Below are 115,343 nucleotides of genomic sequence, written 5' to 3'. Positions count from 1 at the left end.
CGTACCTAAGGCACTTGGTAAAGACGAGGATTCCCGTAAGTCTAACCTGGTACACATGATGGATGGATACTTCCATAACAACGCTCAGCATTTGAATGTTAACGTATTTAACCGTGAACAGCTGATGGACGCTATGGAGCACCCAGAGAACTATCCACAATTGACTATCCGTGTATCCGGTTATGCAGTTAACTTCATCAAGCTGACTCGTGAACAACAAATGGATGTAATCAACCGTACATTCCACGGTTCGATGTAATTTGTTCCTGTCATGAAGATCTTTGAATTAGTACTACTATTGAAATAATTGCAAGGAAGATACCGCCCTTGTCTCAAGGGCGGTAATATCTTGTTTGAGAATTGTTAAAATTTTAAATTTTATTGCCGCGATATAGGGATATGACAGTCTCAAGGACAGGGATCTTCATCGTTGAAAAAGGGACTGTTAGTCTGGCGTGGCGAAAGGATGACATCCTATGATTAAAGGTCGCATACATTCTTTGGAAACCTTTGGAACCGTTGATGGACCTGGTATTCGATTTGTCTTATTTATGCAAGGCTGCTTGCTGAAATGTCAGTATTGCCATAACCCTGATACCTGGGCTTTAGATGAAGGTAAAGAAATGACTCTAGAAGAAGTGCTTTCGGAAATCGAGCCATATATAAACTACTATCGTTCATCCGGTGGCGGGTTAACTGTATCCGGTGGAGAACCAACCTTGCAGGCGCAATTTGTAAAGCAGTTATTTACGGAAGTGAAGAAGCGTTGGAATTTGCACACCACATTAGACAGTAATGGTTACAACGAAGGTGACAAGATTAATGACTTATTGGATGTAACAGATTTGGTTATGCTTGATCTGAAGCATATTGATGAAGAAGCGCATATCAAATTAACCGGTAAATCCAATGATCGAACTTTGAAGCTTGCACGCTGGCTCTCAGACCATAATCGTAAGATGTGGATCCGACATGTATATGTTCCTGGTATTCATGATCGTGAAGAGGATCTCATTAACTTAGGTCGTTATATTGGAACCTTAAATGGCGTCGAGAAATTCGAAATCTTACCTTATCATCAGATGGGTATCTATAAATGGGAAATGCTCGGCAAAGCTTATGAACTGGATGGAGTACCTTCTCCAACAGAAGAAGAAGTGCAACGGGCATACCGCTTGGTCGAAGAAGGTCGTAAGCAAACGGCATTGGTATAATAGAAATCTATTTTTAAGAGAGACCGTACCCTCAGTGGTTGATCATCACTGAAGGTGCGGTTTTTTGTTATGAGGAAGTAAAAAGGGAGGGGTTAAAGCTCCTCTGAGGGGGAATTTTATATTATTTCTAATAAAGACATGCTATAGTTACACGTGGTTTATGGGGTAGATAATAAATGAATATGTCAGGTAATATGACTAATTTGATATTTTAATTAAATGTTTTTAAAGAAAAACAAACTTTTGTGATGAGAAAAACAAATGAATAAAGCGATTTAACATTTTAATGTTATAAAATATAACTTATCATGTAGTTGATTCCGCTTACATTAGAGATTTTTATCCCTATAGTGGATGAATCTTAACCTTACGATAATGAAGTCTGTTTTCTATAATAAGAAGTGTAAAGCACATCAATATATAGGGAGGGTCACAAGAAATGAAAAAAAGTATGACTTTGCTATTGTCCCTGATTTTCGTATCATCAGCTTTACTGACTGGTTGCGGAGGCAACAACAATGCGTCTTCTAACAAAGGAGATGGAAACGCTACCGCGACTAACTCAGCCGCTACAAATGCTCCAGCAACAGAAGAACCGGTAAATAACGAGCCATTTGAAATGACGATTCGTCACACTCAAATCGGTGCAGACAAGCAGAAACGTCTGGCTATTCTCGAAGAAGTAGTTAACAAAGTACAAGAGGATGTACCGGGTCTGACCTTTAAACTCGATGGGGTAGATTCAGATGTAAACCGTAAAGAAAAATTGCGTGGTGAAATGGCTGCGGGTAATCCACCGGAAATCTTCGATCTGTTCGGCAGCCCTGACTCCAAGATCTATGCTAAAGAAGGTAAATTACTTGACCTGACTCCAATCCTTGAGGAACTTGGAATTAAGGATAAATTCTCAAATCTTGATCCTTTCACTTATGAAGGAAAAATCTATGGATTGCCAATCGGTGGTTCTGGTGAAGGTTTCTTCTATAACAAAGAATACTATACAAGCAAGGGCTGGAAGGCTCCAACAACATTTGCTGAATTGGAACAACAATTGGCTGATATCAAGGCTGATGGAAAAGTACCTTTGGCTGGTGCATCCAAAGCTGGTTGGGTACCACTTATGTTAGCTAACCACCTGTGGTCACGTTATGCAGGTCCGGATGTAACTGCTAAATTTGCAACAGGCGAAGCTAAATGGTCTGATCCAAATGTAGTAAAAGGATTTGCGAAATACAAAGAATGGGTTGATAAAGGCTACTTCAAAAAAGGCGAACTTGGCTTTGAATATGCTGAATACACAACACAATTCACTAGTGGTGAAGCGATCCTGCTGTATGATGGTACTTGGAAATCTTCCGTATTTAAAACGGGCCAATCTGGCGAAGGTTTGATCGGTAAAGTTGGATTCTTCAACATCCCAGCAGTTGAAGGCGGAGCGGGTGACCAAACTGCATTGATGCGCGATGTGAACAATGGTTATGGTTTCTCTGCATCTGCTGAGAAAGATCCACGTCAATTGGCTGCTGTGAAATCTTTTATTAAAAACTTATTTAATGAAGAAATGCAATTGCGCGGACTTGTTGAAGATGGTGTATTGCCAGCAATGAAGATTGACCAAAACGTATTGAATGAGAATATTACTGATGATCTGATGAGCGAAATCGTAGGTGTACTTAACAACTCACAATCTTCGTTCCCAGCATTTGACTCTCTTGTTCAAGCTGATGTAACTACAGAAATCAGTAACATTCAAATTCAAAAACTGATTGGCGATCAGACGACTCCTGAGAAAATGGGCGAAGCTTTGCAAAAGGTACAAGAAGAAGCAAACGCAGCAGTTGAATAAATAGCTGCAAACTGAATGTACCCTGGTGCTAAATCCAGGGTACATTTTTAAAATCAAAGAAAATATGTGTTTGCACTTGATCTGAAGCATTCACTATTCGCCAGATGTCAAAGCAACCGGAGGTAGTCATGAATAAAGCATTAAGAAATCCAGTGGTATTTTTCCTTTTCGTTCTTCCAGCATTGATATTGTTCACGATGTTTTTCATTTACCCCATTTTTAGTTCTATTTATTACAGCTTTACTAGTTGGAACGGTGTATCGGAGACGGTTAAATCAGCCGGATTAAGTAATTATGAGAAAGCACTAGGAGATGAACGATTCTGGATATCCGTTAAAAACAACGGTTGGTTTATTCTTTTCTCCGTATGTATACAGGTACCGTTGATCGTATTCTTCTCGTTATTGATTTCTAATGTGAAGAAGTTAAAGGGCTTATATAAGACAGCAGTCTTTATGCCTTCCATTATGTCTACAGCGGTTATCGGTATTCTCTGGGGGTTTATCTATGAGCCCAACATTGGACTTTTTAATAAGCTCCTTAGTCTAGTAGGAATTAATCCTATTTACTGGCTGTCAGATGAAAGATTTGCAATGCTTTCTATTTTGTTGACGAATGCTTGGCAGTGGACTGGATTTTATATCGTTATGGTACTAGCGGCGATTCTAGCTATTCCTGGTGAATTGGATGAAGCTGCAGCCATTGACGGCGCAACTGGATTTCAACGCGCTACTCGTATCACGCTCCCACTAATCGTACCGATCATCTCGGTTGTAATTATGCTATCCATTGCTGGAGCAATGAAAGCTGCGGATATCGTCATCGTTATGACTAAGGGGGGACCTGCAGGTTCAACCGATGTAATGGCAACTTACATGATTAAATATGCGATCACGAACTTTAAGTATGGATACGGAAATGCCATCGCTGTCCTGATCTTTGCATTTACACTGGTGGTTACAGTCCTTTATCAGCTGCTGATTGCACGTCGTACAGAAAGGATTGAATACTGATGCCACGCGCCCTGAAAAAGAGTCTGCCACATATTGCCCTTTTATTCTATTTGTTAGTGATCCTGTTTCCTTTCCTATTCGTATTATTCTCATCTGTGAAAAAGGATAATAATGAGATTGCGCTTAATCCTTTTGGCATCCCCAAGGAATTCGTCTTCAATAACTACGTGGAGGCTTGGGTAAATGCCAAGATTAGTACTTACTTTTTCAACAGTTTGTACATTTCGATCCTTGCCTCTGTAGTGTCCATTCTGCTTGCGTCTATGTTTGCTTTTGCGGTTACGCGGATGCGTCAGGGGAAATGGAATACTATTTTGTTCTCACTGGTTTTAGTAGGAATGCTCATCCCGAATAATGCTTTAATGCTGCCGATTTATACGATTGTACGTAAGTTAGGAATACTGAACACCCACTGGGCGTTGATCATTCCTTATATCGCCAATGCGATTCCATTTACCATCATTATTTTAGCAGCATTTATGCGAAATTTACCTAGAGAAATAGAAGAAGCTGCGGTCATGGATGGCTTGAAGGCACCGGGTATCTTTGCTAGAATTATTGTACCTCTAACGGTTCCGGCTATGGTTACTGTATTCATTGTTAATTTCCTGGGAAATTGGAACGAGTTCTTGCTAGCTAACTACTTCCTGTCGAATGACGAGCTGCGAACGCTTCCAGTAGGTATGGTCCAATTCCGGGATCAATACCAGATGAACTATGCACAAATGTCAGCCGGTATCGTCTTCAGCGTACTGCCGGTAATTATCATTTATGCAATTCTTCAGGAGAAGATTATTGAAGGTGTAACAGCGGGCGGCGTAAAAGGATAACTTTATTCTCAGTCAGGAGCACTAGCCGATGAATTTGCGCTATAAATTATTTACGGCATTTTTGGGCCTGATTATCATTCCTTTATTTATTCTAGGCATGCTTATGTTTTTTGTGACTTATAATTCTATTGAGAAAAAGTACAGCCAGCAGTCGGAATACTCACTTAAAGCGATTAGTTACAGTATTTCTAATGTATTAAAAGATATGGATAACGTTACAGACAACGGAATTGCTACCTCGGTGTTTCATATGGCCCTTAGTGCAGATGATCCTAACAACCAGGATTTGACTGATGCTGAGCAACTGAATCTGAATGCGAGCCAGCGCAATTTCCGTAGTCTGTTGTTTAATCATCCATCGATCAGCTATGCATTTTTGTACAATTTTAACGGTAGAGGTAACTCTGAAATCGTGTCGCTTTTTAACAAGGAAAATTTCCGAACGCTACCCTATGATACATTCAAAAAAAGTGATCTGTACCAGGAAGTTATGGACTTAAATGGTGTGCCGAAATGGCTGGCTCCTCACGAGTATCCCGAGCTTACGGGTACTGAACCTGTGTTTACACAAATTCGGCTAGTGAAGGAATTGAGCTTCTTTCAGAACATAGGTATCCTAGTTGTGCAGATCAAGAATTGGGAGTTCGAATCCATATTTCGCAATCTGAAAATTGGGGATAGCAATCAGGATGTTTCCTTTATGCTTGTAAATGATGATGGAATGATTCTTTTTGACCCGGATCAAAAGCTGGATGGACAGGACTTCCAGTCTTTCGCGGATAAAGAGATTACCTTTAAAAAAGGATTTCAGAGTTTCAAAACAGAGTACAACGGGGAGAAAAGCATTCTTTCCATGTATCATTTGAAGGACTATCCATGGAGTCTGGTATCTGTGACTTCTTGGGATACGTTGTCTCATGAAGTTACAGTATTTGCTCGCTGGTTCGTGGCTGTGATTTTCCTTTGCTTACTGGCAGCTGTGATCTTCAATTTATTTTTTATGAACCGGATTACCGGCGGCATCGCCGTCATTGTTCGTTTTATGCGCCGGGTTGAAGACGGAGATCTGACCACTAGGGTAGAAGTTAAAGGGAATGATGAGCTAACGCTGCTTGCTAAGGGTTTTAATGATCTTATGGATAAAATCAATGGGTTGTTTAACAGAATTCATGTGGAGCAGCGTCGCAAGAATCAAGCTGAGATGCGTGTTCTGCAGGCACAGATTAAACCACATTTTTTATTCAATACATTAGAATCAATCAATGTTCTCGCTATACAGAATGAAGGCAAAAAAGTTAGTGAGATGGTCTACAGGCTGGCCAGTATTTTGCGAATCAGCATTCAGGATCGGGAAGAGATTACACTGGATGAAGAAGTTAAACATTTACGCAATTATTTGGATATACAAAAATTCCGCTTTGAAGATTTGTTCGAATACGAGATCGATATTCCGAATGAATTGATGAGTTGCGGTATCCTTAAACTCACGTTACAACCGCTTGTAGAGAACAGCATTCAACATGGATTTGAGGGCATTGATTACAAAGGTCATGTTTCTGTGAAAGTTTGGGAGAAGCAGGGGGATTTGATTTTACGTATTGAAGATAATGGTATTGGTATTACACCTTCTCAGTTGGCTATTTTTCAATATATTGTGAATGATCCTGTGGAGCAAGAAGTTAAGGCTGAACGGGATAACCGGATGAATCTTGAACGCAGAGGTCTTGGTATTCGCAGTGTAGCAGATCGCATCCGCATTGAATACGGTGACAGGTACGGAATATTTATCTGTTCTAGTCCAGGTCATGGTACTATTATCCAATGTGTCATACCTAAATACGAGCAGGGGGAAGATCATTATGCTAAAAGTATTATTGGTTGATGACGAAGCCCCAATTCTGAATAATCTGAACAGGGTGTTGCCTTGGCAGGAGATGGGGATGGAGGTTGTCGGTATGGCGCGAAGCGGAATGGATGCTTTGCGTATTGCCGAGGAGAAACAGCCTGATCTTGTGTTATGTGACATCCGTATGCCAGTGATGGACGGGTTAACTTTTATCGGTAAGTTGCGGGAGATGGGATTGGATAGCGAGGTGCTGCTTCTTACCGGATATCAGGAGTTTGATTATGCACGGGAAGCGATTCGGCTAGGTGTTAAAGAGTATATTTGTAAGCCGATACATTATGAAGAGCTTGGCAATAAGGTACGGGAGATTGGGGCTAAGATCCGTAGTAAGCAGTTTAAGAATAAACTGTATAATAGCATTCCAATTTTTCAGGAAATCCCTGAAGGTGAAGATGATTCTGGCAAAAAAACACCGGATCAGCTGATGAACCAAGCAGCTAAGTACATCACAGAACATCTCCATTCTGATATTGGGATTGAGGAAGTGGCGAATAAGATCGGGATTAGTGGCAGTTATTTCTGTCTCTTATTTAAGAATCGTTTTGCTATGACCTTCGTGGAATACGTGACCCTACAACGAATTGAAGCTGCTAAGTTTATGCTAACTAACAGCGATAAGAGTATTACGATGATTGGCTCGGGAGTTGGCTATCAGGAGCGGCGTTATTTTACCAAGGTATTTCAGAAGCAGACAGGAATGTCGCCTAAGGAGTATCGCGACCGATGCCGGACCGAAGTGCAGTGAGGTTAGCTGCTGAGTGGTGAGGTTAGCGTCGCTCCAAGGAATGTTTGTTGCTGAGTGGTGAGGTTAGCGTCGCTCCAAGGAATGTTTGGACTTCCGGTCGCTGTTATCCTCAGATTTCTTGATTAGAAACCGCTATTAGCGGTTGAAATCCGAGGATAAAGGCGAACGCTACGCTCCTACAGTTCCAAACTTCCTCTCCGTTCCTTCTCCCTCACCCCTCTTCGTAGTATAGGGGCCGTCCCACACCTACGGATGTGGGCCTCTCTGGGAACACAAGGACCGATCGCCTAGTTAATTTAAGGCAGGAATTATCGACCAGCCCTTGGCTGTGATAAAGTACGAAGATTATCAACCAGCCTTAGCTGTGATAAAGTACGAAGATTATCAACCAGCCTTAGCTGTGATGAAGAGAAAAAGATTATCGACCAGCCCTTGGCTGTGATGAAGAGAAAAAGATTATCGCCCAGCCCTTGGCTGTGATGAAGAGAAAAGATTATCGCCCAGCCTTTGGCTGTGATAAAGAGCAAAGATTATCAACCAGCCTTTGGCTGTGATAAATGCGATTAAGGTACATAAGCTATGATTAATTAAATTTTTTGCCTCTATTATAGGCTGAAGAGATGGTTTTCCTCGATTTTCGAGGATAATCGTCTCTTTTTTTATAGAAATATAATATGTTCCCTATACTCCCATAAATTATCATATGTTTTAATTAGAGTGTAAGGAGGATACACAAAACGTTAGGCAAGCAAGAGTAATTGGGGCTTAAGAATGGGATGATGGAGAATGGGGGAACCAAAAATGAGTGTGACGAATCCTTCCGTCAGCTTGTCAGAAGTAAAGAAACCAGGCAGGGGAAGAACGCCGAATTTTCTTAGAGTAATGAAGAAATATTGGGTGTTCTATTTGATGATGTTACCTGCGATAGTGATTCTAATCATCAATAACTACATACCGATGTTAGGAACGGTAATTGCATTTAAGGATATCAATTACCAAAAAGGGATTCTAGGTAGTGATTGGGTCGGGTTAGCGAACTTCAAATATTTAATCTCGACGGAGACGGCCTGGATCATTACGAGGAATACGTTATTGTATAATACAGCGTTTATTATACTAACGCTATTTTTTTCGCTGGCTTTCGCAATTATGTTTAACGAAATGCGCAGCAGATGGCTATCGAAATTCCATCAAAGCGCTATGTTTCTCCCTTATTTTCTCTCTTGGGTCGTCGTAAGTTACTTAGTATACGGCTTTCTGAGTGCAGAGCATGGGTTCATGAACAAGACATTACTCCCGTTCTTTGGGGTAGATCCTATCGAATGGTATTCACAGTCCAAATATTGGCCTGGGATTCTAGTAATCGTGAAGATATGGAAAGAGATTGGGTATACAACGGTTATTTATATGGCCGCTATTATTGGAATAGATAATGAATATTATGAGGCTGCACTTATTGATGGAGCTTCTAAATGGAAGCAGATTCGAAAAATCACACTGCCGCTAATCAGCCCAGTTATTATAGTAATGACGCTGCTGCAGATAGGCAGGATTTTTAACGCAGACTTCGGATTATTCTTTCAGGTTACGAGAAATGCAGGAGCGTTATACTCGACGACGCAGGTTATCGACACATATGTATATCAAACCTTCCTCGCAATCGGTGATATAGGAATGTCTTCAGCCGCGGGTCTCGTTCAATCTGTTGTAGGATTTCTATTGATTTTCTTAGCGAATCTAGCAGTGCGGCGAATCAGTAAAGATGATGCTTTATTCTAAAGGGAGGTGGGAGTGTTGAGCCAGACAGAAACAGCAATAGGGTCGTCACGGCGTACAGGGAAGCGCACAAAACGGCAAAGACAACCCAATGAAATATCTAATATATCTAATTTGCTAATTAATATATTCTTTTGGATATACACAGCGATTTGTGTGGTGCCGCTGATCCTCGTAGTTATTGTATCGTTTTCGGACGAGAATTCCGTTATCCAGAACGGCTACAGCTTTTTTCCTAACAAGTGGGATATTTCTTCTTATGAATTTCTGTTAAAAGATTATTGGCAAATTATCGATGCAGCTTCCGTTTCGTTATTTGTGACTGTGGTGGGCACGATTCTGAGTCTTATCATTATGGCTATGTACGCTTACCCTATCTCACGTGGAGATTTTCCACATCGTAATTTCTTCTCATTTTTTATGTTTTTTACAATGTTGTTTAATGGTGGCCTTGTGCCTTGGTATCTGGTCTACACGCGAATGATGCATATGAAGGATACGTTATGGATTCTAATTATGCCGCTGCTGGTTTCTGCTTTCTTTGTTATCATCTTACGGACCTTTTTTGCCAATACCATACCGCCAGCTTTAATCGAATCTGCTAAGATCGATGGGGCACCAGAATTCCGGATCTTCGTTCAAATTATTTTGCCTTTGTCTATGCCAGTGTTAGCTACAGTAGGTTTGTTTCAGACCCTGGCCTATTGGAATGATTGGTACCTTAGTTTGATCTTTATCTCACCCGAAGGTCATGTCAATTTACAATACCTAATGTATAAGACGATGCTGAATGTTCAATTCCTGACAGCAAGTCCTCAGGCGATGGCTGCCTTGGCTGCACAGGGTGTAGAAATCAATATTCCAACAGAAACGGTAAGAATGGCGATGGCTGTTATTGGTATTGGACCTATCGTGTTTGTATATTCCTTCTTCCAGAAGTATTTTATTAAAGGGCTTACCGTGGGTGCTGTCAAAGGTTAAGGACGATTGTAATGGCTTAATTCGGCCGCTTTATGCTAAGGTGTGAACGGCCGATTCAGCATATATAAATATTTTGAGGGAGGTTATGGTGTATATGAAAGCTGTTAGAAAAAGCGCACTAATGACACTATTGCTAACGATGGTACTGAGTCTTAGTTTAGCAGGCTGCGGTGGGAATAACGGGAATAATGAAGCAGCTTCACCTGCTCCAAGCGAAAATGCAACCGCTACCAATGCTGCTGCTACGGATGAGCCAGCCGCGGATCCTACTGCCGAACCGGCAAAAGAATTGGAGCCTTATACCGTCAAGTTAATTTATGTCGGTGCCGTGCAAAAGGATGAAAAAGCTGTAGAAGATGAAATCAATAAGTTATTGGAACCTAAAATCAACGCCAAATTGGATATCGCACCGATCGATTGGGGTCCATGGGACAATGATGTCAATCTGAAAATTGCGAGTCAGGAAAAATTCGATATCATCTTTACAGCTCAATGGAAGAACTACGTAACGAATGCAGCTAAAGGCGCTTATCTCCCGATTAATGACGATAGCGGCAAATATGGTAATCTCCTAAATGAATACGGCCAAGGAATTCTAAAAAATCTGGATCCACAATTCTTAAAAGGTTCAGCGATCAATGGTGTGAATTATGCTGTTCCTACAAACAAGGAGCTGGCTGCACAAGGTGGGGTTGTCTATCGCTCCGATATTGCGGATGAACTGGGCATCGATATGTCAAATGTGAAATCCATCCAAGATCTGGATGCAGTTCTCAAAGTAGTGAAGGAGAAAAGACCTGACCTGACTCCATTGTATTTCAAACAAGGTGAGACCTTTAACTCACAGTACATGGCACAATACGATACCCTTGGTGATGCTGCCATTCCTGGTGTTCTGCTTAAAGATTCCTCAGATACTAAGATTCAATCGATGATTGAGATGGATCGTTATAAAGAAATCATTAAACTTACTCGTGAGTATATGAAAAAAGGTTACATTAACAAAGACGCAGCTGTTGCTACAAATTCGACTCAGGATGCAATGAAGGCTGGCAATGTCTTTATGACAGTGCAATCGCTTAAACCAGGTAAAGATAGTGAGCTGGCGAATGCTACCGGCTTGATTGGCAAGCTGAAACAAATTGCATTCAATGATCCAACGATTTCTACAAGTGATGCTGCTGGATCTATGCTTGCGATCTCCGCTTCCTCTGGTGATCCGGCCCGGGCCATGATGGTGCTAGATATTCTGCACACAGATAAAGATATCAACAATCTGCTTGTTTTCGGTATAAAAGGTGTGCACTATGAAGTCGTAAGTGGTGATACGATCAAAGCTACAGATAAAACAGCTGATTATAATACGGCTGCAGCTTGGATGCTTGGAAGTCAATTCCTGAACCCCGTGTGGGAAAGTGAAGCTCCAGACAAATGGGAACAATTCAAAGCCTTTAACTCTAAAGGTAAAGCCTCTGTAGCGCTTGGTTTCAACTTCGATGCCTCCTCAATGAAGACTGAAATGGCTGCTTGTAAAGCTGTAATGGATGAATACGACATCAGTTTGGATACGGGTTCTGTTGATCCTGATACCGTACTGACTAAGTATGCTGATAAGCTGAAAAAGGCAGGGCTCGATAAGATTATTGCAGAGAAACAAAAACAGCTGGATGCTTTCCTGGCTGCGCAAAAATAAAGCGAAAATGAATTCAAAAAAGGCTCTCCCCGGCAGGCTGATTTAGCCGGGGAGAGCCTTTTTATGATATTACTTAGCGGAAGGAGCTGTCTATTCGCTTTGCGGCTTGAACAGCAAGGGTCCAAGCCAGTTCAGGAGTTAGCTCGCCTTTTTCAGCTTTGGTCAAGTATTCGAGCATGCTTGTCTCCACGTCAGCATGATGAGGGCCGTAATAGGTGGGAATTACTGCTTTTGCTGCTGACGAAAGGGTCAGACCAAGCTCTGAATTAGGAAAATAAGGATCATGCAGATCGTGGATTTCTGGGTCATCATAGATTTCGGGGGTGGAAGGGAAAGCCCCTTGTACCTTGAAAGAAACCAATTGCTGCGTTGGTTCGGTTAGCCATTTAATAAGAGCAAAGGATTCATCAGGATGATTACCTGTCTTTGGTAAGGTCAGAACGGAGCCTCCGCGATTAGCGCTGTTTTCTGGGATTTGTGTTACATTCCATAAACCGCTGGCAGTTGGAGCACTGCTCTTGATATGACCAATCATCCAAGCCGGACAGAGCATGACTGCAAAATCTCCGTTGAGCAGGCCTGCACCCCAGCGTTGGGTATCCACTGCAATACTGGCGGACAGATTTAGCTTAAGGGCTTGAATTGAGAAGTCCCAGGCTCGTTTGACCGCTGGATTATTGTCGAGGATCAATTCTTGCGTTGTGGGACTGTAATATTGAAGCTTGGACTGACGTAGAAGGGTGAGATAGAGGTTCTCCAAGTCATTTACAAAAGCTTTTCCTGTTCTCTCCTGTACTTTGGTGCCCGCTTCAAGGAATTGATCCCAAGTTTGGATTTCTTTAGCCACTTCCTCTGGTTTAGTAGGGAGGCCTGATAATGCGAATATATCCGTTCGATATAACATGGCATAGGGTCCAATTTCCGTTGGTAATCCGAAAATAAAATCATTACCCAGCACCTCCTGCCACTTCCAATTCAGAAATTGGTCCTTCAGATTGTCAGCTTCAAAGGTTTTTAGATTATAAAAATAATCAGGAAATTGTTTGAAGCGATCCAAATAGCTAATATCAATGGCAGCCACATCCGGCGAACTATATCCAGCTGCGAATGAGGTCTGTAGCTTGGCTGGAAGCTGCGTGGAGGTGGAGGTCTGAATATGAATCTCTAGCTCGGGATGCTGGGATTGATACTGGTCAATGAGCGACTCAAGACCTGATCCAGCAGTGAGCCAGATGTTCAGCTGTATTGGGTCTTGTAAAGCGGTATCTTCCTTGGAAGGGGAGAGCTGACAACCACTTGTATTAAGTAATAAGCCAAATGTTAATAGGATAGTAACCAACTTACCATTTACATTCAAGAGAAACACACCTCTGCTTTATTTGTTGTGCTTCTGAAATTCCTGAGGAGTCATCCCCATGTATTTCTTGAAAATGAGGCTGAAATACGCAGGATCCTTAAAGCCTACTAATTCGCTAACCTCATATACCTTGAGAGTAACATTCTCTAATAATTCAGTAGCTTTTTGAATACGAAGTTTGGTAAGAAAGCTAGAGAATGGTTCCCCTACATCATCTTTAAACAATCGGCCGAGATAGGTAGGATTCATATACAGTTCGTCTGCGATCATTTTGAGGGAGAGATTTTCTTGGAGCCGGGAATTCATAACCTCAATCATCATAGAGATTACCCTGCGCGTTGCCTTTACTTGTAGTTGTTCAGTGAGCTGTGGAGAAGCCGAATGCATGGAGAGGTCTCTGAAAAAGATAACGGATGGCGTACTCTCTTTTTTGACCTGCTGACAAGCTTCCAGACTCTCATGATAGGCGGTTGCGAGTGCCCCCAATTGATAGTGAGGGTTAGAGACCCCTGCACAGAATGGCGATTTCAGAATGCCCGATAGCTTATGCAGCAGCTCTTGTGTCAATACCTCATCAACGCGGTTAGGCTGCTCAAGAGGATAGAATAATAGCATGATGGCTTCCTGCTCCTCTTGAATGCCAACAACGTTGGCATACAGCGCAAAACATTCTTCTAATATATTTATAACCGCTGCATACATGGCTTGTTCCGACCAGTTCTGTGGCATGCCCACTCCAAGATGGTTTACGGTTACGACTACAAAGGAATGAAAAGGAGGAATAAGTTGTTCTTCAAAATAGGGCAACGGGATGCCGTAAAGAAGATCAGATAAGCGTTTCTCCCGAAGGTTTTTTTCTCTTAGCTGCGTTAATTGCCTCTGCTGTTTCTTCAATTGAAGACGTTCATATACGCCTGTTGCGACTTCAAGAATATGTTCTACTGAATTTGGTTTAACCAAATATTCCTTTACACCATAACGGATGGCTTGACTGGCATAGGTGAAGTCCTGATAACCTGTGAGCAGCACGGTTTCAGTGTCTGGATAACATTCATGGATATGCTTAGCGAGTTCCAGCCCATCCATGCCGGGCATTCGGATATCGGATATCACCAGATCAACCATATGCTCTTTTAACAATTGCACAGCCTCTAAACCGTTCTCTGCCGAGCCAATAATGCTAAAGTTGTGATTCGCACTTCCCAGCATTTCTGACAGAGAACGGCGAACAAAACTTTCATCGTCCACGATTAACACATTCATCGTTGTGCCCCCTTAACTTTGATCATACTGTAATGGAACAGTGACCTTCACAAATAAGCCACCAAGCTCGCTTGTTGATAGCTGTAGACCAAATTCCTGTCCGTAGATTAGCTCTATGCGATGATTTAGATTGGATAGTCCAATTCCGGTATGAAGCAGCTTCTCCGGATTAACCTCACCGCCGACTAATGCGTCTGCCATACTTTCCTCACTCATGCCGTCCCCGTTGTCTTCTACAGTTAACACCAGAGATGTTCCTTCACTATAGGCGCGTATGCGAATTAGCCATACTTCCCGAAGTGTGGGTTCAAGTCCATGAGTAATGGCATTTTCGACAAGTGGCTGAAGGGTTAATTTCATTAGCTGGCCATTCATAACCTCAGGATTTACAAAAAGATCAATCTGCAATTTGTCCTCGTAGCGTAGCTTCTGGAGAAAAATGAACCGTTCTAATTGCTTTAAATCCTCCTCAACAGTAACGAATTCGGATCCGCGGTCAATACTATAGCGGAGCAGGTCACTTAGAGCGAGTACCATTTGGGACTCTTCCTGCATGCGTTTGTTGGCGAGCGACCAATAGATTGTATTCAAAGTGTTATAAAGAAAATGCGGGCGGAATTGCGCTTTGAGTGCTACGATCTGAGCTTGCTTTTCACTGATTTGTTTGCTGGATAGGTCAGCGATAGTATGATCCAGGTTTTGGAGCATCGAATTATAGCTTGAATAAAGGATAGCCATTTCTTTGTTCATGGTTGTTTTTACAAAAGGTAAAGTAGTTCCCCGTTCGACATTGCTCAGCTTGGTTGCCAGATTACGAAGGGGCTTGGATAGGGTCCAAGAGAAAAAGAAAGTGAATAGTAGGGCAGCACCCATCCCCAGCAGGCCAATTAAAATTATATTCCGGCGGATCGTATTTAAATCTTTAACAGCGTCTTTAGAATCAATGTAAGCAAAAACGCTCCACTCGCTATAGTCGGAATAGGCATAGGATACGAACAGATTGCGTGAGTTTATTTTTTGTGGAATGATTCTGGCTTTATGATTGCTGAATTGTTTTAGAAGCCCGTCGTTCATATAGAGTCCAATTTCTTTTGGATCTGTGGAATAGACAATGGTATTAAATGAATCAACGACTTGGATTTTCTCATTTTTGCCGAGGTGAAATTGGCTGACAGCGTTATGGATAACCTCGACAGGGAGGACAAGAAACAGGGTTCCTAACCGGTTTAGATCATTCCAATCATTAATTTGTCTGGCTCCCATCACCACAGGGATATTACCGTTCTGCCATACATCTACACCGAACCAGACCATTCGGCCTTTATTCTGTGCTATAGCCGGAAACCAATAAGCATCGCGGATTTCCTTTTCGCTGTCCCATATGACCTTTAAGGAACTGCTGTTGGTATACACCTGATCATCGGACAGCCCGAGCAGCTTGAACTGGATGTCAGAGTTTATGGAACGTGTCTGTTGATCTATGTAACGAGTAATTTCCATGGCGTCTGTACGAGGTGAACGTGACAACGCTAAGTCTCCCAAGGTTTCTTGAATCAAGGGACTGAACATGATCGTAGAAGAAAGCTTGTCGTTATCCTGAAGAATTGCGTCCATTTTACCTTGAAGTTGCTTGACGGATTCCAGGATATATTGGTTGGAGCGGTTTAGAACAGCTTGAGAGGAAGAGCGGTAGGACAAAAAAATGGTAAATCCTACGATGGTGAAGATGATTAGAGAGAAGCCCATGATTAATTGAACGAGGATGGAGATTTTTTTGGACATGTTATCCCTCGCATGTAAAAGATATTCTTCCATACATTGTAACAAAAGCAAATGAAAGCGAATATAGTCAGACGAAAAATAAACATATTTATAGAAAAAATCTCATTTTTTTCAGGGGAAACAGCGTGGTTGTCCAACATTATTTAATACAGCGTTAATCTTTCTTTACTTAATAATGAAACTTTTTATGGTGGTATGCGTCTAATACTATGTTTGTTATGACGATCGTGGCAAAAGCTTTTTGCCGCCCTACCGTGGGTGGCAGCATTTTGCGGGGAATATAAGAGGAGTATGAAAAAGACAGAGACCTACTTATATTTACAAATAGGAGCAGAGGAGTTATATCATGGATTTGAAAAAGTTAACGTTAGTTGCTGTTTTGGCCGTATCTCAGGCCGCCGCGGCAGTGCCGGCTTTTGCTGAAGCTGTCAATAATACCCCAAGTAATACTACTGTAGTTGGGACAGTCGTTTCAGCTGCGCCGGAGGTAATGCCAGAATCTACCGATCCATTGCCGCCATTGCCGACGGAGACGCCAGGAGGAGTAGTGTCACCAACACCAACACCAACTCCAATTCCTGCAGAGACAGTTGATCCTACGGCTACTGTTGAACCTACAGCAACAATTGCACCTACTGCAACACCGCTTCCAACTGCAACACCTGGAGTTACTACAGATCCTACTACAACAACAGATGGTGCTCGTGCTGCGGCTAGCAATCAACTTATCCTTATGATGAACAGCAACAAAATGTATCAGAACGGCCAGGAATATTTAGCTAATCAGCCTATGGCAGTGAAAAACGGCGTGTCCTACGTTTCGATCCGGGCTATGGTAGAACGTGTAGGCGTGAAATACGTTTATGATTATAAAACGAAAGAAACCATTGTTACCAAGGGAAGCGACGTTATGCGCTTTAAGACCGACAGCAAGGTCTATACAGTTAATGGTGAAAAGAAGACAATGAAAGGTCCAGCTTACCAGTACAAGGGGACTTTCATGGTTCCATTGACATCCATAACTGGGGCACTGGGCATTCCTTATACCGTTGATAATGTGCAAAAAAGAGTAATCCTTACATTAAACAACAAACCTAAAGCTTCCTTCACAGTGCCAACTGAAATTTACGCCGGTGAACCAGTGACCTTCGTAACCTCCAGCTCGTCACCAAATGGTGTAGCTATTGTGGATGAAAGCTGGGGAGGTAACAAGCAGGATATCTATGATCAACCAGGATATTATGTAGTAACCTATTCTGTAATGGATGCGAATCAACAGTGGAGTGATCCTTACACCATGACCATCACAGTGCTTAAACCTAATACACCTCCAGTTGCTAATTTCACTACAGACAAGGATTCATACAAGATGGGTGAAATGATTACTTATACCGATCTAAGTAGCGATCCTGATGGTGATGAAATTACCGTAACTTGGACGAACAAAGCCGAGGCTTTCTTTACTCCGGGTCCAGCGACAATTGCGGTCCAAGTAAAAGATTCACACGGCGCGATCAGCACCTTTGAGAAAACCGTTAATATTTCGGATGAAATCTTGTACAGTAAAGAAGATTTCAACAGATTATTTGCATCTCCGGGCAGTGTGTTTAGCATCGATGGATCAATGGTTCCGACTTGGCAGCAAGTAGCTTATAATCTTTCTTCCGAGCCTTATAAACTAATTCGCAGCAACAGCCCAGAAACGGTGTATACAGAAGGTGTTACTTACCGTGAGACTTCATTGGGTAAAACCCGCTTCTTGATCCACCACAAGAATAACCTGAATATTAAAGCTAAAGTGTATGTGATTGCTACGAATAACAATTTGTACCCAACGACGCTTACAACCGAATATGTGGGCTTTGCAGGCCCAAGCACATATCCTGAAGGTACTGGTAAAATGTCTGTAGAACGTTATTGGAAATCTATGCTTACAAATGAGCATTATAAAACGATTGTTCTGCAACCAGGGGAAAGTGTCTCAATTCTGACCGATCTAAACCAAATTGCTATGAAACCAAGTGAAATTGTTTCACTTCAAGCGGACTTATTTAGTGATTATCCAATCGATTATAATGTCATGTTGATTGATGCGAATAAAGATCCACTGACTACACTTCCAACACTTCCAGTTCTGGATCGAGACGGAGTGCATAATCGGGGAACTTACGAAGATTCTACTCGTATTATCACGGTTACCGATGAGGTAGGAAAAACTCCTGCAAAACTTCTGCTAGGCGATAATTCCAGTGATAAGAACCTGGCTGGCGTAGACCCAATGGCAGGTACGGAAGCTTCCAATGCCGGTAATTTCGGGGTATTATACAAGATCAGATTCGAAAATGTTGCACCAAACTCATTGATTACGTTTAATCCACGTGGCGGTAACTATATGGGACCGGTTATGGTTAATAACCAAATCGTGCATATGCCAAGCGTGGGAAGTCTCTCGAACGCTGACATGAACAGTGTGGTTTATCGTAGTGGTGAGTATGGCGGTTCTGTGGAGATTTTGTTCACAGCAGCCTCAGGCAGTAACTTGCCGGTCAATTTCCTCATCACTCCACTTCCAGCAAAGAAATAACAAATAGGAATATCCCTATAAGCTCTATTGGGGAATTATCTACAATAAAAGCCCGGCTGAATATTCCGTAAAGGAATACGCAGCCGGGCTTTTGTTTAAATATAATAATTCAGAGGTTGCGTAGGGGTGCTTCATGGTGCTTCATTGACGGGGCATTTATTTTGGGGCATTATTAAGAGAGTGAAATATAAATGAACTGATCTTATGGGAGATGAGCGTATGCTGTCGACAGAACAAATATTAGAAGTCATGTCGGGGCAAGGACTGCGAATCACCGACCAACGCAAAACGCTTGCCCAGTTATTCGGCGAGAATAAGGGATATTTGTCAGCGAAGGATGTATATGAGCATATGGGCCGCAAGTATAGTGGTCTTAGCTTTGATACGGTGTACCGCAATCTTCGTGTAATGGAAGAGCTTGGTGTGCTTGAACAGATTGTCTTTGAAGACGGAGTGAAGTTCAAGGGAAGCTGCAATCATCAGGATCATCACCATCATATGATCTGCCTTCAATGCCAAAAGACCTACCCGATTAATTTCTGCCCGATGAATTTAACGGATACACCCGATCAATTCCGGGTAGTCAAGCATAAATTTGAGGTGTTCGGTTATTGCAAAGAATGTGAAGAGAACCGGGAAGAAGAATTAGTTGCAGCATCAGATAAACAAAAGGGACTTTAGAAATGGTGACCTTACGCAGAACGATTCAGGCGCCTATTCGGGTGTACCGCAGGTACATTTCCCCTATTAAACCTGCAACCTGCCGCTTCTATCCAACCTGCTCCGCCTATGCCCTGGAAGCCATTGAAGTCCATGGTCCACTGAAAGGCTCATGGCTTGCAGCTAAGCGGATTGCCAGATGTCATCCCTTTCATCCTGGAGGACTTGATCCTGTGCCGCCTCTTCTAGATGAATCTGCTGAGAAGGATTCTGCCCCTGCAACTTGACATGGGGCCTTACCATTGGGTATATTCACAAGTAATAGTATGAATTCCGAAGAACGGATAAGTAAATCGTTACGTCCATTACAGAGAGCCGGAAAGTGCTGAAATCCGGTATGGAGCGTTAGATTGAATATGGTCCGGGAGGAACTGTGTTCGAGCGGGAACTGCAATTGTGGTTCACGTAAGATAACAGCGTGATCCAGCGTTAATGGACAGTTCCCAGGAGGGAACTGGCGAAGCCTGTGCTCTGTGAAGAGACAGGAAATTTGGGTGGTATCGCGTGAGTTATACTCTCGCCCCATTATGGGGGCGGGAGTTTTTTGTTTTTTAATAAGAAAGGATGATTACTGAATGAGTGAGAAAAAAACGTTTTACCTAACGACACCAATTTATTATCCGAGTGACAAGCTACATATCGGACATGCTTATTCAACCGTGGCAGGAGACGCAATGGCCCGTTACAAACGTCTGCGCGGCTACGAAGTGCGTTATCTAACCGGTACAGACGAACATGGACAAAAGATTGAGCGGAAGGCAGAGGAAGCAGGAAAGACCCCTCAGCAGTTCGTAGACGACATTGTTGTTGGTATTAAGGAGCTATGGCGCAAGCTGGACATTTCGAACGATGACTTCATTCGTACTACGGAAGAGCGTCATAAAAAAGTGGTACAGGATATTTTTGATCGGTTGCTGCAGCAAGGAGATATCTATAAAGGTGAATATGAGGGCTGGTATAGTATCCCAGATGAAACCTTTTACACAGAAACGCAATTAGTTGATATTGTGCGTGATGATAACGGCGTGATTACTGGTGCAAAAAGCCCAGATAGCGGTCACCCGGTTGAGCTGGTGAAGGAAGCAAGTTATTTCTTCCGGATGAGTAAATATGCGGATCGTTTGCTGCAATTTTACGAGGAGAATCCAGAGTTTATTTTGCCGGAATCCCGTAAGAACGAAATGATTAACAATTTCATCAAACCCGGACTGGAAGACCTTGCAGTTTCCCGCACAACCTTTGATTGGGGCGTAAAAGTTAAGGGCGACGAGAAGCATGTCGTGTACGTGTGGATTGATGCGTTGACTAACTATATTACAGCTCTGGGGTACGGTTCCGAGGATCGCAGCTTGTATGACAAGTTCTGGCCTGCGGATGTACACATCGTTGGTAAAGAAATCGTTCGTTTCCATACGATTTACTGGCCGATCATTCTGATGGCGCTTGGGGAACCCCTTCCGAAAAAGGTATTTGCCCATGGCTGGTTGCTCATGAAAGATGGAAAAATGTCGAAATCTAAAGGTAACGTAGTTGATCCTGTGACACTGATTGATCGTTATGGCTTGGATGCATTACGTTATTACCTGCTGCGCGAAGTACCGTTTGGTTCGGATGGCACATTCACACCGGAAAGCTTTGTAGACCGGGTTAACTATGACCTTGCCAACGACCTTGGTAACCTGTTGAACCGTACAGGGGCTATGGTTGAAAAGTATTTTGCAGGCGAGATTCCGGCATATGACGGAAATGTAACAGCATTTGATGGTGAGCTTCAAGCTGCGGCTGAGAATACTTATGCCAAAGTAGAAGAAGCTATGGAAAAAATGGAGTTCTCCGTGGCGCTGACAGCTATCGGAATATTCATTAGCCGCACCAACAAATATATCGATGAGACACAACCTTGGGTACTTGCCAAAGATGAGAATAGAACTGCCGAGTTGGCTTCTGTGATGAGACATCTGGTGGAAGGTCTGCGTACCGCTTCAATCCTGCTGCAGCCGTTCTTGACACAAACACCAGCGAAGATCTGGGAACAGCTGGGTATTGAGCCTGGTGAGTTAACGACTTGGGATAGCGGTAAGACCTTTGGCCTGATTCCGGCAGGAACAAAGCTGGTGAAAGGCAATCCAATCTTCCCACGTCTAGATGTGGAGCAAGAGGTAGCTTATATTGCCGAGGCTATGGGCGCTGGCAAAGCTGCGGCTGAAGTGGCGGAAGCGGCTGCTCCTGCTGCTGCGGACTCCGAGCCAGTGGAAGAGCATAAAGGGGAAATCGGCATTGACGATTTCGCTAAAGCAGAGCTGCGGGTAGCTCAGGTTATTGCTGCAGAGCCAGTGAAAAAAGCTGACAAGCTGCTGAAGCTGCAACTGGATCTGGGTTATGAACAACGTCAAGTGGTTTCTGGTATCGCGAAATTCTATACACCGGAAGAGCTGGTGGGACGTAAAGTGATTTGTATCGTAAACCTTAAACCGGTGAAGCTGCGTGGGGAGTTGTCCCAAGGGATGATTTTGGCGGCTTCTAAAGATGACCAGCTAACGATCGCTACCGTGCCGGACAGTATGCCAAACGGAGCAGTAGTGAAATAAGACAATACTGTTGTAGAAATTTTTTAATGAGGTTGCTTGAACAAGGGAATGCTCCTTCAGCCGGGTTGGTTGTGGGAGCATTCCTTTTTTATAAAGGACGATACCGTCTTTCTTCTGAGTGAGGTTTCTTTGTTGACTTATCGTAACGATTACTATTATACTACTAATAGTAAAATTTACGATTTGAGGGGTAGATCAATATAATGGCGGCAATGAAATCACGTATAAGTTTGCTCGTCCTTGCACTGGTACTTGTATTTACACTAAGTGCATGCGGACCTAAGAGCAGTGGAAGTATAGTTGAAGGGAAAGTAAATGTAGTTACAACCTTTTATCCTATTTACGAGTTTGCTAAGGAGATTGGCGGGGAAGATATCAATGCTATTAACCTGCTTCCAGTGGGTGTGGAGCCACATGATTGGACACCGCGCAGTCAAGACATTATCAACACTTCTAAGGCACAGCTATTTCTATATAACGGTGCAGGCTTAGAAGGCTGGGTTCCTAACTTTTTAAAAGGCCTTGATAGCAGCAGTAAAGTTAAGGCGGTTGAAGTAAGTCAAGGTATTGATTATATCATGACCGATGAAGATGACGGGCATGATCATGGGGCAAGTGAGGAAGAGTCTCATCAAAATGAGGACACGGATCATAACAGTAATGCCTCAGGAGACAGCCTGCATACAGACCCGCATACTTGGGTAAGTCCAAAATCAGCCATTGTCATGGCTCAGAATATTAAAGAAAGCCTTCAGTCCGTGGATCCTGAGCATAAAGAAGGTTATGAAGAGCGTTACAATAAGCTTGCGGAACGTTTGCAGGCGTTAGACAGTAAATTCAAAGAGGAGCTTGCTAAGCTGCCCAGCCATAAGATCGTAGTATCACATCAGGCTTTTTCTTACCTTGCCCGTGATTATGGATTGGATCAACATGCGATTATGGGACTTTCGCCAGACGCCGAGCCGCGCGGACAGGATTTAGTGAAGCTTGCGAAAATGGTAAAAGATGAAGGGATTAAGTATATCTTTTTTGAAGAGCTTGTCTCCGATAAACTGGCTAAGACTCTGGCCGCCGAAGCGGGCGTTTCCACTATGGTGCTTAATCCGGTAGAGGGACTTACTGCGGAGCAAGAGAAGAACGGCGATAATTACTTCACTCTGATGGAGAAAAATTTGCAAAATCTGATTATGGCCTTACAATAATAAGGAAAGTATAAGGGAAAGGCGGTACTTAAGCATGCAATCGGTATCCTTGGACTGCCATCAGCATATCATCGATATACAGGATCTTTCTTTTTCATATGGGGAACAGAAGGTGATATCGAATCTTAACTATAGTGTAAGAGAACGAGATTTCCTTGGTATCATTGGTTCTAATGGTGCTGGTAAAACAACATTGATGAAAATGATCGTAGGCTTGCTTCCAGCGAGCTCTGGTGAAATTAAATTATTCGGAACGCCTGTCCGCAAGTTTAAAGACTGGGAACGGATCGGGTATGTTCCGCAAAAGAATGCCTTCAACCCATTGTTTCCAGCAACGGTGCGTGAAGTAGTTCTGTCAGGTCTATATAATAACAAGAATCTGATCCGCAGAGTATCTAAGGCTCAGCATCGTCAATGTGAGGATGCACTTGAAGTCATGCGGATACAAGATATCGCGGAGAAAAGAGTAGGCCAGTTGTCAGGCGGTCAGCAGCAGCGTGTTTTTCTGGCTCGGGCGCTGATTAACCATCCTGACCTGCTGATTTTGGACGAACCTACGGTGGGTATTGATGCCGAATCACAAGCGGGATTCTTTGAATTAATTACCCATATGCATGCTCATCATCATATGACCTTCCTGATGGTGTCGCATGATATCGACATGATCAAAAATTATTTAGGTCATGAGCCCGTGCAGACGAATGGTAAAATCAACTTTTACTCCCGCCACTCACATGATCTCCAGAATTGCACAGAAGAGAATCTGCAGCACACGCTCTCTTAAGTCATAATCAAACTCTGAGCAGAGGTGCTCTGTTCTCAGTGCATACATAACTTGCGTGTGGAAGTTAGTCAGTAGACAGGGTTTTTACTAGGAGTATTTCGACCTTGTTCCTATTTCTTGTTTTCTCGTATCTAAGCACCGCCAGTCTGCAAGCGTGTCCCTTTAGGGACGAAAGCGATCTTTCCCCGACCTAACTATGTTCAGTAACACTAACTCCTACGCTAGTTGCACTTAACGGGTGTCCAGAGGGCAGAGCCCTTGGGGCCCTCCCTTGGAAGGGAGGGTTTGGGAGGGATCGAAAAAGGTTTGAAAAAGGTTTTTAATGTTCGAATGGTTCGAAAAGGTTCCGAAAGAAGGAGAGTTTAAGTTGGAAATACTATTTAGCGATTTTTTTCAGCGGGCGCTTGCGGGCGGACTGCTGATTGGTATAACAGCGCCGCTTATAGGCGTTTTTCTTGTGCTTAGACGATTATCCATGATCGGAGATACGCTGGCTCATGTTACTATAGCGGGGGTGGCACTCGGTTTTCTAACAGGATTTTATCCGCTGGGCGCAGGCCTTATCTTTGCAGTGGTAGCGTCCTTCGCGATTGAAAAGCTTCGCAAGGCTTATAAGAGTTATGCGGAGCTGTCGATTGCCATTATAATGTCAGGCGGAGTGGCGTTGGCTTCACTCTTTTTCACCTTAGGAAAAGGGTATAATGCGGACGTAATGAGTTATTTGTTCGGCAGCATTTATACGCTCGATAATACCGATTTGATCGTTGTAGGCATAGTGACTATAGCTGTTGTAGTGGTAGTTTCGATGTTCTTTAAAGAGTTCTTTTTGCTTAGCTTTGAAGAGGATGCAGCAAGTGTAAGTGGGCTTCCGGTGAAACTGCTTAACATGCTGATCACCATTCTGACAGCACTTGTGATTAGCACAGCCATCAAGATCGTAGGCTCGCTGTTGGTATCTGCTTTGTTGACTATTCCGGTCGCAATCAGCTTATTGCTATCCCGTAGCTTTAAATCCTCGGTCATCCTGGCGGTTATTATTTCGGAGATTGCCGTTGTAGGCGGACTAGTGGTAGCTGGAGTCTGGAATTTGGCTCCCGGTGCAACTATTGTGCTTTTGCTCATATCATTATTGGTATTAACCTTGATCGGTAAAAAGGGATTGCCAGCATAAACAGCGAATTAAGTAATCGGTATCACATTAGGCAAGCATAAACGCCTTCGGTGTCCTTGTAAGGACGATAAGCGAAAAAAAGGAGCCATAAACAGCTCCATGAAGTGACTCGAATGCCGGAAGGAGAGCCGCTATTTTGTCTAATATCAATGCAGGAATTGCTTTAGCCGCAGGGGTGGCATCGTTTATATCGCCATGCTGTTTACCGCTGTACCCCTCTTATTTATCGTACATTACCGGGTTATCCGTTCAACAATTAAAATCAGGCAGCAACTCTAAAGAGGTTCGTGTACGCACCCTAACTCATACATTGGCATTTATATTAGGTTTTTCTGCAGTTTTTTACACACTTGGTTTTGGGGCTGGGTTATTCGGGCAATTCTTTAATGGCCAGCGTGATCTGATCCGGCAATTGTCGGCGATTCTAATTATTGTAATGGGTTTGTTTTTGCTTGGGATTTTTCAGCCGCAGTTTTTACTTCGTGAACGTAAGCTTGATTTAAAATGGAAACCGGCGGGTTATGTGGGCTCCTTTATTTTCGGAATTGGTTTTTCTGCGGGTTGGTCACCCTGTATCGGGCCGATTTTGACGGCAATTATTGCTCTTTCGGCAAGCGACCCAGGCACTTGGTTTACATTGATTACCGCGTATAGCATCGGATTTGCTTTGCCATTTTTTCTTTTAGCCTTTTTCCTAGGCGGAGTGAAGCGTATCCTCAAGTATTCGAATCTGCTGATGAAGATTGGCGGCGTCCTTATGGTATTTATGGGTATTTTGCTGTTCACGGATCAAATGTTCCGGATCACAGTGTGGCTACAAGGAATAACGCCGGATTGGCTGATTTTTTAGGTGAAGTAATCAATACCTGCTTCCGGAAAATGCTCGAAAATCCGCTCTGTGATAAATTCTCGCAGGGCGGTTTGCTGTTCATCCGGATAGACATATTTGTTCTGTCCCCAGCGGCCCCATTTCTTTTTGCGTTTCTCCATGTCCATTTCTAGTTTAGATTTCGGGTAACGTTTCTCAATTACAGTCTTGGCTGTTTTGGTGAATCGGTGCTGAATCATTTCAAAGGTTAGACCTTTTCCGATTTCCGGCGGAAGGGTCTTGGCTAATTTGGCCAGCAGCTCCGCATAGCCTTCCTGCCAGCCGTCATACCAAATAATTGGGGCAATGATGAAGCCCAGTGGATAGCCGGCGCGGGCAACCTTTCCAGCCGCTTCAATTCGCTCTTCAAACCGCGAGGTAGCAGGCTCGAAATTTTTGATCACATAGTCAGCATTCACGCTAAAACGAATTCTGGTATGTCCGTTATGCTGCAAATCGAGTAGGGGTTCAACATGTTGGTATTTGGTCACAAAGCGCAGGCGGCCAAGGGGCTCCGCTGCCATGAATGTGATGAGTTCTGACAGAGACCCGGTAATATGCTCCAGTCCTAACGGATCTGAGGTGCAGGCTGCTTCAAAAGTCGTGATTTCAGGGCTGCGCTCCTCGATATATTTTTTGGCGGCGTCAATGATGTCATCGGTGTTTACATATACACGAATGTAAGGCTTTGCCCCTAAAGTAGTCTGCAAATAACAATAATGGCAGTGGCCCATGCAGCCAGTTGCGATCGGAATTGCATAATCTGCGGAGGGTTTGGATTGGTCAAACTTTAAGGTTTTGCGCAGGCCGACTACAAGTGTTCTTTTGGCAATTTTATATTGCTCGACCTCTGTGTCACCCGGGAAATTCATTATACGGTTATGCGATGTAGTCATGCGATAGGGAATATTGTTAGCCTTCACCCATTCCATGATTCGTTCACCTTTCGGGTAATTTAAAGCATCCGGCTCGAAGAAAACAAGCTCGGGAACAAAAAGGGCTGTAGCTTTTCTGGTTCTCTTTACGGGAGGGGTCTCAGGTGTCACTATAGTCATGAATTCACGCTCCTTCTGAAAGATGAGTAAGTTTATTATGCCTAACTGAGTCTCATTAGAAGCATGGCAATCATGGGTAACTCCTCCCCATGTTCTCTTGAAGGACTTGCCAAGGGGCGTTAGAAACATGTATCATTGTTAGAGCAAGGTTTGGCTCGGCGCCAGGTTCATTATAGAAAAGAGGTAAATTTTAATGCCAACACCCAGCATGGAGGATTATTTGGAGCGCATATATAAGCTCATTGATGAGAAAGGTTATGCGCGGGTCTCGGATATTGCCGAGGGACTGGAAGTACACCCCTCCTCTGTGACCAAGATGATCCAAAAACTGGATAAGGACGAATATCTCATCTATGAGAAATATCGTGGGCTTGTCCTAACCAACAAAGGGAAAAAAGTAGGGAAACGTCTTGTTGATCGTCATCAACTATTGGAAGAATTCCTCGGTTTGATCGGAGTACAGCAGGAATTTATCTATAATGATGTTGAAGGGATCGAGCACCACCTTAGTTGGGATTCGATTACACGTATCGAAACGTTGGTGGAATATTTCCGCCGCGATGAAGAACGTCTGCAGACTTTATATGCTATTCACAATGAACTGGCAAGCGATTCTTGAAATGTTTTTTCCCGAAACGGATACCGTCCTTAAAGTTATGCCCAGCAAGGCTTTGGTGAGCATAAACTACTTGATGGTATAGCCGTTTCTATTTTGTTTAGTGCAACCTTTCCCAGTTTTTAGCGTCAAAACGGATAAGTCCTTTTTCTGGCTGAGACTGATACCGCTCTTTTGAAGGGTGGAATCGGTACATCAACTTGGAGGATTGATCCGTTTTTTCTTTTTTTATAGGATACATATTATTTAGATTTGGGGAGGAATTATGAATTATCGTAAATGGATGTTGGGATTGCTAGTATTAGTATTGTTTCTGCCTTTATGGTCTCCTGGGGCACGTGCGGCAGCTGTGCAGATTACCATTGAACTGGATGGCGAGGCGCTGGCAAGCGATGTGCCGCCGTATATCACAGCTTCGAATGTAACGATGGTGCCAATTAGCGTCATTAGTAAAGGGTTGAATGCTGGAGTAGTTTGGAATCAAAGCAGTAAGACAGTAACAATCACGCAAGGAGATACAGAGATCAAGCTGACCAGTGGCCAGAAAAGTGCATTAGTTAATAATGCTTCTGTAGCCCTCGACACCTCAGTACAGATTAAGCAGGGACGGGTTATGGTGCCGCTTCGTTTTGTAAGTGAGCAATTGGGGTTACAGGTTATGTGGGATCAGGCTACCAAACATATTTCTTTGTACTCTAATACAGAGCCGCCGCAGGCTGCTGATCCGGGAACACCAGCAGTACCTACAGCGACTCCAGTCGTTACGCCGACCCCAACCCCTACAGCGACTCCAAAACCGACCTCGCCAACAGTTCCAAGTATTCCTGGTGCGTCGGCTAACAAGGAGATGAAGGGAGCCTGGATCTCTACAGTATTTAATCTGGACTGGCCTTCAGTAGCTTCTGCAGGTAACGAAGCGAAACAAAAACAAGAATTTGATAATCTGCTGGACAAGCTAAAAGCTGTTGGTTTTAATGCTGTTTTTGTACAGGTTAGAACCTCAGCAGACAGCCTGTACCCTTCTGTTCTAGTTCCTTGGTCTAAGGTGCTGACCGGCACACAAGGAAAAAATCCGGGTTATGACCCGTTGAGCTATATGGTCAGCGCTGCACATTCACGCGGTATGCAGTTCCATGCATGGTTCAACCCATTCCGCGCGACAACGGATGCTTCTACATCCGCATTAGCAAGTAATCATGTGGCTAAGTCAAATCCGGAATGGATTGTAGACGCAGGAGGTAAAAAATACATCAATCCAGGGATCCCAGCAGCCCGCCAGCACATTATCGATACAGTGTTGGAGGTCGTCAAAGGCTATGATGTAGATGGTGTCCATTTGGATGATTATTTCTATCCTTCAGGTGTATCTTTTGCCGATGATACTGCTTATAAGACTTATAACACGAAGAACCTGTCTTCTAAGGCGGATTGGCGCCGCGATAATATTAATGAATTCGTCCGTCAATTGGGAGAACAGATTCATAAGGTGAAACCGAAGGTTTCTTATGGAATTAGTCCGTTTGGTGTATGGCGTAATATCAAAAAAGACAGCACAGGTTCGGATACCACAGCTGGAGTTACCGCTTATGACGATATGTACGCCGATGTTCGGACATGGATCAAGCAAGGCTGGATTGACTATGTCGCACCGCAAATTTATTGGAGTCTGTCCTTTAGTACTGCCCGTTACGATAAGCTAGTAGATTGGTGGGTTAAAGAGGTAGAGAATACGAATGTTAAGCTCTATATTGGACAAGCTGCTTATAAGGTTGGAGCAAGTGACCAGAAAGCAGAATGGCAAAGTGGCGACCAAATCATCAACCAGCTTAAGTATAATGAGAAATATAAAGAGGTTGCAGGCAGTATTATGTTCAGAGCAAATGACATTGTTGTCCGCAATCCGTTTGGATTATCAAATTTGCTGACCTTTTATTTTCAGTCCAAATAAGATAACTGTTCTAGATAAGGAGTCATGAATGCTCCCCCGTGCTCATAGATAAGCAATAGAATCTATGGGAAACGGGGGGTTTTTGTGTATGGAGATTAACGCTGTGTTTGAAGGAGGGGGAGTAAAAGGGATTTCTCTCGCTGGAGCAGTTGAAGCCACGGAAAGGGCGGGGCGAACCTTTAAAAAGGTCGCTGGAACCTCCTCAGGCGCAATTGTAGCGACTTTACTGGCTGCGGGTTATGAAGGTGAGGAAATGAGTCGGATGATCCAAGGAACTTCTTTTTCATCGTTTATGAAGCGAGCTCCCATCTATAATACGGCTTGGGTAGGTCCTGCACTGCGAGTGTTATTGAAGAAGGGATTGTATTCGGGTGAAGCCTTGGAATCGTGGATGAGATCGCTTTTGCTAAAAAAGGGAATTATCACTTTTCGTGATCTGCCTCCAGGCAAACTATCTATAATTGCTTCCGACATTACCAATGGCCGGATATTGGTCTTACCAGATGGGTTGGAACAGTATGGAATCTCTCCTGAACATTTTGAGGTGGCTAAGGCTGTGCGCATGAGCTGCAGTATTCCTTATTTTTTTGATCCAGTGATGCTCAGGTTAAATGGACAATCTGCTAGAGGGAAGTCTTTTATTGAGCAATTTGTATACGTTGTGGATGGAGGGTTATTAAGCAATTTTCCTTTATGGCTATTTGACGGGATGAATGAGAATAGTAAAGTGCCGGGGAGAAGAATCCCTACGGTAGGGTATCAAACAGTAGGTAAAACCGACCCGCAGCCCCACAGGATTAGGGGACCGTTCAGTATGCTGCAAGCTATGGTAAGCACCATGTTGTCTGCTCATGATGAGAAATATATTGAAGATGATAAATATGTCCGCACGGTAACCATCCCAACGCTTGGTATAGGCACGACGCAATTTAATATTACGAAGATGCAAAGCGACGAATTGTATGCCGCCGGACTGAAGGCAGGGGAAGACTTCTTTAAGGAGTGGCGCCCCAGATAACAAGCAAGCTTTATAATATCAGAAAAAAAGCATCCCACACGTTATTTTGAAACGTGGAGATGCTTTTTGGTGTTTGTTTTTATTTAGTTAATGGTACTTCGGAAGCTGATCATCGTTTTTCCCTTTATTTCCTTCGATGACTTGGAAGGGATAACTTTTACGTTTGCCTGGTGCTGCTTGTGTCTTGCGAATCCCAGCAACCTTGGTCATGGTTTTCTGCGAAGGTTTGACTTTGATTCTAGATCCATTACTGCTGCGAGCGTATTTCCCTGGTCCCATTTTGTAAGCATAATAGATAATCGCTAACAGTACTAAGGGGAGAATCAGCTTCGACAGCGTATAGAAAGGCTCAGTCAAGACTCCAATCACAAAACCGAATATTGCAAGAATTACTGAAATCCAAAAAATTAAAGCATGCCTGATCATAGGACACTCATCCTTTCGCAGGATCCAATATGCCGCCTGACACACTTGCCTCCGTATATCCTCTGGCTTCAATCTCTGCATCAAGCTCACGCATACGATTGAAAGAGGCGATGGATACTTCTACCTGATCATCCTTTGGTTCTTTGGTAGTGAGCAGCTGCAGCCATAGTCCAGGGTATCCCAAGTATTTGAGACCTGGAATTTCTCTTACTGCGTTGGTACCCTTCAGAACCTCAAACGAAACACCGATTACGACAGGCAGCAGAATAATCCGTTGGATCACACGTTCCCAAAGATTATCCCAGGGGACTACGGAGTAAATAATAACGCCGAGGATAATCGTCAGCATCATAAAACTGCTTCCGCAGCGGTAATGCAGACGGCTGTATTTCTGAACGTTCTGGACAGTCAGCTCTTCGCCTGCTTCAAAGGCGCTGATGACTTTGTGTTCCGCACCGTGATACTGGAATAGCCGCTTGATCACAGGTGTTTGCGAAATCGCCCATAAATAGACCAGCAAGAGAACCATTTTAATGCCGCCTTCTATGAGGTTGTGCAGTACATAGTTATCAAATGCATTCTTGAATAAAAAATCTTCGACAAATACTGGTACAAGCGTAAAAATGAGCTTTCCGAATAAGAAGGAGAGAATACCCATTACAGCAACGCCAAAAATCATTCCGAGGCTCCAGCCTTCGTCCTTTTTCTTCGGCTTAGCTTTCTCTTTCGCCAGTTCTTCGGGTTCCAATTCATCTTCGGCATAGGATTCAGCCGAATAGTTCAAGTGCTTAGAGCCTTTGGCGCTGGCATCTATAATACTGACAAGGCCGCGAAGCAGCGGAATCTTGCGCAGTTTAGTGACCCAGCTCTTATCGCTTCTTGGCACCTCCAAAAATGTAATCTCCTGATTCTTTCGTCGCACGGCTGTTACATTAATATGCTTGCCGCCGAACATGACGCCTTCAATGACAGCTTGGCCGCCATAGCTGGGAGTTTCCTGGGACAACCAATTCACCTTCCCGTAATTAATATGATTTATATAATACATTGTAACTAATTTTTGAAGACATTACTAGTTGGATCGCCTTTTGCTGCACATACTACCTTATATGGACAAGGAGAGACAAATCGGTATTAAAAATACGGAAAGAGAGGCAATTCTATGAGCAAATCACATCAACAACAATCAGATCATACTAATATTTGGTTTTTTGCGCTCGAATTAGGTTTTTTCGCAGGTTTGATTTGGGGAGGGCTGCACTGGTTAATCTACTGGTTCAGCTTTACCAAGGTTAGTCCTGGTTATTTAGCAGAGCCGTTTTTTAAACATACTTTTCTGACAACAATGTATGGACATCTCGTGGGTTATTTGTTTTTCATCTTATTTTCAGTGATAGCCTCACTGCTATACGTGCTTATTCTGCGCAAGCTGAAGGGACCTTGGCCAGGATTGGTTTATGGTGTTTTGTGGTGGGTAGTTATATTTATTCCCGGCTCGCAAATGTTTCTTATGCAGCCGCCTTTTAAGCTGCCGTGGAACACTGTGATTAGTGAGTTCTGCCTTTTTTTACTTTGGGGGATGTTCATTGGATACACAGCGGCGATTGAGTATACCGACGAACGAAAGCGTGAGCAAGCGACTGCACTTGCCTAACGGCTCGAAAAAACTTCTCAAGGGGATATCCCTATGTTAAAATACAATGTGGCTATTTCGAGAGGAGAATGAAAATGGGTAACGAGCGCGTCTCCAAGCTGCGTAAGGTTTTGCAGGATAAAGGATTGGAAGCAATGTTGATAACCAGCGGTTATAACCGCCGCTATTTAAGTGGATTTACCGGATCGTCCGGTTATGTATTGGTGACAAGCGATGATTGTTATCTGCTAACTGACTTCAGGTACATGACACAGGCTGCGGATCAAGCGGTAGGAGTTAAGGTTGTAGAGCATGGTCCTAAATTTATTGATACAGTACGCGAGTTGCTGCCAACAGGCAGTGAGGTACGTGTTGGTTTCGAACAGGATGATGTCTCATTCAGCGCTTATACCTCATATGCGGAAGCCCTTAAGCCGGCAGTGTTAGTTCCAGTTTCCAAAGCCGTGGAAGACCTCCGTATGTTCAAGGATGCTGAAGAGCTTGCTGTTATGCAACGTGCAGCTGATCTGGCTGATGCTACATTCAATCATATTCTGAATGTGATCAAACCAGGCATGACTGAAAGAGACGTCGATTTGGAAATGGAATTCTATATGCGTACCCACGGGGCAACTGCGTCATCGTTTGATACGATTGTTGCTTCAGGTGAACGTTCGTCCATGCCGCATGGCGTAGCAAGCAGCCGTGTAATTCAAGGTAATGAATTTATTACGCTTGATTTCGGCGCATTACTCGATGGATACTGCTCAGATGTGACTCGTACCATTGCACTCGGAGCTCCAGATCCGAAGCTGAAAGAAATCTATGATATTGTGCTGGAAGCTCAGCTACATACGTTGGCACATATCAAACCGGGTATGACTGGACGGGAATGTGATGCACTGGCACGTGATATCATCGCTAGCTACGGATATGGTGATCAATTTGGACATAGCACGGGTCATGGACTTGGAATGGAAGTTCATGAATGGCCGCGTTTGTCCAAGCTGAGTGACGATATCATGCAGCCGGGAATGGTCGTTACTGTAGAACCAGGTATCTATTTGCCGGGGATTGGCGGAGTACGTATTGAAGACGATATTGTGATCACCGAGAGCGGAATATCGCTGCTGACCCATTCGTCCAAAGAATATACAGTACTGTAAGTAAGAAAAGTAGTAGTTTAATTATCGAATTCAGGAGGGATTTTTAGTGATTTCAGTAAACGATTTTAAGACAGGCTTGACCGTAGAGGTGGACGGTGATATTTTTACCGTTCTTGATTTCCAGCACGTTAAACCAGGTAAAGGTGCAGCGTTCGTTCGCTCTAAGCTGAAAAACCTGCGCAATGGTAACACTGTTGAGCGTACTTTCCGTGCTGGTGAAACTATTGGCCGTGCTATTATTGAGAACCGTGGCGTGCAATATTTGTATGCAAGCGGATCGGAGCATGCTTTCATGGACAACGAAACTTATGACCAATTCGAATTGTCCAGCAAGCAGCTTGAATGGGAATTGAACTTCCTTAAAGAGAACATGACTGTAAACATCATCAGTTACCAAGGTGAAATCCTTGGGATTAACCTGCCTACCAGCGTAGAGCTGAAGGTTGTTGAAACTGAGCCAGGTGTGAAGGGTAATACTGCTCAAGGCGCTACTAAATCGGCCAAGCTTGAAACAGGTCATTCTGTACAAGTTCCTCTGTTCATCAATGAAGGAGATGTGCTGCTTATTGATACTCGCGAAGGTAAATATATCTCCCGCGCGTAGGAAGCATCATACTTGCCAAACTTATAACCAATCAGCCTCCCCCGTTATTACGGTGGGGGGTTTTTGGTATATAAACGAGGATGCATGAGGAACAGTATGGGTGTGGAATGTTATACTTACGAATTAAAGGATTAGAAGGAGACGCATATGAGAAAATTAATTATATCTGAGTTCATATCCCTTGATGGTGTTATGGAAAATCCACAATGGACCTTCTCATTCGGAAGTGAAGAACAGGAGCATTTCAAGTTTGCTGAACTGAAAGCTGCTGACGCTCTAATGTTAGGACGGACAACCTACGAAGGTTTTGCAGAGGCTTGGCCAAATATGGTTGAGCAGACAGGTGAGTACGGTGAAATGATGAATGGATACGCCAAGTACGTAGTCTCCACAACTCTCGAACAAACAACATGGAGCAATTCAAGCTTGATCAAGGGCGATCTTGCTCAGGAGGTGTCCAAGCTGAAGGAGCAGCCGGGGAGAGATATTCTCGTTTTTGGCAGTCGTACGCTTGCGCAGAGCCTGATGCAGCTTGGCCTTGTCGATGAATATCAGCTTCTGGTCTTCCCGATTCTGCTGGGTAGCGGTCAGCGCCTGTTCGAAAACGTTGGTGAAGAGAAGACGTTGGAGCTAGTGGACTCCAAAAGATTCAGTTCTGGAGTGATGGCCTTGACTTATCGACCAGCTTCTCAATAAAAAACTGGAAGACGAGTGAAATGAGGTCAGCTAGTGTCTTGAAGCTGACCTTATCTTTTTGTTAGCTTCTGGAAAATCAATAATTTTTTAATGAAATCATTAACGCATTACGCTATTTTCGTATTATACTGGTTTAAAGCGGGAAACCGATTAGAAGCAACTACATAGACCGATATGGGGAGTGAGTGGGACTTTGTCACTTTATGTTATGAAATTCGGAGGCAGCTCCGTCGGCGACACAGAACGCATGCAACGTGTTGCCAAGCGCATCGCAGACAAGCAGGATGAGGGACATCGCTGCGTTGTAGTTGTATCTGCTATGGGGGATACAACAGATGATTTGATCGATACGGCGAAGCAATTAAACGGGCAGCCGCCTGCACGTGAAATGGATATGCTGATGACAACAGGAGAGCAGATTTCCGTTGCTCTTTTGTCCATAGCTCTTCATGGGATCGGGCGGAATGCAGTATCTTATACAGGATGGCAGGCCGGGTTCCGTACAGACGAAACCCACGGTAGAGCTCGTATCAATGATATTGATCCACACCGTGTAGTAGCGTCTTTGGAACGCGAACAGATCGTTATCGTTGCCGGTTTCCAAGGGATGACTTTGGATGGTGAGATCACTACCCTGGGCCGCGGAGGATCGGACACGACAGCTGTAGCCCTTGCGGCTGCTATTCAAGCAGATGTATGTGAGATTTATACCGACGTTGATGGTATCTATTCTACAGATCCACGCATTGTGAAAACAGCCCGCAAGCTGAACGAAATCTCATACGATGAGATGCTAGAGCTTGCCAATCTGGGAGCGGCGGTACTACATCCGCGTGCAGTGGAGTATGCTAAGCGTCATCAAGTTAAGCTGGTCGTTAGATCGAGCTTTAATCATAATGAAGGTACTGTTGTGAAGGAGGAAGCAAGCATGGAGCAAGGAGTCGTAGTTAGTGGGATTGCTTATGATAAGAATGTAGCACGTGTCAGTATTCTAGGAGTACCTGATGTACCGGGTGTACTTGCTCAAGTCTTCGGCAAGCTGGCTGAAGAAGGCGTAAACGTTGATATCATAGTACAAAGTGGTGTGCAGAATGAGCAGGCTGACTTCTCATTTACAGTTTCACTTGATGAACTGGATCGTGCGAAGGAAGTCATTAAAGAAATCCATAAAACTTTACCTTACCGTGAAGTAACGTCCGAGGATAACCTTGTGAAGGTTTCTATTGTTGGTGCGGGTATGGTTAGCCATCCTGGTGTTGCCGCTCAAATGTTTGATGTACTCTCCCAAGAGGGCGTAAGCATTAAGATGGTCAGCACGTCAGAAATTAAGGTTTCTTGTGTAATCGAATCCGGTAATTTGCCATCGATCATTCAGGCGCTTCACACCGCTTATAATCTGGATACAACTGAGCAGGCCTTTGTTGGTGGTCCTAAGGATCGTCGTTAAGAGCCGTTCAATCAATAAAAAGGGAGATCCTACAGCTATTTAGCTACGGGGTCTCCTTTTTGGGCATCCCGCTATAAATGAAAAGGAACGCTGCAGGTTTGAATGCAGCGTTCCTTTTTACATCTATATGGGTATTTATCCTAAACGTCTAAATCGGCCTAGAATTTCAACAGTCTCGAGTACATTGACGAAAGAGCTTGGATCCGTCTCAAGGATAGTCTTACGCAGCTCTGAAAGCTCATAGCGGGTCGTTACGGTCATCAGCATTGTATTGCCCTCGTGACTGTAGCCGCCCTCTGCGTTGACTACTGTGATGCCATGAGGCAGCTCTCTAAGACGATTCAGCATTTTATCCCGTTCCTTGGTAACAATGAAGCAGGTTAGCTTAACATGACGAATATGAATCATATCAACCACTCTGCTTTTCACAAAAATACAGAGCATAGCGTATAAGGCTGAGTCCCAGCTTTTAAAGAAGCCTAAACTCAGAATAACGATCCCATCCATTACGAAGAGTACATTCCCAATAGGAATATCCCGCTTACGTGTAATAATCGAGCCTAATATATCAAATCCTCCAGATGAACCCCCGGCACGGAGAGAAAATCCAACCCCGCCAGCAATAATTACGCCGCCAAAAATACTAGCCAAAATCGGGTCTTTGGTCACTTTCACCGCAGGAATAATTGTCATGAACCAGGTGGTAGCTAAAACGGAAAGCATGCTTAGTAAGATGTACTTTTTCCCCACTGCAATAAATCCCCAGATCAGAACAGGAAGGTTTATCGCAAAATAAATGATTGAGATGTACTTCGGATTAGTTACATACCCGATGACTGAAGCCACCCCTGCTACCCCGCCGCTTAGCAGTTGATGAGGAATTAGAAATAATCTCATCCCTGCGGCGACTAAAAAAGCTGAAAAAATAATGATTGCCGCTTCTCTTACTGGTCTGACTACGGACCGCATGCTGAGCGGTAGCCCGTAATTTCGTACGTGCATGACACAAATCCCCTCTTTTTCTTATGTCTTTTTAGTTTGCCTTTTTTTGAAAATATAAACTCACTATATTTCCAATTAAAAAGGATACCACAGATGAAGGCGTTCGTAAAAATTATTTTATCGTACTGATTATATTTATTTATGAACCCACTCACTATGAATTCTTTCACAGTCTGATCTGCAAATCTGTCATTTCTCATTGTCTAAAGTGAAAAAGCCACGCATATCCATGAATAATAGAAAGCTAAACAAGCCTCAGATCTCTTTTGGTATGAATGAATTAGTAAAAGGAGTGGAGTAGATTGGACAAGTATGTAAGCTGGATGGCGACTCTGCGGTTGTTCTCGGGCAGTGCAGAGATTATAGCTGCGCTGATAATGCTCAGATTAAATCAGGTCGATAAGGCGCTGGCTGTCAATTCTGGACTGGCTTTGGTAGGCCCGACCATATTGATATTGACGACAGCTATTGGACTGACTGGGATGGCACAGCAGCTGTCGTGGAGCAAATTAGGCTGGGTGGGCTGCGGTGTAGCCTTTCTCTTAATCGGGATTTTGAAAAAATGATAGATGATAGGCATATTAGGCGCGTACAAGCATAAATATGGAATAAAGCAATTAAGTAGAGGACAGCTTGGGGGTACTTTGTATGGCAGATGATTGGCTGCAATTGTTTCCTGAAAAAGTAAGAGCGCTGTTAAAGTGCCTTCCCCTTCCGCTGCTAGGAATGGTGGAGGAGATTCGTGTCCGTGAAGGTCGTCCGCTGGAAATTAACTACTCTGGTAAATATCACTTTCTAAGAGTGAATGGCAGTTTGACGCAGAGGCCTGAAGAAGCTTACAAGCCGGATCGGGAAGACACTCATCGACTGCTAGACCTGATCAGCAACCATTCGCTATATACGATGGAAGAAGAGCTGAGAAAAGGATTTATTACGATTCCCGGCGGTCATCGGATAGGACTTGCTGGTCGGACAGTACTGAGTGGCGGAGGTGTAGAGCATCTTCGTGATATCACTGGCTTTAATGTCCGTATTGCTCGTGAGGTACCTGGAATCGCAGATGGAGTGCTGCCTTATTTACTGGACAAGGGGCGGCAGCGAATGATGCACACCTTGATTCTCTCCCCTCCACAACATGGCAAGACTACCCTACTCCGCGATCTTGCAAGACAAATCTCCTTAGGGGAATTGGGCAAGCGCGAAGGGATTAGACCGGGGCTGAAGGTGGGGATTGTTGACGAACGGTCTGAAATTGCTGGCAGCCGGCGTGGTGTTCCCGCCTTTGACGTGGGTCCTCGGACAGACGTTCTTGATGGGTGTCCCAAGGCAGAAGGCATGATGATGATGATCCGGTCGCTATCGCCAGAGGTATTAATCGCGGATGAGATTGGGCGTCCTGAAGATGCCGAAGCAGTTACCGAGGCACTGCATGCCGGAATATCTGTCATTGCTTCCGCTCACGGAAAAGATGTAACAGAGTTGGCTCGTAGGCCGGGTCTTGGAGGACTGCTGGAACAAAAGATGTTCGAGAGATATGTCATACTCCATCGTTCAGAAGCAGGCCTCACGTTTCGTATTCTGGATGGCCAGAAAAGAGGAATGCTGCTTATCTCTCCCGGGGATCGACTAGGTGGTGATTTGCATGCTTAAGCTGTTCGGTGCTGTGCTCATTGTGGTGGCTGGTACGCTTGCAGGTCTCCAGTTTGCTCGTCAATATGCAGACAGGCCCAGACATATCAGAGGTTTAATAGCAGCACTACAGCGGTTGGAAACAGAGATCATGTACGGCTTCACCCCACTGCCGGAAGCTATGCGGCGGATTGGGAATCAGTCGAAGGACCCGCTGAAATCGTTGTTTGTCAAAACAGCGGAGGAGATGAGTCCTCCCTATGACAGAAGCGCCCAGGATGCCATCCAGCGGGCGATGGAAGCATATTGGAAGTCTACCGCTATGAAGGGGACAGAAAGAGAGATTCTTCGCCAGCTCAGCTGTACTCTCGGCACAAGCGATAGGTCGAATCAGAGCACTCATATCGCGTTAGCATTGCAGCAATTGAAGCAGGAGGAGTCGGTGGCCAGAGAGGATCAAGGCAAATATGAAAAGTTAAGTAAAAGCCTGGGTCTGCTGCTTGGAGTACTGATCGTCATTTTGATCTTTTAGCGAGGTGCCAGGAATGAATATTGAAGTCAATGCGATTTTTCAAATTGCCGGCATTGGCATAATTATCGCCATGATCCACACGGTGCTCAAACAGATGGGAAAAGAGGATTTCGCACATTGGGTCACCGTGATTGGGTTCGTAGTCGTGCTGTTCATGGTGATTCGGATGCTGGACGGGTTGCTGCAGGAAATAAAAACGATCTTTCTTTTTCAATAGGCGTGCTATGGAGATTATTCAAGTTGTTGGGATTGGGCTGATATCGACCATATTGATTCTCGTACTGAAGGAACAAAAACCGATGTTCGCCTTCCTTCTTGCTACTACAACAGGAATTCTAATTTTTATGTTTCTCATCGGCAAGATCGGAATGATCCTCTCTACACTAGAGCGGGTGGCTGAGTCATCGGGGATGGAAATGATTTATTTGAAGACTGTTTTCAAAATCATCGGCATTTCCTATATCGCGGAGTTCGGTGCACAAATTGTACGAGATGCCGGTCAGGAATCGATTGCTTCCAAAATAGAACTCGCCGGCAAAGTGCTAATTATGGTACTAGCCGTACCCATCATCAGCATCATTATCGAAACCGTCATGAAACTACTGCCTGCTTAAAGCAATCGTAAAGAGAGCTGAGCAACGAATCGGGAGGAGAAATTATGCAAGAGCGCAGTGTTTTCCGTCCTCCAAAACTAAAAATAATACTGCTGCTGCTTCCATTCTTTTTCATTCTATGGTTTGCAGGTACAGCTCAGAGTGTGCAAGCTTCCTCAACACCAGAATCCGGCAGTTCCTCCCCGGTAGACCAGTGGGTCAAGAGCCAGGTGAATAATTTGCCAAAAGATAAAGTCGAGTCGTACTGGGATCAGCTGATGAAGGATTATGGTGGTTTTTTCCCGGACGGGGCCACACCCACGCTAATGGACATGCTGCTTCCAGGAGATAAGGGGCTCAGCTTGAAGGGTGTGTTATCTGGGCTTCTAGGCTTTATGTGGCATGAGGTGCTGTACAACGGAAAGCTGCTCGTGACGATTGTGATGATCAGTGTGCTCAGCATGATTCTGGAGACGCTGCAAACCGCTTTTGAGCGAAAAACGGTCAGTAAGGTCGCTTATACGCTCTGTTATATGGTGGTGCTGGTAATTGCCGTGAACAGCTTCAATATCGCTATTGGTTATGCAAAGGATGCTATCGATCGGATGATCGATTTCATGATGGCGATGATTCCACTGCTGTTCGCGCTGCTGGCTTCGATGGGGAATATCGTTACGGTCTCCGTCACCCATCCGTTAATTGTTTTTATGATTCATACGGTTGGCACCATGATCCACACCCTTGTTTTTCCGCTTCTTTTCTTCTCGGCAGTGCTGCATCTGGTCAGCGCATTGTCAGAGAAATATAAACTAACCCAGCTGGCTAACCTGCTACGAAACATCGGTGCTGGACTGTTAGGTGTACTGCTAACTGTGTTTCTAGGTGTAATTTCCGTTCGAGGGATAACAAGCTCAGTAACGGATGGGGTCACCATTAGGGCCGCTAAATATATTACAGGGAATTTTGTTCCGGTCATCGGCAAAATGTTCGCGGATGCCACAGACACAGTAATCTCAGCTTCACTGCTGGTGAAGAATGCGATCGGGTTATCGGGTGTCATTATCATATTGTTCCTGTGTGCTTTTCCGGCAATCAAAATCCTGGTGCTTGCCCTTATCTACAACATAGCCGCCGCTGTGATGCAGCCGCTGGGAGAGACACCGATTGTAGTCTGTCTCCAGACGATTGGAAAAAGCATGGTGTACGTATTCGCTGCTTTGGCTGCTGTTTCCTTAATGTTTTTTATGGCGGTTACGATCATGCTGACTGCGGGCAATTTGACCGTAATGATGAGGTGAAGCAACAAAACCTTTAGGAGGGAAACCATGAGCTGGTTAGGCGGTTGGCTGCGGGAGATCATCCTGGTTGTGCTGTTGGCGTCATTTGTTGAATTGCTGCTCCCAAGCAAATCCATGGAGCGTTATGCAAGATTGGTGCTAAGTCTCCTAATCCTGCTCACGATGCTCAGCCCTATCGTCTCTCTCCTGAAAGGTGATGCAATCTCCGAACTGAGTGTCGCTATGGGACAGCAAGAGAAAGAGGGCGGTTTGTTCACTGGCGGAGGGAAGGGAGACCCATCCTTGGAACAGATTCTGGCAGATGGGCAAAAGCTTGCACAAGGCCGTCAGGAACAGAGTCTGCAGCTCGCTGCCGAAGAGGTGGCGGGTCAGATGAAAGAGCAGATTATCAGTGAGACCGGCAAACGCGGGGTTAATGTCACCGTAACGCTGGGCATGGGGAAGTCTGGCGGCACTGGTAACGAAGACGTTCCTGTCATTTCCAATGTAAGGGTCTCTATGCCTCAGACAACGGCTAACTCCCCGGGTACTTCCGGAGCTTCCAGCACAGCGACTACAGCACCCATTACAATCTCTCCTGTAGCACCTGTAGAAGTTAAAATTGGCGCTAATCCGGCAGATAACGTAGGGAGTGAAGCAACATCATCAGCTGAACCTAATAAAGCAGTGAACGGAACTGTAGCTGAAGACAGCGCGTCCTCGAGTGAAATGGAGTCCATTGTAAAGCTGCTGGAACTGAAGTGGGATTTGGATCCCAAAGTCATTCAGGTGGATGGCAGCGTGGCTAGTAACGTCAAATCATGAGCTTGATGTTTCTAAGAAACTATAATTTTTAGGAGGGATGGGAGTGAGCAATTGGCTGAAAAAGCTTGAGCAGTGGGCTGGGGGTGGGGCCGGCAGTCCGAAGAGAAGCCATACCTTTCGCTGGCTGATCATTCTGGGTCTGCTGGGCGCAGCGATCATGCTATTCAATTCCTTCGTCAATGTGAAGAGGATTGATAACGAGAATACAGGGCGTGAGCCGCCGGTGAATCAGTCCTCTCAAACGGCGCTGGTGCAGAGTGATCCAACCACAACGACCAATTCGTTCGACAGCATCGAACTAGCGATGGAGAACCGGATGAAGGAAATTTTGGAGAAAATCGTTGGCGTCGGTACAGTCGATATCATGGTTACAGTGGAGTCTACAGAAGAAATTGTCGTGGTGCGTAATATGAATGACTCCCAACAGCTTAGTGAAGAGACGGATGCCAGTGGGGGGAAACGTCATACGACACAATATACGAGGGATGGCGAAATCGTAACCTACTCGCAATCAGGGGACGAGACACCCATTGTGACGAAGCGGATCAAACCTCAGGTACGCGGCGTACTGGTAGTTGCCAAAGGGGCAGAGAACAAGGTGGTTCGTGGACTCGTCGAGCAGGCTATAGAAAAAGGCTTGAATGTCCCGATCCAGCGCATTTCAGTAGTACCACGCAAACAAGAGTAGCAGGAGAAAGTCAATAAGTGAGTGCTTCCGAAGCAGCCACTAGATTAAATTTTAGGAGGAATTAGGAATGAACGGCAAAAGACAAACGATATGGTTGGTTTCTATGCTCAGCTTGATGGTGGTCCTCTCTGCATATTATTTATTCACTGAAGACTCAGGTGCTTCGATTCCAAAAGACACGGCTGGCACAATGCAGGTTGATTCCCTGAAAGACACAGCAGGTGCAGCGTTGCCAACGGTTGGTGACAAAGGTGTTGTTGTGAACGAAGTTGTTAGTCAAGGCGATGTTGTTGCCGATGAAGGCGTTGTAGATAGCACTACTGGCGCCGCTACTACGGACGACAGCGCTACTGCCGCCAAAACGGATGACAGTGCTGCTACCGCTAAAACGGATGATAGCACTACTACTGCTAAAACGGACGACAGTACAACTACAGCTGCTAAGGACGATAGCAGTAAAGCTGCCGCAAATAGCAGTGACTCAGAGAAGGCAACAACCGACACTGCTGCTAAAGATGCCGCCAAAACAGATACATCTGCTAAAGATACAGCCGCAAATACAACAACCAAGACTCCAGCCAAAAATGACAAAGAAATTCTCGATGAAGTAGCTTCTCAAAGTGTATCGGCGAGCAGTATGTTCACTAACTACCTTTATGAACGTGAGCAAAAGAATCTTAAGAACCAACAAGACTTGCTTGCTTTGATTAATGACATGGACAAAACACCTGCTGATAACGCAGTCGCTCAAGAACAACTTCTTAATCTTGAAGAAAAAGAATCCAAAATTACCGGTATCGAAGAACAGCTTCAACAAAAATATGGCGAAGCGATTGTAAAGGAAGAAGCTGGAGACAGCTATAAAGTAGTCGTTCTCAGCGACAAACTGGATGTAAAGCAAGCGGTCAGCATCGTGGATCTCGTAATGAAGGAACTGAGTGTATCTCAAGATAAAATTAGTGTACAATACGTTTCTGAGCAATAATAAGCTGTATAATTAAAAGAAAAATGACGAAAGAGCTCGGGTTGCCCCGGGCTCTTTCCATTTTTACCGATTGTGATATAATACATAAAGTTATCTTGTCCGCTTAAGAAGTGGCTTCGAGAGAAAGCTGAAGGAGTGAACTGATATATGTTCAAGTTGAGCGAAATTAAGGAATTGATTAAATTGCTGGACCAGACCTCCTCTGTACATGAGTTGGAGATCGAAAGCGAAGGAATGAAGCTTGCAATTCGCAAACCGGATCGCCCTGAAGCTGATGGAACAGCAGTACAGGCGACTCCTTATGCTGCCTATCCCTTTACGCCTGCCCCGCAGCCGCAGAGCGTACCGCAAGTATCCTATCCGGTAGTAGGTGAAGTTCCTCCAGCGCAGCAGCCACAAGCAGCTGCAGAAGGCAAACTACATAAAATTGTGTCTCCAATGGTGGGGACCTTTTATAGTGCCGCTTCTCCGGAAACGCCTTCGTTTGTTAATGTTGGAGACCGTGTAAGTGAAAAATCAACGGTTTGCATTATTGAGGCGATGAAACTGATGAATGAGCTGGAAGCGGAGATCAAAGGTGAAATCGTGTCTGTGCTTGCTGAGAACGGTCAGCTTGTAGAATACGGTCAACCACTATTCTTGGTTAAACCGGAATAAATACCGCAGACTACTTAAGGAGCGGAAGCTTCGCAAAACTTTGGGAGGAAACGCATGAACATTCAAAAAGTGTTGATTGCCAACCGCGGCGAAATCGCGGTCCGCATTATTAGGGCCTGCCGTGAGCTGGGCATTTCCACCGTCGCGGTCTATTCGGAACCCGACCGGGATTCACTGCATGTCCGGTTGGCTGATGAAGCTTACTGCATCGGTCCGATGCCGGCCAAGGACAGCTATCTGAACTTTACAAATATTATGAGTGTAGCCACCTTAACGGAATGTGATGCCATCCATCCTGGCTATGGATTTTTAGCTGAAAATGCGGATTTTGCAGAGATTTGTGAATCTTGCAATATTATCTTCATAGGACCTTCTCCAGATGCCATAAACCGTATGGGTGATAAGGCTGTGGCGAAGGAAACCATGAAACTGGCTGGAGTTCCGATTATCCCGGGCTCAGATGGTCTTGTAGGCGATGTAGAGGAAGCTGTCATGCTGGGCCGCGATATTGGGTACCCAATCATCGTTAAGGCGACTGCAGGTGGCGGAGGTAAGGGAATACGGATTGCTGAGGACGAGGAATCTTTAGTGAAGCAGATTACTGCTGCACAACAGGAAGCACAAAAGGCGTTTGGTAACGCTGGTGTATATCTGGAGAAATTCCTAACAGGCATGAAGCATGTGGAGATTCAGATTATTGCAGATAAACATGGCAATGTAGTGCATTTAGGTGAACGGGACTGCTCCGTGCAGCGTCGTCGCCAAAAGCTGATTGAAGAGGCACCTTGTTCAGTGCTCACACCGGAAATTCGGGAAGCGATGGGTAATGCAGCAGTTCGAGCAGCACTTGCCGTGAATTATTCGGGAGCCGGAACACTTGAATTCCTGCTTGGACCGGATGGACAGTTCTACTTCATGGAGATGAATACCCGTATTCAGGTTGAACATCCAGTAACAGAAATGGTTACAGGTGTGGATTTGATTAAGGAAATGATCTCTGTAGCAGAAGGCAATCCGTTGTCATTCACTCAGGAAGATATCGTGATTAATGGCTGGTCCATTGAATGCCGTATAAATGCTGAAGATCCTGAGCGTAATTTCATGCCTTCACCAGGAAAAATCGGCTTTTATTTGCCACCAGGAGGCCTTGGCGTTCGTGTAGATAGTGCGGCGTACCCAGGATATACGATTTCCCCTTTCTATGATTCTATGATTGCAAAACTGATTGTCTGGGCTCCTACACGTCAGGAAGCGGTTGCGAAGATGAAGCGCGCCTTGGCTGAATTCGCCGTGGAAGGCATTCATACCACCATCCCTTTCCATCAGAAACTGTTGGAGCATCCTGTATTTTTGGATGGTAACTTTGACATTAAGTTTCTTGAAGAGTATGAAATTTAGGACGACTTCGGTTTGTTTGTCATAAAGTTCGTCAAATGATATAGTATGTTTAATAAGAGACGTGCTTTACGCTTGAAATCATGAACAATCTTTCTTGAAAGGTGTGAAGTCTAAAATGAGTACATTGCCGACAGAATACGAACGGACGGAAATCGGTGAAATCCAGATTGCTCCTGAAGTAATCGAGGTTATTGCAGGTCTGGCGACCGTTGAGGTTAAAGGTGTAGCAGGTATGAGCGGCGGATTCGCCGGTGGTATTGTTGAACTTCTTGGACGTAAGAATCTGTCCAAAGGAGTTAAAGTAGAGGTTGGACAACGTGAAGCTGCGGTGGATGTTTCTGTAATTATTGAATATGGCAATCGCCTTCCTGAAGTGGCTGCTGAAATTCAACGTAATGTTAAGCGCTCCATCGAGACTATGACTGGTCTGACTGTTGTGGAAGTGAATGTGCATATTCATGATGTGCAATTCAAGAACAACAACACTGTAGACAAGAACGAAGAAACTGAAACGATTCTTCGTGTGAAATAGCAGTCATCGTTCTTCCATAAACCCCCGACAGCAAAGTCGAGGGTTTACTCTAATTTAAGGAGGTTATGAGACTCGTGGCAAAAATTTTGGACAGACTTTTGCTGTTTGTCTACAGCTTAAGTATCGGAATACTATCTGTTATTGCCATCCTCCTCTTAAGCGGTGCGATTCCTAGAACTTTGGAGATTGAGAATGGACCAGCAGCTTATATTACAGCAATAATAGTAGCAGTTGTCTTGTTCCTTCTGAGCATCCGATTTTTCTACATCTCTCTGCGCCGTGATCGCGCTTCATTGCCTTCGGTCGATCAGCGTACAGAGTATGGGGATATCCAGATTTCAATGGAAACTATTGAGAATCTGAGTCTTAAGGCTGCCGGTAAAGTGAAGGGAATCAGAGATCTCAAGTCACGTATTCGTGTCTCGCAGGCTGGCCTTGAAATTACAATTCGTGCAGTAGTGGACGGTGAGCATTCATTACCGTTGCTTACGACAGAAGTACAACGTCAGGTGCATGATTTTGTGCAGGAGACAACCGGCATTCCGGTTGCTGATGTGTCTGTATATATTGCTAACCTCACGCAGTCTCCAAGCTTCAAAAGTCGAGTGGAATAGAGGTGAGTTTCCCTTATGTCTTGGAAAGAAGTATGGGAAAGTCACGGGGGTAGAATCGCCGGAGTGACTTTCGGCATTGGTCTGGGTTTGATTTATTTAATTTGCGGTTTTTGGGATATGCTGTTCTTTGCACTGGTAGTGTTCATCGGATATACGCTCGGCAAAAGAAAGGATACCGCGCAAGCGCCCCTGTTTCAATGGCAGGAGTTGGTTTCGCGATTATCCGGACGCTGGCGTCCCTTTAAGTGAACCGCGATAGTCTTTTTCCCGGAGCAGGAAACCGTAAGTTTGTGTTGTCCGTTGCCCCCGGAAGAAAGGCTTTGCGGTTTTTTTGCGACAAGGGATCGGTATATTTGCGAGCTTCCTCTGAAGGTATCTTCGCTTTGTGCAATAATCCTCACAGGAATAGGGAAAGAATGAATAAGTGTGAAAGCGATATTTGGGTCGTAGACGTTGATGCAGTACAAGTGAATATTTTAATGCGATATAAGATTTTAGGAGGAACACATGAAAAGACGTATAGCTAGAGAGATTATTGTCCAAAGCCTGTATCAGATGGAAATGAACGATGTGGAAAGCGCGGAAGCTGTAGAAATGCTGCTCGAGGAAGCTTCAGAAGAGAATGAAACCGAACGTGTAATCACGGACGAGATTCAGCTTAAACACTATGTGGTAGAGCATGTGAATGGGGTATGGGAGCACAAGGTAGCGATCGACGATATACTTGAACATTACCTGAAGGGCTGGCAAATGAGCCGTCTGTCACGTGTGGATCGTCAGATTCTACGTTTAGCAGCGTATGAAATGGTGTTCGCCAATGATGTGCCTGCGAAGGTTGCGGTGAATGAAGCGATCGATTTGGCCAAGCATTTTGGAACGGATGATTCCGGGAAGTTTGTTAACGGAGTACTCGGCAAGATGATCCAAGAGATAGATAGTATTAAAGCTGACCATTCTTAATTTATAAACCATAGTAAAGTATATAAAAGGGGAGAGACTAACATGACAGCAGCAATCATCAGTGGTAAACAAGTATCCGAGGAAATTCGTATTAGCATTGCCCAAGAGGTTGCTGAACTGGCGAAACGCGGCGTAAAGCCCGGTTTGGCTGTTATTCTAGTAGGTGAAGACCCGGGATCTCAGGTTTATGTTCGCAATAAGGAGAAATCTTGTATCAGCTTAGGATTCCATTCGGAAGTGCATAAATTGGATGAATCCACTTCTCAAGAAGAACTTCTGGCACTGGTAGCAGAGCTAAACGGACGCGATGATATCGACGGAATTCTGGTTCAACTCCCATTGCCTAAGCATATCGAGGAGAAGGCTGTTATTGATGCAATCTCTGTGGAAAAGGATGTAGACGGCTTTCACCCTGTCAATGTAGGCAACCTGGTCATCGGTGCCGACAGTCTTCTTCCATGTACTCCTGCAGGAGTAATCGAACTGATCAAACGTACAGGAACAGGTATGGCAGGTAAACATGCCGTTGTAATTGGTCGTAGCAATATTGTAGGAAAGCCAGTTTCCCTCTTGTTGCAACGCGAAAATGCTACCGTAACTATGTGCCATTCCCGTACAGCTAATATGCAAGAGATTAGCCGTCAAGCGGATATTTTGGTTGTAGCGATCGGACGAGCTAATTTCATTGATGCTTCCTATGTGAAGCCGGGTGCTGTTGTCATCGATGTGGGCATGAACCGTCTGGATAACGGTAAACTCGCAGGTGATGTTGATTATGAAAGTGCAAAAGAAGTTGCCGGATACATCACGCCTGTTCCAGGCGGGGTTGGTCCGATGACTATTACAATGCTGATGAGCAACACGCTGATTGCGGCTAAACGCCGTCACGGCCTGGAATAGGGGTAAGATTCATGGCGGCAGAGCGGCAGGTTTATTCGATCAAAGAACTCAACCGTTATATCCGCATGAAGCTAGACTCGGATAATTTACTTTCGGATGTGTGGATTCGCGGAGAGATTTCCAACTTTACACATCATGGCAGCGGGCATATGTATTTCACACTTAAGGACGAGAGCAGCCGCATTAAAGCGATTATGTTCGCTTCTCATAACCAGCGGCTGCCCTTTATTCCGAAAGAAGGCGCTCGGGTAATTGCCAGAGGTAATGTGACCGTTTATGAACGGGATGGGCAATATCAATTCTACGCCACACATATGCAGCCTGATGGGATTGGCAGTTTATATCTAGCCTATGAGCAGCTGAAGAGCAAGCTTGAAAAAGAAGGCCTTTTTGCAGAAGCTCGCAAGCGTTCGTTGCCGCGGTTTCCGAAGTGTATTGGTGTGATTACTTCCCCAACAGGAGCAGCTGTACGAGATATTGTGATTACGCTTCAGCGGCGGTTTCCGCAGGTAGCTATTGTAATCTATCCCGTACTGGTGCAAGGCAAAGGCGCTGCGCCTTCGATAGTGAAGGCGATTGGTGCGCTGAACGCCATGGGTGAAGCCGACGTGCTTATCGTCGGCCGCGGCGGCGGTTCGCTGGAGGAGCTGTGGGCGTTCAACGAGGAGGAAGTCGCGAGAGCGATATCGGCATCAAGGATTCCGGTCATCTCGGCCGTCGGCCACGAGACCGATTTCACGATTGCCGATTTCGCCGCCGACCTCCGCGCGGCTACGCCCACAGCGGCCGCTGAGCTGGCCGTGCCTCATGCCGGCGAGCTAGCTGCGCAGCTTCGCCAACTGCAGCAGCGGCTGCGTCAGGCGCTGCAACAACGCGCCCAGCGTGGACGCGAGCGCCACTCGGTGCTGCAGCGCTCGCTGGCGCTGGCAGGCCCGCGCCGCACGCTGATTCAGCACACGCAGCGGCTGGACATGCTGCGTGTGCGGCTCCAGCGCTCGGCGGATGCACGGCTCAGCCGTTCCCGCGAGCGCAAGGCGGTGCTGCATCACAGTCTGCAGCGGTTCCATCCGCGCGACAGTGTTGCCGCAGCACGTCAGCTCACAGACAGTCTGCGCCGTGAGTTAATGGGCGCTATGCAGGCTCGTTTGCAGGAGAAGCGATCTCGCTATGTGGCAGAGATTCGTCACCTGGATGCGCTGAGCCCGCTTAAAGTAATGTCACGAGGCTACAGCTTAGTGTATGACGAGGCGGAAGAACATTTAATCAAATCGCTGACTGAAGTACAGCTTGGCGATCTTGTGGTGATAAAGATGAATGACGGACAGCTGAACTGCCAAGTATGGGGGATGAAGGAGGATGGCAAAGACGATGACGAAGGAAGCGGAACTTGATTTTGAAGGCGCTATGGACCGACTGGAGGAAATCGTTCGTGAGCTTGAACACGGCGACGTTCCTCTGGAGAAGGCCATCGATTTATTTCAGCAGGGCATGAAGCTGTCGCAGCTTTGCGGCAGCAAGCTGGAACAAGTAGAGCGTAAGATCGAAATGATTACCCAAGAGGACGGAGAACTGCGCAAAAAGCCGTTTGGTGCACGTCTGGAAGGGGACGCTGATGAATCGCTTTGAGAATGATCTGGAGGGAAGCTCTGCAAGTGAAAGCATGCGGCAGCCGCTGGAGGATTACATCGCATCGATAAGTGATTTGCTCTCACATGAGCTTGAGACTATTCTTCCCGCAGCGTGGACGGTACCAGAAAATTTACAGCAAGCGATGAAGTATTCGCTAATGGCAGGAGGCAAACGCCTCCGGCCGCTGCTTGTGATCGCTGCTTGTGAATCACTGGGAGGCAGCCGTGAAGCAGCCTTGCCTGTTGCTGCTGCGATTGAGATGGTACATACCTACTCGTTGATTCATGATGATCTGCCTGCCATGGATAATGATGATTATCGGCGCGGCAAGCTGACGAATCATAAAGTCTTTGGTGAAGCATCGGCTATTCTTGCGGGTGATGCGCTTTTGACCCATGCTTTTTACAGTGTGGTACAAGCCTCGCGTAAATTTGGCATTCCTGCTGAAAATGTTTTATCCATAGTAGAGGATCTGGCGGAAATGGCAGGTCCACGCGGCATGGTCGGCGGTCAGATTGCAGATATGGAAGGCGAGCAAGGACTAACAGATCTAGCGCAGCTGAAATATATTCATCTGCATAAAACCGGAGATTTAATTATTTTTTCGCTGTTAGCCGGCGGACGTATTGCAGGGGCAACAGAGAAGCAGCTTGAAGCTCTGCGTGATTTTGGCACTAGCATCGGACTCGCTTTTCAAATTCAGGATGATATTCTTGATTTGGTTGGTGATGAAGGCAAGCTTGGTAAAAAAACAGGCAGCGATATCAAGCAGCAGAAGGTAACCTACCCTTATTTTATTGGGTTGGAGGAATCACGTGCTGAGGTGAAGCGGCTTACAGAAGCAGCGCAAAATGCTGTGCTGAATGGCGGTTTTTACGACAACCAGCGCCTGCTGGAAATTGCAGATTATTTAATGGCACGTGATCACTAAGTATGAACTTTCGAAGCGGCTGTATTTCGACAGCCGTTTCGTTTGTGTTATAATGGTTTTTATATATTTTACAACATCTAGGAAAGCGGGGAACTATTCGTGCTGCTTCCACAAATAAATGATCCACAACAACTGAAATCACTGTCAGTCGAAGAATTAACTACTCTTGCAGAGGAAATTCGACGATTTCTGATTGAGAAGCTTACAGCAACCGGCGGGCACCTCGGTTCTAATCTGGGGGTGGTGGAGCTCACGCTGGCCTTACATTATTGCTACAACAGTCCTCGTGACAAAATGATCTACGACGTTGGCCACCAAGCCTATGTCCACAAAATACTGACCGGCCGTCAAGATCGCTTTGATACCCTACGCAAATATCAGGGATTGTGCGGCTTTGTTAAGCGCTCTGAAAGCGAACATGATGTGTGGGAGGCTGGACATAGCAGCACCTCTTTGTCGGCAGCTATGGGGATGGCTATGGCTCGTGATCTAAAAGGCGAAGACAACAAGGTGATTGCCGTGATTGGTGACGGTGCGCTTACCGGCGGGATGGCTTTTGAAGCGCTTAACCACATTGGTCATGAGAAGCGCAAGCTGATGGTCATTTTGAACGATAATGAAATGTCGATTGCTCCGAATGTAGGGGCGATGCACAATTATTTAAGCAAAATTCGTTCGGACCGTCATTATTTGCGTGCCAAAGACGAGGTTGAAGGGCTGCTTAAGAAGATTCCGGCCATCGGTGGACGATTAGCGAAAACCGCTGAACAATTAAAAAACAGTCTTAAATATATGATGGTTCCTGGAGTATTGTTTGAAGAGCTTGGCTTTACGTATCTTGGGCCAGTGGATGGACATGATCTGGAGAAAATGATCGACACCTTCCATCAAGCAGATAACGTGGCGGGTCCTGTGCTTGTGCATGTGCTGACGACCAAAGGCAAGGGCTATAAACCGGCTGAGACTGATTTTTATAAATCGCATGCTATTTCCCCTTACAAAATTGAGTCAGGTCAGGCACTTAAAGCTGTAGGTCCTCCAATGTACACCGAAGTATTTGGTAGTACACTGATTGAGCTAGGACGTGAAGATTCGCGTCTGATTGCAGTTACCCCTGCGATGCCAGGCGGTTCAGGTTTGTTTCCTTTTGCGAAGGAATTCCCGGATCGTATGATTGACGTGGGGATTGCAGAGCAGCATGCAGCAACCTTGTGTGCAGCTTTGGCTATGGAAGGGATGAAGCCGGTATACGCCGTGTATTCTACCTTCATGCAGCGTGCCTATGATCAGATCGTCCATGATATTTGCCGCCATAACGCCAATGTTATGTTCGCCATTGACCGTGCTGGATTTGTGGGTGCGGATGGTGAGACTCATCAGGGTGTGTACGATGTTGCTTTTATGCGCCATATCCCTAATATGGTTATGATGATGCCAAAAGACGAAAATGAGCTGCGTCATATGATGAAGACGGCACTTGAATATAATGACGGGCCAATTGCTTACCGCTATCCTCGTATTAACGGAACAGGTGTGGCAATGGACGCTGAACTGCATACCCTTCCTATAGGATCATGGGAACGACTGCGTACAGGAGAAGGATATGCTGTAGTGGCATGTGGTCCTATGGTTCAAGTGGCAGAAGAAGCCGCTGATTTGCTGAAGCGGGAAGGGATTCAGGTAGGTGTTGTGAATGCGCGTTTCCTGAAGCCGCTTGATAACTCCATGCTTCTTGATTTGGCTCATGCTGGAACCAATATGGTTGTTATTGAAGAGGCTTGCCAAGCGGGAAGTCTCGGCAGTGCGGTATTGGAATTCTACGCGGAGCATGAAATTTATGACGCTCGTGTACATCTGATGGGTGTGCCCGACATCTTCGTGGAGCATGGCTCCATTAAAGAACAACGTCAGCAAACAGGTCTTACCGTAGAAGCGTTATGTGCACGTATCAAGTCCATGATGGCTCTAAGTGCTTATAATTACAAAACGACTTCGTCTTCCTAAGTGGAAGCCGAAGATTAGTAACCCTTGAACGATCGGGAGATGACCATGGAACACCGTAAAGAACGGATTGATGTACTGCTTGTGGAGCAAGGTTTTTATGAAAGCCGGGAGAAAGCTAAAGCTGCTATTATGGCAGGGTTGGTGCTCGCGGATGAGGAACGTATTGAAAAAGCTGGCATGAAGGTCTCTCGGGAGTCTACCCTTAAGGTTAAAGGCTCTGTGCATCCGTATGTCAGTCGTGGAGGCCTAAAGCTGGAGAAGGCTCTTCGCCAATTTAATATTGATCTTACCGGACGGAACATGCTGGACATTGGTGCTTCCACTGGCGGCTTCACAGATTGTGCGCTTCAGAATGGCGTAAGCCATGTATACGCCATTGATGTTGGCTATAATCAGCTGGATTGGTCACTGCGGAATGATGAGCGAGTGAGCGTTATGGAGCGTACGAACTTCCGGTATATGACACCTACAGATTTGCAGGGTCCTGTTCCGGACTTTGCCAGTATTGATGTATCTTTTATATCCTTAAAAATAATTCTCCCACCCCTCAAAGCCTTGCTGCAACGTCCAGCAGATATCGCTGCACTCATCAAGCCGCAATTTGAGGCTGGACGTGAGAAGGTTGGAAAATCAGGTGTGATTCGTGATTCTGCTGTCCATAAAGAGGTTTTGATTAATGTACTGACTATGGCTGCTGAGTTAGGATTCGGTCTCCATGGATTGACTTTTTCGCCAATTACAGGCGGGGAAGGCAATATTGAGTTTCTTGCTCATTGGAGACTGACGCCAGAAGTGGCGGAAGGCGAAGAATCATCCGTACAGCCGGCAGCTGCTGTTGCAGCAGTCATTCCAGTGGAGGACTTTCCATCCCTTGCTGATGAAGTGATTAAGCAGGCTACGGGTACTTTTAATGTGAGTTCTACTCATGGAAACTCCGCGCGCCGTTAGAGCTTTATGAACACCCCGTCAACCTCAAATGGTCAGCGGGGCGTTTTTTTTGAGCGGGAAGTCTGAAGAGTTCAACCTTGAAAATTCCTCTTCATCTGTTAAGATTGAGGGAGCAGATTTGCTCAAATGGATTGAATTTATTAAAATAAAGACCCGGTATAAAATCCGGGTCTTTATATTTTGAATCTTTTTTTGGATTTACTGTGCTCGTTGTAATTGTAAATTGCTGAATTAGCGAATAATATCAATTATGCGGAAAGCTTATAAAAAGACAGCTTAGAAGCAGGATTTACCAGGGCTTCACGCGAATAAATCACCGAGGTGATTGATAGTGGCGGGTAGCTCTGACAAGGTCGTTATGGCGTTTATTGGGGTAGCATTATCGATTTTTATAATATATCGGATATATGTATGGCTGCAGAGTTCTCCGCGTTCTTTTATGAAGGATCAAATTCCGTTCAATAAAGTGATTATTCCACATCCCTCTATTGATATACTTGAGGATGAAGGATATGAGGTCGTTGGAGGGAAATTAAAAATCCCCTTGTCTTTCAACGTAAATGGGGCGCAGATGTATAGCCGGTTATTTATAGATTATGTGGCGACAAAAGAGGAAGGATCTTTATATTTAGTTATCCTTTCCAGACCACGCAAGCCTTTGGATTTCACTGGCAGTGGCTTACGTGATACCTTGCTTCCCTACCTGCTGATCTATCCGGAATGCAGCGGCGTTCTATATGTTAATGTAGCAACAGCATCGATCCATGTCATTAAGCTTGGCAAAGACGACGGAGAATCAAACTGAGTCCATATTTTTTATATACCAGGAGGCAACAATGAAGGGACAACGACATATTAAGATTCGTGAAATTATTACACAAAAGGATATCGAGACACAGGACGAGCTTGTGGAAGCCTTGCGGGAATCAGGTTTTCAAGTTACTCAAGCCACAGTATCTCGAGATATAAAAGAGCTGTTGCTCATCAAGGTACCCATGGATGATGGAAGATATAAATATTCACTTCCAACGGATCAACGGTACAATCCCATTCAGAAGCTTAAGCGCGTTCTTGTGGATAATTTTGTGCAGATCGATTCCTCGGCTAATCTTGTGGTGATGAAATGTTTACCAGGTACGGCTAACTCTGTCGCTGCTTTAATTGATAATATTGACTGGCCGCAAATTATGGGAACCCTTTCTGGTGATGATACAATCCTTATCATTTGCCGTTTACCTGAGGACAGCAAGACCGTAATTTCACAAATCATGGGTTATATTTCTTAATTATAATTAATCAGATGCCTGTCATCTTCTCGGAGGTGCTCTATTAGTGTTAGAAACCTTGTCTATACGCAATCTTGCCGTCGTTGAGGCGGTAGATGTGCATTTTTATCCTGGCTTCCACGTGCTTACGGGGGAGACCGGGGCAGGTAAATCCATTATTATTGATGCGCTTGGATTGATTGTTGGAGGCCGCGGTTCTGCGGATTCCATTCGTTATGGTTGTGAAAAAGCGGAGATGGAGGCGCTCTTCAGTCTTCCCAGCGGTCATCCCGTTTGGGAGACTTTGGAGCGTCTTGGCATTGAGGCCCAGCGCGAGGAGCATCTTATTATACGACGCGAGCTTACCTCTCAAGGTAAAAGTACATCACGTGTAAATGGGCAGATGGTCAATCTTACCATGCTTCGCGAGATCGGCGAGCAGCTGGTTAATATACACGGCCAGCATGAGCACCAGAACTTGCTGAAGGCGGAACGGCATCTGGGACTGCTGGATACATACGGAGAACCGATTATTGGTCCGCTAAAGGCAGTTTTTCAGGAAAGGTATTCTGCCTTCGCGAAGGTGGAGAAAGAGCTGCGAGAGCTGCAGGAATCCAGCCAGAAGGCATACCAAATGCTTGACTTATATCGTTTTCAGCTTGAAGAAATTTCATCCGCCGGATTAAAACCGGGAGAAGATGAATTACTTACCGAAGAACGGGTCAAACTATCCCACAGTGAGAAAATGATGGATTCCGTATCGGGTGCATATGAGCTACTTTACGACAGACAAGGCTTGGAATCGATCGGTAATGTTATTTCCAGACTTGAGGATGCAGTTCGTTACGATGAGAAGGGTCTGCGAACAGTGCTCGAACAGCTGCAGTCCTCATATTACCAGCTAGAGGATGCTGCTTTTCAGCTTCGTGATTACCGGGAAAATATCGAGTTCAATCCGATGCGACTTGAAGAAATAGAGAATCGTTTGGATTTGATCACTGGACTCCGACGTAAATATGGAGAAAGTGTAGAACAGATTTTGGCTTATTATGAACAAATTCACCGGGAAACTGATTTGCTTGAGAATAAAGATGAATATCTGGAGAAACTGACGGCGAAGCGCGATTCGTTGCTGTCTGTATTAATGGAAGCAGCTACGGAATTAAGTGAAGCACGAAAGCTTTGTGCTGCTGATCTGGCCACCCAAGTGGAGGGTGAGCTCAAAGACCTTCAAATGGAAAGAACCTCGTTGCAGGTCAAATTGGACAGGCTGGAGGACCCGCGTGGAGTCGAATACAATGGTCGGCGTATTCGCCTCACAAGACAAGGGATAGACAGCGCAGAATTTATGATATCCCCTAACCCGGGCGAACCCCTGAGACCTCTTGGCAAAATTGCCTCTGGTGGTGAGCTGTCGCGTATTATGCTGGCAATGAAAAGTATTTTTGCGCGCCATGATGCAATTCCAGTTCTAATTTTTGACGAAGTGGATACTGGTGTCAGCGGCAGAGCTGCTCAGTCCATCGCAGATAAGCTGTTTAAGCTGTCCTCTACCTGTCAGGTGTTCTCCATTACTCACTTGCCGCAGGTGGCTTGTATGGCTGACCATCAGTACTTAATCCGCAAAAAGGTTGAGGATGGAAGAACCATGACTGAAGTGGAATCCCTAACGAACGATGGACGTGTAATGGAGCTGGCCAGGATGCTGGGTGGCGTAGAAATTACCGAAAAAACATTGCACCACTCGCAGGAAATGCTTAATCTGGCCGAGGCAAGTAAGGCTGCAACAAGCTAAGCGGAGCAATGATTGACAGTAATAAAAGCCTGGGGGCAAGGTTATCTTATAGGTACGCAATTGGCGACCACCTTTTTCGTCAAGCGAAAGAAGCAAAAGGGAGCGTGACAGCCATTGAAGCCTAACCTCAGGAAGTTAATGCCAGGCCTTTTATTTGCCTTCTTTCTTAGTTTATCGGGCATAACGGGAACAAACCTAAGTTCTGCTGCACCACTGCAAGGTGAACCAGCCAAGGTGACTGCACAAGGAATTCATTCCGAGCTTAAGGTGATCCCGGGAGGTCAAACGATCGGTGTGAAAGTGAAATCAGCAGGTGTTTTGGTTGTTGGTCATCATCTGATTGAAGTATCCGAGAAAACTAAGCTTTCCCCAGGAGAGGTCAGCGGTTTAGTGCCGGGTGATCTGATGATCTCCATGAATGGTGAGAAATTGGACGAGTTGTCCAAGGTGGCCAAGCTGGTGGATCGTGCTGGTAAAGCGAATAACCCCTTGACCATTGTCTTCAAACGCGGAGGTAAAGAGCATACAGCTAAGTTAAAGCCCGCGTATGACATTCATGACAAAGTGTGGCGGTTAGGCCTGTACATTCGTGATTCAGCAGCGGGTGTTGGCACATTAACTTTTTATGCTCCAGAGCAAGGTGTATATGGAGCTTTGGGACATGTGATTACAGACATGAATACCGGTACTCCAATTGTTGTAGGCAGTGGTCATATCGTTCAGTCCAGTGTCACCTCCATATCCAAAAGCCAGGATGGCGATCCGGGCGAGAAACGAGCGCATTTTTTGAAAGAAAGCCAAGTGCTTGGAAATGTGGAGAGCAATACTGACTTCGGCATCTTCGGTAAAATGAGCTCCAATCCCGAGCACAGTCTTTACAAAGAACCTATCCCCGTGGCGATGAGCGATCAAGTCAAGGAAGGTCCAGCTGAGATCCTAACTGTAGTTGACGGACAGCAGGTGGAACGGTTTAAGGTTGAGATCATTCATGTAGCACATCAGCAAACGCCAGCCACTAAAGGAATGGTGCTGCGGATCACCGATCCACGTCTTATCGATAAGACAGGCGGTATCGTTCAAGGCATGAGCGGAAGTCCTATCGTACAGGATGGCCGTCTCATCGGAGCCGTAACTCATGTATTTGTAAATGATCCTAAGTCCGGTTATGGATGCTTCATCGAATGGATGCTTCAAGATTCAGGTGTGACCAAACAGGAGAATAGGTATTCATTAAATCTTAAGGCGGTTTAGCCTTAAGATTTTTTGTCGAACGATTACGAAGAACCTCGAACATTGAGATAAAATATTTAATTATAATCCAACGCAGAAAAAAAATAAAGAAAAATAATTTTCGACAGAAGGGAATTCGATCTCCATGTCGAAAACGTAAGAGACAAGAAAAAAATGTTATTTTCGAATAGCAGATATAATTAAGGAGGAAGCAGCCAGTGCAGAATATTGAAGTGTTGTTGGCCGATGATAACAGGGAATTTACGAATTTGCTTTCCGAGTACATTTCTGAGCAAGAAGATATGACCGTAACGGGTATCGCCTACAATGGTGAAGAAGTGCTTCAAATGCTTAGCGAAGCGCGTAAAATTCCCGATGTTCTTATTCTTGATATCATCATGCCGCATTTAGACGGCCTAGGTGTATTGGAACGTCTACGTGATATGGATCTGAATCCTCAACCGAAGATCATCATGCTGACTGCTTTTGGTCAGGAGAACATCACTCAAAGAGCTGTACAGCTTGGTGCATCCTATTATATTTTGAAACCGTTCGATATGGAGGTCCTGGCAAATCGTGTACGTCAGCTTGTCGGCTCTCAAGGCAGCATGAGCTCCTCCTCCAACATGTACAATTATTCGTCGACGTCCAGATCGAATGTAGTGCCGCTCTCTAAGGGCAAGAACCTCGACGCTAACATTACCTCGATCATCCATGAAATCGGTGTCCCAGCGCATATCAAGGGCTATCAGTACCTGCGTGAAGCGATTACCATGGTATATAACAATATCGAGATCCTTGGTGCGATTACGAAGACACTCTACCCAGCAATCGCTGAGAAGTTCAAAACCACGCCTTCACGCGTAGAACGCGCGATCCGCCATGCGATTGAAGTCGCTTGGACCCGTGGCAACATTGACTCCATTAGCCATTTATTCGGCTACACCATTAATATCTCCAAATCTAAGCCTACTAACTCGGAATTTATTGCCATGGTAGCCGACAAGCTGCGGATTGAGCATAAGGTTAGTTGAAAGGGTTAGGGGCAGTGCGTGGTAAGGGATTGTGGGTTGCTGGAAGTTTTTTACAGTCAGTATATAAAAACCAATAAACTTGTTTTGAAACCGATAAACTTTTTCCATCTCACCCGATAAACCTATATGGTTTATTGGTTTTTTTTTTTGTAGGTAAAGAGAGGGAGGATTTGTATGAAGTTATCGGATTTGGAGTTTTTCTTAGAAGACTTTTTAGCATATTGTCAGAACAAGAATTTATCACGCAAGACTATTAACTCTTATGAACAATCTTTGAAGTTATTTCTTGCTTATTTAATGAATCAGCATGATGTGGATAAGGCAAAAGAAGTGCGTGTTGGACATATTAGGCAGTATATTGCTTATCTACAGGAGCGAGGGAAATACACGGTAGTAAATCGTGAGTCTTCTAAATTGGTCAATTTTCCAGAAAAGAGAATGGATTTTAAAAAAGAGGTTTCATCAATCACAATTAATAACTACATTCGTAACATAAAGGTTTTCTTTAATTGGTTGAAACAAGAAGGAGAGTTGCTTAAAAATCCTGTTGAGAATATCTCACAAATAAAAACTGTAAGAAGACAGAAAAGGGGGATAAGTCAAGAAGAGTTTAATGGATTGATTGAAAAGTTTGATTATACTAAGTTTCATGGATATCGAAATAAAATCATCGTGTTATTGTTGCAAGATACTGGCATGAGAATTGGTGAATGCTTAGAAGTAACAGTAGATGCAATCGACTTTAAGAGTAAAATGATTCTATTGACTAAAACTAAAGGTAAAATAGAACGGTATGTTTATTTTTCCAATGTGATGCAAAGGGAATTAAAGCAATATCTAAAATTTAAAGACAGATACACAGAATCGGAATTACTTTTTCCAACAACAAAAGGAACTCCTTTAAGTATCCAATCATTCGAGAAGCAATTAAAAGATATTAGCAAGATGGCTGGGATAGATGTTCACCCTCACATGATTCGCAATAATTTCGCCAGACATTATTTACTAAATGGTGGAGACTTTTATACATTGTCTCGTATTTTAGGTCATAGTTCAGTCACTGTTACGGAAGCGGCATATATGGATTTAACCCGTGAAGAAATAGCGAGGAAGTATCAAAATCATTCACCACTTAGCAAGTGGAAAATGCAAAATTAATATACTATGAGGAGTGAGGATTATGGAATACATCTTTAAAGCAGATCTTTTTGATCTTGAACTTGCTGATCAGATACATCTTGCTATGCCAATAATAACAGAATTAAAACACGAAGATAATTATGCATTAACAATTAGCTTTCATGTTGATTTGCTAAATGATTCTCGTATGGATCATGTAGATGTTCCCTTGAAAAAGTGGCAGACAAGTGAAACTAGGGAAGATAAGATATATCAATTACTCGGATTTCAGTTGGGGAAAATTGATGAGTTACTATGTATTAATGGAATTAATATAATTAGTGCAACTATTCAAGGAGAGAAATTAGAATTTAACGATAATATCAAAGTTCAGTTATCACTAAAGAAGGAAAATCATAATGTTTCTAAGAAAGTAAAAAATAACAAACCACTAAAGGTGAGAAGTGTAGTACCTAGTTTACCATTTACTCAAGATACTATTTCCGGTTTTGCAAACGAGAGACTTTCAGAGATGTATTTTGATTTAAAGGATGTAATACGTAGCCAAAAATTGATGTCTGAAATCCTAGAAATTGAAGTTACGGAAGATGATGAAAAGCTATATAAAGCTTTTTGTGAGCAATATAGGGAGCTATGGCTGCCTACAGATGATACAAAAAAATTGCTTTTCGATAAGTTGAGGAAACGAGTAGAAGAAGTACTTAATAAGCACTTTGGTAAAGTACATTCGGAAAAGTAAGTCTAAATATAGGATTAAGCAGCTATTGCTTAGTCCTTTTTTGTTCTTGTAGAAATCAAATTATTGATACTCATGTACTATTTTACATGGTAAAATAATCCTAAAGTATCTTTATGTTTATAAGAGTAGATTTCCCGAATAATATGATGTAGTAATTTTTGAGCACTGGTGAAAATTATGATTCCTTTCAATAATGAATATAGCAAGGCTATTTAATTTAAAGAGTGAGTATTTTCATAAAGGTCATTTTAATAACGCCTTTAGCACTTACAAGTTTAAAACGAATGTAATTTTTACGAACTTACGCGATAGTTTGATCAAATAACTATTTTATAAGGAAGTAGAGGTGTTTGACGCATGGATATAAGAAAAGAATTGAAAACCACCAAAGGTGATGTAGTACATGCTGCGGTTAAAAGCACTGTCTCATTGATCCCAGGAGTTGGAGGTTATTTATCAGAAGCATTTTCATTATTAATAACTCAGCCTGCTGAAAAAAGAAAAGAGAATATTCTTGTGATGATCGATGAGCGTTTACGAGAACTAGAAGAAAGGTCGTTCGATATAGAGTCATTAGCAACAAATGAACTTTTTCTCAGCAGCGTCTTACAGGCAACACAAATAGCGATGAGGACACATCAAAAAGATAAAATCATGGCTTTGTTAAATGCAATTACTTCGGTAGCGACTGAGCAAAGTTTAGACGATAGTCAAGTGCATATGTTTCTGTCTTTTATCGAGAGCTTCAATGAATGGCATCTTAGAATACTTTTGTTTTTTGATAACCCAAAAGAGAACTTAATTTTTAAAGGACTTTCACATGACTTCTACATGGGTGGCGCAAGTGAGGCACTGTATCTCTATTATCCTGAGTTAGAAAACCGTAAAGAGTTTACTAAGCAAATCATGAATGAACTGTATCAAAGGGGACTTCTTAGCTCGGATGCAGGAGTTTTAAATACGATGATGACCGGAAGTGGTATTGTTGCTTCTAGAACCTCATCAACAGGGAAAGAATTTTTACGTTTCATTAGCAAACCAATTACGTAAAATGACTGTTTTATCAAAAGTAGGGGTGAATTTAAAAATGATCGTCTATCATGGAACATCGGAAAAAAATGCAGTTTCAATATTGAAAAATGGGTTTTCTTTAGATGCCTTTTATTGTGGATCTTTAGGAAGAGGAATTTATTTAGCAAGAGATAAAGAAAGATGTAGAGAATTCGGGGAAAAAATATTAGAAGTAGAAATTAAAGACTGCTCTGTTTTAAATGTTGATTTTAAATCGATTTCTTCTCATTTTCAACCCTTATTAGACAAAGATATCGAATTTATGAATAAATTTAAAGACTATACTGAATCTAAAGGCTATAAAGCTTTAGAGTTAGATAATTTAAGAGATGTTGTAGTTTATGATTTAAGTTGCATTCAATCGATAAAATGCGATACTTAAAATGCAAGTTCAAAGGAGAGATCCTATGGATAGCCGATTTATATTCTCTTTTTCTTTAGGTATTGGTTCTCTAGTTATGCTTGTTCTTAATCTAGTTTTCTTTGGTAATAGCTTTGCCTCATTGCTGTTAGGAGCTTCTACAGCCCTAAACTTTGCTGTAATGGGAAGTTTATATCCAGAAAATACAAAGGAAGCCTTAAAAAAGATCTTCTGGAGAGATTAATGATGTTTAGCTAGATTAAATGAAATGTAGATTTCGAGATGAAATTGGCATTTCATGTTCCGATAGAAGCTAGACACCACTTATTTACAAGATTCCTTTTACAAAAAAATCCTCTACGGCTTGCAATCCTTTCTTATGTTCTTCAGGATCACCCGAAACTAGAATATCAATTTCAAATCCTCTTTTGTTTTTCTTTTTGTGAATTCTTTTTGAACCATCTTGAAATTCTTCATAGTCATAAAGTTCACCATTGAAAAGGATTTTAGCTTTTTCCAAATTCATCTCTCCTCAAATAATATTAAATATCCGTTTTGAATTCTACATTTCTACCACGAGATAAAACGAAACTTTCAACAATTATATTGTATTAGGAATAAGCTGCATAGGTTGTCATTTTAGGGCTTGTGAAAATGATTATTTTTTAAAAAAATAATAGCGTATTGCGGAATTATGTGAAAAAAGCATGAAAAAGATAGCTAGAAGCCCTGAGATAACCTCTCAAGGCTTTTTTGCTATGTCACCAGGTTATACTATTGATTGTATGTTGAAGTCAATCTATGTACCATGTAGGCTGTAAAGCGTTATAAACTGTGTGTTATTCGTTGTCTGATTCTACAAACTGTAGAAGAACTGATATGTCTGTTATATCAAGAGCCGCTGCAATCTTTTCTAAGATTGGTAAGCTTACTTCTTTTCTTCCTTCTTTGCAAAGCTGTGAAATTCTGGCTTGATTAACCCCTGAAATAGCTTCCAGCTCTTTTTGGGTTATTCCTCTTTCTTTCAACACCTCTTTAAGTTTTATATTTAATTTCAACATAAAATCTTTCCCCCTAAAAATTAATTGACTTTATTCGCATTAGCGAATATTATAGTTCTTGTAGATGTATATTCGCATTAGCGAATAATAATTCACTGGAGAAGTATATCACCAATACAGAGGAATGTCATTATATATCCAAATTTATCCATGCACATTTTATCTGTCAATTCACATAACGAAAGGAATGTTCTTATGATCAAACTAATTATTCAACGACATAATTTCTAAGACTGTAACTCAATTTTTGTAGTCAATAAAGAAAATTTATAAGCCATAAAGAGAAGTAGGCAATTTTTAATCTTTTTAGTGGTCTGTAATTTTACAAAATAATTCAAATGAAAGAGCAATCATATAACAAAAGGGGATCTAAATAATGACAATGAACAATCAAACAGTTTATGGCGAAGTTGACTTCAACCTTGATTATGCTATTGAACTCGCAGAACAGTCCAAACAATCATTCATTAACTTCATTAAACTACTAGAGTTAAACACTATTAAACCATGGATAATCAATTGGCTGGAACAATTTTGGTCTGATTCAATGTCCAAGATATTCTTTCATGAATTTTGGCATGGCTCATTAGACGTTGTAACGATCTATACGCCACAGGAAGAGTTGCCGAGTATTGTTGATGACATTGAGAAATGTATCGCTACTATGACCCCCTGATAATGGCTGGAGGGAATGGAGTAGGAACAGTGCATCTGTGATAGCGTCGGCTTTGGCTTCAGTGAACACTTTGCAAAACACCGCCCTATGTTTGGGTTTGATAATTTTAATTAACGGAGGATTATTATGATCAATTCTTTTTTTGAAGTAGATAATATACTTGCTGTGATTAATGAGAGATATTATAAGTTGGTGTCAGAGGCGAAGGAAAGAACAACTGGTATAAATCGAAGAATAGAAATAAGAGCGGAATTATCTGCGCTTAGACGCAATAAAAAAACACTTAAATACATAGAATATGCGGAGCATTCAGCTCCTTCTTTTTTATCGCGGTAAAAACAACGAGTTACTGAAAAAGGTGCTTATCCTTATCCACCACGAAAGGACAAACACCAACGGCAAAACGTATTAGGCTATAGGAGCGCTGTGATAGGCTCTTATAGCTACCTTGTAGTCTCAGAGTCAATAGCGCTAGGTAGTTAGGATTATCTATAATGATTTTTTAATATACGTTGTGATATAAATACTTAATAAATATTTTATAAAATAAATTTGACAATTAGGGGGTGGAAAATTATATGATGAAAGAAGAGTAGGAATACTACAATGAATTCCAAAATTGATTACAGTTTAGAATTAATACAGAACTATAGTATCTTATGGTAATATGTTGTAATAAACACAATGTATAAGTTTACACGATTTCATAGAAATACCAAAAAACCTGACTTTTAATAGTCAAGATACTAGTATTGGTAGAAATATTAGGTGATTATTAAAAACAATAATCTTTACTTTAGTAAAGATAACATAATAAAACTGAATATGCAAGAAACTATGTTGAAAGTTGTGTACTAATATTAATCTGAAATAATTAAGGAGTTTAGGTAATTTGATTTTTTAGTTTAAAGCACCATGTATAAATTGCATGTTTATATAAATAGCAGAGCATAGATGAGATGAGAGAAATACATATAATAAAGATTTACCGATCACATATCTCCAAATATCTATTAAGCAAAAATCTGAGTTTAACTAGATATAAAATAAAACTAGAATAAAGGAGAAAATGAAATATAAATGAGTATTTTTGTGGCAACTATTTTTAATGGAGGCAAACGAATTGCACTTGCGTCTGAAAGTCGTGCTTGCACTCTAGTTGATAATCTAGCTTATATCGTTAATGATGATGCAATTAAGTTACATAAATATGAAAATATGTGGTTTTATTGCTCTGGTGTTTTAAGCATGGCTGAAGAGGTAGTCCGAAAAATTAAATCACAGCCAGTGAAAGATCTTTATCCTGAGTTAATCACTGAGTTTTTGAAAGATACATATGAAAAAAATATTACAAACAAAATAAATCGGCTTGGAAACAATGCGAAACATGCCTTACAACTTGTAATACCATTTTGTAATGATGGCATTTGGGAAATACATTACTACGATATAGATTTTGGTGACAAAGACTTTATGCCATATATATTTAAATCTTCTGAAGAAAAACCTTATGTTTTTGCAATTGGAAAAGGCGGGAACATCGTACAAAACTATATCGAGCATGTATATAGCACTCAGAATGAATATAACTTGATTGATATCTATACAGAAGCATTTGAAATAGCTGCCGATGAAATGCGTGGTGGAAATATGACATTTCATTTTGATTCAGCAGAACTAACGATAGATAGGACTATACCCATCAAGGACAATCGGAAAATGCGCATGTGGAAAGATATTGATAAATATCTTATCCACGGTATAGGTGATGGTGTAGTAGTAAGCCCAAGTGGTGAAAACTTATCAGGCACTGGGCGAATATCAAAGCCAAATGGGGCACTCGATATAGTTTATCTTAATAATAACTATGCAGATGAGCGACGATTGTTACTTAAGGATGATGGGATTGAACTTTCGATTCAATCTGGAGATCTAATCATTGGACATGATGTAGGCAGTTTTATCAAAATAAAAGCTAATGGGGACATTGATATTAAATCTGTGGGTAAAATCACATTGAATGGGACTGAGTTTGATTTTGATTGATGCTGAATACTATAATAAGGGTTATTGCTTGGTCATAAACGAGGATCTAAAAAATCTGCTTTCACAAAATGGAATAAGTCCAATAGGGTCTGGTATCAGTCATTACATCAACTCAAAATATTGGAAATACCTAACTCAGTTAACAAGTGAGCAGCTTGACGGAATGTTTAATAAACACTCAAAGGATGAATTAGTTCGAGACTTCAATAAGTTAAATGAAATTATTTCACAATGGAATGATGCGAAATATAACGAAAAATACAACTTGAAACGATGGGGAATGTAGTAACTGTGGACCAGAGATTTTATTTCTCAGGCTCCTTTTCTAACAGAGGGGATCTAAAAATAATTGAATCTAAGTAATATAGCCAAGGGGCAAGAAGTTAGAAATTACAATAGCATGTGTGAGCTAATTGAAGAGCCAATTAAAAATAAAGGGAAATCAAGACTACTACAATTAGAGAATTGGAAACAATATTTTGAATATAAAAAAAATGGTCATAAATTCATTATTGGTGATATACTTTCACGTTCACAAATCGAAAAAAATAGTAGGAAATTGACGTTTATAACGTATATTGAAATGCTTATACTTGAGAATTTGATTAGTAAAAAGAACAAAGGTAAGATTTTTTTATCAAAGGGAAGATTGCTAAAACTCCTATATATGATTAACGCTAATTATGGAGAATGTAAGCGAAGACCTGAGAAACTAAGTGAACTGATTGAGGTTGACAAAGATAATACCTATGAGTTTTACGAGTTCGCAGATAAAACATTAAAGAGAAATCTAGAAAAAGCATTGAATAATCTGAGAAATAAAGGATTGATATATTGGAGTTCTGTCATGACAGTCTGTTTTCATGAGGCAATTCCAGATTTAAATACGTTTAATAAAGTTAAGGTTAATAAAATATTCAGTGGAAAAGATGAGTTTAACGAGGACATTTACAACTATGAAACAAGAATGATGAGTAATCAATCTTATAGACTAGCTACCGATAAAGAGATTGATCTGGTTTTAGATGTCGAGCATCAAGTCATTAAATATTTAGATTGTATTAATAAACAAGAGGTCATTCGAAAAGGTTTGTGGAACAAATATAAACAGCAAATAGGACTGTTGATAATGGAAAAAGGCAATATCGAGTTCTATTATGATTCTTACTTAATTAACTGTAACTACGATCACATTGTTGAGGAATTTAATCGTTTAACTGATCAGATAAAGATAAATGATCCACTACAATCAGTTAATGAGGCAATAGTAAATCAATTAAATAATAATGCTGAAAAGAGATTTATTAAAGCAAAGAGTAGCTTAACTCCAAATAATAAAGAAGCAAGAAGATCTCAAGAAAAATATCTAATTGATATGCAAAAGTTATCTTCTTCACTAATCAATAAAAATAGTTCATACATAGCTAAAGAAGTAAAAAGAGTAATACCAAGTAGATGAAAAAAAGTGTCACCTTGTGTCCGTATATATTATATATATTAACGGACATTCTAGGTGACACTTTTTACTAGAGTAGTAAGTTATCAAATCTCATGTAAACCTGTGAAGGGGGGGCTGGGGGATGGTGCAGGAGGTCTACAACTTATGACAGGAGTGCGATAGCACACATGACAAAGTTGTGGAGTTGGTTCCAGCATCCCCCAGAATAATAGTTTATATATTAGATATGTGATTAGAATTATTAGGGGGAAACCGCAGAACACTTTCATTCCGCTATGCTTCATTAAAAGTGTTTTTTCGCGGCAGTTTCCCCCTAAGACCCCCTTCGTCGCGGGTGATATTAGATCAGTAAATTATTTCATTAATTTTATATGAAGAACTAATGCTATTATCAACATAAAAATGAACTTTCTTATATAATTTATTTCCTAGACCGTTTGTAACTTCAACATCAAATACTAACTCTACATTATTATATTTGTCACCAGTTGTATATTCAAAAACTTCAGAAGTGTCAATAGTAATTGTACTTTTACTTCCTTCATAAACAATTATATTTTTAGCTTTCTTCTCCTCTTCTATGTATTCCGCAAAAGTCATTTTATTTTTATAATAAGAATCATTTTCATAGCTATTCAGATCATATCTATATGTCTTGTCCAATTTTTTAATAGGATATGTTTTTACATGTTTATAGCTTAAAACGTTAATAAAATCATCTACATTTGCTTTTTTATAATCATATGTACTTTCAGATTTCTTTATAGCATTGAGATAATCAATTACAGTATTTTTTGCTTTTGCTTCTGTAGTGAAATAGGAATTATATACAAAATATCCGATAAGAAAAATCACTAAAATGCAGAGAAAAGGTATTATCATTCTAAATTTGGGTGTTGAATTTTGATTTTTTTTATAATTAGAATTTTGATGCTCAATAGTTTCTTTATAGTCTGATTTATCTTCGTTTTCTTGGAGTGCTTTAACTATTAGTCCAGCTCCACATTTATTACAGAAAGAACTTTCATTTGGGTTCTCCTGCCCACACTTATTACAAAATATCAATAATACCACTCCTCAACCTATATATGTCAATATATTATCATTATCGACAATATAATACTACATAATTATAGAAACTATAGGATCTAGTGGAATTTTTAGAGGGGATGATATAGTGAGCTGGTAAAATGTTTAATCTACGATTAATTAAGATTTTTGATATTTGACTTAAAAATTCGAGAGTAGAAAAACCCATTAAACATAAAGGATTATTTCAATTTCATTTTTTAAAGAATTTGAATGAATTTTATAAAAATGCTTAAAAATAGGCGAATTCATGATAATGAATTTGATATAAATCTGAAATTATTAAACTGGCTGTTTAAAGCGTTTTTTAGCGATTCTTTATAGATTACGATATAGATAATTATCACTAAGATAAAACATAAAGTAATGTATATAAAAAATTGAGGAAGATAAATAGTGTTCGACTACTATAGCTAATCAGATTAATGCAAGATGAAAAAAACGTCCACTAGGGACGGTTAATTTGATTGCAACTCATATTCCTTGACTCGACGATAGAATGTATTAGGCTTCATATTAACCCTTCTCATAGCTTCAACAGCTGTAATCGCTCCTTGTTTCCATTCAGTGTATGAATGCTTAAAATCATCCGTAATTACTTGTTTGGGGCGTCCGAATACCACTCCGTTACTCAACGCTGTAGCAATACCTTCTGCTTGTCTTCCATTTAATTTTTCTCTCTCACGTTCAGCCATGTATGATAATAGTTCAAGAACAATACTTGATATAAGCTTCTCTAACCCATTCTGATACTGTCTGGTGTCAAGGATGGGCATATCAAGGATTACGATGTGAGCGCCTATTTCCTGCGTTATCTCTTGCCACTCACGTTTGATATCCTGTGCATTACGTCCTAGTCGGTCAAGTTCTTTAATGAATAGAATATCACCCTTTCTAAGGCTATTCTTCATGGACTGGTATCCAGTTCTATTAGTATCCTTGCCACTCTGTTTATCTATGTACATGTCACGTTGTAGTATTCCTAGGTCTTTCATTGCTTCTAATTGTCTTGCTTCATTCTGGTCTTTGCTAGATACTCGCACATAGCCAAAATGTCTAATGTCACTCATCGCCATCACCCTTTCCATGTTTTGTTATATGAATATTATACCATTTATGTGTCAAAATATATATCATTTTTATGACATGTTTCTAAATGTTTATTTGGTTTATTGACACATTCCTAAACGTACTTATTTGCACATGTGACACATGTGGCTTAAATTATACTTTTTGACAGTATGCAATTATATGGTACGAACTTTGTGGACTTATGTACTAAAGCATTTGAAAGAATACACCAACATATAAAATCCAACATATGGTATAATTGTCTCGCGTATTCAGAAGAAGGGGAGTTCATATATGTTACGACTTAAAGAACGTTCATACAATTGGGCATTAAAACATATCGAAAAATACGGAGACACAGATATATTTCCTCTACCATTTGAGTTTAAAGCTATTAGATCTTAATGGGATTCGGATATTAAGCCAGAGTTAACTCAATTTAACATCTTAGATTGGGACTTACGTGCGTATCGTAGATTACTAACACCTAAACATCGATATGGTTTCCGTATTTCCACCCAGTTAGATCCGTTAGATTCAATTATCTTTACTGCACTTGTTTATGAGATTGGAGAGGAACTTGAAAAATATAGGATTCCTAAAGATCAAAATATTGTATTTTCACATAGATTTGACCCAGATAGGGATGGTCGAATGTATGCCGCTGATTATAACTGGGGATTATTTCAAAATTATTGCATAGAGCAAGTAGACTCTACGGAATACGAATATGTTGTTGTTGCAGACATAGCGGACTTCTTTCCGAGAATATACTCCCATCCATTAGAGCAAGCATTAGGTGAGGCTACCACCAAAGGTAACCACGTAAAAGCATTGAAGAAATGTTTAAGTCAACTTAACGGCAGTGTTTCTTATGGAATACCTGTGGGGCAGGCAGCTTCTAGATTGCTTGCTGAATTAGTATTAGATGATGTTGACCGTGGGTTGATGGGTGAAGGCTATAGACACTGCCGGTTTGTAGATGACTACAGAATCTTTTGCAAGACTGAAAAGGAAGCGTTCGAGGGACTCGCTACATTAGCTAACCTTTTATTCGAGAATCATGGATTGACATTACAACAACATAAAACTCAAGTAATGACACTGGAAAGATTTGAGGCTGTAGTATTAAGAAATGAAGATGACCGAGAAATAAGCACACTGTACGAGCAGTTTCATGAAATAATTGAGAGAAAAGGAATAATATATGTCAACTATGATTTTGATTTTGATGAGCTTGATGAAGAAACCCAAGAAGAGATTAGGCGTTTAAACCTTGAGGAAATATTAGAGAGCCATCTTAACGAAGTAGATGATATAGACATCTCTTTAGTCAGGTTCCTACTTAAACGGTTGACCCAAATAGGTAATCCAGATAGCGTCGATTGTCTCATAGAGAACATTGAAAAATTGTATCCTGTATTTAAAGAAGTTATGATGTATTTTCAAACAATCGATATTGAGACTGAGACAAAGCATAGAATAGGTTCCACAATGATAGACCTTTGCCAAGATTCTGTAGTTGGTCATCTGGAATATAATAGAATTTTAATGCTAAATATCTTCACTGATGATAATGAGTGGAATAATGAAGACAAGTTTTCTCGGCTTTATACAGAGTTGTCTGATCAGTACTCCCAACGGGAGTTAATCTTGGCAATGGGGAGAGCGGGGTATGACTACTGGTTCCGCTCACGCAGACGTAATGTTTCTGATTTTACACCTTGGGTAAAGCGTGCATTTTTAGCCGCTTCAAGTTCTTTGCCGGGGGATCAAGCAGTACACTGGTATAGATCATTACCACGGCTGGATTCCCTAGAGAAGGTAATAACGAAATGGGCGTTAGCAAATCCTTTTTCTGACTAAAAATAACCATATTATGATAGGGATTTAAGGGGAAGCCTAGGCATAATTAGACTTCTTGTTGACGCTTAGCTTTGAATTCTCCAGCATTAAATTGTTTTGTCACTTGATCGAGAAGAAAGGACACAACGTCCATCAGACTCGCCACAGCTTCATTACAGGACTTGTACGTACAGGAGAAGATATAAGCGTTATTCAAAGCTTGTGTGGACACAGTTCAGCAGATATGATTTTAAGGTATTCGATGCCAAGTGAAGAAGATAAGCGGAATGCTGTTGATCGTATATTAAAAGATTAGCCACCTCATAAAGGTGGCTTTTGTTTTATTGGACGGTGGGGGTAGGTTAAAATCCATAGTATGATTCTAGTTTCAAGGATCACTAGTAGTACATCTAGTTCGTGACTATATTTAGAAATTAGATATGATTATATAAGAATACTTTTCCAATTATGGTATGATTATTTCGTGTGTTATAAATTGGATTAATACGATTTAGCGAGTTAGGTTTGATGCTAATTGAATCTAAGAACCCCATGAAAACTACATTTCATGGGGAAAGAGGTGGGTGAAGTGAGAAGGGAAATTCATAAAACGAAGAAGAGTTTAATGACAATTGCCCATGTGCAGGAAGCATTTGGTTATTTGTAAATGATATCAAAGATACCGATGTAAAATGGTTTTTTGATGTTGGATACTCACACTATCCCGAAGATGTTCACTGGGCGATTTATAAGTCATATGTTACGGATGAATATAAGGATTATGTTTTATCAGTTATCGCTGAAAAAATGAAAATGGAGAATATGAAGCGAAAGTGCATAAGAAAATTGATAATTTGATCAAATAATACTTTCATTAGGGGTGGGAGCAGATAATATGGACGCAGCATGGATTGGTGTAATTGGTGCTTTGGGTGGAGCTGCAATATCTTTGCTAGGAAACATAGTGAACAATCGTTACTTACTATGGAAGGAGAGTGAAGCCAGAGTTTGGGAAGAAAATAAAAACAAAAACGACAAAGAGATAAAACTACAGACTGACAAATTTAAGGTGTATAACGCTGTTCTAAAAGAGGATGGTGAGCATGAGTACATAAGAGAAACTGAAGAAAGTTACCTCCAGTTGAAGGTCTTTGATAAAAAGCGATATGTAGATAAAATGAGACCAATATTAATGTCTGATCTCCATCTACTTTCAAATACAGTATTTTTGCTGGTACGCAAACTGGACAGTTATACCTATGACGATTTGAATTATATTGAATCTGATGAATGGTCTGATGATATGAGTAAAGACTATGCTGAACTTATTAATGAGATTGAAAATGAGTACAAGAGACAAATATAGGATATTAAAAACGAGGTGAGTATTATGGGCAGACATAAGATAAATGAAGAAGATCGGGTTCAAGGAATGATGATTAATTTAAAAGGATTCATACTGGACAATATCAATAATGATCTAAACGCAATGAATGAAATTTACGCTTTTATTGAAAGTAAATGGGGCGAAAAAGATGTTGAGAAATACGATAAGCAAAGAAAAGAGAAGCGAATAGAGTGGTTACAGAGAAATTTAGAAGATAGTAAGAACAGATTGACTGAGCTGGAGACTAAGTATGTCATTAATTCTGATCTTTATAAAATGATGAGTCCAGCAGTTATTAAGAAGATTGCTGAATTTGAAAATGAATTATCATTAATTAATGAGGCTTTATGATACTGAGTAAGACAATTCTTGTATAAGGGATGATCTCATGAGAAAGTGGCTATCAAATCTTATTTACCCCAGAGTATTTGAAATGAATGAGTACCTTGAAAAATCGAATTCTAACTTGCAAAGACTTAGATCTGAAGCAGTATTGGAAGCTAACAAGAATGAAAAAATAATTGATGCTGTAAAATGGATAGTCAAGGGAGATTATAGAATTCTTGCTATAGATTCAACAAAATCAACTTATCACTATCCCGAAGAAGTAATTCTCTATGGTTATAACGACGATGATATTCAAATCATGGTTACTAGTCCAAATAGAAACTATAAGTATTTGACAATCAACACAAATTTAAATTTATTAAACAAGACTATATTTATTGAAGACATTGAGTGTTCTGAAAATAATGTTAATAAAGGTTATGGGTCTTTGGCTATGGATTGTCTAATTAATATTGCCAAATCAAGAAAAATTGAAAGAATTCGCGGTAGACTTTCAAGCGTTGATAAAGATCATTTTGATCGTTTGCAACATTTTTATTCTAAGTTTGGTTTTAGTGTGAATATGGATACAGGGTTGATTGAATTGGTTTTAAAATGAATCTTTTACTGAATCTTGAGGAGAGATGTTATGTGGGATAAGAAGCACGATGCAAATCTTATTGCTCGAAATGATATTCCTCTAGATATTGGTATTTATACATGGTACACCAAATCAAACGAAGAACTAGTTTACATAGGAAAGGCAACGGGCAAAGGTGGATTAAGAAAAAGAATTTGGTCACAGCATTTGAATCCAAAATATTTAGAATGTAGGACATCAAAGTTTACCAGTAAAGATTCTTTTCAAGTAAACAATCCAGTCCGTCATAATAATAAGATAGGTATTGATAAATCAGCCTTTAGAAAAAGTGTGGCTAGAGAATATTTTTTATTGGCTGGAAATGATTCAGTTCAGTATTTGAAAAACAATTATTTGATAGCATTCGAAAGCTATAAGAACTTAAGTCCAGCAGAAATTGCTACTTTAGAATTAAAATGAAGCCTAAATTTAACATTACACACAAATGAAAATCGATGATGAAATTAGCCTTTCATGAGGAGATGAACAAGGTATGTATAATGAAATAGCTCAATTTATTGCTGACCATTTTCAGGTGAAACGTATTAATGTAGCTGCGACCATGGGTGTGTTCGGGGATGAAGAAGGGCTTTCAGAAATTATTGAAGAAATCGAAACTAGTTATTCCATTAAACTAAATGATCTGAAGAGTGTTGCGGAAATGAATATCCACGATTTTATCGTTGCTGTCACAAACAGACTATAAAGTGGGAGTGCTGATTAGATGGATACAATTATTACTGCCTTTATTGCACCTGTAGTTGTTGCTGCAATAATTTCTGCCATTGTATCAAGGTCAAACAATAATAAAACAATGTCTCTTAAGTACATAACAGAGGAACGAGCAAATTGGAGAAAAACTATCAAAGAAAACGTATCTGAGTTATATGCGTTGGCACTAAATCCAAACGAAAAAAGCGAAGTGCGTATCAGTGAGTTAGTAACTTTTTTGATTATAAGTTTAAATCCCTCAAAGAAAGCAACTAATAAATTAGATAATAGAATTGCTTCACTGCTGGTGGATATTGAAAAAGGCCAAAGAGATAAGGATACCCTTTATGAATTGCGTTATTGTATTAGTGTTCTAATGAAACATGACTGGGAACGGTCAAAGAATGAAACAAGAGGAATTTTAAATAAGTATTCTGATGAGCATATTAAATCAAAAACACTAGATGAGTATTATGAGCCAGTGCTAAACAACAAAACTCAATAAAACCAATCTTTCATGAGGAGATGGTAAGGGATATATGACCACACATTTTGGAGTAAAGGTACTCAATAGAGATGGTGAATTAAAACTAACCACCGATAATTATGTGAAGAAAAGTGATAAAGATAATGCCGCTTCGTTTGAAGAATCAAAGCTTAAGTTAGAGAAGGTTATGACTCGTTTTGATCTCAATATGAGGTATTTCAAGTCGTTGTCTTGGATCAACTTTAATGAAGAACTGAGTAAGTTCGTAATCTCGAATAATTTCTATGAAATTAACGATCTTAATTATGTAGAAGATATTTATGGGTTTTATGTCATGGTTTTAGATGAGTATTGTCAAATTTATATTGGCACTAGTAGTCGTGGTCATGGTATAAAAAGTAGAATCCCCCAACATTGGAGAGAGCAGATATCATTTGATCGACTTAGGTGTGAGGATAGTGGCTCTTTTGTCATAGATAGTTTTAGAGCTTTAGATACTACTAGGATTTTTGTGTGCCCTGACGATGAACATAAGTTTTATGAAGATTATACATTAAATGAATTCCTTGAAGGTCGATTGGTTGCTAAATTTCCCGTAGATTATTGCTTGAATCAAAGTATGTCGAGTATACCAAAAGAGTTTTTGTTTGAAAGGCTAAGGGAGCGCGATCTAAGAGATTTGAAGGTGTATGGCAAGAGTCATTTAACGTCGAAGTTTGAACGAATAAGCCAAAGAGCCGAGAAGAAGTCGTGAAAATGATGATAGATGTGATAGTTACTGATGTTGTGGCTTGATGTACAGATAGATATTTGAAGAGCAGATAAAACGAATCTTTTATTTAGAATGACGATTTTAACAATTAAATTTAAAAGGAGAGATTTTATTGGAACACATTCAATCGGACGACGTTGAAGAAATCAGAAGACAGTGGAAAGAAAAAAATGGAGACAAACCTTGTAATCATCCGAATTTACTCAAAGAATATTATTTAGGATCATCAACAGGAGATTATGTTTGTGACCAATGTGGTATGACTGATTCGAAATCCAGTTGGAATAAAAGAAATAAATTATAGCAATGAAATGTGAGTTTTAAGTAGATCATTAGGAGGAATTTAAAAATGGAAAAGACAAAATGGATTGTTATTTGCCCTAATTGCGAAAATTGAGGAAGTAACGGAAGATGAATATACCGAAGATGAATTATATAAGAAAGGTTTTCTTTTAGATACACAAAGAAAAAGAGTGATTAAACATTGTTTACCATGCCTTACAAATGTCAATCGTAGGGGCTATCCATAAATACAAAGAGTGAATGAAATATGACTTTTATGTGCTTTAATTAAGCGAGCTAATTACGTAATTTTATTATGAATTAAGAATTACAAAATAAAGGAGTGTATTATTCTGAGACCCATAGTGCTCGAAAGGTCTATACTTGCTCTCAATATATTGGCAGATCTACTGGGCTATGAAAAGCCTCAGCCTGTAAGAGGGAAATATTACGAGTCAGTATCTAAAATTAACGATGGAGAAAAAATAGCATTCTTCAAAATTGATAGAGATGCTATTCAAGATATAAACCTAAACTTCATCAATAGAAAGCAATATGTTGAGCACATTAAAAGACAAGAAGAGAACAATATTCATACTTTACTTTACGTTGTTTATGCTGAAGAAAATGGGTTTCAATTAATCATACCTAGAAAATTAGCGGATGAATATTTTGCACATAACAAAAATGTGGATGGTCAATGGGCAATTACAATGACAACCGATAATGCATTAAAGGATTTAATCTCTAGAGGAGCAATATATATAAAACTTGATGAGATTTTCCAAAATGGAGTAAATAGTGCGCAAGTAGAACAAGTAGTTAGATCTCTTCCTTTAGAGTCGATCCTAAAGAAGGCTATTAATCATAAAGATAGTCGAGTTTTACTTAAAGAAGCAAAGTACTATGAAAGAGATGAAACAGTAAAATTAGTAGCAAAAATTTTGGCAAATGGAGACTGTCAACTATGTGAACTGCCAGCACCATTTCTCGATTCACAGGGCAATCCATTCCTTGAATCCCATCATATTATTTGGCTTTCTAAGGGCGGTTTTGATACACTTGAAAACTCTATCGCTCTCTGCCCAAATTGTCATAGTAAGATGCATATTTTAGATAAGGAAGAAGACGTAGAAAAGTTAAAGAATAGAGCGTCAAAACTGTATAATGAATTGTTAAAGAAATATCCATTCATTGAAATTACAAAATGAAAGTGGCATTTCATAAAGAGTGGGGTGTTTGTACTTGGATGATGTACTTAAAATTTTAGAAAAGTTTGAAGGGATTATCGGAGCATTGTTGGGGGTCATGCTGACTTTAATAATGACTGAGATTTTAAAGAAAACTGGAAAATTTATATTTTACGTATCAAAAAATGAAGTGGTTTTCCAAAAACGTAAAAATCCATTATTTTCTGATTATGACACGGTTAGTGACATCTCAGATTCGGATCAAATAAAAATCAATTTAGTGTTGGAGATATTTAACTCGTCTGATACACCAAAGGTATTGAGAAAAGGGGTGTTTAGTTTTTATGAAAACAATTCCTTAATTCTTTCTTTAGAGCCAAAAGATAACTCGACAGCTAGGTCAAATGGACATTGGACAATTAGAGATGGTTTTATAAACGCCAATGTGAAGAATAAAGAAATTATCACCATCGATCTCTCTAATGTATTAACTAAAGAACAAACGGAGACTGTCAGAAGATGTACTAAAGTGTTCTTTGAGATAAAAGACTCAAAGAACAAGAAATACAAAATATTGCTTAAAGAGTTTTAATATGTAGAAATAAAAAATAAGAAATGGAGTCAGTAAATGAACTATATTATTTTTGATTTAGAGGCAACTTGCTGGGAAAATGATCGTTCAAGACAAAATGAAATTATTGAGATTGGAGCCGTTAAAGTAAACGACAAGCTTGAAATTGTCAGTGAATTTCAAACGTTTATTAGACCGAAATTAAATCAGCAACTAGCGGATTTTTGTAAAAAGCTCACCTCAATCACACAGGAAGACGTAGATAAAGCACCAGGATTTTCACAAGCTCTTTTTGAATTCAAAGAATGGATTGGAAATGAACAGTTCTATTTGTGTTCTTGGGGATTTTACGACAAAAGCCAATTTAAAAAAGATTGCGAATTACATAAGATAAACACTGATTGGCTTAAAAAGCACATCAGCATTAAGCACCAACATGGGAAAATGATCGGAATTGAAAAAGGTATTGGTATGGAACGAGCGTTAAAGATGTTGGACTTGCCCTTGGATGGCACTCATCATAGAGGTATTGATGATGCAAAGAATATTGCTAAAATTTTTGTCCGAATTTTTGATAAGCTGGAATTCTGATAAATCATACATTTTATAGGAATGGAGTCAGAGTATGAGGGGAAAGTCGATCATTGCTTTCTTTTTTATTGTATTGATAAGTGTTTTTGTAGGCCAATCATATTCTTTGGCCACAGGAGTAGTGAAGCCTGTACCAACCGCAGTTCCGACCCAGCAGCCACAGGAAATGATTCAAACCAACGATTCAGTCGCTGTTGAAAAATTGTATGAAGTATTAATTCAGACGAAAGATGATAAAATTTTAATAATGTCTAATATAGTGAATTGGTTGCTTGCAATTGCTTCTATTTTAGTGGGTATTATTGTGGTTGTTTTTGGCTGGATGCTAAAAAAGATTAAACTCAAAGTGATCAAGCAGAGATGTTAATCAAACTCAATCGGATATTCAGAATTTCTTGAATTCTACTGAATTTCAAACCAAACTTTCTAAATTGGATCAGGATATTATCAAAGCTAATTTGCATCTGGATAGATTGATTGCGGAAGATGAAATGAGAAAAAATCAAGAACTACTTAGGCATAAGAGAAGTCTACACTTAAGTATAGAAGACGTACTAAATTGGTTTTCTGTATATAATCCCATGCATGAGAGAATTGACAATCCTGTTGATTTAAAAGTTTTTGAAAAAGCAAAGAGTTTTGTGGCTCTAAATACTTCTGAAAAAGATAATTGGAATAACGATGATCTTCAGGAGTTGTTAGAAAAGGTTTGGTATCTTAGAGACAAGTATAGAAGAGAAGGCGATGCAATGATCTAATAATACATCGAACAAATAAATAAAACGGATGAAATTTTCCTTTTAGGGTAAGAAATTACTCATACATCCAAATACGTTGTAACGAAAGCACCTTCTCATTTAGAGTTATAGGTGTTTTTTTGCATATGAGCTATTAATACAATGAGTTTATAGGCTTTGAACTTGTCTTCATGTTTAAATCATAATACAATATTTACAGACCGATAAATTATGGTCATTAAACCTATAAATACCTAGTGAGATGGGAAAAGTATAAGGTTTGAAATATCGTTGGACCCTTACGGCTCTAGGCGGCAACATCGATTCCATCAGCCATTTATTCGGCTACACCATTAATATCTCCAAATCTAAGCCTACTAACTCGGAATTTATTGCCATGGTAGCCGACAAGCTGCGGATTGAGCATAAGGTTAGTTGAAACGCTGGTGTTACGCGGAATAAGGACGTTTGATAGAACATTTGTTCACGTCAACTTGTACGTTCGTTGAACGGAGATTCCGATAAACTATCGGTGTGCGACTCCGTTAAACTTTCCGTATTCGCCTAATGTAGTAGCGCTAATTTATCGGACGTTTAGCTAAAGTAAATCTTAACGTAAGTTCACGGTATATACAAACATGCGTCAATCTCTCCGGAGATTGGCGCTGTATTTATGTTAGGGGTTGTCGTCAAATTTAACGACATTTATAAATATCAGGAGGCGGAGGTGGGGATACTAATAATGTCACCTATAAAACGTTCAAATCCAAAAAGTAATCGTCCGTTGTTTGAGCTTCTCGATGAGTTTATGGAGACAAAGAAGTTACAAGGAATTAGTCCACATACATACGACGACTACGTACGTAATGTTAATTTGTTTATTAAACGATACCCCAGCGCATGGAGTTCTCACATCGCTCTTAAGGCGTCTTTAATAGAACACCTTTCTCAAGAAGGAATTGCCCCCTCAACATTTAATAACCGACTTGTCTATTTAAGGACATTCTTTAAGTAGTGTGTTAGTGAAGGGTACCTTAAAGAAAACCCTTTAGGTACTTTAAAAAAAGCGTAAAGAATGCTCTCGAATTGTAGCTATCGATTTAGAGGTGTTCAGGAACTTCTGAGTGTGCCTGATCAATCTACTTTTGTAGGTATGAGAGACTACACTCTTATATTGTTAACTTTGGATACGGGAATAAGGCCTTCTGAAGCACTCGGATTGTTACCAGACAACCTTAATTTAATGACGGGGAGTATTTATATACCTGCAGCAAAAGCTAAATGAGGGTAGCGCGCACATTAAGCATTTCCGAAGTAACAAAAAATGCACTAATAAGACTCGTTCAATTACGTCCGAGGTTTTGGGCAAATAAAGTACCCATATTTTGCACCGAGTCAGGAAACAAGCTTAACCGTCACGTGTGGGGTGATCATCTTGAACATCATAGTAAGAGTCTTGGTGTTCATATCCCGCCCTTATGACTTAAGACATGCATTTTCACTAGAGTTCATTCGTAATGGTGCGTTAGCCTTTTCGCTACAAAGAACGCTCGGGCATGTTGATATTACAATGACTAAACGATATGTAGCATTAGTAGACGATGATTTGTGATAGAGCACGCAAAGGCGAGTCCCGAGTAGGATGAGCGCTGGTCTCTTTGGAGGTCAGCGTTTTTGCCGATATTATCGAGCATTATACGAAGCGAGAGTGTAGTTAATGGCGCAGTTAACTAACGATATATCCGTGGGTTTAATCTGTATTTACATGATAAACCGAGTAATGTAGCGTTAAGCTGGCGAGATGCGGTCGCAGTATTTCAAGAACGGTAGAAAAAAGAAAACGTGCGTGCGGCGTAGTATTCGGGAGTAAACGGGAGATGATCGAGATAGATGTAAGGAAAGAGGGGAAGAGCCAGGCGGATATATGTTAACATTTACCGAATTATCGTTAACATTAACTGAAAAATTGTTAACAGTATTTCAACAGGTTATTAACGATTGTTAACATTAACTGATTTTTCCGAAGAATCGACTGACACTACGATAGTTTACTCAATCACCGGATTTGGAGTTTTACGATTTGCTATCTATCATTCTATAATCGGTGGTGTAGAGTCAGTAAGGCCAGTATAAAATAATACAAGAAAATCCGATTTCGGTCCAAAATTCACACAGATGGTCTAGACTACCATGGGGTTTTTCTCTTAAATACTCGATATATCGCAGAATCTCTAATTGGAAACTTTTATATATGAGGAGGTATACTTGTGCCATAGCTCAGATCACCGCCGACCAACGTAAAGACTGGCGCAATCTACCTCTCGCGGATTGGAATACGCTGACCGTCTAGGTGATGATTACGGAGCTAAATTGCGACCGTTACGGAGTCGAAACGTACATTCCGGCTGCGGGCGGTTATCGCTTCGAACAAGGCGTAATCAAACGTGCGCTCAAGCTGTACGGTGCGGGTCCTTTACGCGAAACGATCGAACGTGCCTTCGCAGAACATCGCGTAACAACGAAATATACGCAGTTAACGGCGGTTTTTTTGATAACGTATCTCTTGCCGCGTATAATGCCGCAAGTCCTTGCGAACGGGCAACGTAAGGAACGGGTAAAGGCAGCGCAGGAGTCGGCGGAGTTTTTGTAAGAAAAAACGTAATAGGAAGTTGATCCTCTGACACATTATTTGGTAAATATGGTTGTGATAGAGCTGGTTTTATTCGATTTTGGTCCAAAAGCGCTAAACATAGCTTAAATATGGGCTTGTCAAGCTACAATTTCAAACCATATTTGTTGAATGACAGTTGTTTATATCTGAGATAAAGTAAATATAGAAGGAGGAACGCAATTGACGCACGCTAAAAACTGCATATTATCCGTACAGTGTACGTTGCGGATACCGCCGCAGTAATTAACTCGTATATTATCCGCATATATCGGATCTCACCAATGAAAAGGGGCAACCGTTGGAACGTTCGGCTTACTTTTTCGATGTGAATGCGCTCCTGGAGTTATATACAGAGTTATCCTACCAAAACCGTACCATCGCGGTTCTTGATGAGATCGGAGTACGCGTAGCTTCGGACAGATTCCACATAGCGGAATTAGTTATCGTGTGACGAACACCATGCCGGCTATATGCCATCGAATATAGCGATCGAAGATTTAGCGGAGGTATTCGACGCGAGTTTAGCGGATCGTATACGTGATATGCATGGTGAAGTGGATTTCATAGCGAGAATAAAGACATTTTCGAAAAACGGCGTCAGCATGAGTATTTAAGAGAAAATGAGAGATCGTTTAACTTAACATATCTCATGTAGACAGAAAAATGTACCCTAAATGGATACTTTTGTATACAAAAGTAACTATTATGTATACAAAAGTGGTTGTTTTGTATACAAAGTATAATAAGAGAGGTTTTAGTAAGATAGCTTAAATTCAACTTTGCAACAATACTGCTTGTTTCATATAATCTGAGGTGAGACGGGCGATGTCCAGGCGATAATGCGACTCGGCATTTAACGTACGGATTACGGTAATTCGTCATGAGAACGAAGACGATACTCGCAGATTCAACGTACCTGTTCGGAACTGATACGCTGGCACACGAAGGGCACGGCGTAATCGAACTCGGCAAAGGGCGTAATAGCGGCGAGGATACGCGCGTTGAGATCGTATATCTACCGAATTGGGGCATCGTGCAGGAGACGGATTTAGCGGATGAGGCTGCGCAGTTTGTGGCGTTGATTTTAGTGGGTTTATAAAAGTTTATTTTTATATGTAAAAAGTTTATTTTAAGTATTTACTCCAACCATTGGTGTGTGTATAATCAGAATATACCAAGGGAGGTAATGAAATGGATGCAAATACAGAATATTTTAAGAGGCTTGCCCAAGATCAGCGCATGAGAGAGAAGCGAGATAGAGGTGAGGAGAAACGAATTACGGTGGTGTTAAGTGAGTATGATTATAATCGTCTTGCTTATATTGCAAAACTATCAAGTCTTAAAAGAAGTACTATAGCAAAGAATATGATAATTAACGCCCTACTCAGTGCTGAAGAAGTTTTTGGATTGAGTGAGTATGTTGAGCTTGAAGACTCACAAGGTGAGCCGACAGGAGTGCTGACAAAATATGGGGAGTATATCAATGGTAGAGTGATTGGAGATGAGGCATACGAGGATGATGGCTCGAGAGATAAACCTGCGGCTAAGACTTCACCACGGCGTCCTGTCACAAGAAAAAATTTAACGATCGAGTGAGTACTTGGAGATATATGAACTCTATTAATCACGAAATCTTTTTCGCGGCCGTCGAACGCTACCCTTGGCGCAATCTCCATTACGCCCTCGACCTCCCAACTTCTGTAAGATCCTAACATTGACTACTGCGGTTTGGTTGAATTATGTTCGATGAAACAAGAGTAGAATTGATGCCTCGTTTCAATAAACAACGAGGATTCGCGTCAGTTGAAGGAGGTGAGGAAGATGTTGACTATAAACGAGGCATTAACGTTAATGATATCATTTGCTTCATTGGTATTAGTTATTGACAGAAAAAAGCGGAGTTAAAATAACCGATCATCCGACCAAAGAATCCGGTTACCCCTCCGCTATTTAATACTTAACGCCATTGTACGCTTATTTCTCGTCGGACACAACAGGGAGCGCCAGGAAAACGGAGAGATGGCGCTCTTTTAACAATCCTTACAGATGCTGAATACGTGTGAAAATACGAAATTGGACTCGCGCAGGTATGTTGCGGAGTCCGGTATTTACGGAGTTTATTGTATAAGGTTGATCTTTATTTCTTACTGTTAAATATTTGAGGGCGTCCTATTTCTGCTGCATGTATTTCTTCTATGTCGCGCTGGGCGTCCTCTTTTGTATAGTTGTTACGACCAACACGCTCTAGTTTCGCAAAGATGCGATAGAGCGTGTTTTTTGCCTGTGTCTCGGACATTTTTTCGATAGCATCGCGCAGTGCTTGCGCTTGTGGGTCCGTCATTTTGTCGCCTCCTTTACGTGAAATTCATGTGCGGATCTAACTTAGTACACTCCACCAATCTTGACGGTATTTTGCGTGTATTTTTCGACCTGGCCTCCGTATTCCGCTATTCGCCCGTCCTTTTCACGTGCGGTTACACGACCTTACGCCAGTGCCGCGGTAAATAATTCGATGTCCGTGTATACCTCCGTAACAATCAGCGCCTTTCTGGGGGTGTTGATGAATAACATTCGACAAAACAGCGCCAGTTTCTTCCGAGGAGGAGGCGTTTTTATTTACGAAAAGGGGATCTTATGAGGGTGTGTTCATTTCTCAGGTGAGGCATTGTAGTTTCGTAGATTGTTACTAGGACACAATGCTAACATGGTGAGAGCTGGACATATCGAAGCAACATGATATGTTTTCGACGGTTAATACAATCTATAAATAATGAAGTCAAGCCGGAAAGCCCACATAGGGTCGACCGGTTTTTGCTTGTTGTGCGTGCCTTTTCGCAGGCTTATGTAACCCTCAGTTTGGTCGTGTATGTTCCGTGTCAAAGCTGCGATCGGTGCTGCAGACCATGTACATCCAGGTATTTCTTGACACGGCTGCCCGTTATCGCTTTTTAACTAATGGGTTAATTGATAATCCTAATTCATCCTCGAAATGCGATATTACATTTTCATCCCATACTTCAATTTTAAATTCAACTTCGGAGGTAACTTTTTCAAGCTTTACTGCTTTCTTTAGGAACTTTTCCGAAATATCTTGCAGATTACCGTGATCTCCGGGAATAGCGATGATGAAGTGTATAGGAACTCCTTCTGCATGCTTGTAGTTGTGTACAAAAACTCGTATTTCAGCTAAAGTTTCATTGAACTCTTCGAGAGTAATTTCTTTCACAATGAGTAGTTTTTGATAATATTGTTGATCTGGACTGAAAATATAGTATGGCGAGTAATCTGATTCTGGGTACTGGAGAATAATTGTAGATGACTCACCGTCTTCCTCATTTTTTTCTAATATTATCTCCCAACTAATTCCGGGATACGAACTGATGTATGAAGCGCTCAATAGTTTTAAAACTTTTTCTAGTCTGTCAGTTATTTCTGGAGGGCTGTTTTGTATCTGTCGCTCTTTAACCGTTGCTTGTTGGAGTGCCTGCTTTAGCTTTTCGTTTTCCCGACCAAGCTGATCCATCTCCTTTTTATAGTGCAGCACCGATGTTGCGTATTCTTCGCTATTTTGAACAGCCCTACCTGAGATCCAACCGTATAGGTTTTTGTCTTTAACAAGTTCATTTAAAGTCTGCATCACTGTTATCTGTATGTCCTTAGTATCCTCAAAGAATCGCGATACTTTAGATAGTACATTTGATTTGAAGTCTTCATATTTTTGTGCATTATCAAGTTCAATAACAGCTTTCCCCAATTTCTTAATTTTTTTTTGAAGAGCATCTGAAGAGATTACAACTGCGAATCTGGGTTTTTTTAATTCTCCTGCTAGGTCGTATTCCCAATGTGTATAACTCTTGCCAGTCGTTTCTTCTATAGAACCATATCTGCCGCCTAATATCAGCAGGTACACATCGGACTCTTCTATCCATTTTGTTATTGTGTCTTTTTGAGATTGATCGCCAGAGCGAAACAATTCCATTCCTGCAGGAATATGACCGGACTTAAGAACCGACTCAACGGCTGCCTGTCTTTCATCCTGAAGGTCAGTGAATGTTGAGGAAATAAAAACCTGCAGTTTTTTTGACATAAATTCCATCTCCCTTATAGCTATAAGTGCTTGCTCATGATTTGCTCGATACTTGTTTTATTTTCTCGTTTCTCTACTCCAACCCGTTACTTGTAGTAGTGTCTGATCCGTCGCCTACGTAGGAGAAAACTTCTATGCAGTCGTGAAACCGTTGATTATCGGCGAGGACGTTTATTTTATATATGTGGAGCCGAGGGTTAGAACGCGTGAGAACATAAAAAAATTGCACTATCACGTTTTTTTACAGAGTCCGATATTTATGGATTTTATCGTTTAATACCTTGCTTTACGCTGTTTATAGAAAGGGCTTGCACTCCTAGTGAACCCTGAATGGTTATACAACTCAGACAACAAAGCCTCTACTTTTGACGGGGCGCTTACTGCAATATTCCTTAAAGTGCTCGTCGCGTAAAGTAAAGATTTGTTAGACTCGTTGAAGTGGGTGATTTTATTCCTCTGAGACGTTAATCTCATATAGTTACTAAGAGTGAGTTGGTCGATATTGCAGCTAAACAGTTCTTCAAACTTCTTTATTTTTGCTGAGATATTCTCGAATTCGGAGGGTACCTTGCTTCCATTTTGCAGTAATTTAAGAAGAATAGTATTATTCGGAGATAAATCTTCAGCCATTAATTTTAGCTTTTTATGAACAAGCTGAGTCAGTGCTGCTTCAACTGATGCGCAAAAATTCAGGATAGCCTGCCGATAATATCGTCGTTTTTGAAATTCGTCAATTGCTTTATTTCCTTCATCTTTATTGAATAACGCGTCGTTAAACATCTCGGCCGGATAGCTCAGGACAGAGAGGCTGAGACTTAAATTATTATCTCCCATTTTATCGCTCGCCCTCCTTCGTAACCGGAAAGTTATAATTAATCCGCATATAATAAGCACCGGAGTTCTTCACGCTAACCGGCGTATACTTTTGGATTGGTCCACTGTGCTCTTTAATTCTGACGTCTTCTTTTTCTCGTACCGTAACGTGTACTTGTGCTAACGCTGCCATGAATAATTCGTCGTCCATCTGTAATATCCGCATAGTTTCGAATGTTTCCAAATTTCTTCCGCAATAAAAGTAATATTCGACAAATTAGCGCTACTTCCTTTCGGGGATATGTTGTAATTTTAATGCATCTGTCGCTGATTGAGTTGTGTGTGGATGTGTACGCCACTCAGGTGAGGGCATTGTAATTTCGTATAGTATTAACGCGAAACATTGATGAGAAGTTTTATTTCCCGACTAGAGCCGGACAAAATCGTACTGGCTGTGGATAGGTATTTCGCGAAGGCGGTAAACATGCGGACAGGATTGCCGAAGGAGAGCGTATATTCTCCGGTGGGTCTGTTTTACGATGCATATACGGAGGGGCTCGCGGAGGGGAATGCGTTACGGTGTAAGCGGAGTGCTGCAGGCGATTGATTATGACGTTAATCTTGGCGTTCTCCGTTAAGGACTTGCGCTGGGAAGCCGCATAAACAAAGGGATTTTTCGGAGCTTTAGCACCTTTGATGTGCTAAGTTGTTAACGTAGTTAAAGCGCAGTCTTAGCGGAGAGTATCCGTTAGGGCTGCACCTTTATTTGTTCGTATCGTCCTATCTGCCTGCGTAAGCCCTTGAATTAGCGCGCCTAGCCCTTCGGGAGTATTAGCGTTAGGACATGGTACAGAGCGGCTAATTTGACGGTGATCTTAACGCTATTCGACATTGACCATGTTCGTGTCATCTACAAACTCAACAACTCCTCGATCTTACAATCCAAATCCTCACAAATACGCGCGATTACACTGAGCGCAACAAACTCTCCGTTGGACATCTTAGCAATAGTTGCAGGAGACAAACCTACCTAATGTATTCCGAAGATACGTTTTCGTCTTGTCTCGTCGTATTAGTGTGATCTCTATCGGCTTGTAGCTTGGACGAAGTTTCATATGTATTCCTCCTAAATATCTATACCTCAATTTTATATTTCTTGAACAAAAGTACAATAACGCAAACATTTTGTTTGTTAAGTGTTGAAATTGTGTTTTTTAATAGCATACTATATGTACAAAAAGTTAAACATTTTGTACGCAAAAATATATAGGAGGTTTCAAAAATGCCTAATCTTATTACTATCGCACCTGCTACTATAGACGTTTCCTCGTATCCAAGCCGCAGCCTTACTAGAAGCGCAATAGGATTAAGAACTATTTACTTATGAATACTTTACATTAACTAATCACCATTTTACACTTAAAAAATTAACATCAATACAAGAAGTAGTCTTTTTTTTATGATAGATACTATCAATAGATGCGCCGTTCAGCTCTTCAAAACGCACCATCCGTTGCAGCTATGTTCTTACAACTGAAGCTGTAGTGCATAATAGATTAAACCACTAATATACTGTTTTTTATAGTAATATGAATTGAGTGCAATAAGTTTAGTGCTCATTTAGGATTACATAATTGTTGTTTTCTGTAATAAACTATTTCGAACAGCATTGACAATAATCAATCAAAATAATACAGTTTGAATGAAATAATTTTTACCAACTAACTTTTTAATTCCAAACCGATAAATAACGAGAAAATTGAATCTGATACAATCGGGCGAGCTGGTTAAATAAACCAATCTTCTATCAGATATAGGGAACTACATTTGTGAGTTAAGTCGGAGGAATCTTCATGAATTATTACGAATCAGGTGTTGAAAGAATTAAGAATATTAATGCGAATTTATACATTGGAATTTCAAAAAAAAGATACGAAGAAGTAAGATCTAGAGGTGAATATGAAGCAGATGCTAATTTGATTGCAGAGTATTACCGTAGAGTCGGCGTGTTTTTGCAGTTTATCTCTAAGGAAGCAGCAAGTATATACATAGGTATGGATATGTTATTAGGTTTTAAAATGGAGGAAAATGAGTGGGACATTTTCTTAGAAACGTGTCCGAATTTTAATAAAATTGATATTATGCTTATGAAATTAATAAGTATACATTATTTACGCTGGTGCTCTTTGCTTGATGCGCGCGACAATATCGCATTACAGTTTCCAGATATATATGAACCGATGATCAAATTATTTGAGAGAGGTGGGGGACGGATTAATACCCATCACCACGAACTGGTTGGTGGATTTGGAGCTTTTTCACGCTCTATTTATGCAAATAGAGGAGATATGACCCCTTTTGATATAAGCGATGTTGCTCTAGAAAATATAATTAAGGAAGTAGAACTAGCAGAAGGTTACTTAGCGGACTATAAGAACGGAAATTTATCAGAAAATAATTGTATCCGCTGTGGTAACAAATTATTGATCCTACCAAACTTATCGGATTATGGTTATCAATGGTATAAAATTAAATGCGAGACCAAAGACTGTTTTGATAAAAATTTCTCATGATACTTCATTATAGTTATATCAACCAGAGAGGTGAAGAGGAGTTTGGCAAAAAATGTGTTGGGAAAGATTTTTAATGATAAGTGAACCACTGTCCCGGCATGAGCTATCAATAAAATCAATGCAGTAAAAAGACACTGAGATCTATTCATCAGTGTCTTTAATGTGGATACTTTTCCACCAACATTTTATTTCATCGTTCTTGTAATCATTTCATTCAGAAGGTTGGAATTTAAAGTAACTTAATCAGCTCTTCTAGCTCGTCAACCATACCTTTTGCAAGTTCAAAATTATTGTCTTTTAAAGCTAATTCTATTTTCATTTCAACTGCTTTTTTATTTTGTTCATTTTCTAAATAATCTTTATCAAAATGACTGGCATAAATCATCTTTCTGAATTTTCGCATACTCATTTTTCTAATCGTCTTCTCGTCAATGATTAGTACATAATCCATACCATTTACTACAGAATAGAAATCATGAGAAATCATGAGAATTGCACCTTTATAATCTTCAATGGCTTTCTCCAGTGCGATTTGTGTATAGGTGTCTAAATGGCTTGTCGGTTCATCAAGAAGCAATAAGTTTGCTTTGCTAGCAGAAACTTTCGCCAATTGCAGTATATTTTTTTCGCCACCAGATAAAGATTCTATCTTTTGAGTAAGAATTTCTCCTTCAAAGCCATAGTTTGAAAGATGTGCTCTAATCTCGTCATAAGTTGCAAACCCAGCATCGATGAAGTCTTCTAGTATGGTATTAGAATCCTTTAGCACTTCGTCTTGAAGCTGAGAAAGATAAGCCACTTTAATATCAGCATTTATTTCAATTGAATCATGATTATTTTTAAAGATATCTCGGAGTAAAGTCGTTTTCCCGGTACCGTTTGGACCGATAAGGGCTACTTTATCTGTAGGTTTCATCTCAAAGTTAACATTTTCTAAAATCAACTCATCAAAGGAAACACTATAATTATTCACATTTAAAACAGTGATGTCTTCTTCAAATTCATTGTCCACACCAAAACTGATTTTTGGTTGCTTAATATCAACGAATGGCGCTTTAATTTTTCGCGCTTCCAATCTTTCTTGAAACTTAACCCTAGCTTTTAACGCTCTCCCTCTAGATGCTTCTGAATTATAGGTTGCGATCGCTCTAAGATTATCAATAATGTTATCGTATCTCTCTATTTCTTCTTGTTCAGCGACTGCGATTTCTTGTAACTCAATTTTCGTCTGAAGTAATGAGAAGTTATACTCAATATATCGCCCATCGAACTCTTGGATCTCCATGTTTTCAAGGTGTATAATTTTGTTAAAACAATGATTCAATAGATAACGGTTATGCGTAACAACTAGCAATATTCCTTTGTGAGCATTAATCAGATTTTTAAGTGCATTTAGGTTTTCAAAATCTAAAAATACATCGGGCTCATCCATAATCATTAAGTCTGGGCTAGTCAGCATTTCCTTCATCACTTGAATAAGCTTGAATTCCCCACCACTTAGGTCGGATACCCTAACATCTTTTAGCTTCAAGAGGTTGGCTAAATTTAGTTTCTTATTAATATTGCTTTCAAAATCATTTCCATCCATTAAATCAAAGGCATCTAGAGCTAATTGATACTTTTCGAGTAATGAATCAATATCTGATGATGTTTCCATTTCAGTGAGAATCGCTGTTATTTCATTTTGTATCTTAATAAATTCTTCTCCTATATATTCAAAAACGGTTGTTTCTTTAGATTTGTCTAGTTGCGAAAACTGACTTACATATCCAATTTTGCAGGTGGGGTCCATCTCTAGCTTGCCTTCGAACAAATATTTTTCTGGATCCATCAGTATATCGATCAGTGTACTTTTACCACTGCCGCTTGTTCCTATAAAAGCGCAATGTTGTGCTTCTTCAAGCGTAAATGAAATGTTTTTATATAGTTCTTTTTGCGGGAATGCGAAGGATAAGTTATCAACTTTTATCATAGTGTTACCTTTCTTAACTAAAAATAGTGACTATTATAAGATGTATTGAAGAGTACAGATTTTGAGTTTACCGTTGATAGAGTAACATTGTTTACAAGCAACTTCAATCATTTCGCATTAAAGGTATCAAAATCATCTGATAATACAATCTTACAGACTGATAAATCATGGTCATAAAACCTATAAATACCTAATGGCTACAACTCGGAATTGATTGCCTTGGTAGAAGATAAGCTGCGGAAAATATTCCATTTAATGTTATAGTGGAGTTAGTAGGGTAAATCCTTTGTTATTTTAGATACGTACATGCTTGAATTTATTAAGGCTTGCCCTATATTTATATTTATCGTAGTGCTTCTGACTATACTAAATCTACGGCTATGATACGAGATGAGATAGCTATTGGTGGTTTAGAGAAAGGTTCAATTGGCCTTGTAATTAATAATACGCAAGTTTTAAAAGATGCTAAAACATTTTCAGTGGTGATTGACAGTAAGACTCGTGAGTATGAATATACAGGTGGAAAATATCTAATTATAAAAGATAGTAGGATTTGGAATCCGACTGCTCAATTAAAAATTATTTTCTCAAATGATAAAAACGAAACAATATTTGAATCAGATTATTAAAGAAGATTTATTGGTGTTTACTACTATTTACATATTCTTATTTTGCTGATTTTCTATTACATGAGTATCACTTGAAAATACATATAAGAACCTTCTTTGCGTATAACCTTCATGCGTAATCAACAAAGTAATTACGTAGATTATGATGATACTTATCTTCAAAGTTAAATTGGTAAACAAATAAGGAGAACTCTTTATGACAATCCCATCAGGAATAACACGTGAACACGTAATCAGTGGTAAAATATTCCTTGGCTATCTTTGTTTATGTTTATAAGAACAAGAGTCATATAAAGTGAATTTGAAAGTGGGAGAATAGTTTATGGATTTAAAGAAAATTAATTCTTTAACAAAGTACCCAAGCATTCTTACATATCATCAATTAGGTGAACGAGGTCGGTTAAATGATGTTTTAACGGAGTCAAGAGGCTTCGCAGAATTAGACGATGTTTTTGTTTACGAAAAAGTAGATGGTGAAAATTCAAGGATCATTTTATTAAAAAATGATAATAACGAAGTTGATTATCTAATTGGTTCCAGAGAAGAATTGTTATATGCAAAAGGAGATAGAATCGGTAATCCTTATGGGAACATTGCGGAATTTCTTAAGCCGTTAGCAGAAAAAGTAATTGCAGATATCCTTCTTGAGGGTGACTGGGCATTAACCGTAATTTATCAGGAATCTTATGGAGGGAAAACTAAAGCATCCAAGAACTATTCTGACAGAAAAACTCAAGGGTATCGTGTATTTGATGTGTTCTCCTTGAATAAGGATGAATTATATAGACTTCTTGAGTTATCGCAGGAGAAAATTGCGATGTGGCGTGATCACGGAAATCAACCATTTTATGATGAAATTGAGAAGAAGAGATTTATTGAAAGTATTGATTTGCAGTCTGCACCACTTCTTGAAACCATAAAGGGTTCCGAGTTTCCAACTTCTCTTGAGAGTACATATTCTTATTTAAAAAGATTCGAAAACACGCAAGTAGGCATCGACGCATCAGGCAAATCAGAAGGAATCATTGTTAGAACAACGGATCGTAAACAAATTAGAAAAATACGGTTTGAAGATTATGAAAGAACGTTTAGAAAGTAATAGCTGGAATTATTATCAATGCTGATATTTTCAGAATTTAGCATAAGGTTCCTTAAGAGATGGCGGTTGTGAACAGCCCTCAAAATACTGCTTATTCATTGGTCCAAAACCAATAAATATGCGGTATTTTTTTGTGCAGTTTTGAACTCCAATTAGATAAATCCCTATCGACTATAACTAATACCATGTCCTTGCCATTCGCAAAACCTCCCCACTTCACAAAACATACACCCATTTGGCAAATAATGTTTGACATGTGAGGAATGTCACTGATAAGATGATGTAAATTAAACCTAGTTGAATAATCGGATAAGGTTCTTCAGAGGATTTCATTATTTTTTTACTCTGAATACCTATTAAATACATAAGTATAGTTTAGTTTAAATTTATCGGAAAGGGTGAATGGAGTGTCGGAGGAAACACTGGTTATCGAACATTTGAATAAAGTATTCGCCGCGCCTGCAGGTGATGTTATCGCATTAAGCAATATTCAGCTGAAGGTGAAAAAAGGCGAGTTGATTACGATTATAGGTCCCAGCGGCTGCGGAAAAAGTACCTTACTAAAAATTGTGGCAGGATTGGATACGAGCTATAGCGGCACGGTTCTACTGAATGGCAAACAGATCGACGGTCCGAGTATTGAGAAGGGATTTATTTTTCAAGAACCAAGACTTTTTCCGTGGTTGACGGTGGAGCATAATATTGCAGCAAATTTATCGCTTAAAAATCCAGAGGTTCGCAAAAAAGTAGATGAATTGATTGAACTTGTACGATTAAAGGGTTTTGAGAAATCCTATCCACGTGAGCTGTCAGGCGGGATGGCCCAACGAGTATCTATTGCTAGGGCGTTGCTCCGTAATCCGGATGTATTATTGCTCGATGAACCTTTTGGCGCACTAGACGCTTTTACTAGATCACATCTGCAAGAGGTACTTCTTGATATTTGGCAGAGCAATAAGACGACTATGTTATTTGTGACTCATGATCTGGATGAAGCTGTATTCCTGGGTGAGCGGGTAGTCATTATGAATCCCCGACCTGGGCATATTCGCAATATTCTTCCCATCGATTTACCGTTTCCGCGAAAAAGATCCAGTACTTCATTCCAAGAATTACGTCGACTGGTTCTGAGTGAGTTTGAGAAAGTAGAAGAACCGGCAATCGATGTTGGAGCTGGTATCTAGATAAAGAGAGTCCATTTTTTTATAAAAAGGGGAGAAATGATCCATGAAATTATTTCGTAATTCACTACTTCTTATGTTTGTTTTGACTGTATTTGCAACAGGCTGCGCTTCGAATGAAAAGAGTGCGGGAAAGAACGACGCCAACAAATATGAAGGTGTGACCATTAAGATTGGCGTGCAGGGCAGCGGGGGGATGTTTGGTAAAGCCCGTGAGGAAAAATGGTATGAGCAAGAATTTGATAAGCTGGGCGTAAAAGTAGAATGGACGGAATTTCAAAGTGGACCCCCAATGACAGAGGCGATCGCTTCTAATAAGTTGGACATAGCGACTCTTGGTAACATGCCGGTGATCGCAGCCCAAGCTGCGGGTATTCCTATTAAGATTATCTCACAAGTATTAGAAGGTACGAATAACGTTGCTCTTCTTGTACCTGGTAGTAGTACTGCTCAGAAACTGGAGGATCTGAAAGGCAAGAAGATAGCTGTTACAAAAGGCAGCAATGCTTACAACTTCCTTTATCGCGGTATTGAGGAATCAGGTCTTAAAGAAGCAGATTTTGAGATTATCCAGCTACAGCCTGATGAAGCACAACCTGCATTTGAAACCGGTGGCGTTGATGCATGGGCTACATGGGATCCGTATATTACTCTAAACGCATTGACCGGTAAAGGGAAGGTTTTGACGGATGGTGAGCAATTGGGTGTCTTATCTCCTTCTTTTGTGATCTCCCGTTCAGCGTTCGCAGAGAAATATCCAGAACTAGTTACGCTTTATTTAAAAGTAACCAACAAAGCTATAGCTTGGGAGACAGATAATCGCGCTGAAGCGACTGAAAGATATGCAGCTGAGCGGAACATTCCGGCAGCGGTAATCGAAGGTACGTTTGAACGTTCCCAGATGATCAACATTCCAATTAGTGATGCTGTTGTTGAAGAATTGCAGAAGACAGCTGATTTTCAATTTAATATTAAGAACATCCGTAAAGAGATTGAAGTTTCTAAAATAACAGACAATCAATATATTGAAGCAGCACTGAAGGAACCTTTGAAGTAACGGATGAAACCACAGATGTAGAAAAGAGGTTGTTTACATGCAATTCAGTGCTGAAAAAGCTGTGATCTCGCCACTAATCCATAAAAAGAATCCAGTAAAGAAGCGTGGACTTTCCATCCAAACGACGAATGTATTGCTTGGACTTATCTTACCAATTGCTTTACTCCTGATTTGGGAGATAGCCGGAGCGATGGGAAAGTTAAATCCTATATTGCTGCCAAGGCCAAGTGAAATATGGCGGGAACTGGTTAGCTTGACCGCGTCCGGTGAGCTGGCGAAACATTTAGGCATATCTGCTTGGCGGGCACTGCTTGGTTTCTTAATAGGGGGAGGGCTTGGCTTAGCGGCGGGTTTGTGGGTAGGCTTCTCATACAAAACAGAACGTTTGCTGGATCCGTCGCTGCAAATGCTGCGCACGCTGCCCCATTTAGCAATCGCTCCACTTTTTATTTTGTGGTTCGGATTCGGTGAAACCTCAAAAATATTGTTGATTGCCAAAGGTTCATTTTTCCCATTATACGTGAACACATTTCTAGGAATCCGTTCGGTGGACAACAAGTTGTTTGATGTTGGGAGAGTACTGCAATTCAGTAAATGGCAGATGGTGAGTAAGTTAATTATTCCAGCCTCACTGCCCAACATCTTTTTAGGTATCCGTTTGTCTGTGGGCATAGCTTGGCTTGGACTTGTCGTAGCGGAGATGATGGGCTCTAGCTCAGGTGTTGGCTATCTAATCAATGACGCGCGATCGTTTTCTTTGACCACAGTGGTATTTGTTGGGATCATCGTGTTTGCTGTAGTAGGTAAACTGTCAGATTCATTAGTGAAGCTGTTGGAATCGAGATTGCTAAGATGGCAGGACAGTTATAGGGGAGATAAAGGATCATGAGCAATCACCTATCCAGTAATAAAATAGAGCGTCACGACGATGGTTTAAGCTGGATTCCAAAAAAACTGCATGGTTGGATTGTACCTCTAGCTCTAGTGGTGATTTGGGAAGTGGCAGCTGCGCTCCATCTAGTCTCTGCGACGACATTGCCTGCTCCATCTACCATTATTGCGCAGTTCTTTTCTTTAATAGCTAGCGGTGAGCTGTTTCGACATCTGGGGATTAGCGCCTATCGGGCAGGGCTTGGCTTTTTACTGGGGTCTGCTACTGGACTGCTACTTGGCTTATCTACAGGACTTGGGAAGTTGGTAGAGCGTACACTGGATCCATCTTTACAGATGCTTCGGACGATTCCATTACTTGCCCTTATTCCGTTATTCATTTTGTGGTTTGGTGTAGGTGAATTTTCTAAAATACTAATGATTTCATTAGGTGCTTTTTTTCCAGTTTATCTGAACACTTTCCTAGGAATTCGTAATGTTGATATCAAGCTTGTTGAAGTATCCCGTATTTTCCAATATACAAGATGGCAGTTGCTTAGCAAAATGATTATTCCGGCTGCAATGCCTAATATTCTACTTGGTATTCGCTTATCACTTGGTGCATCGTGGCTTGTACTCGTCGTAGCGGAGATGATGGGAACAAGTGCGGGGATAGGCTATATGATTCAGGATGCCAGAGCTTATTCGCAAACAGATATAGTATTCGTTGGAATTTCAATCTTTGCAGTGATAGGAAAACTTTCGGATTCCGCAATTCGATTGCTGGAGAGAAGATGGCTGCATTGGCGTGATACATTCAAAGGTTAACGAACTCTAGAATTCGAAAGGCAGGGTCATTATGGGAACCAGAAAAGATCAGCTACATTTAGGTGCATTTATTTATTATTCAGGACATCATCATTATGGCTGGCGTCATCCGGAATCGGGAGCGGATAAGATCTTCAATTATAAATTTTATCGCGAATTGGCAAAAACCGCCGAGCGTGGGAAGTTCGATATGATGTTTTTGGCGGATTTGTTGTATGTGATGGGTGCGGATCAAGCAGCTTCGGGTATGCTGGACCCATTGACGCTGTTGTCAGCCCTTTCGACAGAAACAGAAAAACTCGGATTAACGGCTACCGTATCGACCACGTATAACGAACCTTATAATGTGGCTCGCAAATTTGCTTCTTTAGATCATATTAGTGAAGGCCGAGCGGGTTGGAATATTGTCACCTCCCAGCTTGATGTGGAAGCTTATAACTATGGGAAGCCGGAGCATCCAGAGCACGGACTTCGGTATAAAATGGCACGTGAATTTGTTGAGGTGGCAACGCTTCTCTGGGACAGCTGGGAGGATGACTCTTTAATCGTCAACCGCGAAGAGGGACAATTTGCTGACGCGAAGAAGATCAAAGAAGTGGAATACAAAGGGGAGTGGTATTCTACAAAAGGAACCCTCAATGTTCCTCGCTCACCTCAAGGGTATCCTGTACTTATTCAAGCCGGATCTTCTGGTCCAGGACAAGATTTTGCAGCTAGTTTTGGAGAGGTGATCTTTACGGCACAGCAGTCGCTTGAAGCGGCTAAGGCCTTCTATGAAAGCGTCAATTCCAAATTAGCAGATTATGGCCGTGAACGTGGTAGCTTAAAAATTATGCCGGGCTTGTCTCCGATCATTGGAGCGACCGAAGAGGAAGCCCAAAGTAAATATAAAGAACTGCAGGAGTTGATTCCTCCTGCCGCTGTTGTTGGTATGTTGTCTGGCATGTTGAGGTTTGACCTGTCCGAATACCCAGTAGATGGACAGCTGCCTGAGATTCCTGATCCAGTAGAAGCATCAAATGGAATGAAAAGCCGGGTTCAGCTGATTATGGATATGGCTCGTAAGGACAAATTATCGATATTAGAATTAGGCCGCCGTTTGCTTGGTGCACGCGGACATATGCAGTTTGTTGGAACCTATGAACAATTGGCAGATTTAATGCAATTGTGGTTCGAAGAGTACGGCTGCGATGGATTTAATATTATGCCACCAGTACTGCCGGGCAACTTGGATGAATTTGTGGATCATGTTGTGCCCATCTTGCAAGCACGCGGCTTGTTCCGCACTGAGTATACGGGGAGTACCCTTCGTGAACATCTAGGATTGGAGCGTCCGGATATTCGTCATTTTCAGAATCGTAGAGTGGCTGAAATAGGGGCTGGTAAATAAGGTTGGATTCACTCCTTTATCGGTTTTTGAAGAACCAATAGAGGAGTGTTTTTGTTATAATAGAATAATCTGAATAGTAAAAAATCATTCTATAAATGCCACATTTTAAATGTCTACCGCCCTACAATAAGGTTTATATATGGTAAATATTGTGATAGACTTAAATAGTATTAGAGCACAACTACAGTGTTTGCAGCTGCATTGGTATACTGGTCTAAACCATACCAAAGACGGATATGCTTAAACCAAGCAATAAAATGCTTGGGAGGTGTCATTCTAAAATGTGTGAGAAGGAGGAGGAAAATGGTATGAGTCTTGTACAAAAGAAAAAAAATATCCCTAACTCATTGTCTGAACATCCTAACTTCAAATCGAAAGTACCGCGTTTGAATGTAGTTGATGGAAAGGCTAAAATTGACTCTGATAACCGTCTCCAACAAAAATGGTTTGAGGAATTTAAGAAGTAATAGATGAATCTAAAAGCCGGGCAAGTTTTTTGGTATGAAGTAGATTATCCAAAAACAGGAGAAACCGAAATAAGACCAGTCGCAATAGTGGAAATTATTGATGGATTACCAATTTTTGTTGTTTTCGTTGCATTGACCCACTCTAAAATAAAAGATTTTGAAGGAAAGTATGATAAGTGGAAAATTCCATTATTTAAAGGAAGAGACTGCGGATTAGGGGAAAGTTCATTTGCAAAAGTGAATTGCGTAGCCCAAGCGGAGGCCTCCTCCTTTAATTCATCTGATTACATCGGTCAACTAAACCCAATCGATTTAAAGAACGTTAAGAAAAAATTAATGGAATTCCTCGATTCAGGGGATGGATTTTGGTAAATTATACATAATTTTTTGAAGAACACTTCTTCAACGAAGTGTTTTTTTGTACCATAAAGCTGGAGGATACTGTTCACTAGATAAGGACGTCATGAAGAAATGAGGTTCGATATGATAAATGTTTATCTTGATGACTTACGAGACTGTCCAGAAGGGTTTACCTTGGCAAGAACATTTGAAGACGCTGTTAAACTTTTCGAAAATAATGAAGTGAACATCCTTACGCTTGATCATGATTTAGGTGAAGACGCCGAGGGAATTGAACTAAAGAACGGGTATGATTTTGTGAAATACTTTTGTGAGCATGGTTTAAGGGCGAATAAGATTTATCATCATACGGATAATCCTGTAGGCAGAAGAGATATGTACGAGACCTTATTGGCAGCTCAACGCAGAGGTTTTATAAAGAAGGATATAGAAATTTACTATTATCCCATAACAGTCAATAAGTATAGTGGAGATTGATGGGACTAAGAGATGTGTTAATCTTTACATAACTTTATACCAAAAAGCGAGGCGTAAGGAAATGAATGCAGCAGAGTTTCAACAGTATGTTAAGGAGTTCAGTGAAATCAAAGGGTTTGATACCAGCACCATTGAGCAGAGAATGCTGTACTTAATGACTGAGGTTGGGGAGTTGTCCAAAGAGGTTTTGTCGGTATCTTTTCATCCAGATGCGGAGCGGAAAGAAAACTTGGGATACGAGATGTACGATGTGGTGTGGAATATTTTTGATCTGGCCAATAAACTTGGTATTGATCTGGAGCAGGCGTTTAAACGTAAGCTGGAGATTAATGAACAGAGGACTTGGGAGTAGGGTGTATCTATTGAATACTTTTAAAAAAATCCAAGGACCTCCCTCGAGGGAAGCCTTGGATTTTTTTCACCCTAAACTTTATTTAAATGAAGCATAACCTTCATCAGCCATTACAACACTACCGTTAATTGCACTAGCTTCTGGTAAGGAGAGCAAGTATACAGTGTCTGCAACTTGTTCAGGTAATGTTAGTTTGTTACCCATTACTTTGCTCTTCATTTGGTCAACCATTCCTTGATCTTTATATCCTTGGATAATTGGCGTATCTACAGCGCCTGGAGCAACGGCAAGCACGCGGATGCCATGAACCGAAAGTTCAAGTGCTGCGGATTTAGTCATCATAATGACCGCACCTTTAGAAGCGTGATATGCGAATGTACCTGGGGAAGCTAGGAATCCAAATACAGAAGCTGTATTGATGATCACACCTTTGATGCCGAGCTCACGCATTTTTTTACCAGCAGCGATAATCCCATGGGCTACACCATGCTGATTGACATTAATGACACTGTGATAATCCTTAAGGTCTTGGTCTAGTACAGGAGTTACGCGGCCGATCCCGGCATTGTTGAACATAACGTCAATTCTTCCATAAGTATCTACAGTTTTTTGAACCAGCGCTTCGACATCTTCATATTTGGAAACATCTGTTTTGACAAAAATTGCTTCGCCACCCTCTTTAATAATTTGTGCTACCGTTTCTTCACCTAATTGTTGATTGAAATCGGCAACGACAACTTGATCACCTTTACTTGCAAATTTAATGGCGGTTTGTTTCCCGATTCCACTGGCTCCACCTGTTATTACGGCTACTCTTTTGTCTGTCATTTGAGTTTCCTCCTCAAGAAATATAGTTATACTAGAAATGAAAGTTGATATAGTAAAAATGGTTACTTACTAACTTATTTACATTGTAACACTTGTCTAAATTAATTAAAATTTAAGTAAATTTAATAGTTATTAAGTAAAGATTAACTTAAGGGGTGATTCAAATGAATTTGGAGCAATGCGAGAATATTGTAGAAGTCGCAAAGATTGGTTCTTTAACCAAAGCAGCTCAGAATCGTCATATCACTCTATCCGCAATGAGTCAGTCCATTACCATGCTGGAGGCTGAGCTGGGAGTTACTTTGTTCATCCGTTCGCGCGGGCAAAAGGCGGTTCCCACAGCAGAAGGAAATGCCATTATTAGCAAAGCAAATGAAGTCCTGATGAAAGTAAATGAATTAAAAGAAGAAGCACAGATTTACAGCGATACGTTAAGTGGTCATTTGAAAATTGCTACGATACCTGGACCCATGCATCTGATGGTGAAGGTAATCTCTAGTTTTAAGGCAGATTTTCCAAATGTGAAAATAGAGATTTTTGAAAAAGGACCCAAAGAAATTCTGGATAATGTACTTCAGGATGAAATGGACATTGGACTTATGGTCTCACCGGAGGGAATGCCTGACACATATAAGGGGGTTAAGTTTGAACGGTTAATGGAAGGAAAAATTGTAGTTGGTGTACATCCACAGTCACCGCTAGCCCTGAATTCAATCCTTACACCGGATCAGTTAGTGGGGCAGACGTTAGTTTTATACGATGATCCTTACATTAAGGACTATGTAGAGCGATATTTATCTGGCTATGGGCCGATCAATTTGCTTTTTGTAAGTAACAACACACGGGCGATTGAGAATGCAGTTGCAGAAGGACTAGCCATCACAATTGGTCTGGATTATTCGTTTCTTAAAATATCAGAGATGACTTCTGCCTTCATGAAAACCATCGAGTTACGATCACCAGATACCCGTGCGAAATATTCAGGAGCTATTGTCTCTGCTTCCAAACAGACCTCCCAGACCGCCCGAAGATTTATCAACAGGCTAAAGCATGAATTTGATGAAATGATTAGACGAAGTTAACAGTATGCCTTGGTAAATTTTATCTAACCTTTACGCTTCCTAGTTAATATTAACCCTATGATGTTGTCCAAGCTCAGATCGATATTAGGACAGCCAAGTGGGGAGGATGTCAACACAGTGAGAAGGTATCTAAGGCAAATTAATGTTGTTGTTATCTTTGTTTTGTTGATTTCGTTGTTACAACCGGGGGCAATTGTTCGCGCTTCCATCTCTGATTTACCAGCAACAGACTACGGAACCGTTATTGATGTTCGCCAAACAGAGCTTGCACCTGGGGCGATGTATACCTGGATGGATCTCCAGAATGAACGTGGTTTACAAAAGATACATGTAGTGGAGTTCAACCCGCAACAAGGAAATTTGGAGCTGCGGGCAGGTACGAAGGATGGAAAGGTATACGGTATGAAGGGCGTTACAGAAATGGCCACGTATGCGGATTCACCTGAAAACCGAGTGATCGCAGGAATCAATGGTGATTTCTATGAAATCTCCGGTTTTGCTACGGGTGTTCCTAATGGGTTATTTATGGATGAGGGTGTAATCCTGAACAGTTCGATTTCAGCTTTTACTTTCGGTTTAAAAGAAGATGGCAGCTCGATTTATGGGGTGCCGAAGCTGACCAAAAACGTAACGATTAATGGAAAAACAACCAATCTGACCAGCATCAACCGTTATCGAAATACGAATGAGCTGGTTCTTTATACGGAAGATTATAATACAACTACAAAGTCAACCAATGAGGGTGACGAGGTTGTTCTAGATATTGTCGAGGGAGAAGTGAAAAGCGGCCAGACCTTGAAGCTGAAGGTATCTGAAATCCGCAACAATCAAGGCAATACGCCGCTTTCCCAAGGAAAAGTGGTTTTATCTGCCCAGGGTACGTCCCGTGCTGTTCTGCAAGGGTTATCTGTTGGCGATAACGTTACTGCCAGCTTTGCGCTCAGCGGAGAATGGAATGATGTGAAGGTAGCTATTGGCGGCGAGGGGCCGCTGGTAAAGGACGGAGTAGTTCAACAAGGTGTAGGGCCTTTAGGAATTCATCCGCGGACAGCCATTGGGACAAAAGCGGATGGAAGTCTCGTTTTATTCGAAGTGGATGGAAGATCGCCAGGTTTTAGTGAGGGCGTAGATACCGATGAGCTTGGCAACATTCTGAAGGATATGGGCGTAGTGAACGCCATGAATCTGGATGGTGGCGGTTCTTCTACTTTTGTGGCCAGAATGCCGGGTACTTCTGGTGTCCGAATGATGAATCAGGGCTCAGATGGTTACGAGCGTAAAACCGGTAACGGTTTATTGCTTGTCAATACAGCCCCTGAGCAACCTTCGGCTTCTAAGCTGGTTGTGCAGCCGAATACGGAACGTATTTTGCAAGGCTCCAGCTTTATATTCAAAGCGGCAGGAGTGGACGAGAACGGCCATCCGGCGCCTTATTCGGGTACGCTGAATTGGCAGGTGGACGCTAACCTTGGTACTGTCGATGCGAACGGAGTCTTCACCGGAGGAATCACTGCCGGCACAGGAACTGTAATTGTAGAGGCTGGGGCAGTCAAAGGCAGTGTTGAAATTGAGGTTGTAGATAAGCTTACAGAGCTTAGGTTTCCTGATGAGATCAAAACTTATTCTTCAGGTGCTGCTGCACAATTAACTGTGAAGGCGCTACGTAATGGACAAGTGATTCAAGCTGACAACCCTAGCTTCGAATGGCGGGTTGAGGGCGAGATCGGAACCGTGGACGAGAAGGGTCTGTTTCAGGCGACGAGTGAGAACGGGAAAAACGGAAAGATTTATGCTAAATACAGGGACGTTGAGACCTCTTTTGAAGTAAATGTGGGGTTACCGCCTGTAATGCTGGAGGATTTTGAGAATGGCATTGATAAATATATAGCCTCTAGTGCAGCAGCTAACAGCGTGGCGATTCAGGAAGTGTCGGATCTGGATTTTGTCCGCAACGGGGACAAAGCCTTGAAGCTGGAATATGATTTTGTTAATAAAACAGGCACATCCGGTGCTTATTTAGCCGCAAGCTCAACCGCCAATCGGATTCAGATTCCGGGGTATCCTGAAAAGATCAGTATGTGGATCTACGGAGATGGCAAAAAGCACTGGCTGCGGGGACAGATTCGGGATGGCAATAATGCGGCAGTGCCAGTGGATTTTACTGATCAGGTAAATGGTGTGAACTGGACGGGGTGGAAATACGTCGAAGTATCCGTTCCTAAGGGGAAAACCACCCCGTTAACGATGGATATGCCTGTCCGCTATATGGAGACAAGCAATCTTAATAAGAGTGCGGGAGCTATTTACGTTGATGATATTCGTGCCATTTATGGCCCGCTAGAGGAGGACAGAACACCTCCTATTCTTAAAGATGCATATCCCGGCGTGAACGAAATTGTCAAAACAGCTACACCGACCCTTTCCGTCAATGGTGAGGATGATGGTTATGATCCAGTGGTGCATCCGGGAACGACCTTAATCGATCCTGACAAAATACGAGTATATGTGGACGATCAATTAGTGGAGCATGGCTTTTATCCTCCAAAAGGTCAGATTACTTATAAACCAAAGGTTCCACTGACAGAAGGCCGTCATAAAGTAAAAGTTGCCATTCGCGATTTAAGCGGTAACCAGACGATAAAAGAATGGTATTTTACAGTAAATTTGGGCTCTCCGTTCTATGTGTACAAAACACCAGAAGTAGTATATGCCGGCAACACTTACATTTTGGACGTAACGGCAGAGAAAGCGAGCAAGCTGAAGGAAGGACATCTTACGTTTGCTTTTAATCCGGCTGCAGTTAAAGATTTGCAGGTAATTCGGGGGAATATGTTATCAGAAACACAAGTGGAGTCCATCATTGATCCGGTATTGGGCACTGTGCGTCTTAACTTAACGAATATCAATTCTTCCAATCTGGGAGATACGGATCTCATCGGGCGAATTCAATATACAGTTCGAAATGATTTTGTGGGTCCCTACACTCAGGAGCAGTTGGCTGGAGATATTAGCAAAGCTTTTGTAATTGAAAATACATCCGGATCGGTAACTTCTACAGAGGGTACTGGGGTTCCTATTTCTTTTATTGGAGCGGCTGTTGAATCTGTTGTGAAGACACAGTTGATGCTCACTTGGAACCATTATGATCTTGCGAAGGGCTTTGATGCATCTTTTGCGGTAAAAGATCTGAATGGAAGTGTCGTTGAAGGAGCAAAGCTGCTGTTCGATGGAGTGGAGGTACAAGGTGTTGCTTCAGGGGCAAGTGGAACACTAACTACTGACTTTGTCACTTCAGCAGAAGGAACTTTTAAATTGCAGGCGGTAAAAGGAAATACCTATAGTCCTGTAATGACGTTCAAGGTTGCTCCATATGACGCTACTACAGCTCCGCGTAATGTTAATGTTACGATGGGCCAAGATGCAGCAACTTCTCGCCAGTTCACTTGGCAGACAGAACCGTTGACCATGGATACTGTAGTAGAACTTGTGAAAAAAGCGGAGTTTACAAGCTTTCAAGCTGCGAATGTAATAAAAATTACCGGCAGCAGTTCAATTTACAACACCAACAATGACGGAACGATGCGAGTTCATAAAGCGGAGGCCACTGCGCTTACCCCCGGAACGGAATATGTATATCGTGTGGGTGATGGCGAGTCAAATGTAAGTGAGCAAGGAGCTTTTGTTACAAGTGGTGGTGAGGACACTTCTACAAAATTCCTGTTTATCGGAGATTCCCAAGCAGATTCTAAGGCTGGTTTTGGTCTTTGGGGAGATACGATTGAAGCGGCTTACGCGTATATGCCGGATGCGGAAATGCTGGTTCATGCTGGAGATATGGTGGATAAGGGCTTTGAACAAGAGCAGTGGAACTGGTGGTTTGATGCAGCTCAAAAGCAGCTGATGAATACCACACTTGTTCCGATTATCGGGAACCATGAAGTGATGGGAACCAATGGAGATGGGGATTATCTAGCGCAATTCAATAACCCGCAAAACGGTGCGGCGAGCGTAAAAGGTACGAATTATTCTTTTGATATTAAGGATACGCACTTTGTGGTTATGAATACAGAGCATTCAGGTAGTCCGTTTACTGAACAGGCCGAGTGGTTGGATCAGGATCTTTCCGCTACAGATAAAAAGTGGAAGGTGATTTTTTTCCATCAAGGACCGTACGGCAGCATCTATTCGAATGAGCAGGTACAAGCGAAGTGGGTTCCGGTCTTTGATAAGCACAACGTAGATTTGGTCATGAACGGTCATGATCATATCTATTTGCGAACTTTTCCGATGAAGGAGGGTAAACAGGTTGCAGAAGGCGAAGGCACTCGGTATGTTATCGGCGGTTCCTCGGGTCCTAAGTTCTATGCGCTGACACCACGTTTTTGGCAGGAAAAAATATATGACGAAGATGAGCAAATCTATACGGCTGTTGAGATTGAGAAGAACGAGATTACGGTTACCGCAAGAACAGTAGACGGGGTTGAGATTGACCGTTTAGTAATCGGCAAATTGGTTCCGGAATCCATTACGCTGGATCAAACTGCTGTAGAGCTTGAGCCTGGGGCTAGCCTGCAATTGCAAGCTAAGGTGGGGCCGGATGAGGCTAATCATCTGACAAAGCTTTGGACCATCGTTCCTGATCCGGCAGAATCAGTTGTTACTGTAAATGAATATGGCTTGGTTACAGCATTGAAGCCAGGGACAGCTAAGATAAGAGTCACAGTGGCAGGTTACCCGAATATTTTTGCCGAAAGTACGATAACTGTAGATGCGCTGCAAGCAATTAAGCTTCAGGGAAAGAGACAGCTTAAACCGGAAGAAGTCGACCAATCTGTAACAGAAGCTGTCTACGCATCTGGGAAACGTACCGCAATATTAGATGGACTTCATTATTTCAGCTTGAATGAGCATATTGCTACGATCAATGAACAGGGTTTAGTTCAGGCTCATCAGGAAGGCTCCACTGTGATTTCAGTAACCTATAGGGAGTTCGCCTCGGAGTATAACCTTGTCGTAACAAATGATGAGACACCTATTCTTACAGAAATAACGATGAATGGGCCAGATTCGCTGGAACAAGGAAGTAAAGGCTCCGTTGTTGTTCAGGCGGTATACAGTGACGGCAGCAAGCAAGAATTGTTCGAGGGAGTAATCTTTGATACATCTGATCATTCCATTGCAATGATTAGTGAGGCTGGAGAACTTCATGCTTTGAGTGCTGGTACAACAAAAGTCAGCGCTGTTTATAACGGTTTGAGCACTGAATATATTCTGATAGTGACTGAGGGCTCGCCGGGTACGACACCAACGCCGACACCGACACCAACACCAACACCAACACCAACACCAAGTCCAGAGCCAACATCAACGCCGGGTGCTTGGGTGCCGGGACCTGCGGTGACACCAACGCCAACCGCTACACCAACTCCGTCGGCATCAGCACAAACGGGCGTAGTCACCATAACGGCTTCTCAACTGTCAGAGAGCAAGAATGCTCAAGGTGAAGTTGTGGTTTCTGTTAATGGGGCGGTTACGGAATTACTTTTGCCAGGCAATGCAGCAGAGCTGCTTGGACGCGCACCGCTTAGAGTGGTTATGCAGGATTTATCCGTTACGATTCCTGCTACAGTACTGGCAGAACTAAGTAAGCTAATCTCAGCTGAGGCTCTTGCCAAGAGTACGATTTCGCTACGGCTGAAACCTGTAGCTGATAATACAGCAGTGGATCTGTTGGCTCGTGCAAGTGCACTTGCGGGTGCACAATTGCGGGCGAAAAGTGATCTGCGGGAATGGTCGCTTAGCATATTCACACAAAATGATCAGTCCTTCTCGTTAAGACAGTTTGCAGAGCCGATTATGATTTCATATAAGGTCGGTGCAGATGTAGATCGAAGCTTATTAGGTATTTATTTTATCGAAGACGTGGGTAAATTAGAGTATATGAGCAGTACATGGACGAATGGTTATCTATCTGCTGCCGTCAGTCATTTTAGTAAATACGTTGTTTTAGAAGTTGATAAAACATTCAAAGATTTGAAGTCCGATCACTGGGCTTACCTTGCTGTGAAGCAGCTTGCGGTAAAACAGCTTGTACAGGGTGTAGCTGCGGACCGATTTGATCCGAACCGTGCGGTTACACGGGCGGAGTTCACAGCGATGTTAGTTCGTGCGCTTGGCTTGAAAGGTCAAGCGGAACCTGGTTTCGCTGATGTACCTGCAGATAAATGGTATGCAGAAGCAGTAGGGTTAGCCAAACAAGCAGGAGTGATTAACGGCCAGACTGCTTCACAGTTTGAACCGGAGGCGAAGATTTCCCGCCAGGAGATGGCTGCAATGCTGGCTCGTGCATATGCTTACGCGAAGAGTAATGTATCTGTAGCTAGCCGTAACATTTCGGCATTCAACGATATTGGTTATGCTCCACAGTGGGCTCAAGAGGCAATCAGCGAAGTGTACAGACTTGGTTTGATGCAAGGACGGGCTGAAGGACAATTTGCACCGAACCAAAACGGAACACGTGCTGAAAGTGCACAGATGATCCTCAACCTGCTGAGTGTTATGGAGTAATGATTGTGGCCAGTCTCAGGTTGATGGGGACTGGCTGTTTTTTTGATAATTCGATTAGTTGGATATGTGCAGGGTACGCACGTATGTACACAGAGGGGGAAAGCGAATTAAAAGTAAAAACAGGTGGTGAGACACAAAGGATTGGAGAAGGGAAAATGGAGAACGGAAAGTTAAGGCACGCTCGCTGAGGCAGGCTAAAGTACGCTCGCTGAGGAACGCTAAAGCTAAAGTACGCCAACAGCGATGCACACTTGGTAAGTTCGGCTCGGGTGAGCTCCGTTTATCAAGAAAGTTTGTTTTAACAGATAGCCTCGATGGTTTGGGATCGTAACGGACTGTATTGCCGCTATTTTAAGTTTTTGGTCCATTTTTCCAAATTTTCGGACTCCATAGCTCTTATTGTCATACTTTTGCCCGGAATCGTAATATATTTTAATGAATAGCTGCATCTGAGTCCGATAGATGAGCAGAATGGCTGAAATCAGCTTAATAAGGTCTCCTCGGTCCGATGAGGTAGAATTGAGTGAGCAAGGTGAGTTAGTTGAGTCAGGTGAGCTAGGTAAGCAAGGTGAGCTAGTTGAGTAAGGTGAGTAAGGTGAGTAAGGTGAGCTAGTTGAGCCAAGTGAGCCAGGTGAGTAAAGCGAGCAGAAAGCGGAAGGTAAGACCAAGAAGATGGATGGGGCTTAAGCAGAAAGTAAAACTGAGGCGAGTAACGAGCATATTCCAAATCCTTACAGACGGGCGCCGAGTCTTTTTCCGGTATTTTGTAAAGATAGGGTTATATTGGGCGTGGAATACTGGGAATTACTCTTCAGAGGCAAGTAAAAACAAGGAATAATTGTTATTAGCCAACACAAATTGTTATGTTGTGTTATGATAGTAGGGAGGTGACTCCCATGAATGATTTTGAGAACTATCCCGATGAGCTGGGTAATTTCATTCGGCACATCAGAAAGACGAGAGGGTTAACCTTAAGAGGACTGGAAGAAAAGAGCGGTATAAGTTACTCACAGCTTAGCAAAATCGAACGTGGAGAGAGCATTCCGCTTAAAGACAATCTGGACAAGATCATTGAAGCGCTTGGAACGGATCTGAAGAATCGGATGTACCATTTGGCAGATTATATGCCAGATATTGAATATATCAAGACCTTGAAGCAAGGATATGAGCTGCCACAGCTCAAACAGTCTCAAGATTACATCTACGAGACAGCCTTTAACAAGCTTAAGGAATTCAGAGCGAAGGAAGGGAAAGAAACATCGTACGTTTCCTTTGATTCGAATGAAGTTATAGTTTACGAAACGGAATATGGGGCAGGAATGGTAATAGAGAAGATTGAGAAATACAATCTGACCGATGTCCTGAACGATAAGTTTGAGGGTAACCTCGACTCCTTAAGAAAGAGCCCCCGTAAAGGGCGTCAAGCCTTTCTATTTGGCGAGTGGCTACGGGAGTGCGTTTATGAACTGAAGGAAGAGGAACAGGATCAGGTCATACAAGCACTTAAAGAATTTACTCAGTTTAAAGTACAACAAATAAAGGGTGCTTATAAATAATGTATGCCTTTTGCTAATGATCTCAAAAATGAATGAATGTTGCCCTTTCTTGCAGCCATCTATTCATCTTGATCCATAAACTAACAACTAAAAATGGTTTGACAGAAAAGGGGATATTAATAATGAAAATTAACATGAAGTTTACCAGCAAGGGCAAAGTCGCTATAGAGAATTTTAATAACGAGGAATTGCTGGAGATCTTCGCACGGTACATCAAGACATTATCCAAAAAGTATGACATCGAAGTTGATGTTCCTCTTGAAGCGAATCAAAACATTGTTGGTGATGGTGCGGTAATCGCAACTGCAAAAAATGTGAAATGTGATGTTGAAACTTTCTTTAAAGAATTGGGCAGAGATATTAAAGTTCCCTTGAAGAAAAGACTCGGCGGCAAATTGGAAAATGTTTTCAAAACAGAAATTACAGAATAGAGCATTATTTTTATCTGAGATTAACCATCATATGTGCATATAAAAAAGGTAGGGCCGCGGAGGCTCTACCTTTTTTATGTTAATGTAGTTGACTTAAGGCGACCTAAGGAGCTTATTGTTGGTTGAAGCTGAAGAAAAATGTGTACCATGCGTCAGTGTGAATTTAATGGGGAAGGGGATGTTATATATTTTCAGAATCTATGAGATTTCTACTTCTCATGATCTCTTTAATAATTTCAATGAAATCCGGTAACGCATGGGCATCAACCGCTAGCTCATAGATTCTTAGTAAATCCTCGTCAGATATAGATTCCAGAGATGAGGGCCGTGGAGAGGGATGAAAATAGTAATTCATTATGATCCTCCATCATTAATTGTTTTTATTATAGGTTTATCTATATGGTATCATTTGGAATAGGATCCGTCTCCTGTCATTCATCCTACGAATTTATCTTTACATTTGAGGATTATTATGGCATAATGTGCGATTTTGAGGAAATTGCTAAAAAGTTTCAATTTTTAATAAAATAATCCCGGCATGCGTGAACATGCCGGGATTATTAAAAAACTGAATTTTATTCTGACGGTTTTTTCTTTTGTGAAGCAAGATACTTCTTAAGGCGAGGTTCATTGGATTCCGAAACAGTAGTGAACTGCGTACCTTGATTAAAGCATACAATCTTCCGCCCGGGATCATAGCCTTCTATGTTGTTGATATTGACGACATTGCTGCGGTCAAGGCGTTCGAATCCCTTACCCTCATACGCTACGGAAAGATCGGAAAGCGTGGTGGGGAGAATAAATTCGCCTTCTTTCGTATGGACGAATATTGTATTCTTATAATTCGAGAAATACAATATATCTTCCTCTAGAATATCACTAGAGGAACCGTCTTTCTGTAAGACACGCATCGTTTCCCCATCCTTGTTTAATTACTTGCGCAGTTCTTTTGGAATCTCAGGGCTGTGAGCAAATGGTTTCAGAATTGTTGCAAAAACAGTAGCAGAAGTACCTAAAATGTTAGAAGCATAACGAGCTAAGTTTTTTTTCATCTGATTGTCCTCCTTTGTAATGGGATTATGACTGTAAAGGATTGAACTAAAAATGCCAATCCAATGACAGGCGAATGGAGCCGAAAATTTAAAAAAACCAGAATTATGGAAAGTAGCTTTAAACCCAAATACCATTCTTTGGGGATTTGGGCATTAGCATCAGGATTCGGAGCACATAAGATCATTACAAGTAAAGAAAAAAGATTAATCCAAATCAAATGGTTATGTATTAGATAAGTTATATGAGGGATCAGTGAACAGATAAAGATAGATACAATATTGCAGGCTCTTGCGGATTTTAAATGCACACCACCAGATGACATTCTTAGGAGCATGAAGCTGAATAAGGCTAAGAATGTTTCCTTTAGCTGTCCAGTGAGCCCGCCAATGCATAAAGAAGTCATAATAATGAATAAAGTATTCAGAATAATGCTAAGGGCATAATGCATGATTTCAATTGAATGCGATTGCTCTGGATTACTTTTCTTAATGACCTCAACAATTTTAAGTGCTAAATGACTCATAGTTATTTCTGTCCTTTTTGTATGAGAAATATAGATATCCCCATAATATTACCCCATAGAAAATTGGGATCAAGAAAAAGAAATTAGATTCAATAAAGTAGGTGAATAAAGTAACGACAATTACTGTAGGAAGATTAAGAGCGAATAATATTTTTTCACTAGTTGTTGGTTTGACTTTTACATCGGGTTTATCAGGTACAAAGTCAAATCCAATACGTTTATAGCCCACATACATACCAATGAGAATCGCGGCTAATGCTGATAAAATCTGCATTGTCATTATGTTTTTTGTAATCGGGTCCGAAGTATTTAGAGGCATGGACATTACAGAGTTTAATAGATACACAATACTGGCTTGAATCACCGAGTAAGCTTGATAGGCCATCCCGGTTAATATTGAAGCGTAGAAGGGATGAATCCGGAATAACATCCACATAAAACAAAACATTAGTGCAAATTGTGAGAAAATATCTAATGGAAAAATCCCATAGTTGATCCTAATTGTATAAGAACAAAAGCCCATAATAAAACTAGCAAACACCATCTCTTTATGATATAGATCAATTTTGAAGATTTTGAAAGCCAGAAAAAACATTGCATAAGTCTCTAGTATTGAAAATATCATAAAAAGAATAAAATCTAGCATGCCGACACTCCCGATGACTTCTAGTTTAACTAACCCTATTATTGCAAGTATCGTATAAAATGAGCTAAAATACAACAACTACAGTATAATTTTCCTCCTATTTTTTCAAAAAAATTCAAAATGAGAGGGGTTTAGACATGGATCGACGTCCAGAAAGCAGTGAGTATCTCAAAGAATTATCAAAATATGTCGATTTAGTGCCAGCTGAAGGAGACATCATTACTATTTTTAGAGAGCAGACGGATGAGATTTTCACTTTTATTTCGAATCTTACGGAAGAACAAGGGGACTATCGTTACGCTCCGGAGAAATGGAGTATCAAGGAAATGGTCGGACATCTGGCTGATACCGGAAGAATCATGTCCTACCGTTTATTGTGCATCGCCAGAGGGGATACGACTCCACTGCCGGGTTTTGAAGAGAAAGACTATGTACTTACCGCCAATTTCGAAGCGCACACTTTAAAAGCATTGCTGGCCCACTACAAGCTTGTTCGAGAATCGACATTACTCTTAATGGAAACTCTGCCGGAGGAAGCATGGATCCGGAAGGGAATAGTTAACGAGGCTACTCTTTCTGCGAGAGCTCAGGCCTGCATTATGATTGGACATGACCATCATCATTTGAATATTCTTAAAGAAAGATATTTAGGGTAATATCTTCTTAATCAAAAAAGCATTCCAATAGCCTTTATGGCCTTGGGATGCTTTTTATACACGGCTATAGCGGTGGATTCTTGTGACATTTGCGGCATACCGGATAGTAAGCTTCATTGCCACCAATCTGGATTTGCTTGCCGCTATATACGGGCTTGCCGTTTTCTACTCGTAGAGCCATAGTAGCTTTGCGCTCGCAGAACCAGCAGATCGTCTTCATTTCCTCAATTTTATCAGCGTAGATCAGCATATATTTGCTGCCTTCAAATAACTGATTCTGAAAATCATTTTTAAGTCCGAAGGCCATTACCGGAATGCCCAGCTCATCAACGATACGCACTAGCTGGAGAATACATTCCTTGCTTAGAAATTGACATTCATCAATAAGTACACAGTGTGGTTTAGGTTGGTTACTGCTGACGATATTATAAATATCTGTGTTCTCATCGATGGGGATTGCTTGTTTCCGAAGCCCAATACGAGAAGAAATAAAACCAACCTCGTCCCGGTCGTCTATGGATGGAGTGAAAATGAGCACCGATTTCCCCTGCTCTTCATAATT

The 115,343-nt window shown here is 41.5% G+C and carries 122 protein-coding genes, 1 pseudogene and 1 other annotated feature (2 of these 124 running past the window's edge); of the genes and pseudogenes, 100 read left to right on the top strand and 23 right to left on the bottom strand.

Annotated elements, in window-relative coordinates; translation table 11 throughout:
* The 7 genes from pflB to MHI25_RS22495 all read left to right on the top strand — a co-directional run.
* Positions 1-259: the final stretch of a formate C-acetyltransferase gene (gene pflB / locus MHI25_RS22525; protein ID WP_076184179.1), read on the top strand. It extends 2,003 nt beyond the left edge of the window; only the last 259 of its 2,262 coding nucleotides appear in the window; its start codon lies off the left edge, out of view; its stop codon occupies positions 257-259.
* 217 nt (positions 260-476) lie between these two features.
* Positions 477-1,214, top strand: coding sequence for a pyruvate formate-lyase-activating protein (pflA, locus tag MHI25_RS22520; RefSeq protein WP_036682920.1), 738 nt, complete (start codon positions 477-479; stop codon positions 1,212-1,214).
* A 439-nt stretch (positions 1,215-1,653) separates the two neighbouring features.
* Positions 1,654-3,060 (top strand): extracellular solute-binding protein, encoded by a 1,407-nt coding sequence (locus MHI25_RS22515; protein WP_076129628.1) that lies wholly within the window; start codon positions 1,654-1,656, stop codon positions 3,058-3,060.
* 128 nt (positions 3,061-3,188) lie between these two features.
* Positions 3,189-4,073 (top strand): sugar ABC transporter permease, encoded by an 885-nt coding sequence (locus MHI25_RS22510; protein ID WP_036682917.1) that lies wholly within the window; start codon positions 3,189-3,191, stop codon positions 4,071-4,073.
* On the top strand, positions 4,073-4,903 hold the full coding sequence (locus tag MHI25_RS22505) for a carbohydrate ABC transporter permease (protein WP_036682912.1): 831 nt from the start codon (positions 4,073-4,075) through the stop codon (positions 4,901-4,903). Before MHI25_RS22510 ends, MHI25_RS22505 begins: the two co-directional genes overlap by 1 nt.
* A 28-nt stretch (positions 4,904-4,931) precedes the next feature.
* Positions 4,932-6,785, top strand: coding sequence for a sensor histidine kinase (locus MHI25_RS22500; protein WP_076129629.1), 1,854 nt, complete (start codon positions 4,932-4,934; stop codon positions 6,783-6,785).
* Entirely contained in the window at positions 6,763-7,554 is a 792-nt protein-coding gene (locus MHI25_RS22495; RefSeq protein ID WP_036682908.1) for a response regulator, read from the top strand. The genes MHI25_RS22500 and MHI25_RS22495 overlap by 23 nt, the downstream gene beginning before the upstream one ends.
* Positions 7,555-7,862: 308 nt before the next feature.
* Here MHI25_RS22495 and MHI25_RS22490 read toward each other — a convergent pair whose 3' ends face one another.
* The gene (locus MHI25_RS22490; RefSeq protein ID WP_340394340.1) at positions 7,863-8,081 is read right to left on the bottom strand and encodes a hypothetical protein; all 219 of its coding nucleotides are present in this window, start codon (positions 8,079-8,081) and stop codon (positions 7,863-7,865) included.
* A gap of 274 nt (positions 8,082-8,355) precedes the next feature.
* Here MHI25_RS22490 and MHI25_RS22485 point away from each other — a divergent pair, with 274 nt between their 5' ends.
* The 3 genes from MHI25_RS22485 to MHI25_RS22475 all read left to right on the top strand — a co-directional run bounded on the left by MHI25_RS22485 (position 8,356) and on the right by MHI25_RS22475 (position 12,004).
* The gene (locus tag MHI25_RS22485; RefSeq protein ID WP_235219484.1) at positions 8,356-9,333 is read left to right on the top strand and encodes an ABC transporter permease subunit; all 978 of its coding nucleotides are present in this window, start codon (positions 8,356-8,358) and stop codon (positions 9,331-9,333) included.
* 15 nt (positions 9,334-9,348) lie between these two features.
* Positions 9,349-10,311 (top strand): carbohydrate ABC transporter permease, encoded by a 963-nt coding sequence (locus MHI25_RS22480; RefSeq protein ID WP_235219483.1) that lies wholly within the window; start codon positions 9,349-9,351, stop codon positions 10,309-10,311.
* Between the two features lie 94 nt (positions 10,312-10,405).
* Positions 10,406-12,004, top strand: a complete 1,599-nt coding sequence (locus tag MHI25_RS22475) for an ABC transporter substrate-binding protein (protein WP_076184178.1) — start codon at positions 10,406-10,408, stop codon at positions 12,002-12,004.
* 73 nt (positions 12,005-12,077) lie between these two features.
* Here MHI25_RS22475 and MHI25_RS22470 read toward each other — a convergent pair whose 3' ends face one another.
* From MHI25_RS22470 to MHI25_RS22460, 3 genes are read right to left on the bottom strand one after another with little or no spacing between them, the layout of a single operon-like run.
* Complete coding sequence (locus tag MHI25_RS22470; protein ID WP_340394337.1) at positions 12,078-13,361, bottom strand: extracellular solute-binding protein; 1,284 nt, start codon at positions 13,359-13,361, stop codon at positions 12,078-12,080.
* 18 nt (positions 13,362-13,379) lie between these two features.
* Positions 13,380-14,624, bottom strand: a complete 1,245-nt coding sequence (locus tag MHI25_RS22465) for a response regulator (RefSeq protein ID WP_076193084.1) — start codon at positions 14,622-14,624, stop codon at positions 13,380-13,382.
* Between the two features lie 12 nt (positions 14,625-14,636).
* On the bottom strand, positions 14,637-16,406 hold the full coding sequence (locus MHI25_RS22460) for a sensor histidine kinase (protein WP_036682901.1): 1,770 nt from the start codon (positions 16,404-16,406) through the stop codon (positions 14,637-14,639).
* 346 nt (positions 16,407-16,752) lie between these two features.
* On the opposite strand from MHI25_RS22460, the gene MHI25_RS22455 reads away from it, so the two are divergent.
* The 8 genes from MHI25_RS22455 (at position 16,753) to MHI25_RS22420 (ending at position 26,305) form a co-directional block, all read left to right on the top strand.
* Positions 16,753-18,990 (top strand): copper amine oxidase N-terminal domain-containing protein, encoded by a 2,238-nt coding sequence (locus tag MHI25_RS22455; protein WP_076303980.1) that lies wholly within the window; start codon positions 16,753-16,755, stop codon positions 18,988-18,990.
* Between the two features lie 219 nt (positions 18,991-19,209).
* Positions 19,210-19,671 carry a transcriptional repressor gene (locus MHI25_RS22450; RefSeq protein ID WP_036682896.1) on the top strand — a complete coding sequence of 154 codons (462 nt, stop codon included), beginning with the start codon at positions 19,210-19,212 and terminating at the stop codon, positions 19,669-19,671.
* Between the two features lie 2 nt (positions 19,672-19,673).
* Positions 19,674-19,937, top strand: coding sequence for a membrane protein insertion efficiency factor YidD (gene yidD, locus MHI25_RS22445; protein WP_076129634.1), 264 nt, complete (start codon positions 19,674-19,676; stop codon positions 19,935-19,937).
* A 40-nt stretch (positions 19,938-19,977) separates the two neighbouring features.
* Positions 19,978-20,238, top strand: a binding site (T-box leader).
* 47 nt (positions 20,239-20,285) lie between these two features.
* Positions 20,286-22,298, top strand: coding sequence for a methionine--tRNA ligase (gene metG, locus MHI25_RS22440; RefSeq protein ID WP_340394333.1), 2,013 nt, complete (start codon positions 20,286-20,288; stop codon positions 22,296-22,298).
* 203 nt (positions 22,299-22,501) lie between these two features.
* The gene (locus MHI25_RS22435) at positions 22,502-23,500 is read left to right on the top strand and encodes a zinc ABC transporter substrate-binding protein (protein WP_076129636.1); all 999 of its coding nucleotides are present in this window, start codon (positions 22,502-22,504) and stop codon (positions 23,498-23,500) included.
* Between the two features lie 34 nt (positions 23,501-23,534).
* Entirely contained in the window at positions 23,535-24,284 is a 750-nt protein-coding gene (locus MHI25_RS22430) for a metal ABC transporter ATP-binding protein (RefSeq protein ID WP_036682888.1), read from the top strand.
* 367 nt (positions 24,285-24,651) lie between these two features.
* A complete protein-coding gene (locus MHI25_RS22425) occupies positions 24,652-25,455 on the top strand; it encodes a metal ABC transporter permease (protein WP_036682884.1) in 804 nt (267 codons plus the stop codon).
* Between the two features lie 136 nt (positions 25,456-25,591).
* The gene (locus tag MHI25_RS22420; protein WP_076129637.1) at positions 25,592-26,305 is read left to right on the top strand and encodes a cytochrome c biogenesis protein CcdA; all 714 of its coding nucleotides are present in this window, start codon (positions 25,592-25,594) and stop codon (positions 26,303-26,305) included.
* Here MHI25_RS22420 and splB read toward each other — a convergent pair.
* Positions 26,302-27,378, bottom strand: coding sequence for a spore photoproduct lyase (gene splB / locus MHI25_RS22415; protein WP_076184169.1), 1,077 nt, complete (start codon positions 27,376-27,378; stop codon positions 26,302-26,304). The two genes, MHI25_RS22420 and splB, sit on opposite strands and share 4 nt — an antisense overlap.
* Before the next feature lie 193 nt (positions 27,379-27,571).
* Between splB and mntR the strand changes: the two genes are divergently transcribed.
* The 3 genes from mntR to MHI25_RS22400 all read left to right on the top strand — a co-directional run bounded on the left by mntR (position 27,572) and on the right by MHI25_RS22400 (position 30,960).
* Positions 27,572-27,997 (top strand): transcriptional regulator MntR, encoded by a 426-nt coding sequence (mntR, locus tag MHI25_RS22410; protein WP_036682880.1) that lies wholly within the window; start codon positions 27,572-27,574, stop codon positions 27,995-27,997.
* A 262-nt stretch (positions 27,998-28,259) separates the two neighbouring features.
* On the top strand, positions 28,260-29,942 hold the full coding sequence (locus tag MHI25_RS22405) for a family 10 glycosylhydrolase (RefSeq protein ID WP_340394331.1): 1,683 nt from the start codon (positions 28,260-28,262) through the stop codon (positions 29,940-29,942).
* A gap of 88 nt (positions 29,943-30,030) precedes the next feature.
* Positions 30,031-30,960, top strand: a complete 930-nt coding sequence (locus MHI25_RS22400; RefSeq protein WP_076193098.1) for a patatin-like phospholipase family protein — start codon at positions 30,031-30,033, stop codon at positions 30,958-30,960.
* 87 nt (positions 30,961-31,047) lie between these two features.
* On the opposite strand, the gene MHI25_RS22395 is transcribed toward MHI25_RS22400, so the two are convergent.
* On the bottom strand, positions 31,048-31,386 hold the full coding sequence (locus tag MHI25_RS22395; protein WP_036682871.1) for a hypothetical protein: 339 nt from the start codon (positions 31,384-31,386) through the stop codon (positions 31,048-31,050).
* 7 nt (positions 31,387-31,393) lie between these two features.
* Positions 31,394-32,392: a DUF1385 domain-containing protein gene (locus tag MHI25_RS22390; RefSeq protein WP_036682868.1), complete on the bottom strand. Its 999-nt coding sequence runs from the start codon at positions 32,390-32,392 to the stop codon at positions 31,394-31,396.
* A 156-nt stretch (positions 32,393-32,548) separates the two neighbouring features.
* Here MHI25_RS22390 and MHI25_RS22385 point away from each other — a divergent pair, with 156 nt between their 5' ends.
* From MHI25_RS22385 to MHI25_RS22365, 5 genes are all read left to right on the top strand, one after another.
* The gene (locus MHI25_RS22385; RefSeq protein WP_036682865.1) at positions 32,549-33,040 is read left to right on the top strand and encodes a YqhR family membrane protein; all 492 of its coding nucleotides are present in this window, start codon (positions 32,549-32,551) and stop codon (positions 33,038-33,040) included.
* A gap of 74 nt (positions 33,041-33,114) precedes the next feature.
* A complete protein-coding gene (locus MHI25_RS22380; protein ID WP_036682862.1) occupies positions 33,115-34,185 on the top strand; it encodes a Xaa-Pro peptidase family protein in 1,071 nt (356 codons plus the stop codon).
* A 46-nt stretch (positions 34,186-34,231) separates the two neighbouring features.
* On the top strand, positions 34,232-34,789 hold the full coding sequence (efp, locus tag MHI25_RS22375; protein ID WP_038572538.1) for an elongation factor P: 558 nt from the start codon (positions 34,232-34,234) through the stop codon (positions 34,787-34,789).
* A 147-nt stretch (positions 34,790-34,936) separates the two neighbouring features.
* On the top strand, positions 34,937-35,485 hold the full coding sequence (locus MHI25_RS22370; RefSeq protein ID WP_076129642.1) for a dihydrofolate reductase family protein: 549 nt from the start codon (positions 34,937-34,939) through the stop codon (positions 35,483-35,485).
* Between the two features lie 193 nt (positions 35,486-35,678).
* On the top strand, positions 35,679-36,932 hold the full coding sequence (locus MHI25_RS22365; RefSeq protein WP_036682855.1) for an aspartate kinase: 1,254 nt from the start codon (positions 35,679-35,681) through the stop codon (positions 36,930-36,932).
* 135 nt (positions 36,933-37,067) lie between these two features.
* Here the strand turns inward: MHI25_RS22365 and MHI25_RS22360 are convergent, their stop codons facing one another.
* The gene (locus MHI25_RS22360) at positions 37,068-37,934 is read right to left on the bottom strand and encodes a YitT family protein (protein ID WP_081382367.1); all 867 of its coding nucleotides are present in this window, start codon (positions 37,932-37,934) and stop codon (positions 37,068-37,070) included.
* Positions 37,935-38,257: 323 nt separating this feature from the next.
* Between MHI25_RS22360 and MHI25_RS22355 the strand changes: the two genes are divergently transcribed.
* The 31 genes from MHI25_RS22355 (at position 38,258) to MHI25_RS22205 (ending at position 63,915) form a co-directional block, all read left to right on the top strand.
* The gene (locus tag MHI25_RS22355) at positions 38,258-38,500 is read left to right on the top strand and encodes a YqhV family protein (RefSeq protein ID WP_036683194.1); all 243 of its coding nucleotides are present in this window, start codon (positions 38,258-38,260) and stop codon (positions 38,498-38,500) included.
* A gap of 82 nt (positions 38,501-38,582) precedes the next feature.
* The gene (gene spoIIIAA, locus MHI25_RS22350; protein ID WP_076220015.1) at positions 38,583-39,584 is read left to right on the top strand and encodes a stage III sporulation protein AA; all 1,002 of its coding nucleotides are present in this window, start codon (positions 38,583-38,585) and stop codon (positions 39,582-39,584) included.
* Positions 39,577-40,095: a stage III sporulation protein SpoIIIAB gene (gene spoIIIAB, locus MHI25_RS22345; protein WP_076104383.1), complete on the top strand. Its 519-nt coding sequence runs from the start codon at positions 39,577-39,579 to the stop codon at positions 40,093-40,095. The genes spoIIIAA and spoIIIAB overlap by 8 nt, the downstream gene beginning before the upstream one ends.
* Before the next feature lie 13 nt (positions 40,096-40,108).
* Positions 40,109-40,312, top strand: coding sequence for a stage III sporulation protein AC (gene spoIIIAC / locus MHI25_RS22340; RefSeq protein ID WP_036682849.1), 204 nt, complete (start codon positions 40,109-40,111; stop codon positions 40,310-40,312).
* 7 nt (positions 40,313-40,319) lie between these two features.
* A complete protein-coding gene (gene spoIIIAD / locus MHI25_RS22335) occupies positions 40,320-40,709 on the top strand; it encodes a stage III sporulation protein AD (RefSeq protein WP_036682847.1) in 390 nt (129 codons plus the stop codon).
* Between the two features lie 44 nt (positions 40,710-40,753).
* Positions 40,754-41,986: a stage III sporulation protein AE gene (gene spoIIIAE / locus MHI25_RS22330; RefSeq protein WP_036682845.1), complete on the top strand. Its 1,233-nt coding sequence runs from the start codon at positions 40,754-40,756 to the stop codon at positions 41,984-41,986.
* A 27-nt stretch (positions 41,987-42,013) separates the two neighbouring features.
* A complete protein-coding gene (spoIIIAF, locus tag MHI25_RS22325) occupies positions 42,014-42,790 on the top strand; it encodes a stage III sporulation protein AF (protein ID WP_340394328.1) in 777 nt (258 codons plus the stop codon).
* Positions 42,791-42,833: 43 nt separating this feature from the next.
* Complete coding sequence (gene spoIIIAG, locus MHI25_RS22320) at positions 42,834-43,478, top strand: stage III sporulation protein AG (RefSeq protein WP_175617305.1); 645 nt, start codon at positions 42,834-42,836, stop codon at positions 43,476-43,478.
* A gap of 67 nt (positions 43,479-43,545) precedes the next feature.
* Positions 43,546-44,463 (top strand): SpoIIIAH-like family protein, encoded by a 918-nt coding sequence (locus MHI25_RS22315; RefSeq protein WP_036682837.1) that lies wholly within the window; start codon positions 43,546-43,548, stop codon positions 44,461-44,463.
* A gap of 147 nt (positions 44,464-44,610) precedes the next feature.
* Positions 44,611-45,120, top strand: a complete 510-nt coding sequence (accB, locus tag MHI25_RS22310) for an acetyl-CoA carboxylase biotin carboxyl carrier protein (protein ID WP_076098642.1) — start codon at positions 44,611-44,613, stop codon at positions 45,118-45,120.
* A gap of 54 nt (positions 45,121-45,174) precedes the next feature.
* Positions 45,175-46,518: an acetyl-CoA carboxylase biotin carboxylase subunit gene (gene accC, locus MHI25_RS22305; protein ID WP_076129648.1), complete on the top strand. Its 1,344-nt coding sequence runs from the start codon at positions 45,175-45,177 to the stop codon at positions 46,516-46,518.
* A 115-nt stretch (positions 46,519-46,633) separates the two neighbouring features.
* Positions 46,634-47,050 carry an Asp23/Gls24 family envelope stress response protein gene (locus tag MHI25_RS22300; protein ID WP_076129649.1) on the top strand — a complete coding sequence of 139 codons (417 nt, stop codon included), beginning with the start codon at positions 46,634-46,636 and terminating at the stop codon, positions 47,048-47,050.
* A gap of 74 nt (positions 47,051-47,124) precedes the next feature.
* A complete protein-coding gene (amaP, locus tag MHI25_RS22295; RefSeq protein ID WP_036682827.1) occupies positions 47,125-47,664 on the top strand; it encodes an alkaline shock response membrane anchor protein AmaP in 540 nt (179 codons plus the stop codon).
* A 15-nt stretch (positions 47,665-47,679) separates the two neighbouring features.
* Complete coding sequence (locus MHI25_RS22290) at positions 47,680-47,913, top strand: DUF2273 domain-containing protein (RefSeq protein WP_036682825.1); 234 nt, start codon at positions 47,680-47,682, stop codon at positions 47,911-47,913.
* Positions 47,914-48,171: 258 nt separating this feature from the next.
* Positions 48,172-48,624, top strand: a complete 453-nt coding sequence (gene nusB, locus MHI25_RS22285) for a transcription antitermination factor NusB (protein WP_340394323.1) — start codon at positions 48,172-48,174, stop codon at positions 48,622-48,624.
* A 42-nt stretch (positions 48,625-48,666) separates the two neighbouring features.
* Entirely contained in the window at positions 48,667-49,524 is an 858-nt protein-coding gene (folD, locus tag MHI25_RS22280) for a bifunctional methylenetetrahydrofolate dehydrogenase/methenyltetrahydrofolate cyclohydrolase FolD (RefSeq protein WP_036682821.1), read from the top strand.
* 11 nt (positions 49,525-49,535) lie between these two features.
* On the top strand, positions 49,536-50,915 hold the full coding sequence (gene xseA / locus MHI25_RS22275) for an exodeoxyribonuclease VII large subunit (protein ID WP_036682820.1): 1,380 nt from the start codon (positions 49,536-49,538) through the stop codon (positions 50,913-50,915).
* Entirely contained in the window at positions 50,893-51,150 is a 258-nt protein-coding gene (xseB, locus tag MHI25_RS22270) for an exodeoxyribonuclease VII small subunit (RefSeq protein ID WP_036682818.1), read from the top strand. Before xseA ends, xseB begins: the two co-directional genes overlap by 23 nt.
* Positions 51,137-52,084 (top strand): polyprenyl synthetase family protein, encoded by a 948-nt coding sequence (locus MHI25_RS22265; RefSeq protein ID WP_340394320.1) that lies wholly within the window; start codon positions 51,137-51,139, stop codon positions 52,082-52,084. Before xseB ends, MHI25_RS22265 begins: the two co-directional genes overlap by 14 nt.
* A 99-nt stretch (positions 52,085-52,183) precedes the next feature.
* On the top strand, positions 52,184-54,088 hold the full coding sequence (gene dxs, locus MHI25_RS22260) for a 1-deoxy-D-xylulose-5-phosphate synthase (RefSeq protein ID WP_036682816.1): 1,905 nt from the start codon (positions 52,184-52,186) through the stop codon (positions 54,086-54,088).
* 45 nt (positions 54,089-54,133) lie between these two features.
* Positions 54,134-55,036 carry a TlyA family RNA methyltransferase gene (locus MHI25_RS22255; RefSeq protein WP_076129653.1) on the top strand — a complete coding sequence of 301 codons (903 nt, stop codon included), beginning with the start codon at positions 54,134-54,136 and terminating at the stop codon, positions 55,034-55,036.
* 331 nt (positions 55,037-55,367) lie between these two features.
* Complete coding sequence (locus MHI25_RS22250; protein ID WP_232061423.1) at positions 55,368-55,841, top strand: hypothetical protein; 474 nt, start codon at positions 55,368-55,370, stop codon at positions 55,839-55,841.
* A 31-nt stretch (positions 55,842-55,872) separates the two neighbouring features.
* Positions 55,873-56,322 carry a transcriptional regulator ArgR gene (gene argR, locus MHI25_RS22245; protein WP_036682813.1) on the top strand — a complete coding sequence of 150 codons (450 nt, stop codon included), beginning with the start codon at positions 55,873-55,875 and terminating at the stop codon, positions 56,320-56,322.
* A gap of 46 nt (positions 56,323-56,368) precedes the next feature.
* Positions 56,369-58,096: a DNA repair protein RecN gene (recN, locus tag MHI25_RS22240; RefSeq protein ID WP_076129654.1), complete on the top strand. Its 1,728-nt coding sequence runs from the start codon at positions 56,369-56,371 to the stop codon at positions 58,094-58,096.
* A 138-nt stretch (positions 58,097-58,234) separates the two neighbouring features.
* Positions 58,235-59,347, top strand: a complete 1,113-nt coding sequence (spoIVB, locus tag MHI25_RS22235) for a SpoIVB peptidase (protein ID WP_081383394.1) — start codon at positions 58,235-58,237, stop codon at positions 59,345-59,347.
* A 197-nt stretch (positions 59,348-59,544) separates the two neighbouring features.
* A complete protein-coding gene (gene spo0A / locus MHI25_RS22230) occupies positions 59,545-60,360 on the top strand; it encodes a sporulation transcription factor Spo0A (protein ID WP_036682806.1) in 816 nt (271 codons plus the stop codon).
* Between the two features lie 174 nt (positions 60,361-60,534).
* Positions 60,535-61,518, top strand: coding sequence for a tyrosine-type recombinase/integrase (locus MHI25_RS22225; RefSeq protein ID WP_076129656.1), 984 nt, complete (start codon positions 60,535-60,537; stop codon positions 61,516-61,518).
* A gap of 22 nt (positions 61,519-61,540) precedes the next feature.
* Positions 61,541-62,239 carry a hypothetical protein gene (locus MHI25_RS22220; RefSeq protein WP_076129657.1) on the top strand — a complete coding sequence of 233 codons (699 nt, stop codon included), beginning with the start codon at positions 61,541-61,543 and terminating at the stop codon, positions 62,237-62,239.
* Positions 62,240-62,596: 357 nt separating this feature from the next.
* Complete coding sequence (locus tag MHI25_RS22215) at positions 62,597-63,289, top strand: hypothetical protein (protein WP_076129658.1); 693 nt, start codon at positions 62,597-62,599, stop codon at positions 63,287-63,289.
* Between the two features lies 1 nt (position 63,290).
* The gene (locus MHI25_RS22210) at positions 63,291-63,692 is read left to right on the top strand and encodes a hypothetical protein (RefSeq protein WP_081393674.1); all 402 of its coding nucleotides are present in this window, start codon (positions 63,291-63,293) and stop codon (positions 63,690-63,692) included.
* A gap of 25 nt (positions 63,693-63,717) precedes the next feature.
* Positions 63,718-63,915 carry a hypothetical protein gene (locus tag MHI25_RS22205; protein ID WP_076129660.1) on the top strand — a complete coding sequence of 66 codons (198 nt, stop codon included), beginning with the start codon at positions 63,718-63,720 and terminating at the stop codon, positions 63,913-63,915.
* Positions 63,916-63,999: 84 nt separating this feature from the next.
* Here MHI25_RS22205 and MHI25_RS22200 read toward each other — a convergent pair whose 3' ends face one another.
* On the bottom strand, positions 64,000-64,191 hold the full coding sequence (locus MHI25_RS22200; protein WP_076129661.1) for a hypothetical protein: 192 nt from the start codon (positions 64,189-64,191) through the stop codon (positions 64,000-64,002).
* 319 nt (positions 64,192-64,510) lie between these two features.
* Positions 64,511-64,732, bottom strand: a complete 222-nt coding sequence (locus MHI25_RS22195; protein WP_081390668.1) for a helix-turn-helix transcriptional regulator — start codon at positions 64,730-64,732, stop codon at positions 64,511-64,513.
* Positions 64,733-65,108: 376 nt separating this feature from the next.
* Here MHI25_RS22195 and MHI25_RS22190 point away from each other — a divergent pair, with 376 nt between their 5' ends.
* The 4 genes from MHI25_RS22190 (at position 65,109) to MHI25_RS22175 (ending at position 68,913) form a co-directional block, all read left to right on the top strand.
* On the top strand, positions 65,109-65,408 hold the full coding sequence (locus MHI25_RS22190; protein ID WP_076129662.1) for a hypothetical protein: 300 nt from the start codon (positions 65,109-65,111) through the stop codon (positions 65,406-65,408).
* Positions 65,409-65,534: 126 nt separating this feature from the next.
* Positions 65,535-65,744 (top strand): hypothetical protein, encoded by a 210-nt coding sequence (locus tag MHI25_RS22185; RefSeq protein ID WP_076129663.1) that lies wholly within the window; start codon positions 65,535-65,537, stop codon positions 65,742-65,744.
* A gap of 744 nt (positions 65,745-66,488) precedes the next feature.
* On the top strand, positions 66,489-67,454 hold the full coding sequence (locus MHI25_RS22180; protein WP_076130931.1) for a hypothetical protein: 966 nt from the start codon (positions 66,489-66,491) through the stop codon (positions 67,452-67,454).
* A 349-nt stretch (positions 67,455-67,803) separates the two neighbouring features.
* On the top strand, positions 67,804-68,913 hold the full coding sequence (locus MHI25_RS22175; RefSeq protein WP_076130934.1) for a hypothetical protein: 1,110 nt from the start codon (positions 67,804-67,806) through the stop codon (positions 68,911-68,913).
* A gap of 345 nt (positions 68,914-69,258) precedes the next feature.
* On the opposite strand, the gene MHI25_RS22170 is transcribed toward MHI25_RS22175, so the two are convergent.
* Together MHI25_RS22170 and MHI25_RS22165 are read right to left on the bottom strand one after the other, a co-directional pair.
* Positions 69,259-69,978, bottom strand: coding sequence for a zinc ribbon domain-containing protein (locus MHI25_RS22170; RefSeq protein ID WP_081393740.1), 720 nt, complete (start codon positions 69,976-69,978; stop codon positions 69,259-69,261).
* Positions 69,979-70,460: 482 nt separating this feature from the next.
* A complete protein-coding gene (locus MHI25_RS22165; RefSeq protein ID WP_340394315.1) occupies positions 70,461-71,072 on the bottom strand; it encodes a recombinase family protein in 612 nt (203 codons plus the stop codon).
* 655 nt (positions 71,073-71,727) lie between these two features.
* Between MHI25_RS22165 and MHI25_RS22160 the strand changes: the two genes are divergently transcribed.
* The 21 genes and pseudogenes from MHI25_RS22160 (at position 71,728) to MHI25_RS22060 (ending at position 84,880) form a co-directional block, all read left to right on the top strand.
* Complete coding sequence (locus MHI25_RS22160; RefSeq protein WP_340394314.1) at positions 71,728-72,939, top strand: RNA-directed DNA polymerase; 1,212 nt, start codon at positions 71,728-71,730, stop codon at positions 72,937-72,939.
* Positions 72,940-73,042: 103 nt separating this feature from the next.
* On the top strand, positions 73,043-73,234 hold the full coding sequence (locus tag MHI25_RS22155) for a tyrosine-type recombinase/integrase (RefSeq protein WP_256715830.1): 192 nt from the start codon (positions 73,043-73,045) through the stop codon (positions 73,232-73,234).
* Positions 73,235-73,813: 579 nt separating this feature from the next.
* Entirely contained in the window at positions 73,814-74,284 is a 471-nt protein-coding gene (locus MHI25_RS22150) for a hypothetical protein (protein WP_340394313.1), read from the top strand.
* Positions 74,285-74,308: 24 nt separating this feature from the next.
* Positions 74,309-74,656 (top strand): hypothetical protein, encoded by a 348-nt coding sequence (locus MHI25_RS22145; protein WP_076129450.1) that lies wholly within the window; start codon positions 74,309-74,311, stop codon positions 74,654-74,656.
* A 37-nt stretch (positions 74,657-74,693) separates the two neighbouring features.
* Entirely contained in the window at positions 74,694-75,251 is a 558-nt protein-coding gene (locus MHI25_RS22140) for a GNAT family N-acetyltransferase (protein ID WP_081393667.1), read from the top strand.
* 30 nt (positions 75,252-75,281) lie between these two features.
* Complete coding sequence (locus MHI25_RS22135; RefSeq protein ID WP_076129451.1) at positions 75,282-75,692, top strand: hypothetical protein; 411 nt, start codon at positions 75,282-75,284, stop codon at positions 75,690-75,692.
* A gap of 73 nt (positions 75,693-75,765) precedes the next feature.
* Positions 75,766-75,978: a hypothetical protein gene (locus tag MHI25_RS22130; RefSeq protein WP_076220639.1), complete on the top strand. Its 213-nt coding sequence runs from the start codon at positions 75,766-75,768 to the stop codon at positions 75,976-75,978.
* A gap of 18 nt (positions 75,979-75,996) precedes the next feature.
* On the top strand, positions 75,997-76,488 hold the full coding sequence (locus tag MHI25_RS22125) for a hypothetical protein (protein ID WP_076129453.1): 492 nt from the start codon (positions 75,997-75,999) through the stop codon (positions 76,486-76,488).
* A gap of 34 nt (positions 76,489-76,522) precedes the next feature.
* Positions 76,523-77,224: a hypothetical protein gene (locus MHI25_RS22120; protein ID WP_340394311.1), complete on the top strand. Its 702-nt coding sequence runs from the start codon at positions 76,523-76,525 to the stop codon at positions 77,222-77,224.
* Positions 77,225-77,354: 130 nt separating this feature from the next.
* Positions 77,355-77,546 (top strand): hypothetical protein, encoded by a 192-nt coding sequence (locus MHI25_RS22115; protein ID WP_256715831.1) that lies wholly within the window; start codon positions 77,355-77,357, stop codon positions 77,544-77,546.
* A gap of 376 nt (positions 77,547-77,922) precedes the next feature.
* Positions 77,923-78,735, top strand: a complete 813-nt coding sequence (locus MHI25_RS22110; RefSeq protein ID WP_340394308.1) for an HNH endonuclease signature motif containing protein — start codon at positions 77,923-77,925, stop codon at positions 78,733-78,735.
* A gap of 34 nt (positions 78,736-78,769) precedes the next feature.
* Positions 78,770-79,306: a hypothetical protein gene (locus MHI25_RS22105; protein WP_076129457.1), complete on the top strand. Its 537-nt coding sequence runs from the start codon at positions 78,770-78,772 to the stop codon at positions 79,304-79,306.
* A gap of 36 nt (positions 79,307-79,342) precedes the next feature.
* Complete coding sequence (locus tag MHI25_RS22100) at positions 79,343-79,876, top strand: 3'-5' exonuclease (RefSeq protein ID WP_076129458.1); 534 nt, start codon at positions 79,343-79,345, stop codon at positions 79,874-79,876.
* A gap of 106 nt (positions 79,877-79,982) precedes the next feature.
* The gene (locus MHI25_RS22095) at positions 79,983-80,243 is read left to right on the top strand and encodes a hypothetical protein (protein WP_340394305.1); all 261 of its coding nucleotides are present in this window, start codon (positions 79,983-79,985) and stop codon (positions 80,241-80,243) included.
* Between the two features lie 28 nt (positions 80,244-80,271).
* Positions 80,272-80,634 carry a hypothetical protein gene (locus MHI25_RS22090; RefSeq protein ID WP_076129460.1) on the top strand — a complete coding sequence of 121 codons (363 nt, stop codon included), beginning with the start codon at positions 80,272-80,274 and terminating at the stop codon, positions 80,632-80,634.
* Positions 80,635-80,926: 292 nt separating this feature from the next.
* Positions 80,927-81,052: pseudogene (locus tag MHI25_RS22085) on the top strand (sporulation initiation factor Spo0A C-terminal domain-containing protein); the annotation flags it as partial.
* A gap of 996 nt (positions 81,053-82,048) precedes the next feature.
* Positions 82,049-82,225, top strand: a complete 177-nt coding sequence (locus MHI25_RS22080; protein ID WP_179086313.1) for a tyrosine-type recombinase/integrase — start codon at positions 82,049-82,051, stop codon at positions 82,223-82,225.
* 741 nt (positions 82,226-82,966) lie between these two features.
* Positions 82,967-83,263 (top strand): hypothetical protein, encoded by a 297-nt coding sequence (locus MHI25_RS22075; RefSeq protein ID WP_076129461.1) that lies wholly within the window; start codon positions 82,967-82,969, stop codon positions 83,261-83,263.
* Positions 83,264-83,582: 319 nt separating this feature from the next.
* A complete protein-coding gene (locus tag MHI25_RS22070) occupies positions 83,583-83,735 on the top strand; it encodes a hypothetical protein (RefSeq protein WP_179086314.1) in 153 nt (50 codons plus the stop codon).
* A 429-nt stretch (positions 83,736-84,164) separates the two neighbouring features.
* Positions 84,165-84,383, top strand: coding sequence for a hypothetical protein (locus MHI25_RS22065; RefSeq protein ID WP_076129462.1), 219 nt, complete (start codon positions 84,165-84,167; stop codon positions 84,381-84,383).
* A gap of 92 nt (positions 84,384-84,475) precedes the next feature.
* The gene (locus MHI25_RS22060) at positions 84,476-84,880 is read left to right on the top strand and encodes a hypothetical protein (protein ID WP_340394298.1); all 405 of its coding nucleotides are present in this window, start codon (positions 84,476-84,478) and stop codon (positions 84,878-84,880) included.
* A 541-nt stretch (positions 84,881-85,421) separates the two neighbouring features.
* Here the strand turns inward: MHI25_RS22060 and MHI25_RS22055 are convergent.
* From MHI25_RS22055 to MHI25_RS22040, 4 genes are all read right to left on the bottom strand, one after another.
* Positions 85,422-85,625, bottom strand: coding sequence for a hypothetical protein (locus MHI25_RS22055; RefSeq protein WP_076129464.1), 204 nt, complete (start codon positions 85,623-85,625; stop codon positions 85,422-85,424).
* Positions 85,626-86,222: 597 nt separating this feature from the next.
* Positions 86,223-87,371, bottom strand: coding sequence for a DUF4062 domain-containing protein (locus MHI25_RS22050; RefSeq protein ID WP_076129465.1), 1,149 nt, complete (start codon positions 87,369-87,371; stop codon positions 86,223-86,225).
* 273 nt (positions 87,372-87,644) lie between these two features.
* Positions 87,645-88,205 carry a hypothetical protein gene (locus MHI25_RS22045; protein ID WP_340394296.1) on the bottom strand — a complete coding sequence of 187 codons (561 nt, stop codon included), beginning with the start codon at positions 88,203-88,205 and terminating at the stop codon, positions 87,645-87,647.
* A gap of 1 nt (position 88,206) precedes the next feature.
* Positions 88,207-88,428 carry a hypothetical protein gene (locus MHI25_RS22040; RefSeq protein WP_340394294.1) on the bottom strand — a complete coding sequence of 74 codons (222 nt, stop codon included), beginning with the start codon at positions 88,426-88,428 and terminating at the stop codon, positions 88,207-88,209.
* A gap of 162 nt (positions 88,429-88,590) precedes the next feature.
* On the opposite strand from MHI25_RS22040, the gene MHI25_RS22035 reads away from it, so the two are divergent.
* A complete protein-coding gene (locus MHI25_RS22035) occupies positions 88,591-88,791 on the top strand; it encodes a hypothetical protein (protein WP_143762757.1) in 201 nt (66 codons plus the stop codon).
* A 303-nt stretch (positions 88,792-89,094) separates the two neighbouring features.
* Here the strand turns inward: MHI25_RS22035 and MHI25_RS22030 are convergent, their stop codons facing one another.
* A complete protein-coding gene (locus tag MHI25_RS22030; protein ID WP_305953561.1) occupies positions 89,095-89,184 on the bottom strand; it encodes a helix-turn-helix domain-containing protein in 90 nt (29 codons plus the stop codon).
* A gap of 853 nt (positions 89,185-90,037) precedes the next feature.
* Here MHI25_RS22030 and MHI25_RS22025 point away from each other — a divergent pair.
* On the top strand, positions 90,038-90,757 hold the full coding sequence (locus MHI25_RS22025; RefSeq protein WP_076129467.1) for a hypothetical protein: 720 nt from the start codon (positions 90,038-90,040) through the stop codon (positions 90,755-90,757).
* Between the two features lie 229 nt (positions 90,758-90,986).
* On the opposite strand, the gene MHI25_RS22020 is transcribed toward MHI25_RS22025, so the two are convergent.
* Positions 90,987-92,729, bottom strand: a complete 1,743-nt coding sequence (locus MHI25_RS22020) for an ATP-binding cassette domain-containing protein (RefSeq protein WP_076129468.1) — start codon at positions 92,727-92,729, stop codon at positions 90,987-90,989.
* A gap of 326 nt (positions 92,730-93,055) precedes the next feature.
* Here MHI25_RS22020 and MHI25_RS22015 point away from each other — a divergent pair, with 326 nt between their 5' ends.
* The 11 genes from MHI25_RS22015 to MHI25_RS21965 all read left to right on the top strand — a co-directional run bounded on the left by MHI25_RS22015 (position 93,056) and on the right by MHI25_RS21965 (position 101,439).
* On the top strand, positions 93,056-93,358 hold the full coding sequence (locus tag MHI25_RS22015; RefSeq protein WP_076308888.1) for a hypothetical protein: 303 nt from the start codon (positions 93,056-93,058) through the stop codon (positions 93,356-93,358).
* 322 nt (positions 93,359-93,680) lie between these two features.
* Positions 93,681-94,457: an RNA ligase family protein gene (locus tag MHI25_RS22010; protein ID WP_076184157.1), complete on the top strand. Its 777-nt coding sequence runs from the start codon at positions 93,681-93,683 to the stop codon at positions 94,455-94,457.
* 407 nt (positions 94,458-94,864) lie between these two features.
* Positions 94,865-95,641 (top strand): ABC transporter ATP-binding protein, encoded by a 777-nt coding sequence (locus MHI25_RS22005; RefSeq protein ID WP_076129471.1) that lies wholly within the window; start codon positions 94,865-94,867, stop codon positions 95,639-95,641.
* Positions 95,642-95,684: 43 nt separating this feature from the next.
* Complete coding sequence (locus tag MHI25_RS22000; protein WP_076129472.1) at positions 95,685-96,695, top strand: aliphatic sulfonate ABC transporter substrate-binding protein; 1,011 nt, start codon at positions 95,685-95,687, stop codon at positions 96,693-96,695.
* Positions 96,696-96,732: 37 nt separating this feature from the next.
* A complete protein-coding gene (locus MHI25_RS21995; protein WP_076129473.1) occupies positions 96,733-97,584 on the top strand; it encodes an ABC transporter permease in 852 nt (283 codons plus the stop codon).
* Entirely contained in the window at positions 97,581-98,393 is an 813-nt protein-coding gene (locus tag MHI25_RS21990; protein WP_076129474.1) for an ABC transporter permease, read from the top strand. Before MHI25_RS21995 ends, MHI25_RS21990 begins: the two co-directional genes overlap by 4 nt.
* A 31-nt stretch (positions 98,394-98,424) precedes the next feature.
* Entirely contained in the window at positions 98,425-99,783 is a 1,359-nt protein-coding gene (locus tag MHI25_RS21985) for an LLM class flavin-dependent oxidoreductase (RefSeq protein WP_076098651.1), read from the top strand.
* Between the two features lie 308 nt (positions 99,784-100,091).
* Positions 100,092-100,250, top strand: a complete 159-nt coding sequence (locus MHI25_RS21980; RefSeq protein WP_175618933.1) for a hypothetical protein — start codon at positions 100,092-100,094, stop codon at positions 100,248-100,250.
* A gap of 3 nt (positions 100,251-100,253) precedes the next feature.
* The gene (locus MHI25_RS21975) at positions 100,254-100,622 is read left to right on the top strand and encodes a type II toxin-antitoxin system PemK/MazF family toxin (protein ID WP_076129476.1); all 369 of its coding nucleotides are present in this window, start codon (positions 100,254-100,256) and stop codon (positions 100,620-100,622) included.
* A gap of 111 nt (positions 100,623-100,733) precedes the next feature.
* On the top strand, positions 100,734-101,087 hold the full coding sequence (locus tag MHI25_RS21970) for a cyclic-phosphate processing receiver domain-containing protein (protein ID WP_340394286.1): 354 nt from the start codon (positions 100,734-100,736) through the stop codon (positions 101,085-101,087).
* Positions 101,088-101,148: 61 nt separating this feature from the next.
* Positions 101,149-101,439 carry a MazG nucleotide pyrophosphohydrolase domain-containing protein gene (locus tag MHI25_RS21965; RefSeq protein ID WP_036676004.1) on the top strand — a complete coding sequence of 97 codons (291 nt, stop codon included), beginning with the start codon at positions 101,149-101,151 and terminating at the stop codon, positions 101,437-101,439.
* 78 nt (positions 101,440-101,517) lie between these two features.
* On the opposite strand, the gene MHI25_RS21960 is transcribed toward MHI25_RS21965, so the two are convergent.
* Positions 101,518-102,267 (bottom strand): SDR family oxidoreductase, encoded by a 750-nt coding sequence (locus tag MHI25_RS21960; RefSeq protein ID WP_076129478.1) that lies wholly within the window; start codon positions 102,265-102,267, stop codon positions 101,518-101,520.
* Between the two features lie 164 nt (positions 102,268-102,431).
* Between MHI25_RS21960 and MHI25_RS21955 the strand changes: the two genes are divergently transcribed.
* The 4 genes from MHI25_RS21955 to MHI25_RS21940 all read left to right on the top strand — a co-directional run bounded on the left by MHI25_RS21955 (position 102,432) and on the right by MHI25_RS21940 (position 111,903).
* Positions 102,432-103,349, top strand: a complete 918-nt coding sequence (locus tag MHI25_RS21955) for a LysR family transcriptional regulator (protein WP_076220765.1) — start codon at positions 102,432-102,434, stop codon at positions 103,347-103,349.
* 117 nt (positions 103,350-103,466) lie between these two features.
* The gene (locus tag MHI25_RS21950; RefSeq protein WP_340394285.1) at positions 103,467-109,916 is read left to right on the top strand and encodes a phosphodiester glycosidase family protein; all 6,450 of its coding nucleotides are present in this window, start codon (positions 103,467-103,469) and stop codon (positions 109,914-109,916) included.
* Between the two features lie 896 nt (positions 109,917-110,812).
* On the top strand, positions 110,813-111,472 hold the full coding sequence (locus MHI25_RS21945) for a helix-turn-helix transcriptional regulator (protein ID WP_036676012.1): 660 nt from the start codon (positions 110,813-110,815) through the stop codon (positions 111,470-111,472).
* Between the two features lie 122 nt (positions 111,473-111,594).
* Positions 111,595-111,903, top strand: coding sequence for a hypothetical protein (locus MHI25_RS21940; RefSeq protein ID WP_036676014.1), 309 nt, complete (start codon positions 111,595-111,597; stop codon positions 111,901-111,903).
* A gap of 575 nt (positions 111,904-112,478) precedes the next feature.
* On the opposite strand, the gene MHI25_RS21935 is transcribed toward MHI25_RS21940, so the two are convergent.
* The 3 genes from MHI25_RS21935 to MHI25_RS21925 form a co-directional block, all read right to left on the bottom strand.
* Positions 112,479-112,814: a LytTR family DNA-binding domain-containing protein gene (locus MHI25_RS21935; RefSeq protein WP_036676016.1), complete on the bottom strand. Its 336-nt coding sequence runs from the start codon at positions 112,812-112,814 to the stop codon at positions 112,479-112,481.
* A gap of 21 nt (positions 112,815-112,835) precedes the next feature.
* Positions 112,836-112,955, bottom strand: a complete 120-nt coding sequence (locus tag MHI25_RS21930; RefSeq protein WP_139330034.1) for a cyclic lactone autoinducer peptide — start codon at positions 112,953-112,955, stop codon at positions 112,836-112,838.
* A gap of 504 nt (positions 112,956-113,459) precedes the next feature.
* Positions 113,460-113,915 carry a hypothetical protein gene (locus MHI25_RS21925; RefSeq protein ID WP_143765049.1) on the bottom strand — a complete coding sequence of 152 codons (456 nt, stop codon included), beginning with the start codon at positions 113,913-113,915 and terminating at the stop codon, positions 113,460-113,462.
* Between the two features lie 347 nt (positions 113,916-114,262).
* Here MHI25_RS21925 and MHI25_RS21920 point away from each other — a divergent pair, with 347 nt between their 5' ends.
* On the top strand, positions 114,263-114,781 hold the full coding sequence (locus tag MHI25_RS21920; protein ID WP_076193181.1) for a DinB family protein: 519 nt from the start codon (positions 114,263-114,265) through the stop codon (positions 114,779-114,781).
* Positions 114,782-114,845: 64 nt separating this feature from the next.
* Here the strand turns inward: MHI25_RS21920 and MHI25_RS21915 are convergent, their stop codons facing one another.
* Positions 114,846-115,343, bottom strand: partial view of a thymidine kinase gene (locus MHI25_RS21915; RefSeq protein ID WP_036676019.1) — the 3' portion only. It continues 72 nt past the right edge of the window; 498 of the gene's 570 nt are visible here — the last part of the coding sequence; its start codon lies beyond the right edge, outside the window — the gene reads right to left on this strand; the stop codon is at positions 114,846-114,848.

Source organism: Paenibacillus sp. FSL E2-0177 (assembly GCF_037992975.1).
Lineage (GTDB): Bacteria > Bacillota > Bacilli > Paenibacillales > Paenibacillaceae > Paenibacillus_AQ > Paenibacillus_AQ odorifer.
Note: the sequence above shows the minus strand (reverse complement) of the source record. Positions and strands in the feature narration are given on the sequence as shown.

Coding starts and splice junctions, on each gene's coding strand:
- pflA (WP_036682920.1), top strand. CDS start 477: ATGATTAAAGGTCGCATACATTCTTTGGAAACCTTTGGAACCGTTGAT.
- MHI25_RS22515 (WP_076129628.1), top strand. CDS start 1,654: ATGAAAAAAAGTATGACTTTGCTATTGTCCCTGATTTTCGTATCATCA.
- MHI25_RS22510 (WP_036682917.1), top strand. CDS start 3,189: ATGAATAAAGCATTAAGAAATCCAGTGGTATTTTTCCTTTTCGTTCTT.
- MHI25_RS22505 (WP_036682912.1), top strand. CDS start 4,073: ATGCCACGCGCCCTGAAAAAGAGTCTGCCACATATTGCCCTTTTATTC.
- MHI25_RS22500 (WP_076129629.1), top strand. CDS start 4,932: ATGAATTTGCGCTATAAATTATTTACGGCATTTTTGGGCCTGATTATC.
- MHI25_RS22495 (WP_036682908.1), top strand. CDS start 6,763: ATGCTAAAAGTATTATTGGTTGATGACGAAGCCCCAATTCTGAATAAT.
- MHI25_RS22485 (WP_235219484.1), top strand. CDS start 8,356: ATGAGTGTGACGAATCCTTCCGTCAGCTTGTCAGAAGTAAAGAAACCA.
- MHI25_RS22475 (WP_076184178.1), top strand. CDS start 10,406: ATGAAAGCTGTTAGAAAAAGCGCACTAATGACACTATTGCTAACGATG.
- MHI25_RS22465 (WP_076193084.1), bottom strand. CDS start 14,624: ATGAATGTGTTAATCGTGGACGATGAAAGTTTTGTTCGCCGTTCTCTG.
- MHI25_RS22460 (WP_036682901.1), bottom strand. CDS start 16,406: ATGTCCAAAAAAATCTCCATCCTCGTTCAATTAATCATGGGCTTCTCT.
- MHI25_RS22455 (WP_076303980.1), top strand. CDS start 16,753: ATGGATTTGAAAAAGTTAACGTTAGTTGCTGTTTTGGCCGTATCTCAG.
- MHI25_RS22450 (WP_036682896.1), top strand. CDS start 19,210: ATGCTGTCGACAGAACAAATATTAGAAGTCATGTCGGGGCAAGGACTG.
- yidD (WP_076129634.1), top strand. CDS start 19,674: ATGGTGACCTTACGCAGAACGATTCAGGCGCCTATTCGGGTGTACCGC.
- metG (WP_340394333.1), top strand. CDS start 20,286: ATGAGTGAGAAAAAAACGTTTTACCTAACGACACCAATTTATTATCCG.
- MHI25_RS22435 (WP_076129636.1), top strand. CDS start 22,502: ATGGCGGCAATGAAATCACGTATAAGTTTGCTCGTCCTTGCACTGGTA.
- MHI25_RS22430 (WP_036682888.1), top strand. CDS start 23,535: ATGCAATCGGTATCCTTGGACTGCCATCAGCATATCATCGATATACAG.
- splB (WP_076184169.1), bottom strand. CDS start 27,378: ATGACTATAGTGACACCTGAGACCCCTCCCGTAAAGAGAACCAGAAAA.
- mntR (WP_036682880.1), top strand. CDS start 27,572: ATGCCAACACCCAGCATGGAGGATTATTTGGAGCGCATATATAAGCTC.
- MHI25_RS22405 (WP_340394331.1), top strand. CDS start 28,260: ATGAATTATCGTAAATGGATGTTGGGATTGCTAGTATTAGTATTGTTT.
- MHI25_RS22400 (WP_076193098.1), top strand. CDS start 30,031: ATGGAGATTAACGCTGTGTTTGAAGGAGGGGGAGTAAAAGGGATTTCT.
- MHI25_RS22395 (WP_036682871.1), bottom strand. CDS start 31,386: ATGATCAGGCATGCTTTAATTTTTTGGATTTCAGTAATTCTTGCAATA.
- MHI25_RS22385 (WP_036682865.1), top strand. CDS start 32,549: ATGAGCAAATCACATCAACAACAATCAGATCATACTAATATTTGGTTT.
- MHI25_RS22380 (WP_036682862.1), top strand. CDS start 33,115: ATGGGTAACGAGCGCGTCTCCAAGCTGCGTAAGGTTTTGCAGGATAAA.
- MHI25_RS22370 (WP_076129642.1), top strand. CDS start 34,937: ATGAGAAAATTAATTATATCTGAGTTCATATCCCTTGATGGTGTTATG.
- MHI25_RS22360 (WP_081382367.1), bottom strand. CDS start 37,934: ATGCACGTACGAAATTACGGGCTACCGCTCAGCATGCGGTCCGTAGTC.
- MHI25_RS22355 (WP_036683194.1), top strand. CDS start 38,258: ATGGCGACTCTGCGGTTGTTCTCGGGCAGTGCAGAGATTATAGCTGCG.
- spoIIIAA (WP_076220015.1), top strand. CDS start 38,583: ATGGCAGATGATTGGCTGCAATTGTTTCCTGAAAAAGTAAGAGCGCTG.
- spoIIIAB (WP_076104383.1), top strand. CDS start 39,577: ATGCTTAAGCTGTTCGGTGCTGTGCTCATTGTGGTGGCTGGTACGCTT.
- spoIIIAC (WP_036682849.1), top strand. CDS start 40,109: ATGAATATTGAAGTCAATGCGATTTTTCAAATTGCCGGCATTGGCATA.
- spoIIIAD (WP_036682847.1), top strand. CDS start 40,320: ATGGAGATTATTCAAGTTGTTGGGATTGGGCTGATATCGACCATATTG.
- spoIIIAE (WP_036682845.1), top strand. CDS start 40,754: ATGCAAGAGCGCAGTGTTTTCCGTCCTCCAAAACTAAAAATAATACTG.
- spoIIIAF (WP_340394328.1), top strand. CDS start 42,014: ATGAGCTGGTTAGGCGGTTGGCTGCGGGAGATCATCCTGGTTGTGCTG.
- MHI25_RS22315 (WP_036682837.1), top strand. CDS start 43,546: ATGAACGGCAAAAGACAAACGATATGGTTGGTTTCTATGCTCAGCTTG.
- accB (WP_076098642.1), top strand. CDS start 44,611: ATGTTCAAGTTGAGCGAAATTAAGGAATTGATTAAATTGCTGGACCAG.
- accC (WP_076129648.1), top strand. CDS start 45,175: ATGAACATTCAAAAAGTGTTGATTGCCAACCGCGGCGAAATCGCGGTC.
- MHI25_RS22300 (WP_076129649.1), top strand. CDS start 46,634: ATGAGTACATTGCCGACAGAATACGAACGGACGGAAATCGGTGAAATC.
- MHI25_RS22290 (WP_036682825.1), top strand. CDS start 47,680: ATGTCTTGGAAAGAAGTATGGGAAAGTCACGGGGGTAGAATCGCCGGA.
- nusB (WP_340394323.1), top strand. CDS start 48,172: ATGAAAAGACGTATAGCTAGAGAGATTATTGTCCAAAGCCTGTATCAG.
- folD (WP_036682821.1), top strand. CDS start 48,667: ATGACAGCAGCAATCATCAGTGGTAAACAAGTATCCGAGGAAATTCGT.
- xseA (WP_036682820.1), top strand. CDS start 49,536: ATGGCGGCAGAGCGGCAGGTTTATTCGATCAAAGAACTCAACCGTTAT.
- xseB (WP_036682818.1), top strand. CDS start 50,893: ATGACGAAGGAAGCGGAACTTGATTTTGAAGGCGCTATGGACCGACTG.
- MHI25_RS22265 (WP_340394320.1), top strand. CDS start 51,137: ATGAATCGCTTTGAGAATGATCTGGAGGGAAGCTCTGCAAGTGAAAGC.
- MHI25_RS22255 (WP_076129653.1), top strand. CDS start 54,134: ATGGAACACCGTAAAGAACGGATTGATGTACTGCTTGTGGAGCAAGGT.
- argR (WP_036682813.1), top strand. CDS start 55,873: ATGAAGGGACAACGACATATTAAGATTCGTGAAATTATTACACAAAAG.
- spoIVB (WP_081383394.1), top strand. CDS start 58,235: ATGCCAGGCCTTTTATTTGCCTTCTTTCTTAGTTTATCGGGCATAACG.
- MHI25_RS22225 (WP_076129656.1), top strand. CDS start 60,535: ATGAAGTTATCGGATTTGGAGTTTTTCTTAGAAGACTTTTTAGCATAT.
- MHI25_RS22220 (WP_076129657.1), top strand. CDS start 61,541: ATGGAATACATCTTTAAAGCAGATCTTTTTGATCTTGAACTTGCTGAT.
- MHI25_RS22215 (WP_076129658.1), top strand. CDS start 62,597: ATGGATATAAGAAAAGAATTGAAAACCACCAAAGGTGATGTAGTACAT.
- MHI25_RS22210 (WP_081393674.1), top strand. CDS start 63,291: ATGACTGTTTTATCAAAAGTAGGGGTGAATTTAAAAATGATCGTCTAT.
- MHI25_RS22205 (WP_076129660.1), top strand. CDS start 63,718: ATGGATAGCCGATTTATATTCTCTTTTTCTTTAGGTATTGGTTCTCTA.
- MHI25_RS22195 (WP_081390668.1), bottom strand. CDS start 64,732: ATGTTGAAATTAAATATAAAACTTAAAGAGGTGTTGAAAGAAAGAGGA.
- MHI25_RS22190 (WP_076129662.1), top strand. CDS start 65,109: ATGACAATGAACAATCAAACAGTTTATGGCGAAGTTGACTTCAACCTT.
- MHI25_RS22185 (WP_076129663.1), top strand. CDS start 65,535: ATGATCAATTCTTTTTTTGAAGTAGATAATATACTTGCTGTGATTAAT.
- MHI25_RS22180 (WP_076130931.1), top strand. CDS start 66,489: ATGAGTATTTTTGTGGCAACTATTTTTAATGGAGGCAAACGAATTGCA.
- MHI25_RS22165 (WP_340394315.1), bottom strand. CDS start 71,072: ATGAGTGACATTAGACATTTTGGCTATGTGCGAGTATCTAGCAAAGAC.
- MHI25_RS22160 (WP_340394314.1), top strand. CDS start 71,728: ATGTATGCCGCTGATTATAACTGGGGATTATTTCAAAATTATTGCATA.
- MHI25_RS22150 (WP_340394313.1), top strand. CDS start 73,814: ATGGACGCAGCATGGATTGGTGTAATTGGTGCTTTGGGTGGAGCTGCA.
- MHI25_RS22145 (WP_076129450.1), top strand. CDS start 74,309: ATGGGCAGACATAAGATAAATGAAGAAGATCGGGTTCAAGGAATGATG.
- MHI25_RS22140 (WP_081393667.1), top strand. CDS start 74,694: ATGAGAAAGTGGCTATCAAATCTTATTTACCCCAGAGTATTTGAAATG.
- MHI25_RS22135 (WP_076129451.1), top strand. CDS start 75,282: ATGTGGGATAAGAAGCACGATGCAAATCTTATTGCTCGAAATGATATT.
- MHI25_RS22130 (WP_076220639.1), top strand. CDS start 75,766: ATGTATAATGAAATAGCTCAATTTATTGCTGACCATTTTCAGGTGAAA.
- MHI25_RS22125 (WP_076129453.1), top strand. CDS start 75,997: ATGGATACAATTATTACTGCCTTTATTGCACCTGTAGTTGTTGCTGCA.
- MHI25_RS22120 (WP_340394311.1), top strand. CDS start 76,523: ATGACCACACATTTTGGAGTAAAGGTACTCAATAGAGATGGTGAATTA.
- MHI25_RS22100 (WP_076129458.1), top strand. CDS start 79,343: ATGAACTATATTATTTTTGATTTAGAGGCAACTTGCTGGGAAAATGAT.
- MHI25_RS22075 (WP_076129461.1), top strand. CDS start 82,967: ATGATTACGGAGCTAAATTGCGACCGTTACGGAGTCGAAACGTACATT.
- MHI25_RS22065 (WP_076129462.1), top strand. CDS start 84,165: ATGAGAACGAAGACGATACTCGCAGATTCAACGTACCTGTTCGGAACT.
- MHI25_RS22060 (WP_340394298.1), top strand. CDS start 84,476: ATGGATGCAAATACAGAATATTTTAAGAGGCTTGCCCAAGATCAGCGC.
- MHI25_RS22055 (WP_076129464.1), bottom strand. CDS start 85,625: ATGACGGACCCACAAGCGCAAGCACTGCGCGATGCTATCGAAAAAATG.
- MHI25_RS22050 (WP_076129465.1), bottom strand. CDS start 87,371: ATGTCAAAAAAACTGCAGGTTTTTATTTCCTCAACATTCACTGACCTT.
- MHI25_RS22045 (WP_340394296.1), bottom strand. CDS start 88,205: ATGGGAGATAATAATTTAAGTCTCAGCCTCTCTGTCCTGAGCTATCCG.
- MHI25_RS22035 (WP_143762757.1), top strand. CDS start 88,591: ATGAGAAGTTTTATTTCCCGACTAGAGCCGGACAAAATCGTACTGGCT.
- MHI25_RS22030 (WP_305953561.1), bottom strand. CDS start 89,184: ATGTCCAACGGAGAGTTTGTTGCGCTCAGTGTAATCGCGCGTATTTGT.
- MHI25_RS22025 (WP_076129467.1), top strand. CDS start 90,038: ATGAATTATTACGAATCAGGTGTTGAAAGAATTAAGAATATTAATGCG.
- MHI25_RS22020 (WP_076129468.1), bottom strand. CDS start 92,729: ATGATAAAAGTTGATAACTTATCCTTCGCATTCCCGCAAAAAGAACTA.
- MHI25_RS22010 (WP_076184157.1), top strand. CDS start 93,681: ATGGATTTAAAGAAAATTAATTCTTTAACAAAGTACCCAAGCATTCTT.
- MHI25_RS22000 (WP_076129472.1), top strand. CDS start 95,685: ATGAAATTATTTCGTAATTCACTACTTCTTATGTTTGTTTTGACTGTA.
- MHI25_RS21995 (WP_076129473.1), top strand. CDS start 96,733: ATGCAATTCAGTGCTGAAAAAGCTGTGATCTCGCCACTAATCCATAAA.
- MHI25_RS21990 (WP_076129474.1), top strand. CDS start 97,581: ATGAGCAATCACCTATCCAGTAATAAAATAGAGCGTCACGACGATGGT.
- MHI25_RS21985 (WP_076098651.1), top strand. CDS start 98,425: ATGGGAACCAGAAAAGATCAGCTACATTTAGGTGCATTTATTTATTAT.
- MHI25_RS21980 (WP_175618933.1), top strand. CDS start 100,092: ATGAGTCTTGTACAAAAGAAAAAAAATATCCCTAACTCATTGTCTGAA.
- MHI25_RS21975 (WP_076129476.1), top strand. CDS start 100,254: ATGAATCTAAAAGCCGGGCAAGTTTTTTGGTATGAAGTAGATTATCCA.
- MHI25_RS21970 (WP_340394286.1), top strand. CDS start 100,734: ATGATAAATGTTTATCTTGATGACTTACGAGACTGTCCAGAAGGGTTT.
- MHI25_RS21965 (WP_036676004.1), top strand. CDS start 101,149: ATGAATGCAGCAGAGTTTCAACAGTATGTTAAGGAGTTCAGTGAAATC.
- MHI25_RS21960 (WP_076129478.1), bottom strand. CDS start 102,267: ATGACAGACAAAAGAGTAGCCGTAATAACAGGTGGAGCCAGTGGAATC.
- MHI25_RS21955 (WP_076220765.1), top strand. CDS start 102,432: ATGAATTTGGAGCAATGCGAGAATATTGTAGAAGTCGCAAAGATTGGT.
- MHI25_RS21945 (WP_036676012.1), top strand. CDS start 110,813: ATGAATGATTTTGAGAACTATCCCGATGAGCTGGGTAATTTCATTCGG.
- MHI25_RS21940 (WP_036676014.1), top strand. CDS start 111,595: ATGAAAATTAACATGAAGTTTACCAGCAAGGGCAAAGTCGCTATAGAG.
- MHI25_RS21935 (WP_036676016.1), bottom strand. CDS start 112,814: ATGCGTGTCTTACAGAAAGACGGTTCCTCTAGTGATATTCTAGAGGAA.
- MHI25_RS21930 (WP_139330034.1), bottom strand. CDS start 112,955: ATGAAAAAAAACTTAGCTCGTTATGCTTCTAACATTTTAGGTACTTCT.
- MHI25_RS21925 (WP_143765049.1), bottom strand. CDS start 113,915: ATGTGGATGTTATTCCGGATTCATCCCTTCTACGCTTCAATATTAACC.
- MHI25_RS21920 (WP_076193181.1), top strand. CDS start 114,263: ATGGATCGACGTCCAGAAAGCAGTGAGTATCTCAAAGAATTATCAAAA.